The sequence below is a fragment of the Streptomyces sp. NBC_00016 genome, from assembly GCF_045040885.1.
GTDB lineage: Bacteria > Actinomycetota > Actinomycetes > Streptomycetales > Streptomycetaceae > Streptomyces > Streptomyces coriariae.
Map to the genome: position 1 here is coordinate 4,233,463 of NZ_CP108304.1, position 113,367 is coordinate 4,346,829.

Genomic DNA, 113,367 nt, shown 5'->3' on the forward strand with positions numbered 1-113,367 from the left:
AGCTAACAGGCAGCGCAAAGGGTCAGTGTAGCCACTTGGCACACTGATGTCCAGTGCGGGTTTCTGGAGACCCTCGTAGTTCTCAACGCCCTCGGTCTGCTAGCCCTCAACGCACGGTGATACTGCCCTCTTCGCCGTCGATCCATGCCTCGGATTCGGATCCTTGTGACGACGCGTCCTGAGAATTGCGCGCTGCGTGCGGTTCGTCAAGGCCCCCCTGCGCGAACTCGGCCGCTGGAGACACGATGAAGATCACCATACCCCCCGGTCAAGCAGGTGCAAGGCAACCGTGGTCACGCTCCCAGGAACGCCGAAGAGCGACCACCCAGATGGATGATCGCTCTTCGGTGCGTGAGCGTTACAGCCCCGGAGGGACTGATTCAGCCTTCGCGTCCGGTCGTCGCCGACCGGGAGGTGTTACTTGACCTCGACGGAGGCGCCGGCGCCCTTGAGGGACTCGGCGGCCTTCTCAGCGGCCTCCTTGGCGACCTTCTCGAGGACGGGCTTCGGAGCGCCGTCGACGAGGTCCTTGGCCTCCTTCAGACCCAGGGAGGTCAGCTCACGCACGACCTTGATGACCTGGATCTTCTTCTCGCCGGCACCGGTGAGGATGACGTCGAACTCGTCCTGCTCCTCAGCGGCCTCGACGGCGGCCGTCGGGCCGGCCGGGGCAGCGGCGACCGCGGCGGCGGCGGTGACGTCGAACTTCTCCTCGAACGCCTTCACGAACTCGGAGAGCTCGATGAGGGTGAGGTTCTCGAACTGCGCGAGCAGCTCTTCCTGGGACAGCTTCGTCGCCATGGTGGGCGATCCTTCCATTCAATTCGGCAGGTGCCGGATGTACATGTCGGCGGGCGTACGTTCGGCCCGCGTCGACCGCTGCGTCATGCAGCGATCAAAGTGCGAGCCGAGTTACTCGGCACCGCCCTGCTCGGCCAGCTTGACGCGAAGCGCCTCCGCGGTGCGGACGAACTTCGACGGAAGCGCCTGGAAGAGCGAGGCAGCCTGGGACTGCTTGCCCTTCATGGCGCCCGCCAGCTTGGCGAGCAGAACCTCGCGGGACTCGAGGTCCGCAAGCTTCTTGATCTCGTCGGCGGACAGCGCCTTACCGTCAAGGACACCGCCCTTGATGACGAGGTTCGGGTTGTCCTTGGCGAAGTCACGAAGACCCTTCGCCGACGTCACCGGGTCACCAGTGATGAAGGCAACCGCCGTCGGACCGTTGAACAGGTCGTCGAGCGTCGAGATCCCGGCCTCGTTGGCCGCGATCTTGGTCAGCGTGTTCTTCACCACGGCGTACTGGGCGTCTTCACCGAGCGAACGACGCAGCGTCTTGAGCTGCGCCACGGTGAGACCCCGGTACTCGGTCAGCACAGCGGCGTTCGAGCTGCGGAACTGGTCCGCGAGCTCGGCTACCGCGGCAGCCTTGTCGGGCCTTGCCATAGAGCGTCGGCCTCCTTCCGGGTGATGAGGACCGCTCAGAAGGGGCTGGGACAAACGAAACGCCCCGGCGCAGGCGCACGGGGCGTAGCTCGACCGAACGAATTCCGTGGAAGGATTTCGGTCCGGGAGCGTATCCACTGACACCTGCGCGGGTCGTCCGCATTGCAGCGGATCCTTCGGCCACCGCCCCCTCTTGCGAGAGCACGGCAACGACCAGCGGTCTTTGGCTTCTCGAGGAGCGTACGTGAACGGGGCGCCGTCAAGCAAATCCGCCCGTACGGGGCCGGTACGGGCCTCAGTCGCGGGCCTTCTTCAGCTCCTCGGCCATGTCCAGGGTGTCCGAGGCGGCCGGCACCTTCACGGTCACGGGCTTGCCGAAGTCGCGGAACGTGAGGGTGAGGTCGAGCTCCCCGTGCCGTCCGAAGCCCTGCACCCGCAGCTGCCGCGTACGGTCCTCGGCGTCGACCCACAGGTCCATGGTGAGTTCGTCCACCCCCTGCTTCTCGTACTGGGCGAGACTCTTCTCGGTCCGCTGCCGGACGCTCTTGTCCTCGTCCTTGTAGGAGGCGCGGATGTCGTCGACGGTGGCCGTCCCCGTGTAGTGGGTGGTGCGGACGCCGTCGACGGTCTCGGAGCCGGCCTTCTTCAGGTCCTCGGCCGCGGCGAGGAAGCCGCCCTCGTGGGAGGGGTTGTCCCGGACCCGGTCCACCATCGTGCCGGTGTCGACCTTGATCCCGCTGGGGGTGTCGGAGCTGCCCGGCGCCCCGAACTTGATCCAGTGCTTGCCGTTCTCGTCGGCTTCGTCGGTGCCGACGTACAGCACCCCGCCGACCAGCCGGAACTCACCCGTGCCCTGGTCGGGCCCGCTGAGCACGGTGGACTTCAGGCTCATGGCCGGCGGCTCGACGCCGATCGCCGCCTCGGCCGTGATGCGGCCCTCCTCCGGCGTCCGGCCGGTCATGCGGTAACGCAGGGACACGGCCTCCTCCGCCTTCTCCGCGGCCCGGGTGACGGCGGCCGCGGCGGCGGAGTCACCCCCGCTCTCCGTGCCGCCCGCCGCTCCACACCCCGCGACGAGCAGCGCGGACAGCCCGAGGACACCCACGGAAGACCTCATCCAACTTCCCCCAGAAGCCGATACAGCGAACACATGGCCGGTTCACAGCAAGACCGTGAAGGTATCCCAGGGGATCGGGAGAGGTCCCGTGATTTACGAGCCGGCACCCGCCCCCTGCTGCTTCACCAGCTCCGAGAAGTCAGCGGTGTCGCTCGCCGGAGGCACCTCGGCGGAGACCTCGGTCCCGTAGTCGGTGTAGTACGCGGTCTGGGCGTAGGCGCCCGCCGTGGTCTCGCCCTTCTCGACCTTCTTGACCAGCAGATCCCGGTCGTCGACCCAGATGTCGACCGTCTCGGTGGTGACGCCGGCCTGCTCCAGCGTCTTCCTCAGGTCGTCGAGCTGGCTCTGGCTGAGGTTGGAGTTCTTCTCGGCGAGGTCCGCCACCTCGACCGTCCCCGAGTAGTGCGTGGTCCGCTGCCCCCGCACCTTCTCCTCGCCGACCTCCCGCACGTCCCCGGAGGCCAGCAGCAGCTTCACCGACTGGTTCGGGGTGGTGTTCTGCATCTGGTCCTTCAGATACGCGCCGGAGCTGCCGCCGAGGCTCTCCAGGTCGTCGTACGCGTATCTGATCCAGTGCCTGCCTCCGGCCTGCTCCGCGAAGGTGTCGCCCATCCTCGCGTAGTAGGCGTCGGGCAGATAGCGGGCCTCCATCGACGTGGTGCCCATCTGGCGCATGGTGTCGGCCATGGTGCCGCCGGTGTACGTGATGGTGAGCGTGCCGGTGAGGCCGTCCCCCCAGCCGAGCGCGCCGTCCGCGGTCATCGACATCACGGAGCCCATGGTCGTGGTCGATTCGACCTTCGCGGAGTCGGCGCCGTCGGTGGACTTCTCGGCGGTGAGCAGGGCCGCGACGGGGCTGAGCGGGGGGCTGCCGTCCCCGCCCTTCCCGGAGCCGCCGGAGCCGCCCGAACCGTCGGAGTCACCGGAGCCGCCGGAGCCGCCGCAGGCCGTCACCCCGGTCAGCAGAGCCGCCGCGACGATCGAGAGGCCCGCGCGGCGCAGGTTCGTGCGCTTCATTCGTCCCACCCCCATGGATTCCTGTCACTGAACGCTAACGCACAGCACTGACAGTCGTACGAAAAAGATACGTACGGCAAAAGGGACGAGCCCCGCACCTCGAAAGGTTGCGGGGCTCGTCACCGACTGAGGGTGAGCTGTCAGGCTCAGACCGCGGCCGGGTCCTCCTCGACGAGAAGGTTCCGGGTGCGGTTCGGGTCGACCAGGATGCCGGGGCCGATCGTGGTGCTGATCGCGGCCTTCTTGATGTAACGACCCTTGGCGGCGGACGGCTTCAGACGGAGGATCTCCTCCAGGGCCGCGCCGTAGTTCTCCACCAGCTGGGTGTCGTCGAAGGACGACTTGCCGATGATGAAGTGCAGGTTCGAGTGCTTGTCGACGCGGAACTCGATCTTGCCGCCCTTGATCTCCGTGACGGCCTTGGCCACGTCGGGGGTGACCGTGCCGGTCTTCGGGTTCGGCATCAGACCACGCGGACCGAGCACGCGGCCGAGGCGGCCGACCTTGCCCATGAGGTCCGGGGTGGCGACGACGGCGTCGAAGTCCAGACGGCCCTTCGCGACCTCGTCGATCAGTTCGTCGGAGCCGACGATGTCGGCGCCCGCGGCCTCCGCGGCCGCAGCACGGTCACCGGTCGCGAAGACCAGGACCCGGGCGGTCTTGCCGGTGCCGTGCGGCAGGTTCACGGTGCCACGGACCATCTGGTCGGCCTTGCGCGGGTCGACACCCAGGCGGAAGGCGACCTCGACGGTGCCGTCGAACTTGCTCGTGGAGGTCTCCTTGGCGAGACGGACGGCCTCGAGCGGGGCGTAGAGCTTCTCCCGGTCGATCTTGGCGTCCGCAGCGCGGAGGGACTTGCTGCGCTTGCTCACTACTGCTCCTGTGTGTCTTGAGGAGTCGTGGTATGGGCCGAGCAGGCCCTGCCACGGTGCTACGAAGGTGCTACGGGGCTGCTGATCAGCCTTCGACCGTGATGCCCATGGAGCGGGCGGTGCCGGCGATGATCTTCGACGCGGCGTCCAGGTCGTTGGCGTTCAGGTCGGGAAGCTTGGTCGTGGCGATCTCACGGACCTGCGCCTCGGTGATCTTGGCGACCTTGGTCTTGTGCGGCTCGCCAGAGCCCTTCTCGACACCAGCGGCCTTGAGGATCATCTTCGCGGCCGGCGGCGTCTTGGTGATGAAGGTGAAGGAGCGGTCCTCGTAGACCGTGATCTCCACCGGGATCACCCAGCCACGCTGCGACTCGGTCGCGGCGTTGTAGGCCTTGCAGAACTCCATGATGTTGACGCCGTGCTGGCCGAGCGCGGGGCCGACCGGCGGGGCCGGGTTGGCCGCACCAGCGTTGATCTGGAGCTTGATGAGCCCCGTGACCTTCTTCTTCTTGGGAGGCATTGCTCTCTCCGGGTCCTAGTGAGAGTTTTCAGCCGTCCGGTCCGGATGATCCGGATGGAGGCATACCGCACAACGATAACGGGTATCCATGCGCGGCCAAAAACCGAGCAGGTCAGACCGTCCCCCGCAAGCGGGAGGTGCCCCCAGCGAGAGCGTGGTCTGACCTGATCGGAGGCTTGTGCTCCAGAGGAGGATCAGTTCTTCTGGATCTGGTCGAAGCTCAGCTCGACCGGGGTCTCGCGACCGAAGATCTCGACGAGGCCCTTGACCTTCTTCGAGTCGGCGTTGATCTCGTTGATCGTGGCCTGGAGCGTGGCGAAGGGGCCGTCGGTGACGGTGACCGAGTCGCCCACCTCGAAGTCCAGCACCTGGACCTCGACCTTGCGGGACGGAGCCGGCTTGCCCTCGGCCTCGGCGGCCTCACGCGCGGCCTTCTCCTCGGCCTCCGGGGCGAGCATCTTGACGATCTCGTCCAGGGTCAGCGGGTACGGGTCGTACGCGTTGCCCACGAAGCCCGTGACGCCGGGAGTGTTGCGGACGACGCCCCAGGACTCGTTCGTCAGGTCCATGCGCACCAGCACGTAGCCGGGGAGCTTGTTCTGACGGATGGTCTTGCGGTCGCCGTTCTTGATCTGGACGACCTCTTCCTGCGGCACCTCGGCCGCGAAGATGTAGTCCTCGACGTTGAGCGAGACGGCGCGCTGCTCCAGGTTGGTCTTCACGCGGTTCTCGTAGCCGGCGTACGTGTGGATGACGTACCACTCGCCGGGGAGGGTGCGCAGCTCCTCGCGCAGGGCGACAACGGGGTCGACGGGCTCGGCCGGCTCTTCTTCCTCGGCCTCGTCGACGACGTCCTCGGTCTCGACGTCCTCGTCGGCTTCCTCGTCCTCGACGTGGAGTGCGGCTTCCTCCGCGGGTTCGCCCGCTTCGGCCTCGGCAGCCTCGAACTCGTCCACCTCGTCCGCGCCCTCGACGATGTCGAGCTCGTCGTCCACGGACTCTTCCGGCTCGATGGCGTCGTTCAGGTTCTGGTCAGACACGGTGGCTGCTTCTTCCTGGATACATAGGGGTGGAACATGCGAAAGGGGCGCCGGATACCTCGGCGCCCTTCGCTCTAGGCTCAGCCAAAAACGTACTTGGCGGCGTGGCTGAGTCCATAGTCAATCACGGTCACCAGGCCGATCATGATGACGACAAAGACGATCACCACGGTCGTGTAGGTCGTCAGCTGATTCCGCGTGGGCCATACGACCTTGCGGAGCTCTGCGACGATCTGGCGATAGAAGAGCGCGAGACGCTTCAGCGGGCCCTTCTTGGCGCGCTTGCCGCCCTTGCGGGTCTTCTTCTGCGCCTCAGGCACCTCGTCCTGGGCATCAGGCGTGTCGATGGAGCCCACGGCATCCGCCATTCGTCCTCACCTGTTCCCGGGTCGTGGCCGTGCCGCGCCCGGTCTGAGCCGCACGGCGATGCATTGCTGGACGTACATGCGCTGCGCACACATCCTGGTGACGGAGTGTGTAGCAGGGCCGGAGGGACTTGAACCCCCAACCGCTGGTTTTGGAGACCAGTGCTCTACCAATTGAGCTACGACCCTTTGTGTGTTCCCCAACGTACCGCATCCGACCGGGTGCTCGGTGTGCACCTGTTGGGGCGCGGCTGTCGAAGGCCAACGACGTGTGAGTGTACGTGGTCTTGAGCGCCTCGTCGAACGGAAAGCGGCCTTGATCGGAATCACTCTGATGTTCAGTCGGCTGACCAGTCCGTGAAACCCGTGTGCCGGGGCGGTTTCCGGTCTGAAACCATGGGTGCCATGAGCGCTGCAACCCCTCCCACCGAGCGCCGGGTCTCCGCCCGCGTCGGCGCGATCTCCGAGTCCGCCACCCTTGCCGTGGACGCCAAGGCCAAGGCCCTGAAGGCCGCCGGACGTCCGGTGATCGGCTTCGGCGCGGGCGAGCCCGACTTCCCGACCCCGGACTATGTCGTCGAGGCGGCCGTCGAGGCCTGCAAGAACCCCAAGTACCACCGCTACACGCCGGCCGGTGGTCTCCCCGAGCTGAAGGCCGCGATCGCCGCGAAGACGCTGCGTGATTCGGGCTACGAGGTGGACGCCTCGCAGATCCTGGTCACCAACGGCGGCAAGCAGGCGATCTACAACGCCTTCGCCGCGATCCTCGACCCGGGCGACGAGGTCATCGTCCCGGCGCCGTACTGGACCACGTACCCCGAGTCGATCCGGCTGGCCGGCGGTGTCCCGGTGGAGGTCGTGGCCGACGAGACGACGGGCTACCGGGTCTCGGTCGAGCAGCTGGAGGCGGCCCGCACGGAGAACACGAAGGTCGTGCTCTTCGTCTCCCCGTCCAACCCGACCGGCGCCGTCTACAACGCCGAGGACGCCGAGGCGATCGGCCGCTGGGCCGTCGAGCACGGCCTGTGGGTGATGACGGACGAGATCTACGAGCACCTCGTCTACGGCGACGCGAAGTTCACCTCGCTGCCGGGGATCCTCCCCGAGCTGCGCGACAAGTGCATCGTGGTCAACGGCGTCGCGAAGACGTACGCGATGACCGGTTGGCGGGTGGGCTGGATCATCGGTCCGAAGGACGTCGTCAAGGCCGCCACGAACCTCCAGTCGCACGCCACCTCGAACGTCTCCAACGTGGCGCAGATCGCCGCGCTGGCCGCCGTCTCCGGTGACCTGTCGGCCGTCGAGAAGATGCGCGAGGCCTTCGACCGGCGCCGCAAGACGATCGTGCGGATGCTGAACGAGATCGACGGCGTCCTCTGCCCGGAGCCCGAGGGCGCGTTCTACGCGTACCCCTCGGTGAAGGCGCTGCTCGGCAAGGAGATCCGCGGCAAGCGTCCGCAGGACTCGGTCGAGCTGGCCGCGCTCATCCTGGAGGAGGCCGAGGTCGCGGTGGTCCCGGGTGAGGCCTTCGGCACGCCGGGCTACCTGCGGCTGTCGTACGCGCTGGGCGACGAGGACCTCGTCGAGGGCGTGAGCCGTCTCCAGAAGCTGCTGGCGGAGGCCAGGGACTGAGTTCGGACCACTCACATGAGCAGTCTGCGGGCCGTCTCCCCCCGGGAGGCGGCCCGTTGCTTTGTGCGAGCAAGACCACGATCGGGGAAAGCGCTACCGGGACGACCGGAAGGTACGGCAGGATCCTGGAATGGAGCGTGTACGTGATGTCTCTGAGCTGCCGAAAGCCCATCTGCACCTGCACTTCACCGGGTCGATGCGGGCCACCACCGTGCTGGAACTGGCCGACAAGTACGGCGTGCACCTGCCGGACGCGCTGAACGAGGCGCTGACCAGCGGGGAACCACCCAAGCTGCGGGCCACGGACGAACGGGGCTGGTTCCGCTTCCAGCGCCTGTACGACGCGGCGCGCAGTTGCGTCCGCGAGCCGGAGGACATCCAGCGGCTGGTGCGGGAGGCCGCGGAGGAGGACCTGAAGGACGGCTCGGGCTGGCTGGAGATCCAGGTGGACCCGACGTCGTACGCGCCCCGGCTGGGCGGGCTGATCCCGGCGCTGGAGATCATCCTGGACGCGGTGGAGTCGGCCTCGCGCGACACCGGGCTCGGCATGCGGGTGCTGGTCGCGGCGAACCGCATGAAGCACCCGCTGGACGCCCGCACCCTGGCCCGGCTGGCCGTGCGGTACGCGGACCGGGGGGTGGTCGGTTTCGGGCTGTCGAACGACGAACGCCGGGGCATGGCGAGGGACTTCGACCGGGCCTTCGCGATCGCCCGGGAGGGCGGGCTGCTGTCCGCCCCGCACGGCGGCGAGTTGACCGGCCCCTCGTCCGTCCGCGACTGCCTGGACGACCTGGACGCGAACCGGCTGGGGCACGGGGTGCGGGCGGCCGAGGATCCACGGCTGCTGAAGAGGCTCGCCGACCGGGGCGTGACCTGCGAGGTGTGCCCGGCGTCGAACGTGGCACTGGGCGTGTACGAGAAGCCGGAGGACGTTCCGCTGCGGACGCTCTTCGAGGCCGGGGTGCCGATGGCCCTGGGCGCCGACGACCCGCTGCTGTTCGGCTCACGCCTGGCGGCCCAGTACGACATCGCCCGCCGCCACCACGCCTTCACGGACGAGGAGTTGGCGGAACTGGCCCGCCAGTCGCTACGGGCCTCGGCGGCGCCGGAGGACGTCAGGGCGAAGCTGCTGGCGGGCGTGGACGACTGGCTGGCGTAGCCCGGCGAGCGCGGGGCACGCGCCGGCTCGGACGCGTCCTAGAGCCCGGCACCCACCATCACCGGCTCGTTGACCAGCGTGACCCCGAATGCCTCGCGTACCCCGGCCACGACCTCGCGGGCCAGCGCCAGCAGGTCCTCCGTGGTGGCCGCGCCGCGGTTGGTGAGGGCGAGGGTGTGCTTGGTGGAGATCCGGGCGGGCCCGCTGCCGTACCCCTTGGTGAAGCCCGCCTTGTCGATCAGCCAGGCCGCGGAGGTCTTGGTGTGCCCCGCCCCCGCCGGGTAGGCGGGCGGCTCCGCGCCGTCGCCCAGCCGCTCCTTCACGCGCGCGTGGAACGCGGCGAAGTCGGCGTCGGTGAGGATCGGGTTGGTGAAGAAGGAGCCGGCCGACCAGGTGTCGTGGTCCTCCGGGTCGAGGACCATGCCCTTCCCGGCGCGCAGCTTCAGCACGGTCTCGCGGGCCTCGGCGAGCGGCACCCGGTCCCCGGGCTCGACGCCCAGCGCGCGTGCCGTCTCGGCGTACTTCAGGGGCGCCGACAGCCCGTCCGCGTCCTCGAGGGCGAACCGGACGCGCAGGACGACATAGCGCTCGGGGTCGGCCTTGAAGCGGCTGTGCCGGTAGGAGAAGGCGCACTCCTCGTTGGTGAGCGTGACCGTCTCGCCCGCCCGGCGGTCGTACGCGATCACCTCGGTGATCGTCGTGGAGACCTCCTGGCCGTACGCCCCGACGTTCTGGATCGGGGTGGCGCCCGCCGAGCCGGGGATGCCGGCCAGGCACTCGACGCCGGCCAGCCCGGCCTCCACGGTACGGGCGACCGCGTCGGTCCAGATCTCGCCCGCGGCCAGCTCCAGTCGTGTCCCGGCGAGTTCGCAGCCGCGCGTGGCGATGCGCAGGGCGGTGCCCTCGAAGCCCTTGTCGCCGATGACGAGGTTCGAGCCGCCGCCGACGATCAGCAGCGGCGTGCCGTCGGCGTCGGCCTCGCGTACGGCTGTGATCACCTCGGCGTCGGTCGTGGCGGTCACCAGCCTGGTGGCGGGACCGCCCAGCCGGAAGGTGGTCAGCGGGGCGAGCGGGGCATCGTGGAGTTCCTGCACGCGCCCCAGCCTACGAGACACCACCGACAGCCCCGCCCGCCCGGCCCTCGACAGCCCGCTCCAGCCGCCCCTCGCCGGTCACGGCACGCGCGCGTACAGCCCCGCCGAGGTGGACGGGGCCGTACGCGCGCGTGCCGGACGCGTCCGGGCACTTCGTGTGCCGTGTGAGTGTGCCGTGTGAGTGTGCCGTGTGTCTCAGCGGGCGGCGGGCTCCGGAACGGGCGCCGCCTCGGAGCCCGCGTCAGGACCCTTCTCAGGGCCCGCCTCGGAGTCCGTCGCCACGAGGTCCGTTCGCCGCCGGGCCGGTATCAGCAGGGTGGCGAACCCGGCGAGGGCCACCACCGCCGCGCCCGTGACCAGCGCGGGCCGCAGCCCGTCGACGAAGGTCTGGCCGGACTCGTAGCCGCCCTGCGCCGCGAAGATCGACGACATGATCGCGATACCGAGGGCCCCGCCGACCTCCCGCAGCGCGTTGTTGGCGCCGGAGGCGATCCCCTGCTCCTGCGGACGGACGCTGGACATCACCAGGTTGGAGGCCGGGGCGAAGAACAGCGCCATGCCGATGCCGCTGACTATCAGACCGGGCAGCTGGACGGCGTAGGAGGCGTCGACGGTCGCCACGGCGGCCATCCAGCCGAGACCGGCGGCCTGGAGGAAGAGCCCGGTGGCGACGACCGGCCGGCCTCCGACGCGGTCGGAGAGGATGCCGGCGATCGGCGCGACGAGCATCGGCATACCGGTCCACGGCAGCATCCTGAGGCCCGCCTCAGTGGGCGAGTAGCCGAGGACGCCCTGCATGTACTGGCTGAGCAGGAAGATCGAGCCGAACATCCCGAGGAACATCAGCAGGCTCGCGGCGTTGATCCCGGCGAAGGCGCGGGACCGGAAGAGGCGCATCGGCAGCATGGGGTTCTTGGCCCGCAGCCCGTGCAGGACGAACCCGACGAGCAGGACGGCGCCCGCGAACAGGCCGGTCAGCACGAGCGGGCTGGTCCAGCCGTCGGCCGGCCCGCGCACCAGGCCGTAGACGAGCCCGAAGAGGCCGCCGCTGGCGAGCAGGGTGCCGGGGAAGTCGAGCGGGGCACCGGTGCCGTAGGACTCGGCGAGGCGCAGCCGGGCGAGCGGCAGCAGGGCGAGGCCCAGCGGAACGTTCAGCCAGAAGATCCAGTGCCAGGACACGTGTTCGGTGAGGCTGCCGCCGATGAGCGGCCCGGAGGCGACCGCGAGTCCGTTGACCGCGCCCCAGATGCCGTAGGCCATTCCGCGCTTGGCGGCGGGCACGGCGGCCGTGAGGAGGGTGAGCGTCAGCGGCATCATGACGGCCGCGCCGACACCCTGGACCGCGCGGGCGGCGATGAGGGAGCCGATGCCGGGGGCCATGGCCGCGGCTGCGGAGGCGGCGGTGAAGACGGTGAGCCCGGCGAGGAACATCCGCCGGCGGCCGAACCGGTCGCCGAGCGCCGCGCCGAACATCAGCAGCACGGCGAAGGTGAGCGTATAGGCGCTCACGGTCCATTCGAGGTCGCCCAGCCCGCCGCCGAGATCCTCACGGATGGACGGCAGGGCGGTGGTGACGACGAGGTTGTCGAGGGCCGCCATGAACCCGGCGACGCTGGTGATGACGAGGGCCCAGACTGCTCCCCCGCGACGTGCGGTCTGCTCTGACATCGCTCCCCCAGCGGGTGGTCGAAATTCGGTTAGTAATTGATGACTAACTTTTGCGCCCATGAAAATGCGCCCTTCGATGGCGACGGCCAGTCCGCAGCCCGCGCTATTTCTCCAGCCGGCCCTTGATCCGAGCCGAGGGATACATCCCTTCCCAGACCCGGTCCCCGGGCGCGAACCCCATGGCCACCAGGCAGTTGACGAGCATGCCGTACGCCATGAAGGTCGTCGTCTCGTTCAGGTCGGCGCCCAGGGGCACGTGGACGGTGTCCCAGAGCCGCATCCACCCGGCGCGCACGGCCTCCCCGAAGCCGTGGTCGCCCTCCGCCTCCGCGGCGGCCACCGCGACATACGTCTGCATCTGCATCATCAGCCGTTCGGGCTGCTCCGCGATGACCCTGGTGTACGCGTTCGCCATGGCATGCAGGGCCTCTTCGCCCTCCAGCCCCCTGGCGGCCTCCTCGAACGTGCGGACGGTGTCGTCCATGCAGCGCTCGGAGGCCGCGAGGAAGATCGCTTTCTTGCCCGCGAAGAGCCGGAAGAGATACGGCTGCGAGACACCCACCCGCCTGGCGATCGCCTCGGTGGAGGTGCCGTGATAGCCACCCCGGGCGAACTCGCTCGTCGCCGCGCGGATGACGCTCTCGCGCCTCTCGTCTGCGCTCATCCTGACCATGCGAACAAGTTAGTGCTCAATCACTAACTACGTCAAGGCCCGGCAACGCGTAAGGGGCGCCTCTCCTTGGAGGGCGCCCCTTACATCGCGTGTGCCGCCTCGGATCAGGCCAGCCGTACGACCGCCCGGGACATCCCGAGGACCTTCAGCCCGCCGCTGGTCACGGTCAGGTCGACCCGCACGGTGTTGTCGTCGAGCTTGGCGCCCACCTTGCCGGTGACCTCGATGACGGCACCCTGGTCGTCGTTGGGGACGACGACGGGCTTCGTGAAGCGAACGCCGTAGTCGACGACCGCGCCCGGGTCGCCGATCCAGTCGGTGACGACGCGGACCGCCTCGGCCATGGTGAACATGCCGTGCGCGATGACGTCCGGCAGGCCCACCTCCTTGGCGAACTTCTCGTTCCAGTGGATGGGATTGAAGTCCCCGGAGGCACCCGCGTACTGCACCAGCGTGGCGCGGTTCACAGGGAAGGACCGGGCCGGCAGTTCGGTGCCGACCTCGACCTCGTCGTAAGCGATCTTCGCCGTCATCGGTTCCTCACGCCTTCCCGTCCGTGGCGTCCACGGCTTCCGCCGGCTCCGCCGCGCGGGCGACGAGCTTGGTCCAGGCGGTCACGACGTGCTCGCCGCTCTCGTCGCGGACCTCGCCCCGGATGTCCAGGATGTCGTTGCCGGCCATGGACTTCACCGCCTCGATGGTCGAGGTGACCGTGAGCCGGTCACCGGCGCGCACCGGGCGCCGGTAGGCGAACTTCTGGTCGCCGTGCACCACCCGGCTGTAGTCGAGGCCCAGCCGAGGGTCCTGGACGACCTGTCCGGCCGCCTTGAAGGTGATCGAGAACACGAAGGTCGGCGGCGCGATCACATCGGCGTATCCGAGCGCCTTGGCGGCCTCCGGGTCGGTGTACGCCGGGTTGGCGTCACCCACGGCCTCGGCGAACTCGCGGATCTTCTCCCGACCGACCTCGTAGGGATCGGTGGGCGGGTAGGTCCGCCCGACGAAGGACTGGTCGAGCGCCATGGCCTCGGCACCTCCTGGTTGCTCTGCTGCTCCGCTGCTCTGTTGCTTGGTGCTGTACCGCTCAGCGTTGCTCTACTGACCGGTACGGGTCGCTCAACGACACGAGGCCGCCCCCGATCACTCGGGGACGGCCTCGCATACGAGCCTGAATTTATCGCGTTTCGCGGTGCGCGGTGTGCGCATTGCAACGCGGGCAGTGCTTCTTCATCTCCAGTCGGTCCGGGTTGTTACGCCGGTTCTTCTTGGTGATGTAGTTCCGCTCCTTGCACTCCACGCAGGCCAGCGTGATCTTCGGGCGGACGTCGGTGGCAGCCACAGGAGTGCTCCTTGACGAACGGATGGGACATATAACGCATGAAAGAGTAGCCGATCGAAGGACCGACCCCGCAATCGGCTACTGTCAGTAGCGGTGACCGGACTTGAACCGGTGACACAGCGATTATGAGCCGCTTGCTCTACCGACTGAGCTACACCGCTTTGATGGGATCAGGTCCCGCCTTGCGACGGGAACCTCACCCACCAGAGCCCCAATACGGAATCGAACCGTAGACCTTCTCCTTACCATGGAGACGCTCTACCGACTGAGCTATTGGGGCGAGCGATGAAGACATTACACGGTCCGCAGCCGTTCACCCAAATCCGTTTCGCGAGGCTCTCCGGGGCCGACTGGAGGGCCGATTCCTCAAGGTCCCAGCGGCCTCCCGGGCCCCTCCCGCACGCCGGACCACACCGGTACGACTATTGCGCTCCTCCCCGCCGGCGCCGAAACGCCGTCCTAGGCTCGACTCACTCTGCGTGATCTTGCGTCCCCGCGAGCGACCGCGCGTCACCCGCGTCCCCGCGCAGTCCCGAGCCGAGCCCCTGGAGCGCGATGCCCGACAGCCAGCCGCAGCCGCCCCCTTGGCCGTCGTCCTCGTCCGGCGCCGCGGGAGGTCCGCCGGACCCGGCCGCCCTCCTGCTGAGCGGGGCGCGCCTGACGGACGGCCGGACCGTGGACGTACGGCTGGGCCGCGGGCGTATCGAGGCGGTCGGCACGGCGGGCAGCCTGACGACCGGCCCCGCCCGTGGCGGCACGCGCGTGGACCTCGGCGGCTACCTCCTGCTCCCCGCCCCCGCCGAGCCGCACGCGCACGCCGACACCGCGCTCACGGCCGATGCGGACGGCCCGGTCTCGTACGCCCCCGAGGACGTCCAGCGCCGTGCCACGGAGGCCGCGTTGCTGCAACTGGGCCACGGCGCGACGGCGCTGCGCGCCCATGTGCACGTGGGCGACGTCCAGGGCCTCGGCGCGCTGGCCGCCGTACTGCGGGCCCGGCGTTCGCTGCGCGGGCTCGCCGAACTGACGGCGGTGGCGATGCCGCGGGTACTGACCGGGGCGGCCGGGGCGGACGGGCTCGCGATGCTGCGGGACGCGGTGAAGATGGGCGCCTCCGTGGTGGGCGGCTGCCCGGACCTGGACCCCGATCCGACGGGCTACGTGGAGACCGTCCTGGAGGTCGCCTCCGAACACGGCTGCCCCGTCGACCTGCACACCGACGCCGCCGACCCGGCCCGCCTCGCCCGCCTCGCCGCGATGGCCGGCGGTCTGCGCCCCGGCGTCACCCTGAGCCCCTGCGGCGGCCTCGACGACCTCCCCGCCGATACGGCCACCCGCACCGCCGACCAACTCGCGGCCGCCGGCGTGACGGTGGTCTGCCTCCCCCAGGGCGGCTGCGGCACCGTCGACCACCGGGACGCGGCGCCCGTACGGCTGTTGCGCGCGGCCGGCGTCCGGATCGCGGCGGGCAGCGGGGCGTTGCGGGACGTCTCCAACCCGGTCGGCCGCGGCGACCCCCTGGAGGCGGCCTACCTGCTCGCCTCCCGTCACGGCCTGCGCGCCGAGGACGCGTACGACGCCGTGAGCACGTCCGCGCGAGCCGCGCTGGGCCTCCCCGAGGTCCGCGTGGAGGCGGGCTTCCCGGCCGACCTCCTGGCCGTCCGCGGCGACCGACTGGCGGGCGCCCTGTCCCTGGCGTACAGCAGGATCGTGATCCACCAGGGCCGCGTGGTGGCCCGCACGAGCGCCGTCCGCGAGTACCGCAGCTCGACGGCCGCCCCCGAGTGGGGCCTGCCGAGACAGGGACGGGGACAGCTGTCGTAGGACGGCGGGGGCGGGCCGGGGAGTTGAGCGGGGACCCGGGTGAGGTCATGCGGCGGATGCGGGTGTCCGGGCGTACGGTCGGAAGCATGCGCATTGTCATCGCTGGTGGTCATGGTCAGATCGCGCTGCGGCTGGAGCGTCTACTCGCCGCGCGCGGGGACGAGGTCGCGGGGATCATCCGCAAGGCGGAACAGGGCGACGCCCTCCGGGCGGCCGGCGCCGAACCGGTCGTCCTGGACCTGGAGTCGGCGTCCGTCGAAGCGGTCGCGGAGCGGCTGCGGGGCGCGGACGCGGCGGTGTTCGCGGCGGGTGCCGGCCCGGGCAGCGGAGTGGGCCGCAAGAACACCGTGGACAAGGGCGCGGCCATCCTGTTCGCGGACGCGGCGGTCCGGGCGGGCGTACGGCGCTTCGTGGTCGTGTCGTCCATGGGCGCGGACCCCGATCACCAGGGTGACGAGGTCTTCGACGTCTACCTGCGCGCCAAGGGCGAAGCGGACGCGCACGTGCAGGGCCTGGACTCCCTCGACTGGACCATCCTGCGCCCCGGCGCGCTCACGGACGACCCCGGCACCGGCCTGGTCCGCCTGGAGGCCCGCACGGGCCGCGGCTCCGTCCCCCGCGACGACGTGGCCACCGTGCTGGCCGAACTGCTGGACACTCCGGCGACGTCCGGCCTCACCCTGGAACTCATCAGCGGCTCGACGCCGGTACCGGTGGCGGTCAGGGCGGTGGCGGGCAACTGAGGAACGCCGTGCGCCGGTAGACGCCCTGGAACGCCAGAGCGCCAGGTCGCCAGAACGCTAGAAGAGGGGTAGCTGTCCCGGAAACTCCGGGACCACATACCCGTCCAACGACGGCTGGGCCGCGCCCAGTTGTGCCGTACTGCGCGAGCCGGGGCAGGAGACCAGGTCCCCGGTTCCGCGCGCCCCCGGCGGGTCGTGCCGGGCGAACCGTCCGGCGACCACGGCGATCTCGCGACGGCAAACGGGGCAGGTTCTACGACGACTGGACGCGCTGGACATGTCGTCAGTCTGCCCCAGTGGGCCACGCGGGTACCCCACGGCGGGACGCGCCCCGCTCGCCGCGCGGAAGTGCGATCACCTCCCTAGCATCCGTACACGTGGCACATACCTTCGAGGAACTCGTGGAGAAGCAACGCGCGGCCGACGAGGCACACGCGAGGGTCGAAGCGCTGCGGGACACGTACGGCGCACCCACGGCCACCCCCTGGCCGGAGATCCAGACCGACACCTACGAAACCGCCTGGCGCGCCTGGCGCGACCTCGCCCGCGACGTACAGGCCGCGGTGACCGAACACGCCAAGGACGAGAACAGACCACGCAACGACATCGAGGCAGAGGTGAAGAGAGCGGCGAAGACACCCTCGCCGGAGGTCTCCGAACCCCCGGAAGACCCCGCCGAAGGAAAGTGAGGCGGGTCGCCGCCACCCAGCGTCTCCCTGTCCCCCTGTCCCCCGCACACGAAGAAACCCCTCCGCGCTGCGTCTGCGCAGGTCGGAGGGGTTCCCTCTGTCAGCACGGCGGCACCAGGAGTCGAACGGCCCCGGTCGGCGGCGTCGTCGGCTGTCGGACGGTGACGCGGCTCAGCAGGTGTCGGCGCGCACGGACTGCCATGGCATGCCGGACGGGTTCAGTGACGGGCCCGCCGGCTGGACGAACCGTTCACGTGTGACCCGTTGAGCTCCGGAACAACAGCGATCGCACACTCCGCCACTTCGCATCGACGTCGACCGGGCGTCCATATGATCTTCGCCACGCTGCGCTGTCCACCTGGCACACAGTTCCGGAGTGGGACCGCAGTTCATTGCGGAAATCCCGTCCGCACCCCGTCCGCACACGTCGGGACCGGACGTTCGAATGCGAGACAGCGGGGGACAGTACGCGACTCGGTCAGGGAACATGACAAAGGGCCCGCGACCTGCTGTGTAAGCAGGTCACGGACCCTTCGTTCTCAGCGTGGCGGCGCCAGGATTCGAACCTGGGAAGGCTGAGCCGGCAGATTTACAGTCTGCTCCCTTTGGCCGCTCGGGCACACCGCCGGGTTTGCCGCCTGTTCGAACCGCTTTTCGGCGGTGCTCCCTGGCAACGACGTAAACGATACCCGATGCCCAGGGGTGCTTCGCCACCTGATTCCTCACCGCCCGGAGCGGGCGGGATGACTAGGCTTGTGCGGATGCGGCCCGGGATCACGCCGGGCTCGGCGGTCGCCCCCACGTACGCCGATACGCACCCGACACGCACCCCGATACAAGGAGCCACAGGACATGGCCGACTCCAGTTTCGACATCGTCTCGAAGGTCGAGCGGCAGGAGGTCGACAACGCCCTCAACCAGGCCGGCAAGGAAATCTCGCAGCGCTACGACTTCAAAGGCGTCGGCGCCTCGATCTCGTGGTCCGGTGACAAGATCCTGATGGAGGCGAACTCCGAGGACCGGGTCAACGCCGTCCTCGACGTCTTCCAGTCCAAGCTGATCAAGCGCGGGATCTCTCTCAAGGCGCTGGAGGCGGGCGAGCCCCAGCTCTCCGGCAAGGAGTACAAGCTCTTCGCGGAGATCAAGGAGGGCATCTCCCAGGACAACGCGAAGAAGGTCGCGAAGCTCATCCGCGACGAGGGCCCCAAGGGCGTGAAGGCCCAGGTGCAGGGCGAGGAACTGCGGGTCAGCTCCAAGAGCCGCGACGACCTCCAGACCGTCATCACCCTGCTCAAGGGCCAGGACTTCGACTTCGCTCTGCAGTTCGTGAACTACCGGTAGTCGGCCGGACGGACACGAGCCGGACGGACGCGAGCCGGACAGCTACGAGCAAGGGTGGGCGCCCATGGGGTGCCCACCCTTCTCGTTCGGTCCGCCGCGGAGGCGCTCAGTCGCGTGAGTTGCCGAACAGCAGGCGATAGACGATCAGCAGCACCAGCGAACCGCCGATCGCCGCGGCCCAGGTCGCGCCGTCGTAGAAGTCCTTGGTGATGGGGTGGTCCAGCCAGCGGGCCGATATCCAGCCGCCGATGAACGCGCCCGCGACGCCGATGAGGGTCGTGCCGATGAAGCCGCCCGGGTCGCGGCCCGGCAGCAGGACCTTGGCGATTACTCCGGCCAACAACCCCAGGATGATCCAGCTGATGATGCTCATGTCCTGAACCTGCCCTTCCGTGCTGTGCCCGCGCTGTCCGGACACTGTGATGTCGCTCGCTCCGGACGGGCTGTGCTCGTTTCCGTCGCGCCCCGCGTCCTGCGTCGCACGCGGGTTCGGGTCGTGTCGATGAGGACGACGTCACCACGGCACACGGTGGTTCCGCCGATCAGTAGGGTGCGGCCCATGACACAGTCCGGATCGCGCGCCGAACTGCGGCGGACGCTCGGCCTCGGCGACGCCGTGGTCATCGGGCTCGGCTCGATGATCGGTGCCGGCGTCTTCGCGGCGCTCGCTCCCGCCGCGCAGGCCGCGGGCTCCGGACTGCTGCTCGGACTCGCGCTCGCCGCACTGGTCGCCTACTGCAACGCCATGTCGTCGGCGCGACTCGCCGCCCTGTATCCGGCCTCGGGCGGCACGTACGTGTACGGGCGCGAGCGGCTCGGCCCGTTCTGGGGGTATCTGGCGGGCTGGTCGTTCGTGGTCGGGAAGACGGCCTCCTGTGCGGCGATGGCTCTGACGGTCGGTGCGTACGTCTGGCCGACGCAGGCGCACGCCGTGGCGGTCGCGGCCGTGGTGGCGCTGACCGCGGTGAACTACGGCGGCGTCCAGAAGTCGGCCTGGCTGACGCGGGCGATCGTGGCGGTGGTCCTGGCGGTCCTCGCTTGCGTGGTGTTCGTGTGCCTGGGGTCCGGCGCGTCCGACGACGGGCGGCTGGACATCGGGGTCTCCGGGGGTGTCGGCGGGGTGCTGACGGCCGCCGGTCTGCTGTTCTTCGCCTTCGCCGGGTACGCCCGCATCGCGACCCTGGGCGAGGAGGTGCGTGACCCGGCCCGCACCATCCCGCGCGCGATCCCCCTGGCCCTGGGGATCGCTCTGGTCGTGTACGCGTGCGTGACGGTCGCTGTCCTCTCCGTGCTGGGGCCGGGCGATCTCGGACGGGCGGGGGCGCCGTTGGCCGACGCGGTGCGGGCGGCGGGGGTGCCCGGGCTGGTGCCGGTGGTACGGATCGGGGCAGCGGTGGCGGCGCTGGGCTCGCTCCTCGCCCTCATCCTGGGCGTCTCGCGCACGACGCTGGCCATGGCCCGGGACCGGCATCTGCCCGGCGCCCTGGCCGCCGTCCACCCGCGCTTCCAGGTACCGCACCGGGCCGAGCTCATGGTGGGCGCGGTGGTCGCGGTCCTGGCCGCCACGGTGGATGTCCGGGGCGCGATCGGGTTCTCCTCCTTCGGTGTGCTGACGTACTACGCGGTGGCCAACGCGTCGGCCTGGACGCTCGATCCGGCCCCGGCGAAGCGGATGCTGCCCGCGGTGGGGCTCCTGGGCTGTGTGGTGCTCGCGTTCGCGCTGCCGAGGACCTCGGTGGTCGTAGGAGCGGGGGTGCTGGCGGTGGGCGTGCTCGCTTACGGGGTACGGCGGCGCTGGGCGGGCGCGCGGTAGCCGGACGACAGCGACGGCGGGCCGCGGCGGCGGGCTCCGGACGACGAACGGCGGACGGTGGGCTGCGGACGGCGGACGGCGGCGGGCTGGTGCCCGGGCAACGGGTGCGCGGGCAACGGGTGCGCGACAGCAGGCTGCGGCAGCAGCCGTTACGGCGTCGTCGCCCCGGTCGCCGCCGTGCGTATGCGGAACTCGGTCCAGGGGGTCGGTTCCAGGTCGTCGTTCAGGCTGTCGTACCAGCCCGTGCCGTCGAGCCAGGCCTGCAGCCAGGCGGTGAGGCTGGGGGCGTCGACGAACCAGGCGTGGTCGGGGTCGCCCGGGTTCGGTTCGAAGAGCAGGACCGTCGCCTGCGGGGAACGGCAGTCCACGCACGCGTACATCGCGCAGCCCCAGTGGGATATCGGCAGGACACCCTCGGGCCAGGGCCAGTCGGGGTCCTCGCGACCGCCTGCGCGGTTGGCGAGGTACTGGGCGACGGCGGCGGGTTCACCGGACGGAGAACTGTCGAGCAGGGGCAGCAGGCCGTACTCCGGGCCGAATCCGCCGTCCCCTATACGCAGGTAGAGGTCGGCGAGCAGCGGCGGCAGGCGGAAGCCGAGTGCGGCCTCGGCACGGGCCACGGTGGCCGCGTCCACGGGGTCGGGGAGCGACGGCCAACCCCAGGGGCGGGTGGTGGCCGCCTTGGCCGCCACCCCTGCCCACAACTGCTCGTTCTCGGTCATGCGTTCATGATGCAGGCCGCCACTGACAACCGGGCCGGCCTGTGGACAACTCACCGCCTGTGGACAACCGGCGAGCGGCGGGCCGCCGTCGAGCAGCCGACCGCCCGGCTACTGACGGGCCGTGGACGACAAGCCGCTCGGTGCTCGGCCCGTCAGCGCGAGGCGAACGGCTGGTCCGAGGGCACGATCTCGCGGCCCAGCGGGAACAGCGAGACCGGGATCAGCTTGAAGTTCGCGATGCCGAACGGGATGCCGATGATGGTCAGGCAGAGCAGCAGTCCGGTGACGATGTGCCCGATGGCCAGCCACCAGCCGGCGAGCACCAGCCAGAGCACGTTGCCGACGCAGGAGGGCGCGCCCGCGTCACGGCGCTCGATCGTCGTGTAGCCGAAGGGCCAGAGGGCGTAGACACCGATCCGGAAAGCGGCGATCCCGAAGGGAATGCCGATGATCGTGATGCAGAGCAGCACTCCCGCGGCCAGGTAGGCGAGGAACAGCCAGAATCCGCTCAGGATCAGCCAGATGACGTTCAGGATGGTCTTCACTGGTGGCGACCTGCCATTTTCTCGAGCCGGGCGATACGGTCCGCCATCGGCGGGTGCGTCGAGAACATCTTGGAGAGTCCCTGGCCCGGGCGGAAGGGATTCGCGATCATCATGTGGCTCGCGGTCTCGATGCGGGGCTCCGGGGGCAGTGGAAGCTGCTTGGTGCCCGTCTCCAGTTTGCGCAGCGCGCTCGCGAGGGCCAGCGGGTCGCCGGTGAGCTGCGCGCCCGAGGCGTCCGCCTCGTACTCACGGGAGCGGCTGATGGCGAGTTGGATGACGCTGGCGGCGAGCGGGCCGAGAATCATGATCAGGAGCATGCCGAGGATGCCGGGACCGTCGTCGTCGTCCGAGCGGCCGATCGGGATCAGCCAGGCGAAGTTGACCAGGAACATGATCACGGAGGCGAGCGCTCCGGCGACCGAGGAGATGAGGATGTCCCGGTTGTAGACGTGGCTGAGCTCGTGGCCGATGACGCCGCGCAGTTCGCGCTCGTCGAGGAGGCGCAGGATGCCGTCCGTGCAGCACACGGCGGCGTTGCGCGGATTGCGGCCGGTGGCGAAGGCGTTGGGTGCCTCGGTCGGGGAGATGTACAGGCGGGGCATGGGCTGACGGGCCTGGGTGGAGAGCTCGCGGACCATCCGGTACAGGGCGGGAGCCTCGAACTCGCTCACCGGGCGGGCACGCATCGCGCGTAGCGCCAGTTTGTCGCTGTTCCAGTACGCGTACGCGTTGGTGCCGAGTGCGATCAGGACCGCGATGACCAGCCCCATGCGGCCGAAGAAGCTGCCGATGACGATGATGAGTGCGGACAGTCCCCCGAGGAGTACTGCGGTCCTGAGCCCGTTGTGCCGGCGGTGCACGGTACGCCCTCCAAGTCGTGCAGCAGGGGAACCCTTTGCTTGCGAATCTTGCTCTTGTGCGGTGGCACTGTGCCGTGGTGTCACATCCAGTGCACCTTCCCGTACTGGTCAACGCCAGGCGGGAGGCACTAGTTCCCTTGTGCTTGCGGGCATGGGTGTGGGCCGTCCGGGTGAGGACGGGGGCATGCGCGCGCGTGCGGGCTCAGAAGAGGCCGGTGTCGGTGAAGCGCAGGACCAGCTGGGGTGCTCCGGAGAGGGCGATGCCGAGGGCCGCGGTGAGGGTGATCGCGGCGGTGAGCGGGGCGGGGACGCGGTGCTTCTCGGGCTCGCCTTCGGGGGCGCGGAAGAGCAGCGCCGTCCACTGCAGGTAGTAGTACAGGGCGATCACCACGTTGACGGCCATGACGACCGCGAGCCAGCCGAGGCCCGCGTCGACGGCTGCCGAGAACACGGTGACCTTCGCGAAGAGGCCGATGATGCCCGGCGGCAGTCCGGCGAGGCAGAGCAGGAAGAAGGCCAGGAGCAGGGCCGCCGCCGGGTGCTTCGCGTAGAGGCCCCGGTAGTCCGAGATCCGGTTCGTCGCGCTGGTACGGCCCACCAGGGCGGCCACCGCGAAGGCGCCCAGGTTCACCGCGGCGTACATGAGGGCGTAGGCGACGGTGGAGCCGATGGCGTGCTCGGCGTCGTCGGAGTACGCGGCGGCGGCGATCGGTACGAGGAGGTAGCCGGCCTGGCCCACGGAGGACCAGGCGAGCAGGCGTACGGCGCTGTACGCGCGCGTGGCTTGCTGGCGGAGGGCGCCGACGTTGCCGACGGTCATGGTGAGCGCGGCCAGCACGGCCAGTGCGGGGCCCCAGACGTCGGCGTACGAGGGGAAGCCGATGACGGTGACGAGGATGAGGCCGGAGAAGCCGACCGCCTTGCCGACGACCGACAGGTAGGCGGCGACGGGCAGCGGGGCGCCGACGTAGGTGTCGGGGACCCAGAAGTGGAAGGGGACGGCGGCCGTCTTGAAGGCGAAGCCGATGAGGGTGAGGACCACGCCGCTCTGGGCCAGGGTGTCCAGCCGGCCGTCGACGTGCTGGATGCGGTCGGCGACCTGGGTGAGGTAGAGGGTTCCGGTCGTCGCGTACACGAAGCTGATGCCCAGGAGGCTGACGGTGGTCGCGGTGACGGACGACAGGAAGAACTTCAGGGCCGCCTCTGAGGACCGGCGGTCGCCGTGCCGGATGCCGACCAGGGCGAAGGCGGGCAGGGAGGCGACCTCCAGGGCGACGACGAGGGTGGCGAGGTCGCGGGAGGCGGGCAGCAGGGCGGCTCCGGCGGCGGAGGACAGCAGCAGGAACCAGAACTCGCCTTCGGGAAGTCGCCCGCGCGCGTCCTTCAGGGCGGTGACCGACAGCAGGGCCGCCAGCAGCGCTCCCCCGAGCACCAGGAACTGGATGACGAGGGTGAAGCGGTCTGCCGTGTAGCTGCACACGCGTGTGTCGCCGGTCAGGCAGAAGGTGGAGCGGTCGCCGTCCAGGAGGGGCAGGAGGAGGGCCGTGGCGGCGGCGAGTCCCGCGACCGACAGCCAGCCGAGGAGCGGCTTGCGGGCGTCGCCGACGAAGAGGTCGGCGACGAGGACGACGAGGGCGACGACCGCCGCGAGGGTGGGCGGCGCGATGGCCAGCCAGTCGACGGACTGGACCACCGACTCGGCCAGCGGCTGGAACACGGGCTGGGCCAGGGCGCTCATCGGGTGCCTCCTGCGAGGAGCTGTTGCACGGCCGGGTCGGTCAGCCCGAGGAGGGCCTTCGGCCACAGGCCGGCGACGACGGTGAGGGCGACGAGCGGGGCCCAGGCCGCGAACTCGTAGGTCTGCACGTCGGCGAGGCGCGGAGCGTCCTGCGGGACGACGCCCATGCAGACGCGGCGGACCACGACGAGCAGGTAGGCGGCCGTCAGCAGGGTGCCGAACGCGGCGATCGCCGTGAAGGTGAGGAAGGCGGGCCGGCTGAGGTCGGCTGCGGGGTTGAAGGCGCCGAACAGGGCCAGCATCTCGCCCCAGAAGCCGGCGAGGCCCGGCAGGCCGAGGGAGGCGACGGCGGCGAAGGCGAGGAGGCCGCCGAGGCGGGGCGTCCTGCCGTACAGCGCGGCGCCGGTCTGCTCGGCGAGGGTGTCCAGATCGGTGGTGCCGGTGCGGTCCTTCAGCGCTCCGACCAGGAAGAAGAGGAGGCCGGTGATGAGGCCGTGGGCGATGTTGGCGAACAGGGCGCCGTTCACGCCGGTCGGGGTCATGGTCGCGATGCCGAGCAGGACGAAACCCATGTGACCGACGGAGGAGTAGGCGATGAGGCGTTTGAGGTCGCCCTTCGCGCCCCGCTTGGCGAGGGCCAGGCAGGCCAGGGATCCGTAGATGATCCCGACGACGGCGAAGGCCGCGAGGTAGGGCGCGAAGGTGCGGAAGCCGTCCGGCGCGACGGGCAGCAGGATCCGGACGAACCCGTACGTGCCCATTTTCAGCAGCACTCCGGCCAGCAGGACCGAACCGACGGTCGGGGCGGCGGTGTGGGCGTCGGGCAGCCAGCTGTGCAGTGGCCACATCGGGGTCTTGACGGCGAGCCCGATCCCGATCGCGAGAACGGCGATGACCTGCACGGATGTAGTGAGCGACCGGCCGTTGTCAGTGGCGAGTGCCACCATGTCGAAGGTGCCCGCCTTGATTCCGATCAGGAGCAGGCCGAGCAGCATGACCACGGATCCGAGCAGGGTGAACAGGATGAACTTCCAGGCGGCCTGGGTCCGGCCCGCGCCGCCCCAGCGGGCGATGAGGAAGTACATCGGGACGAGGACCATCTCGAAGGCGAGGAAGAACAGCAGCAGGTCGAGGACGGCGAAGGCCGCGAGGGTGCCGGACTCCAGGACGAGCACGAGCGCGACGAAGGCTTTCGGGGACGGGTCCGCGGTCTGCTGCGTCGGCGGCTGCTGTTGCCGCCTGAAGTAGGAGTACACCGCGCACAGGAAGGTCAGCAGCGCGGTCAGGACCAGCAGGGGGAGGGAGATACCGTCGATGCCGAGGTGGATGCGCACGTCGAGTGCGGGGATCCAGCTGATGTCCGTGGTGGCCTGCATCTTCGACGGATGGTCGTGGTCGAAGCCGAGCGCGAGGACGATCGCGGCGATGAGGATCGCGCCGGTCACGGTCATGCCGTGCCGCAGCACGGCCTGCTCGGGTGACTTCCCCTTCAGCCCGGGCGGAGCCGGCAGAAGAGCGGCGGCGGCGCCGAGAAGCGGGCCGACCACGATGAATGCCAGAAGGAACTGCATCACGGACTCGTTGATATCGATCACGCCCGCTCACGCTCCCGAAGCGACGAGAAGGGCGGCGACCGCCAGGACGACGGTGCCGGCGAGCAGCGCGCTCACATAGGTCTGGACGTTGCCGGTCTGGGCGCGCCGTACGGCGGCCCCCAGCCAGCGGGGCAGGGCGCCCGCGCCGCGTACGTAGGTGTCGACGACCTCGCGGTCGAGGAACCGGACGAGACTCGCGCCGGCCTGGACCGGGCGGACGAACAACGCCCGGTACACGGCGTCGAGGTGGAATCCGACGGCCGCGTGGCGGTGCAGCGGGCCGAGCAGGAGCCGTCCGGGGTCCGCCGGGTCGGGGGCGGAGGCCACGTCCCCGTAGGCCGGCGCGTGCGTCGCGATCGCCTCGGCCTCGACGAGTCCGGCGTCGCCCTCGGGGTGGGCGGCGACCGCGCCCAGGGGGACGCGGGCTGCGAGCCCGGCGAGATGGCGCCAGGCGGCGTACGTGACGAGACCGCCGGCCAGGGCCACACCCGTGCCCAGGACGGACGTGGTGAGGGTCGGGGCGAGGTCGTTGCCGTCGAACCAGTCGGGGAGGGTGCGGTAGGCGAGCCCGCCGAGGGCCAGGGACGGGACGGCCAGGACCCACAGCACCACGGTCATGGTCAGTGGCTGGCGGCCGTGGTCGGGGGCCTCGGCGCCCCGGCCGTGGAAGGTCAGCAGCCACAGGCGGGTCGCGTAGGCCGCCGTGAGGAGGGCGGTGAGCAGGCCGGCGACGAGGACGGTCCAGCCCGCGGCGCCGGGCGCGTGCTCGGTGTGGCCCGCGGTGATGTGCTCGGCGGCGCCGAGCACCGACTCCTTGGAGAAGAAGCCGCTGAACGGCGGGATCGCGGCGAGCGCGAGAAGCGCCACGGTCATCGTCCAGTAGGCGTCGGGGACGCGGTCGCGCAGGTGGCTCATGCGGGACATGGCGGCCAGCGAGTTGGTGCCGGCGGCGTGGATGATCACGCCGGCCGCGAGGAAGAGCAGCGCCTTGAACGCGCCGTGCGAGAGGAGGTGGAAGACGGCGGCACCACGGTCGCCGACGGCGAGGGCGCCGGTCATGTAGCCGAGCTGGCCGATCGTCGAATAGGCGAGGACGCGCTTGATGTCGTCCTGGGCGAGGGCGGCCAGGCCCGAGCCGACCATGGTGATGGCGGCCATCACGGCGAGGGTCACCATCGCGGCCGAGGACGCCTCGAAGACCGGGAGGAGACGGGCGACGAAGTAGACGCCGGCGGCGACCATCGTCGCGGCGTGGATCAGCGCGGAGACGGGGGTGGGGCCCGCCATCGCGTCCGGGAGCCAGGTGTGCAGGGGGAACTGCGCGGACTTGCCGGCCACGCCCGCGAGGAGCAGCAGGGCGACGAGCGTCGGGTGGTCGAGTCCGCCGTGGGCGACGGTGGCGAGGACCTTCGTGATCCGGAAGGACCCGGCGTCGGTGGCGAGGGCGAACAGGCCGATGAGGAAGGGGACGTCGCCGAGTTTGGTGACGAGGAAGGCCTTGATGGAGGCGGCGCGGGCTTCCGGGGTCTCCCAGTAGTGGCCGACCAGGAAGTAGGAGCAAATGCCCATGACTTCCCAGCCGACCAGCAGCACGATCAGGTCGCCGGAGTAGACGACCAGGAACATCGCGGAGGTGAAGAGGGAGACGAGCGCGGCGTACGAGGGGTAGCGCGGGTCCTCGCGCAGGTAGCCGGTCGAGTAGATCTGCACGCAGGTGGCGACGAGGCCGACCACGACGGCGACGAGGGCGGCGAAGCCGTCGATGTACAGCGCCAGTTCGATCGGGATCGAGCCGGTGGGGGTCAGTTCCGTCGCCGCGGTGACGGAGGCGTCTCCGCCCTGGCGTACGGCGACGATCGCGGCCAGTACGAGCGCGGCGAGGGTCGGCAGGACGGCGAGCGGGCGCACGAAGCCGGGAGCGGTGCGGCCGAGGAGCAGTCCGGCGGCCGCGCCCAGGAACGGGAGGAGGGGGACGAGGACGGCGAGGGTGGTCGTGGTCACGCGGTGGCCTCAGCCTTCTCGGCGGCCGTTCCGGTCGCGGGGGTGTCGCTGTCGGGGCCGTCGGTCGCGGGGCTCTCGTGGCCTTCGGCGGTGTCGCGGAGACGGTCGATGTCCGCGGTGCCCCGGTTGCGATGGACGGCGAGGACGATCGCCAGGCCGATGCCGATCTCGGCGGCGGCGATGGCGATGGTGAACAGGGTCAGGGCCTGACCGGAGTGCAGGGTCTCCTCGGCGGTCCTGCTGAGCCAGACGTCGAAGGCGACCAGGTTGAGGTTGACGGCGTTGAGCATCAGCTCGACGGACATCAGGACGAGGATCGCGTTGCGGCGGGCGAGGACGCCGTACAGGCCGGTGCAGAAGAGAAGGGCGGACAGGACGGCGGGATAGGCGAGGTGCATCAGCGGGTGCCTTCCTGCTCGGCCGGGTTTTCGGCGTCCGGAACGGAAAGAGAACTCTCCGTGACGGATCGGGAACTCTTGGTGACTCTCCGGGAGTTCACTGGGGGAGAGCTCGACTCCGCCTTCGCCCTGCGGGACAGGACGATCGCGCCGACCAGTGCCGCGAGGAGAAGGACGGAGAGGGCCTCGAAGGGCAGGACCCAGTTCTGGAACAGGCTCGCGCCGGTGACCTCGGTGGAGCCGGCGGCCGGACCGTCCAGATCGATCCAGGTGGCGCGGAAGGCGTCGACGACCACCCAGACGAGCGCGGCGGCCGCGGCGACGGCCACCGTGAGAGCGGCCCAGCGGTTTCCGGAGTCCGCGTCCGGGGAGTGGCCGATGGGGGCCTTGGTGAGCATCAGACCGAAAAGGAGGAGTACGACGACGGAACCGACATAGATGAGGACCTGCACCCAGGCGATGAACTCGGCGGTGAGCAGGAGGTACTCGACGGCGAGGCCGCCGAGGGCGACCACGAGCCACAGGGCGGCGTGCACCAGTTGCTTGGTGGTCACGGTGACAAGAGCGGCGCCGAAGGTGACCAGTCCGACGAGCAGGAAGGCGATCTCGACGCCGGTCGGGGAGAGAAAGCCGTGGTGTGCCTGAGCGAGGGTCACGATTCTCCTCCCTGGGGTGCGTTCGGCTCGGGTGGCTGGGGGGCGTTCGACGCGGCCTGGGCCGCCGCAAGCTTCTCGGCCGCCTTGCGGGCGGCCGCGAGCTCCTTCGGCTCCTCGGCGGCGGGGTCGAGGGCGGGTGGGGCCGGGACGGTCCACATCCACTCGCGGAGCTTGTCGCGTTCGTGGGTGAGTTCGTGGATGTCGGTCTCGGCGTACTCGAACTCCGGGGACCAGAACAGGGCGTCGAAAGGACAGACCTCGATGCAGATACCGCAGTACATGCACAGGGCGAAGTCGATGGCGAAGCGGTCGAGGACGTTGCGGCTGCGCTCGCGGCCGCCCGGAGCGGCGGGCGGGACCGTCTCCTTGTGGGAGTCGATGTAGATGCACCAGTCGGGGCACTCACGGGCGCAGAGCATGCAGACCGTGCAGTTCTCCTCGAACAGGCCGATGACGCCACGGGTGCGGGGCGGGAGTTCGGGCTGGGCGTCCGGGTACTGCTCGGTGACGGTCTTCCGCGTCATCGTGCGGAGGGTGACGGCCAGGCCCTTGGCGAGGCCACTACCGGGGATGGGGGCCATTACCGGATCACCACCTTGACGATGCCGGTGAGGGCGATCTGGGCGAGGGAGAGAGGGACGAGGAGGGTCCAGGAGAGCTTCTGAAGCTGGTCCTCGCGCAGGCGGGGGTAGGTGACGCGGAGCCAGATCACGACGAAGGCGAGGACTGCGGCCTTGAGGAGGGTCCAGACCCAGCCGAGGCCGTCGGCGCCCCAGGGGCCGTGCCAGCCGCCCAGGAAGAGGACGGTGGTCAGACCGCACAGGACGACGATTCCGGCGTACTCGGCGAGGAGGAAGAGGGCGAAACGCAGGCCGGTGTACTCGGTGTACGCACCGAAGATGATCTCCGAGTCGGCGACGGGCATGTCGAAGGGAGGCCGCTGCAGTTCGGCGAGACCGGCGACGAAGAAGACGATCGCGCCGGTGATCTGCCAGGGCAGCCACCACCACTCGAAGGCGTCGACGATGCCGGGCAGGGACACCGTGCCGGCCGCCATCGCCACCGAGGCGGCGGTGAGCAGCATCGGGAGTTCGTAGGCGAGGAGCTGGGCGGCGGTACGCAGGCCGCCGAGAAGGGAGAACTTGTTGGCGCTGGCCCAGCCGGCCATGAGGGAGCCGAGCACGCCGACGCCCATCACCGCGAGCACGAAGAAGATGCCCGCGTCCACGACCTGGCCGACGGCGCCTTCGCCCGGGCCGATGGGGATGGCGAGGAGGACCAGGAGATACGGAAGGAGGGCTACGGCCGGCGCGAGCTGGAAGATACGGCGGTCCGCGCCCGCGGGGACGATGTCCTCCTTCTGTACGAACTTGACGCCGTCCGCGACGAGCTGGGCCCAGCCGTGGAAGCCGCCCGCGTACATCGGCCCCAGGCGGCCCTGCATATGGGCCATCACCTTGTGCTCGGTCTGACCGACGATCAGGGGGAAGGTGAGGAAGACGACGAAGACGACCAGGAGTCGCAGGGCGACGTCGAGAGCGTCGTTCACTGCGGGCCTCCTGTGGGGTCCTCGGGAGCGGGGGGTTCCGCGCCCTCGGTACGGGCGGGCGTGCCGCGGGCGGGCGAGGGCTTCTCGACGGGGTCGTGCTGCTTGGGCGCGGCCGTCCCCGGGGCTGCCGGCTCAGGGCGGGCCGACCCCGGCTCCGGGCCGGGCTCCGGCTCCTGAGCCGATTCCGGGGCCTGAGCCGGCTCCCTCTTTTGATGCGGGTCCTGAGCCGATTCCGGGCCCGACTCCGGGTCCTGAGCCGGCTCCGGCTTCTGATCGGGCTCCGGGGCCGGCGTCCGGTCTGGTTCCGGCTCCTGGCCCGACTCCGACTCGCGGCCCGACTCCGGCTCCTGGTCCGGTGCCGGTGCCCGGTCCGGTGCCGGTGCCCGGTGCGGTTCGGGGGTCTGCTCCCTCTTCGGTTCCTGTTGCTCGCTTGGCTCTGGGGGCTGCTGTGGCTCGTCGAACGCTGGGCGGGCGTGGTGCCACGGGGCGTCGGAGCTGCGGGGGGCCGTGGAGGGGCGGGCGGGGGTGTCGGGGGGTGTCGTCGGGGGCTGGGTGTGCTGGGAGGCCGAGCCCTGGGAGGCGCTGCGCGTGCGGCGCGGTCCTGCCGGGGGTTGCGGGGTCGGCTCGGGGGCCGTCGGTTCCGTCGGCGCGGCGGGCTCGGTCCCCGCGGCACCCGGGGACTCCGTGGCAGCTGCCCGTTGTGACGCCGAGCCCGCGCTCGCGCTTCGGGCGCGGCGGGGTCCGGCAGGCGTCGTCGGCGCCACCGGACCCGAGGGAGCCACCGGACCCGAGGGAGCCGCCGGAGCCGAAGGACTCGCCGGAGCCGAAGGAGTCGAAGAAGCCGCGGGAGCCGAGGGGGCCGGTGAGGTTGGTGGGGTCTCTGGGGTCGGGGGGGTCGGCTGGGTTGCTGAGCCGTCCGATGCCGTGCGGGCGCGGCGGACCGGGCGGTCGCCTGCCGCTCGTCCCGCTGCCGCGCGTCCCGCCGCCGCTCGGGCCGGGCGGGCCGGGGCGGGCGGGAGTTGACCCTTCAGGGGGCCCCATTCGTTGGGGTCGGGGACGCCTGGGGGGAGCATCTGGCGGCGCTTGGGGCCGCCGTGCTCGGACTCTCCGGGCTCCTTCGCGCCGGGCCAGGCCTTGGCGACGCGGGCGGCGAGGACGAAGTCCTTGCGCAGGGGGTGGCCTTCGAAGGTCTCCGGGAGGAGGAGGTGGTTCAGGGCGGGGTGGCCCGCGAAGGTGACGCCGAACATCTCGTGCGTCTCGCGTTCGTGCCAGGCCGCGCCGGCGTAGACGTCGACGGCGGAGGCGAGGGTCGGTGCCTCGTGCGGGATCGTCGTACGCAGCAGCAGGCGACGCACCGGGGACAGGGCCACCACGTGCGCCGAGACGCGGAAGCCCGTGCCCGGTTCGTCGACCGCGCTCAGCCAGTCGAAGTAGGTGCAGGTCAGGCGGTCGCGGGCCACGCGCAGGGCGTCGGTCCAGGATGAGGGAGGGACGTCGACCGTCAGGACGTCGTACGACTCCTCGGCCGTGGCCTGCGGGCCGAAGAGCTCGTCGGCGGGGGCCGGGAGCCAGCCGATGGTGGTCATCGGCCCTCCCCCGACGGCGCGGCAGGGGACTCGGCGGCCGGGGGCAGCACCAGGCCGCTCTGAAGGGCGGCCGGCGAGGGGCGGGAGACGGCCGGGCGGGACGGGGTCGGGCCGTAGCGCTCGCGCAGGGACTCCCGGGCGATCTTCTCCTGGAGCTTGAGGATGCCCTGGAGAAGCGCCTCCGGGCGCGGCGGGCAGCCCGGCACGTACACGTCCACCGGGATGATCTGGTCGACGCCCTTCGTCACCGAGTACGAGTCCCAGTAGGGGCCGCCGCAGTTGCTGCACGCGCCGAAGGAGATGACGTACTTCGGCTCGGGCATCTGCTCGTAGAGACGCTTCACAGCCGGGGCCATCTTGTCCGTGACCGTGCCGGAGACGACCATCAGGTCGGCCTGACGCGGGCCCGGCGCGAAGGGGATGACGCCGAGGCGGATGAAGTCGTGGCGGGCCATCGACGCGGCGATGAACTCGATCGCGCAGCAGGCCAGGCCGAAGTTGAAGACCCAGAGCGAGTAGCGGCGGCCCCAGTTCAGGATCACCTTCATCGGCTCCGGGGCCAGGCGGGCCAGGGTGCCCAGGCGCTTCGGCTCCGGCAGCGGTACGGGTTCCGAGAGCACCTGTTCCGACTGCTCCGGGTGCTCCAGGTGCTCCAGGTGCTCCGACCCTTGCGGTTGTTCCGGGTGCTCCGGATGCTCCGAGTGCTCCGGCGCATTTGCTTTCGGCGTCACGTCCATGTCAGGACGCCCTTCTTGTAGGCGTACAGCAGGCCCACGGCCAGGAAGCCGAGGAAGATGAACATCTCCACGAGCGTGGCCGCGCCGTAGCCGGGGGCTGCGAAGACCGTCGCCCAGGGGAAGAGGAAGATCGAGTCGACCGCGAAGATCACGTAGAGGAAGGCGTAGACGTAGTAGCGGACCTGGGTGTGGGCCCAGCCCTCGCCCACCGGGTCGACGCCGCACTCGTACGTCAGGAGCTTCTCCGGGGTGGGGACCACCGGGCGCAACAGCCGCCCGGCGCCGAACGCCACGGCGACGAACAGCACGCCGACGACGGCGAGCAGCCCGACGACGGAGTAGGACTGGAAGTAGTCCGCCGCGAATTCCGCCGCGACATCGACGGTCCGTTCCCGCACGCCCGTCCCTCGCTCCCTGACCTCAGTCTCTTCGACGACAGGCCCGTTCGACGATCTGTACGCACGGGAGTCTAGGCCCTGATAAAGGGACGGTAAGCAGCCCGTCACGCCTCGTCTTGCGGTGCGGGGGTTTTCCCCCGGCCGAGGAAGGCAGCAGACCTCATGGCGCGGCGCCGTGCGGCGCGGCAGGCTAGCCCATATGACCGCTTCCGCCAGCCGATCCGTCTCCGACCCGAACCGCTCCGGCAAGGAGGGTTCCCACCCGGACGGCTTTCAGCCGGGCGGCTCCCACCCGAGAGCCGCTCCCCTCACGACCGCTGTGCCGGGCCCGGCCGGGCAGGGCGCCGAGCGTCTGCCTCCGGCCCGGCTCGCCTACGACCCGCAGACGTGGAAGGAGATCGCGCACCTTCTGACGAATCTGCCGATGTCGTTGATCGGGTTCACCTATGTGATGACGGTGATCCTCACCGGCGCCGCGATGACGGTCACCGTGATCGGGTTCCCGCTGCTCGCGCTCGGGCTGGCCGGGGCGCGGCTGCTGGGCCGGTTCGAGCGGGGGCGGGCGCGGCTGCTGCTCGGGGTGCGCATCGACGAGCCGAGTCCGCTGCCGCTGCGCAGGGCGGGCGGGCTCTTCCAGCGGTTGTGGCTGATGCTGAAGGACCCGGTGGCCTGGCGCACGGTGCTGTACGACCTCATCCGGCTGCCCTGGGGAGTCCTGACGTTCAGCGTGGTCGTTCCCTCGCTGTTCGTGCTGTGGCCGGTGCTGCCGTTCGTGGTGCGCGGGCTGACCAACGCGGACCGGGCGATGGTGCGGGCCCTGCTGTCCCCCTCCGACGAGCTGGAGCGGCGGATCGCGGAGCTGGAGTCGGACCGGGGTGTCGTGGTCGACACGGCGGCCGCCGATCTGCGGCGCATCGAGCGTGACCTGCACGACGGGGCGCAGGCCCGGCTGGTCAACCTGGCGATGGGGCTGGGCCTGGCGAAGGAGAAGCTGCTGGAGGGGCAGGCCGACGACGTCGTGGCGGCGATGGTGGAGGAGGCGCACGGCGAGGTGAAGCTGGCGCTCCAGGAGCTCCGGGACCTGGCACGCGGGATCCATCCGGCCGTCCTGACCGACCGGGGGCTGGACGCGGCGCTGTCCTCCGTGGCCTCGCGCTGCACGGTGCCGGTGAAGGTGACCGCCGACCTGACGTCCCGACCTGCGCAGGCCATCGAGGGCATCGCCTACTTCACCGTCTCCGAGCTGCTCCAGAACGTCAGCAAGCACAGCGCGGCGCGGTCGGCCTCGGTCGACGTGTGGCGGACCGACGACCGGCTGCTCATCCAGGTGTGGGACGACGGCCGGGGCGGGGCGCGGCTCGACGGCGGGTCGGGGATGCGGGGACTGGCGGAGCGACTGGACGCCGTCGACGGGCTGTTCATCGTGGAGTCGCCGGTGGGTGGTCCCACGACGGTGACCGCGGAGTTGCCCTGGCGCAATCGCGGACAGAACGGATAGCCGGCCGGCGGACAGCAGACGGCGGACAGGGCGGACAGCGGACCGGGGGTTCGCGGGGTGTGGGAGGTGGCGGCCGTGGGAGGTAGGGAAAACCCCCCTTCCAAGACGCCGACGGACTCCATGGTCCACGCGCTCGCCGCCGAGCAGGGTGGGAGGTACGGATCGACAGCTGCGCGACGAGCAGGACGAGTAGAACGGACGACGCCGATGGCCACGCAGTACGGGCAGTACGGGCAGTACGGGGAGCCTGACCAGTACGGGCAGTACGGGCGCCATGACCAGTACGACCCGGAGTACGGGCACCGCGACGGCGGGCGTCGTCACCTGTTGCCGACGGGGCTGCGTGAGCCGCTCACGGCGCGCCACTGGCGGGAACTCGTCTATGTCCTGCTCGGCCTGCCGATCGGCGTCGTGCTGTTCACCTTCACGATCACGATGCTGTCGCTGGGGGCCGGCCTGCTGGTGACGTTCCTCGGCATTCCGGTGCTGGCGGCGGGACTGGCCGCGGGCCGGGGCTTCGGAGCGCTGGAACGGGCCCGGGCGCGCGGGCTGCTCGGCCTGGAGGTCGCCGATCCCGAGCCGTTGCGGCCTCGGGGCAAGGGCGCGATGGCCTGGATGGCCGCCGTCCTCAAGAGCGGAACGTCGTGGCGGCAGGCGCTGTACGCGGTGGTGCAGTTCCCGTGGGCGGTGTTCTCCTTCTGCGTCGCGCTGACCGTGTGGTCGTTCGGCTGGACCATGCTGACGTATCCGCTGTGGTTCTGGGTCTTCCCGATGTACGGCGGTCAGGGCGGGCTTCAGCTGTACGGCGACGAGCAGCACAGCGTCTACCTCGACAACCCGTTCGAGATCACCGTGACGGCGCTGGTGGGACTGTTGATCACGCTGGCCACGCCGTGGATCGTGCGGGCGCTGACGACGGTGGACCGGCTGCTGGTGCACGGGCTGCTCGGACCGTCGTCGCTGGGGGCGCGGGTGGTGGAGCTGGAGTCCGACCGGGGGGTCGTGGTGGACACGGCGTCCGCCGATCTGCGGCGCATCGAGCGCGATCTGCACGACGGGGCGCAGGCCCGGCTGGTGGCGCTGGCGATGGATCTGGGGCTGGCGAAGGAGAAGCTGCGGGAGGATCCGCGGGAGGCGGCGCGGATGGTGGACGAGGCGCACGGCGAGGTGAAGACGGCGTTGCAGGAACTGCGGGACCTGGCGCGCGGGATCCATCCGGCGGTGCTGACGGACCGGGGGCTGGACGCGGCGTTGTCGGCGGTGGCGTCGCGGTGCACGGTGCCGGTACGGGTGGATGTGGATCTGGTGGAGCGGCCGGCGCCGGCGATCGAGGGGATCGCGTACTTCACCGTCTCGGAGCTGCTTCAGAACATCAGCAAGCACAGTGGGGCGCGGTCGGCCTCGGTCGATGTGTGGCGGGTGGAGGATCGGTTGATGCTGCAGGTGGTGGACGACGGGGTGGGCGGAGCGGATGCCTCCGGCGGGGGGTCGGGGTTGGCCGGGCTCGCGGGGCGGCTGGACGCGGTGGACGGGATTCTGGTGGTCGATTCGCCGACGGGCGGGCCTACCCGGGTGACCGCGGAGTTGCCCTGGCGCGGGAACGGGGTCTGAGGGGCGGGTTTCTTCGCCCCCGCCGCCCCTGCCCTTCCCACCCTGGGGGCTACTGCCCCTGGGGGCTACTGCCCCCAGACCCCAGGCGCCCAGCCTCCCCCGGCTGGACCCACGGGCCAGAGACTCGGACCCCGGGCCCCCGGGCCCAGCCCGGACGGGGTTGTGCCCGGGCGGGCTGGTGTCGTCCCGCGCGCTGTTTCGCGCGGTGGCTCGTTGCGAGGCCGAAACCGGGTGGGTCAAGGCCTGATTCGCGCCGTCCTCGTCGCCGTCGGGCTCCTCGGCGGGTACAGACGGGCCCGTTGCTGGAATGCTTGACTGGTTCTACCAACGGGGTGGACGGCTGGGGGGCCGAGGATCGTGGAGGACAGGGTGCGGGTGGTCATCGCCGAGGATTCGGTGCTGTTGAGGGAGGGGCTGACCCGGTTGCTGACCGACCGGGGGCATGAGGTGGTGGCCGGGGTCGGGGACGCGGACGCTCTGGTCAAGACGATCACGGAGCTCGGCGACGAGGGCGCGTTGCCCGACGTCGTCGTCGCGGACGTGCGGATGCCGCCGACCCACACCGACGAAGGGGTGCGGGCCGCCGTACAGCTGCGCAAGGCGCATCCGGGGCTCGGGGTGCTGGTGTTGTCGCAGTACGTGGAGGAGAGGTACGCCACCGAACTGTTGGCCGGTTCGAGTCGCGGGGTCGGGTATCTGCTCAAGGATCGTGTGGCCGAGGTGCGGGAGTTCGTGGACGCCGTGGTGCGGGTCGCGCAGGGCGGTACCGCCCTCGATCCGGAGGTCGTCGCGCAGCTGCTCGGGCGGAGCCGGAAGCAGGATGTGCTGGCCGGGCTCACCCCGCGGGAGCGGGAGGTCCTGGGGCTGATGGCCGAGGGGCGGACGAACTCCGCGATCGCCCGGCAGCTGGTCGTCAGCGACGGGGCCGTGGAGAAGCATGTCAGCAACATCTTCCTGAAGCTCGGCCTGTCGCCGAGTGACGGGGATCACCGCCGCGTACTGGCGGTCCTCACCTATCTCAATTCATAGCGAGGTGGCACTGTGCCTTTCGTCGAGCGGGGGAACTCGGTGGAGGCGGCGAACAGGCGGTGGAGAACCGTGGTGTGATCCGGAGCGTCTACCGGATTCGCGCCGGGCGGCGGGAAATCATGAAAAGCGGGGGTGCCGGGCCGTCTCGGGACAACGACCGTCATACGAATGGCCGAGGTAAGGCGACCCTTACAGACGTAGGGTTGATCCGTGGAGGGCCTTTGGGAAGGCCATCCGGGACAGCCACCTCGAGGGAGGTCCAGTTCAGTGACCAGTCAGGTCAGCAGCCCAGCGGAACAGGACGACGGAACCGACGGAGCCGACGGGACCGTCGTGGGAGAGCAGCGCAAACCGGGTGGGACGAAGGACGTCCGTCGTCTCGACCGGGTGATCATCAGGTTCGCGGGCGACTCGGGTGACGGTATGCAGCTCACCGGCGACCGCTTCACCTCGGAGACCGCGTCGTTCGGCAACGACCTCTCCACCCTGCCGAACTTCCCCGCCGAGATCCGCGCGCCCGCCGGCACCCTCCCCGGCGTCTCCTCGTTCCAGCTGCACTTCGCCGACCACGACATCCTCACTCCGGGTGATGCGCCCAATGTGCTGGTCGCCATGAATCCGGCGGCGCTGAAGGCCAACATCGGCGATGTGCCGCGCGGCGCGGAGATCATCGTCAACACGGACGAGTTCACCAAACGGGCGATGCAGAAGGTGGGGTACGCGGCCTCGCCGCTGGAGGATGGATCCCTCGACGGTTACCAGCTCCACCCGGTCCCGCTGACCACTCTGACCGTCGAGGCACTCAAGGAATTCGACCTCACCCGTAAAGAGGCCGAGCGCAGCAAGAACATGTTCGCGCTCGGCCTCTTGTCATGGATGTACCACCGGCCCACCGAGGGCACCGAGAAGTTCCTGAAGTCGAAGTTCGCGAAGAAGCCCGACATCGCGGCCGCCAACCTCACCGCTTTCCGTGCCGGGTGGAACTTCGGCGAGACGACCGAGGACTTCGCGGTCAGTTATGAGGTCGCCCCGGCCGCGAAAGCGTTCCCCGTCGGCACCTACCGGAACATCTCCGGGAATCTCGCCCTGTCATACGGGCTGATCAGCGCGTCCCGGCAGGCCGATCTGCCGCTGTTCCTCGGGTCGTACCCGATCACGCCGGCCTCCGACATCCTGCACGAGCTCAGCAAGCACAAGAACTTCGGCGTGCGCACGTTCCAGGCCGAGGACGAGATCGCGGGGATCGGCGCGGCGCTGGGGGCGGCCTTCGGCGGGTCCCTCGCCGTCACCACCACCTCGGGGCCCGGGGTGGCGCTGAAGAGCGAGACCATCGGGCTCGCGGTCTCGATGGAGCTGCCGCTGCTGATCGTGGACATCCAGCGGGGCGGGCCGTCGACCGGCCTGCCGACCAAGACCGAGCAGGCCGACCTGTTGCAGGCCATGTTCGGGCGCAACGGCGAGGCGCCGGTGCCGATCGTCGCGCCCCGCACCCCCGCCGACTGTTTCGACGCGGCCCTGGAGGCGGCCCGGATCGCGCTCACCTACCGCACGCCGGTGATGCTCCTGTCCGACGGCTACCTGGCCAACGGCTCCGAGCCCTGGCGGATCCCGGAGCTGGACGAGCTCCCGGATCTGGCCGTGCAGTTCGCCCAGGGGCCCAACCACACCCTGGACGACGGCAGTGAGGTCTTCTGGCCGTACAAGCGCGACCCGCAGACGCTGGCCCGGCCGTGGGCGGTCCCGGGCACGCCGGGGCTCGAGCACCGCATCGGCGGGATCGAGAAGGAGGACGGGACCGGGAACATCTCCTACGCCCCGGCCAACCACGAGCTCATGGTCCGCGTCCGGCAGGCCAAGATCGACGGCATCGACGTCCCCGACCTCGAGGTCGACGACCCGCACGAGGCGAACACCCTGGTGCTGGGCTGGGGGTCCACCTACGGGCCGATCACCGCCGCGGTCCGGCGGCTGCGCGCCGCCGGTGAGGCCGTCGCGCAGGCCCATCTGCGGCATCTGAACCCGTTCCCGCGCAACCTGGGCGCGGCGCTGGAGCGCTACGACAAGGTCGTCATCCCCGAGATGAACCTCGGCCAGCTCGCCACTCTCGTACGGGCGAAGTACCTGGTCGACGCCCGTTCGTACAACCAGGTCAACGGCATGCCGTTCAAGGCGGAGCAGCTTGCCGCGACGCTCAAGGAGGCCATCGATGGCTGAGACCTCGACGGAAGGCACGGGCACGATCGAGGCGCTCTCGCTCGTCCCCAAGGCCGTGGCCCGGCAGTCCATGAAGGACTTCAAGTCCGATCAGGAAGTGCGCTGGTGCCCCGGCTGCGGCGACTACGCGATCCTGGCGGCCGTCCAGGGCTTCATGCCGGAGCTGGGGCTGGCCAAGGAGAACATCGTCTTCGTGTCGGGCATCGGCTGCTCGTCGCGCTTCCCGTACTACATGAACACGTACGGCATGCACTCCATCCACGGGCGGGCGCCGGCCATCGCGACCGGCCTCGCCGCCTCCCGGCGGGATCTGAGCGTGTGGGTGGTCACGGGCGACGGCGACGCGCTGTCCATCGGCGGCAACCATCTGATCCACGCCCTGCGGCGGAACGTGAACCTGAAGATCCTGCTGTTCAACAACCGGATCTACGGGCTCACCAAGGGCCAGTACTCGCCCACCTCGGAGATCGGCAAGATCACCAAGTCGACGCCGATGGGCTCGCTGGACGCGCCCTTCAACCCGGTGTCGCTGGCGCTCGGCGCGGAGGCGTCGTTCGTGGCACGGACCATCGACTCCGACCGCAAGCATCTGACGGAGGTGCTGCGCCAGGCCGCCGCCCACCCCGGCACGGCGCTGGTCGAGATCTACCAGAACTGCAACATCTTCAACGACGGCGCGTTCGAGGCGCTGAAGGACCGGCAGTCCGCCGAGGAGGCGGTGATCCGGCTCGAGCACGGACAGCCGATCCGGTTCGGGGCGGACCGCGCGCGGGGCGTCGTGCGCGATCCGGCGAGCGGCGATCTGCGGGTCGTCACGGTGACCCCGGAGAACGAGGCGGACGTGCTGGTCCACGACGCGCACGCCGCGTCCCCGACCACCGCCTTCGCGCTGTCCCGGCTGGCCGACCCGGACACCCTGCACCACACGCCGATCGGCGTGCTGCGCTCGTTCGAACGGCAGGTCTACGACACCCAGCTGGCGGACCAGCTGGACGCGGCGATCGAGCAGCACGGCAAGGGCGACCTGGGGGCGCTGCTGGCGGGCGGCGACACCTGGACGGTCGTCGGCTGAGGCGCGGAGCGGTTCACGAGGCCCGGGAGCGGAGTTCCCGGGCCTCGTCGTATGTCCGGCGGGCCTGTTCCACGTCCGGCATCCGGGTGTGCGTCCACAGGGCGAGCGCGCGCACCTGCTCGGCCGCCTCCCGGCCGAGGTCGGTCAGGGAGTAGTCGACGCGCGGCGGGATGACCGGCTTGGCGTCGCGGTGCACCAGGCCGTCGCGTTCGAGGGTCTGGAGGGTCTGGGTGAGCATCTTCTCGCTGACCGGCCGGCCCACCGCGCCGATCGCCCGGCGCAGCTCGCTGAACCGGTGCGAGCGGTCGAGCAGCTCGATCAGTGCCAGGACACCCCAGCGGCTGGTGACATGTTCGAGGACGAGTCGGTGCGGACACATGCCCTCCGCTTCGACCGTACCCACCTGCATACTTACTGCCATGCCAGTACCTTACTTCAAAGTGGGTACTTTCGCTTGGTTAGTGCTTCTCCTAGGGTCGGTGACAGACCCGCAGCCCCCACTAGGAGTTCTGAGCCATGAGCATCGTCGTCACCGGAGCCACCGGACACCTCGGCCGTCACGTCGTGGAGCAGTTGCTGGAGAAGGTTCCGGCGGAGCAGATCACGGCCGTCGTGCGCGACGAGGCCAAGGCCGCCGACTTCGCGGCCCGCGGCGTACGACTCGCCGTCGCCGACTACAACGCCCCCGAGACCTTCGGCAGCCTGTTCGCCTCCGGCGACAAGGTGCTGCTGATCTCGGGCAACGAGTTCGACAAGGGCCGCCCGGCGCAGCACCAGGTCGTGATCGACGCCGCGAAGGCGGCCGGGGTCGCGCTCCTCGCGTACACCAGCGCGCCGGGCGGCCTGAGCGCGGCACTGGCGGACGACCACCGCGCCACCGAGAAGGCACTGCTCGCCTCCGGCCTGCCGTACACGCTGCTGCGCAACGGCTGGTACCACGAGAACTACACCGAGCAGCTCGCCCCGGTGCTGGAGCACAACGCCGTCGTCGCCGCCGCCGGTGAGGGCCGGGTCTCCTCCGCCTCCCGCGCCGACTACGCGGCCGCCGCCGTCGCCGTGCTGACCGGCGAGGGCCACGAGAACCGGACGTACGAGCTGGGCGGCGACGAGGCGTGGAGCTTCGCCGAGTACGCGGCCGAGCTGAGCAGGCAGACCGGCAAGGAGATCGTCTACAACTCCGTGCCCGGCGAGGTGCTCACCGGCATCCTGACCGGCGCCGGCCTGCCCGAGATGTTCGCCACGATCCTGGTCGGCGTGGACGCGTCGATCGAGAAGGGTGAGCTGGTCGTCGCCGGCGGCGACCTGTCCCGCCTTGCGGGCCGCCCGACCACTCCGCTCGCCGAGGCGATCACGGCCGCGCTCAAGGGCTGACCTGAAGGGCCGACCTCAAGGGCTGCCCCTCCCCCGAGGGCCCTCGCGCCGCCCCGCACCACGCCACCCCTGCCTGTCATGACCGTATGGCGATACGGGCATGACAGACAGGGGTGGTCGGCGTTACCTTCGTCCACGCATGCCTGAACGTGAGAAGGAGGGGCCCGTGGCCGGGACGTCGAGGAGTGAAGGCCGGACAGGCCTGCTGAACGGCCTCGCGGCGTACGGGATGTGGGGGCTGGTCCCTCTCTTCTGGCCCCTGCTCAAGCCGGCCGGGGCGACCGAGATCCTCGCCCATCGCATGGTGTGGTCCCTGGCCTTCGTCGCCGTCGCGCTGCTCGTCGTACGGCGTTGGGCGTGGGCCGGTGAGCTGCTGCGGCAGCCGCGCCGGCTCGGGCTCGTCGTGATCGCCGCGGCCGTCATCACCGTGAACTGGGGCGTCTACATCTGGGCCGTGAACAGCGGCCACGTCGTCGAGGCGTCCCTCGGCTACTTCATCAACCCGCTGGTCACCATCGCCATGGGTGTACTGATCCTCAAGGAACGGCTGCGGCCCGCGCAGTGGGCGGCGGTCGGCATCGGCTTCTCGGCGGTACTGGTCCTGACCATCGGCTTCGGCCGCCCGCCGTGGATCTCCCTCACCCTCGCCTTCTCCTTCGCGATCTACGGGCTGGTGAAGAAGAAGGTCAACCTCGGCGGGGTCGAGTCGCTGGCCGCCGAGACCGCCATTCAGTTCCTGCCCGCGCTGGGCTACCTGTTGTGGCTGTCCGCGCACGGCGGCCTCACCTTCGCGACCGAGGGCGTCGGACACGCGGCCCTGCTCGCCTCCACCGGTCTCGTCACCGCCCTCCCCCTCGTCTGTTTCGGCGCGGCGGCGATCCGCGTGCCGCTGTCCACGCTGGGTCTGCTCCAGTACCTGGCGCCGGTCTTCCAGTTCCTGCTCGGCGTCCTCTACTTCGGCGAGGCCATGCCCCCCGAGCGCTGGGCCGGGTTCGCGCTGGTGTGGCTGGCGCTGGTGCTGCTCACCGGCGACGCGCTGCGCACCTCACGCCGGGCGGCCCGCACGCTCGGCCCCGCGATCACCGAGAGCAGGGCCGCGACGCCTGGCGCGACCGACCCGACCGACCCGGCCGGTGCGACAGGCACGACCGGTGCGACCGGTGCGACCGGCGGCGTTCGGGAGGCGGGGAGCGTGGCCTCCGGCGTCTCCGGCACACCCGGCGGTGCGGCCGTCGCCGCCGCATCCGGCGTGCCCGGCGCCCCCGCTCCGGAGGCGGGAGTCTCTCCCCTCGCCAAGCCCTAGACCGACGTCACCGACCGCACCGACGTCACTGCGTCACCGCCGTTGGACGGCATGGACGGCATGGACGGCAGCGACGGGATCGACAGGAGTCGGCAGGAGTCGACGAGACCGGACCGGAGCGCGACGGTCCGGTCCGACCGCTGCGGCGGAGTTCGGCGCGTGGGAGGCCGACCCGGTGCGGGCCTGCTAGAAGTGGCTGCATGACCGAGACATCTGGAGTACCCGAGGCCGGGCCCACGCCCGTGCACTGGAAGCTCGTCGTCGACTCAGCCGACCCGCACGCGCAGGCCGATTTCTGGGCCGGAGCGCTGCACTACGAGGTCGAGGACAACAGCGCGCTCATCGAGCGGCTGCTGGAGCTCGGCGCGCTGCCGGGGGCGGCGACGCTGGAGTTCCACGGCCGCCCGGCCTTCCGGGACCTGATCGCCGTACGCCATCCCGACGACCCGTTCGACCCCGACAGCGGGACCGGGCTCGGGCGGCGGCTGCTGTTCCAGCGGGTCCCGGAGGCGAAGACCGTGAAGAACCGGCTCCACCTCGATCTGCATCCCGGTGCGGAGCTGCGCGCCGGAGAGGTCGAGCGGCTGACGGCGCTGGGGGCGAGCGTGCTGCGCGAGGTGAAGGAGCCGTCCGGGCAGTGGGTGGTCATGGCGGATCCGGAGGGCAACGAGTTCTGCGTGCACTGAGGGACGCAAGGGGCTTCGCTATGTGAACCCGCTGTCCGGATAGCGCTCTTGACGGAGTGTTGGCCTCGGCTTCACCATCCAGTCACCCCATTCACTGTGGATTACCTGTGGGCGTCCAGGTGCTCGACGGTCGCCCACGGGTGTCCCGCTGGAATTCGGAGCCCCCCACCATGAAGCTCCCCGTTTCCGGGCGGGCGACGGTCACCGCCGTCGTCGCGGCCGTCACCCTGCTCGCCACCGGATCCATAGCCGGGGCGGCACCCGCCCCCGAACCCGGGGCGATCGCCGCCGCGCCCGACATCCCGGTGGCCAACGTCAAGGCCCACCTGACCCAGCTCCAGTCCATCGCCACCGCCAACGGCGGCAACCGTGCGCACGGCCGCACCGGCTACAAGGCGTCGCTCGACTACGTGAAGGCCAAGCTGGACGCCGCCGGATACACCACCACCATCCAGCAGTTCACCTCCTCCGGCCGCACCGGCTACAACCTCGTCGCCGACTGGCCCGGCGGCGACACCGGCCAGGTGCTGATGGCCGGATCCCATCTGGACTCGGTGACAGCGGGGGCCGGCATCAACGACAACGGCTCCGGCTCGGCGGCCGTCCTGGAGACGGCGCTCGCCGTGTCCAGAGCCGGCTACCACCCCACCAAGCACCTGCGATTCGCCTGGTGGGGCGCGGAGGAACTGGGCATGGTCGGGTCCCGGTACTACGTCAACAACCTCTCCTCGGCGAACCGGGCCCGCATCAGCGGCTACCTGAACTTCGACATGATCGGCTCGCCGAACCCCGGCTACTTCGTCTACGACGACGACCCGGCCATCGAGAAGACCTTCAAGGACTACTTCACCGGCCTCGGCGTCCCCACGGAGATCGAGACCGAGGGCGACGGCCGCTCCGACCACGCCCCCTTCAAGAACGCGGGCGTGCCGGTGGGCGGCCTGTTCAGCGGCGCCGACTACCTCAAGACGGCGGCGCAGGCGGCCAAGTGGGGCGGCACGGCCGGCCGCGCCTTCGACCGCTGCTACCACTCCTCCTGCGACACCACGGCCAACATCAACGACACGGCCCTGGACCGCAACGCGGACGCGCTGGCGTACGCGGTCTGGACCCTGTCCTCCTGATCGGCCGGGTGGCCGCTACGCGCCCGACCTCCGGGCGCGTTCGGCCAGCCGGAGCATGCGCGCGCGGGCCGACTCCAGTTCCTCGACGTCGTCCGCGGCCGGGCCCTCCTCGGTGGTGAGCTCCGTCCACAGGCCGAGGAGTTCGGTCCCCAGGTTCAGCCCCTGCAAGGGGTCGCGTACGGCACGCCAGGCCGTCGCCGCGCTCTGCACGTTGCCGTACGCGGCCTCCGCGTCCGGGGTGCGGCGGTGGATGCGGGCCAGGTCGAGGGAGGTGTGGAAGGAGCGCAGCGGGTCGCCTGCCAAGTAGGCGATGTAAGCGGTGAGTTCGCGCAGCCGGAGCACCTCGGGGTGCTCCGGTCCCAGCGTTCCGGACGCCTCCAGCACGGTCCGCTCGGCGAGTGCGGCCGCCGTGTCCGTACGGCCCGCCCGCACGGCCTCGTTGATCCGCGCGAGCGGTTCCGCGAGGAGGGCCGGGGTGCCGCCGTTGCCGTGGAGGGTACGGGGGTCGTCCCCGAGCACCGCCTCCGCGACGGCGTCGAAGCCCCGGGCGGGGGTGGGCTTGAAGCCGGGGTCCGGTTCGAGCGCCGCGTCGGAGATGAGGTCGTCGGGGAGGAACGGGGTCGGCGTGGAGCCGGACTTGGTGGTCGCCGTGGGGGCGGAGGCGGGCGTCGGGAGCGGCAGCGGGATCGGGGCGGAGGTGGGGACCGGGGTCAGGGTCGAGGTAGGGGTCGAGATGGAGGTCGAGGTGGGCACCGCGTCCTGGGGCGGCTGCTCGTCCATCGTCGGGGGCGGGCCGAACACACCCGTCGGGGCGCTGACCGTACCGGGAGCCGGGGTGTCCCCCGCCGCGTACCCGGATGCCGGCGCCGGTACGGACCGGGCTTCCCGCTCCGCTTCCTGCTCGGGCACCGCGCGCAACGGGAACGTCGGGGTCGCGTCCCGCACCGGTTCGGACACCGGGCGCAGGAAATGCGTGGCCTTGTCGTGTCGCGGCCGAGCGGACTGTGCGTCTTCGACGGGCACCGGCGTGTCGGCGGGCTCGGGGCCCGCGGCCGACGCAGGCGTGTCGGCGGGCGCAGGCAGGTCGGCGGGCGCAGGCAGGTCGGCGGGCACGGGCAGGTCGGCGGGCGCGGAGACTGCGGCGGGCGCAGGCGCGGCAGCCGAGGCAGCGACCGGAGCAGGCGTGCCAGCCGGGGCAGGCGTGCCGGCAGGCGCAGGCGCAGGCATGGCGGCAGGCGCAGGCGTGTCGGCCGTGGCAGTGGGCTCGGGCGTGCCGGTGGGCGCGGTGCTCCGCGTGTCCGGTGTTGTCTCCCCCCGTGCCGCCGCCGACGGGGGCGTGGCCGTGGGCGTCCGCAGGGGATCTGCCGTGAAGTGGCTGGAACCGTCCGGGTCCACGCGCAGGGCGACGACGTAACCGATGCGTTCGTCGTGGACCGTGGCGAGGACCGGGTGTCCGGTGGCGAGGGCGATGCGGTGGAGGTGGCTCAGGACGGCGCGCTGGATCTCCTCGCCGTCGGCCGCCACGACCGGGACACCGCCTATCGTCGCCGTCCCGCCCCCGCGGACATGGACATCGAGCGGGGCCACCACGACGGCCGTGGGGCCGGCGTACTTCTGTTCCCGCTTCTTCTCGCGGCTGAGTCGAGACATCGGTTCCTCACTCGGATGCGTCGTCACGATCCGGTCGTCCAGGCACGTGTACGTGGACACGTACTGTTGAGTCTCTCCGAGCGCTCCCGGTCCACGCGTCACCGCGACGTCACAGCCTCGTTCCAGGAACCCACGCCCCGCTCCCGGGGCAGCTCCGGGACCACCATGATCAGGGGCGTCCCGGGGGACGGCGACGACTGGGAGGAACACGGGTCATGGGGACGACGGACGGGCAGCGGGGGCCGGAGATCTGGATCCGCGGGCCGGTGGCCGCACCGGATCCGGTACCGATGCCGTACGCCTCCACCGCCGCGCCCCGGCGCTTCTCCTGGGTCTGCACGCACGGCGGGGCCGGCGGCTCCACGCTCGCCGCGGTCTACGGCGGCCACGACTGCGGACGCGCGTGGCCGGGCGCCGGGGATCCCCCGTCCGTGTTGCTGGTCGCCCGCACCCACGCGGCCGGGCTGGACTCCGTGCTGCGGACCCTGGAGGTCTTCCGGCGCGGCGAGGCTCCGCGAGGGCTCGACCTGGACGCGGTGGTGCTCGTCGCGGACGCGCCGGGCCGGCTTCCCCGGCCGCTCGTCCAGCGGGTGAAGGTCATCGAATCGGTCGTCGACGTGTACCGCGTCCCGTGGGTGACGAACTGGCGCCTCGGCGAACTGGGCGGGACCCCGCCACGCGAGACGGAACCACTGTCCCGGCTCACCGGGGCACACTGACCGGGCGCGGGAGGACAGGGGTGGGGTCCGGTCCCCTGGCGTGGCCGCCGGCCGTGGAGATCGCCGCGGCCGTGCGGGCGGGGCGGCCGTCTGCCGTGGAGGTGACCGGCGAGGCGCTCGCGCGGATCGCGCGGATCGACCGTTCGCTGCGCGCCTTCGCCGAGGTGTGGGAGGAGCGGGCGCGGGCGTGGGCGCGTGAGGTCGACGCCCGGGTCGCCGCGGGCGAGCGGCTGCCGCTGGCCGGGGTGCCGATCGGCGTGAAGGGGCGTCACGGGCTCCGCGCGGCGGGCCCGCTGATCGCCGCCGGATGCGTGCCGGTGGGGGCCACGGCCGTACCGGGACCCGGCACCCCCTGGCAGACCTGGGGCCTCGGCGCCCACGGCCGGACCGTCAACCCCTGGCGCGCCGACCGCACACCGGGCGGCTCCTCGGCCGGGTCCGCGGCGGCGGTGGCCGCCGGCCTGGTCCCGCTGGCGACCGGCAGCGACGGCGCGGGCTCGGTGCGGATCCCGGCCGCTTGGTGTGGCGTGATCGGCCTGAAGACCACGAACCGCCGGCCGCCGCCCGGGGAGGGATCGGCACCGGCCGCCCGGGACCGTACGGGGCTGGCGGCGCCCGGCGTACTCGTACACCACGTGGCGGACGCCGAGGCGTACTGGCAGGTCATGGCACCGAGGGCGGGGGCGCGCGCCCTCCTCCCCTCACCGGGTCGTGTCCCGCCGGTCGCCGTCTTCTCCGCCGACCTCGGCTTCGCCGATCCCGACCCGGAGCCGCTCGCCCTGGCCCGTGCCGCCGCCGGACGCCTCGCCGAGGCGGGGGTCGTACGGCTGCTGCCGCCCTCCGACGCGCCCCTGCGGCTGGCGGACCCCGCACCCGCCTGGCTCGCGCTGCGCACCCCGGGCTCGGACCTCCGCGCAGCCGAACACGTCCGGAACCTCAACGACGGTCTGCTGGCCGGCCTCTTCGCCCGCGCCGACCTGCTGCTGACCCCGACGACGCCGAACGCCGCGCACGGTCACGAGGGCCCGGGCGACCGGTACTCGACCGCGCTCACCTGGGCGTTCAACCTGAGCGGGCATCCTGCGATCAGCATCCCGGCGGGGCTCGGCTCGGACGGCTGTCCCGTGGGGCTGCAACTGGTCGCGGCACACGGCGGGGAGACGGCACTCCTGGCAGCCGCCCGAGCCGCTCAATCCGCCTAGGCCGGGGACTGATACTTGCGCACACATATAATGCAGGTGCAGACTACCCTCGTACGCCGACTACCTGGGGGATGGATCATGACCCGTCGCAGTTTCCTGTTCGTGCTGGGCAGCAGCCGTCCGGACGGCAACACCGAGTCGCTGGCCCGCGCGGCCGCCGAGCAGTTGCCCTCCGACGTCGAGCAGACGTGGATCAGCCTGGCCCGGCACCCGCTGCCCGACTTCGAGGACCAGCGGCACGACAGCGACCACGTCCGCCCCACCGAGGGCAACACGGCGCTGCTGCTCGACGCCACGCTCGCCGCAACGGACATCGTGATCGCGTCCCCGCTGTACTGGTACTCGGTCTCCGGCCAGACCAAGCGCTACCTGGACCACTGGTCGGGCTGGCTGCGCACCCCCGGCCTCGACTTCAAGGCGACGCTCGCCGGGCGCACCCTCTGGGGCGTCACCGCGCTCGCCGACGACCAGCCCGTGGTCGCCGATCCGCTCGTCGGGACGCTCAACAACTCGGCCGCGTACATGGGGATGTCCTTCGGCGGGGTGCTGCTCGGCAACGGCAGCAAGCCCGGTGACGTCCTCAGGGACACGGAGGCGCTGACCCGCGCGAAGACGTTCTTCGCGGGAGAGACGCCGGCGGCGCGCTTCCTGTGGGAGACCCGCTGAGACCTGCGCCCGATGCCTACGCCGTGATGCCTACGGCGTGATGCCTGGGGCGGGACGCCTGGGGCTGTGATGTCTACGCCGTGATGTCCCTCGTCGTGAAGCGTGCCCAGGCCGCCGAGCCGAAGACGGCCGCGTACAGGGCCTGGAGGCCGAGGTTCTTCTCCAGGTCGTCCCAGTAGACCGGCTCGCGCATCAGGTCGGCGAAGGACAGCCAGTGGTGTGAGAAGAAGTACGGCTGCAAGGCGTGCAGTTGGGGGATCTGGTCGAGGATCTGGACCGTGATCAGCAGGCCCACCGTCGTCGCCATCGCCGCGATGCCGCTGCTGGTGAGGGTGGAGACGAACAGTCCGAGCGCCGCCACGCCGGTCAGGGAGGCGGCGACGACCAGGGCGATCAGCAGCGCCCTCAGCAGCCCGTCGCCGAAGCCGATCCGGGTGCCGGAGATCGTCGTCAGGTCGCCCAGCGGGAAGAGCAGCGCCCCGACCGTCAGCGCCGAGACCGCGACCACCAGCGTGGCCACCAGGCAGAAGATCATGACGGTCGCGTACTTGGCGAGCAGCAGGCGGGTGCGGCCGGCCGGGGCGACCAGCAGGTAGCGGAGCGTGCCCGCGTTCGCCTCGCCGGCGATCGAGTCGCCCGCGATGACACCGATCGCCATCGGCAGGAAGAACGGCAGGGTCACGGCGAGCGCGGTGAAGACCAGGAACAGGCCGTTGTTGGTCACCTGCGAGATGAAGGCCGGGCCCTCGCCACCGCCCCCTCCCCCGCCGGGTCCGCCGGACGAGCCGTCGCTCGTCTCGATCTTCACGGCGATCCCGACCAGCACCGGCACGGCCGCCAGCACACCCAGCAGCGCAAGGGTGCGCCAGCGCCGGAAGGTGGTCAGCAGTTCGCTGCGGAGCAGCCCGAAGGTCCAGGTCCAGTTCGCCGTCCGCACCGATGTCGATGCCGGTTCCGGTGCCGTCGTCGATGCCGGTTCCGATTCCGGTGTCCGGTTCCGGTCGTCCACCGTGTCAGCCCGCGACATCGAATCCCTCCCCCGTGAGAGCCACGAACGCGTCCTCCAGGGAGGCCCGCTCGACGGCGAAGCCGCGGACGCGGACGCCCGCCGACACCAGCGCGGCGTTCAGGTCGGCGAGATCCCGGTCCGGGGGTGGGGCCTCGGCGCTCACCCGGTCCTCGCCGAGGACGACATCGTCCGCCCCCTGCTCCTTCAGCACCCGGGCCGCGTCCGCCGGGTCCGGCGTCGTCACGACCAGTCGGCCGCGTGTCCCCGCGGCGAGGTCGGCCACCGGGCCCTGGACGAGCAGCCGGCCCTGTGCCATCACCGCCGCGTGCGTGCACACCTGCTCGATCTCGTCGAGCAGGTGCGAGGAGAGGAAGACGGTCGTGCCCTCCGCGGCCAGCTCCCGGATCAGCGAGCGGATCTCCCGCATGCCCTGCGGGTCCAGGCCGTTGGTCGGCTCGTCGAGGACGAGCAGCCGACGGGGCTGGAGCAGGGCGGCGGCGAGGCCCAGCCGCTGCTTCATACCGAGGGAGTACGCCTTCGCCTTCTTGCCGGCGGCGGCCGTCAGGCCCACCCGCTCCAGCGTCGCCGAGACCCGCGCCCGCCGGGTGTGCGGATCGGCGGTCGGGTCGGCGGCGTCGTAGCGGAGCAGGTTGTCGCGGCCGGAGAGGAAACCGTAGAGAGCGGGGCCCTCGATGAGGGTCCCGACGTGGGGCAGCACGGCCCGCGCGGCCCGCGGCATGGGTTGCCCCAGGACGCGGGCCGAGCCGGCCGTGGGCTCGATGAGTCCCATCAGCATGCGGATGGTGGTGGTCTTGCCGGAGCCGTTGGGGCCGAGGAAGCCGAAGACGCTGCCGGCCGGGACGGTCAGGTCGAGGCCGTCCACGGCGAGCTGTCCGCCGCGATAGCGCTTGGTGAGGCCGCGGGTGTGGATGACGGCACCGTCGTCCCGAGGCACCCGTACGGATTCCGGCACGGGCACCCGTACGGACTCCCCCATCGGCTTCCCCTCCGGCTCGTCCGGCCTCCGGTGTCCGGAGGCCGGCCTCTGCCCTACGTCACCCGCGCCGCCACTTCATCACTTCACCACTCGACCACTGCGCATGCTTCGGCCGCTTGGCCTACTTCGCCGCGTTCGCCGCCTTCACCAGGGCGTCCTTGGTGACCGCGCCGACGTAGACCTTGCCGTCGTCCGTCATCAGGGCGTTGATCAGGCGGGTGGAGAAGACGGTGCCGGAGCCGAACTTGCCGGTCACCTTGTCGCCGAACGAGCCGAGGAAGCCGCCGAGGTCGCCGCCGGCCTCCGCGCCCGAGGGCATTCCTTCGCCACCGGTGTCGAAGACGGCGACGGACGTCCAGCCCTCGCCGAGGACATTGAGTCCGTCGAGGCCTTCAAGGCCTTCCGCACCCTCGACGCCCTCTACGCCTTCGAGGTCCTTCGCGAGGTCGTCGGACTTGCCCGAGTGCCCGGGGGCGCTCTCCCCGGCCTCGTCACCCTCGGTGACCTTCGCGCCCTTGGGGGCGGTGAAGTCGAAGGTGGACGCGGCGGGCTTGGCGAAGCTGACCTGGGTGAAGCCCGCGTCCACGACGGCGGCGCCACCGCTCGCCGGGGTCAGCGTGAACTTCAGCGGCAGGCCCGTCTTCGCGTCCACGGCCACACTGATCGCGCCGACCGTGGAACCGGACTGCTTCGGCTTGACCAGCAGCTTGTAGGCGTCACGGCCGGCGACCTGGACGGTGCCGTCGACGGTCACGGAGGTCGTGTCGTCGACCGCCTTCAGGGCCTCCTCGGTGAGCTCCTTGGGCGTCGCGGGGACCGGGGTCTCCGCCGTGCCGGAGCCCTTGCCGGAGCCCTTGCCGGCACCCTTGTCGGAGCTCTCGTCGGCGGTCGAGTGGTAGACCTCGTTGGAGGCGCTGTCGTACCCCCACACGTCCTTGCCGTTGTGGATGACGCTGTACTCGGCGGCGTTCTCCAGCAGCGAGAGCTTCTGGCGGTCCGGGCCGTCGGTGGCGACGCGCAGGGTGTGCGTGCCGGCGGCGAGCTCGGCGAGCTTGGTGGACGGGTCGGCGGACGAACCGTCGCCGCCCTGGGTGGCCCCCGAGAGGAGCCCGCTCTCCAGCCCGCCGAGGTCGGGCAGCCCGAGATCGGTGCTGATCTTCACCGTCCCGGACAGCTGCTGCACGTCCGAAGCGGCGATCTTGTCGAGGAGCTGCTGGGCGGTGATCTTCGGCAGGTCGGGGTCGCCGGAGTCGGCGAGCGCCGGGACCAGCCCGATCGTCGCCGCCGCCACACCGATCACGGTGACCGGGACGATGTACCGTGCGGCCTTGCGCCGTCCGAGGCGCAGGTCGTCGGCTTCCGCGCCGGTCGACTCCCCGCCGGTCGTGGTGTCGTCGGATGCCTTCGGTGCCATGTGTGCCTTACCTCCGTCGTCGGCGGCGGCTGGTCATCTCACGCCTGAACGTCCCCACCCCAAGCCGCCATTCTCACCCGAATCGGTGAGGAGTGGTGTTTTCCGTGGTTCCCATCTGACCAAATCAGCCATGAGGAAGCGTCAGCCCGAGGGCTCAACTCCACATACGCCTGCGGTATGACACGAAGGTGACGAGGCGGCATCCGACCCGTAGGGGTCCCCGGGGTCAGCCCGCCCGGTGGACCACCGCGTCGCAGAGTTCCATCAGCGCCGCCTTCGAGTCGCACTCCCGCAACGGCGCCAACGCGGACCGCGCTTCCTTCGCGTACCGCACGGTGTCCCGGCGGGCCTGCTCCAGCGCCGGGTGGGCCCGGAGCGCCTGAAGCGCCTCGGTGTGCCGGGCGTCGTCGGTCAGGTCGGAGTCCAGCAGCTCGCACAGGGCGATGTCCTCGGGCAGCGACAGCCGCGCCGCCCGCTCCCGCAGCCGCAGCACGGGCAGCGTGGGAACGCCCTCGCGCAGGTCCGTCCCCGGCGTCTTGCCCGACTCGTGCGAGTCGGAGGCGATGTCCAGGACGTCGTCCGCCAGCTGGAAGGCGACGCCGAGCCGCTCGCCGTACTGCGTGAGCACGTCGACGACCGTCTCGTCGGCGCCGGACATCATCGCCCCGAAGCGGCAGGCCACGGCCACCAGCGAGCCGGTCTTGCCGCCGAGCACGTCGAGGTAGTGGTCGACCGGGTCCCGCCCGTCCGTCGGCCCCGCCGTCTCCAGGATCTGCCCGGTGACCAGCCGCTCGAACGCCTCCGCCTGCACCCGCACCGCCTCGGGTCCGAGGTCGGCCAGGATGTGGGAGGCCCGCGCGAAGAGGAAGTCACCCGTGAGGACGGCGACGGAGTTCCCCCAGCGGGTGTTCGCGCTGGACACCCCGCGCCGCACGGCCGCCTCGTCCATCACGTCGTCGTGGTACAGCGTGGCCAGGTGGGTCAGCTCCACCACGACGGCCGAGGGCACCACACCCGGCGCGTACGGGTCCCCGAACTGCGACGCGAGCACCACGAGCAGCGGCCGGAACCGCTTCCCGCCCGCGCGTACGAGGTGCTGGGCGGCCTCCGTGATGAACGGGACCGCACTCTTGGTGGCCTCGAGCAAGCCTTCCTCGACAGCCGCCAATCCGGCCTGGACATCGGCTTCCAGAGCCTGGTCCCGCACGCTCAGCCCGAACGGCCCGACGACGGTCACGAGGGGTCTCCTGTCTGCTGGTGTCTACTGGCGATTACGCGGTTTGTCGATAGGTCTCTGCCATCACTCAAGTCAGCGTATCCGGTCACGTTTCGATCACCGATAGCCCCCACGTCCCGCAGGCTCGAATGGACTCGCCCGGGAGGCCCCCGCAGGCCAGGCACTGTCGGATCACGCCCGATATGTTTTTGATCAGCTCATATGAGCGGACATGGAGAGAGTTTCCGGGAACTGGAGATTCATGTCCCGGACCGGGGCCCCCGTCGACCCGACGCGCCCATTCGGCCCTCTCTCCACGTGACGACGATCACGCATTCTCTTCAGCCTTCCCCTCGCGACGCGTCGGGCACGAAGGAAGGCGATTCCCCTGCGCCCCCTCCGTCACCCACTGCCGGTGCTTTAACAATGAGTTGGGGCTAATGCCCGTTTCGCCGCTCTTGTGAACGCTGGTGAGTTGGCTCACTCCCCGCGGAGATCCGGTCCGGGTTCACGATTCACCGATTCTCCGCACCCCTTAAGCAAGTTGAAGCTTTGCACCCACAAAGGATCAAGCACCCCATAGGCCACAGACCAAGGTCAATAGGGGTGATCTGTGAATCCGGTACTTGTTTCGGACATGTGCTCTCGCATACGTTCCCGGCCTGTCGGGCGGAACGCCGAATCCTGCCGCCGCCCGAACACCCATCGATAACGCTCGGCAGGAGCGGGGGAACCAGGTAAGTCGCCGAAACGGAATTTCCGGACGTCTTGGACACACAAGACGCTTCGGACAGGCCGTACGGCTTGGGGTAAAGCCGCGACCGTCAGGACGCGACCGGGCAGCTCCCGCCCGAACCCGACAGCTCACCTCGCAGGCGCCGGAGAGGAAATTCGACATGCCCGCTGCCGCTCAGCCGCGCCGCAACCGTTTCATCCGCACGCTCGCCGTCGCCGCCACCGGCGCGGCCGTGCTCGCTCTCCCCGTACTCGGGGCGACCACCGCCTCCGCGGCGACCCCGGCCGTCTCCACGGCCACCAGCCTCGGCTACGCCAACAACCTCGACGGCTGGATCCGCGCCTCCCTCCAGGTCATGGGGCAGCACGGCATCCCGGGGACGTACAACGGCATCTACCGCAACGTCATCCGCGAGTCCTCCGGCAACCCCAACGCCATCAACCTCTGGGACTCCAACGCGGCCGCGGGCATCCCGTCCAAGGGACTGCTCCAGGTCATCGACCCGACCTTCCGCGCCTACCACGTCAACGGCACGTCGTGGGACTCGTACGACCCGGTCGCGAACATCACCGCCGCCTGCAACTACGCGGCCGCGCGCTACGGCTCGATCGACAACGTGTTCGGCGCGTACTGACCGTACCGCCGGCCGGTCACCGGTCACCGGTCACCGGTCGCCGGCTGTCGACCGCCGGGGCCCGGGGCCCGACAGCCGACTGCCGACAGCCGGGAGTCGGTAGCCGGTAGCCGGTAGCCGGTTACGGAAACAGACGTTCGAGGACGACGGCCACGCCGTCGTCCTCGTTCGACGTCGTCACCTCGTCGGCCACCGCCTTGAGCTCCGGATGCGCGTTGGCCATGGCGACGCCCCGGGCCGCCCAGTCGAACATCGGGATGTCGTTGGGCATGTCCCCGAAGGCGACGGTGTCCTCGGGCCGCAGCCCCAGGTGTTCGGCGGCCAGGGCCAGACCCGTCGCCTTGGTGATCCCGCAGGGCTGGAGTTCGACCGTGCCCGGCCCCGACATGGTGACCGTGGCCAGCGAGCCGACCACCGAGCGGGCCGTCGACGCCAACTCGTCGTCGGACAGCGTGGGATGGCGCAGCAGCACCTTGCTGATCGGCTCGCACCACAGGTCGTCGCGCCGGCCGACGCGCAGGGCGGGCAGCGTCGGGTGCGGCATCCGGTAACCCGGCTCGATGAGTGTCAGCCCGTCGACACCGTCCTGGTCGACGGCCGCGTACAGCTGCCCGACCTCCGCCTCGATCTTGCCGAGCGCGGTCTCGGCCAGCTCCCGGTCCAGGGTGACCGACCACAGCAGACGGTCCGCGCCGGCGTCGTACAACTGTGCGCCCTGCCCGCACACCGCGAGCCCCCTGCTGTGCAGCCGGTCGAGCAGCGGGCGCACCCGGGGCGCGGGCCGTCCCGTCACCACCAGGTGGCGTGCGCCGGCGGCCGCCACCCGCGCGAGCGCGTCGAGCGACCGGTCGGAGAAGGTGTCGTCGCCGCGGAGCAGCGTCCCGTCCAGGTCGGTGGCGATGAGGGAGTACGCGGTGCGCGCGGCATATGCGGTGGGTGCGGCCATGATCAGAGAATACGGATCCCGGGCCTCCCCGGTTCGACGCGAACCGGCCGACGTCCAAGTCCTGTCCGGTTCTGCCAACTCCCCTTGTACGCCTGGCTCACGCCTGGCTGCCGACCGACGCAATGAAACGGCTTTCTGGCACATCGCCGGGTAGCGGGCGGTTAAAGGCCTCTGCACCGATTGGCAACAACATGCGACGCTACCTACCGCGATGCCCGGGTGGACCGGTACCGTCCAGGTGTCCAGGGGGGACTTGATCGGGGGGTCAGGTTGAGCAGTGGGCGCATTCGTGTGCTGAGGCCGCAGGACCTCGGCGAGGGGGAGAGGGAGCGGTGGCGCGCGCTGCGTGCCGCGTCGACGCTGCCGCGAAACCCCTTCATGGAACCGGAGTTCACCGACGCCGTGGGCCTGGTACGGCCGCGCTCGCGGGTGGCGGTGGTGTACGAGGGGCGTGAGCCGGTCGGCTTCCTGCCCCACGAGCGGGGCAGGCTCGGACAGGGCCAGGCCCTCGCGTACGGCGTCTCGGACGCGCAGGGCGCGGTGCTGGCCCAGGGTCTCGGGCTGAACGCCGACGAACTGATGCGGGCGTGCGGCCTGTCGAGCTTCGCCTTCGACAACCTGGAGGCGGAGCAGGGGCTGTTCGTCCCGCAGGCGGCCGAGGAGTACGCCTCCTATGTCATCGACGTCGAAAAGGGTTACGAGACCTACGAGTCCGTGCTGCGCGCCCAGTCGCCGAAGTTCCTGAAGACGACGCTGGCCAAGGAGCGCAGGCTCGGCCGCCAGGTCGGGGAGGTGCGGTTCGTGTTCGACGAGCGCGATCCGGCCGCGCTGCGCACGCTCATGGCGTGGAAGTCCGCGCAGTACCGCAGGACCGGCCGCCGGGACCGGTTCGCACAGGAGTGGATCAGCCGGCTCGTGGACGCGCTCTGCGGGACCCGCGCGCCGGAGTGCTCCGGCACACTGTCCGTCCTCTACGCCGGTGACCAGCCGATCGCCGCGCACTTCGGACTGCGTTCGTCGACCGTCCTCGCCTGCTGGTTCCCCGCGTACGAACCGGAGTTGGCGAAGTTCTCGCCGGGCCTGGTGCTGCATCTGCGGATGGCCGAGTCGGCCGCCGCCGAGGGCATCGGCCTGCTCGACCTGGGGCGGGGCGCGGCCGAGTACAAGGACTCGCTGAAGACCGGGGAGCTGCCCGTGTACGAGGGGGCGTGGTCGCGTCCGGGGGTGGGCGCCGCGCTCCACTGGCTCAGCCGTGAGCCGTCCCGCCGGGCGCATCACTTCGTGCGCAGCCGGCCGAGGCTCGCCGCGGCGGCCGCACGGACCTTGAAGGGCGCGGGCCGACTGCGCCGACCGTGACGGGCGGCACCGGCCGACCGGCATGACGGGCGTGACGGGTGTGACGGGCGTGAGACAAGGGGGGTTCATGTACCGCGCTGCACGTGCACAGCAGGAGATACAGAGGTTCCTGGACATCGAGCCGGTGCAGGTCGCCGAGCTGGAACTGGACGACGGGGGTGTCCTCAGACCGGGGCCGGGAAGTCCGCCCGTCACGCACGGCGAGGTGTTCGTGCTGGTCAGAAGGGGCGGGCGGCCGATCGGGACGCTGCTCGGGTCGGTACCGGAGGGAGCGGACCCGAAGACCGCCCTCATGGACCTGGCCACCCGCGAGCAGGCCCCCGGGGCTGCCCCTTCCACGGGGCCCACGGCAGGGGCAGCCCCGACCACCACGGCCCAGGCCGTCATGGCCCAGTCCGTCATGGCCACGACCGCCATGGCTCAGGCCGAGACCGCCTGTGCCCCCGCCATCCCAACCGCCACGGGCCAGGGCGCCGGCGCGCCCGCCCCGGCCGCCGCCGTGCCGTTCACCACCGTCGTCGTCGCCACCCGTGAGCGCGCCGAGAAGCTCGCGCACGCTCTCGACTCGCTGCTCGCCCAGGATCATCCGGACTTCGAGATCGTCGTCGTCGACAACGCGCCCGTGACGGACGCGACCCGGGACCTGGTCGAACGCAAGTACGCCGAGCGCGTGCGGTACGTCACCGAACCGGCGCCCGGTCTCGCCGTCGCGCACAACAAGGGCATCGAGACCGCCCACGGCGAGGTGATCGCGTTCACCGACGACGATGTCGTGGCGGACCCGCGCTGGCTCACCGAACTCACCGCGCCCTTCACCGCCGACCCGGGCCTCGGCTGCGCCACCGGCCTGATCCTGCCGGCCCGGCTGCGGACCCCCGCCCAGGTCCTCCTGGAGAGCCACGGCGGCTTCGCCAAGGGCTTCACGGCCCGCACGTACGACCCGCAGGATCCGCCCGCCGACGAGCCGCTGTTCCCGTTCACCGCGGGCCGCTTCGGCTCCGGCGCCAACATGGCCTTCCGTACGGAGGTGCTGCGGGCGGCCGGCGGCTTCGACCCGGCGACCGGGGCGGGGACGCTCGCGCGGGGCGGCGACGACCTCTACGGGTTCGTCCGGGTCCTCGCCGGGGGCCATCGGCTCCACTACACGCCGCTGGCCCTGGTCTGGCACCACCACCGGGAGACCTGGCGGGACCTGGAGACCCAGGCGTACGGCTACGGCGCCGGCCTCACCGCCTACCTGACGGCGATCCTCGTCAACCGGCCCGGCCTGCTGCCCGCGTTCCTGGCCCGGCTGCCCCGGGGGCTCGCCCACGCACGGACGCTGACGGCGAGCCGGGAGGCGGAGCCCGCGGCGGACGGCGCGCCCGGCGGTCACGACGCCCGGACCCACGCCTGGCCCGCCCGGCTCTCCCGGCTCCAGCGGCGCGGCATGCTCTACGGGCCGGTGGGCTATCTGCGGGCCCGGCGCGCGCTGCGAGGTGCTGCGCGATGACGGCGTCCGCACACAGAACCGGCGGAAGCAGCGCCGGCAACGACCTCGGCAACGGCGGCAGCAACGGCGGCAACGGGAGTAACGGGAGTAACGGGAGTATCCCGGTGTTTCTATATCACGCCGTGATGGAGGAACCGCCCGGCTGGATCGCCGAGTTCACCGTCAGCCCCAAGCAGTTCGGCGAGCACCTGGACGCCGTCGTGGACAGCGGCCGTACGCCCGTCACGATCAGCGCGCTCGCCGACCACCTCGCGGGGCGGGCGCCGCTGCCGCCCCGGCCGGTACTGCTCACCTTCGACGACGGCTTCGCCGATCTGCCCGGTCCGACCGCCGAGGCGCTGGCCGAGCGCGGACTGTCCGCGACGGCCTACCTCACCACCGGAGCGATCACCCATGGCGGGCGCAGCCTGCTGCCGCCCGCCCCGATGATGACGCTGGAGCAGGCGGCGCAACTCGAGCGGTACGGCATGGAGATCGGCAGCCACACCGTCACCCACGCCCAACTGGACACCCTCGCGCCGCGTGCGCTCGCGCGCGAACTGCGCGTTTCCCGCTTGGTGTTGGAGGACGCCCTCGGCCACCAGGTCCGTCATCTCGCCTACCCGCACGGCTACAACAGCGGCCGGGTACGGCGAACGGCGGCGGCCACGGGCTACGAGACGGCCACCGCCGTTCGGCACGCGCTGAGTTCGGACCGCGACGAGCACTACCGCATCGCCCGGCTCATCGTGCGCCGCGGTCACACCGTCGCCGACGTCCGGGGCTGGCTGGCGGGATCCGGTGCCCGTGTCGCCCCGTACCGCGACGGACCGAAGACGGTCGGCTGGCGCTGGTACCGCCGCGCCCGCGCCGCCGTACAGGGACCGGTGTTCGCAGGTTGAGCCGAGTTCGGCGATTCGACGATTTTGGTGTGAAAAGAAGAGAAAATTCCTATAGTCGACTTGAGGGAGGGGAGCCTCGACGTGCATCAACACGTGCCCGTACCGAGCACCGAGAGCAGCGAGCTGCCCACCCCTGACCTCTCCACCGGACCGGGAAGCCCCGGCACTCCGGGCAGTCCGGCTGATCCGGGTGGTCCGGCTTATCCGGATAGTCCGGGTGGTCCGGGTGGTCCGGGCCCGGCCATCGGCGGTGACCGCAGACCCTGGCGTATCCCGCGCCGTCCACCGGACGCCGGCCTGCTGACGCTGCTGCTCGCCGCCGGGCTGTGGGTGTACGCGCTGCCCCGCATCGGCTTCCGTGAGATGGGCGACTACGGCCTGCTGGACCGGCTGCCGGTCGCCTACTACCTCTCGTTGCTGGTCCTCACCGCGGGCTTCGTCCTCAGTCTGCGGCGCGCGGGCACCGCGCCCTGGTGGCCGGCCGCGCACTGCGCCGCGCTGCTCCTGGCGCTGAAGGCGCCGCCGGCGGTGCTGTACGACGCGGTGCGCTACCCGTGGGCCTCCAAGCACGACGCCATCGTCGACACGCTGCTCGCCAACGGTGAGCTGCGACCGGGCGCGGCACTGTCGGGCAACATGTCCGCTTACGACCAGTGGCCGGGCTTCTTCACCCTCAACGCGGGCCTGGTGCGCGCCTTCGGCGTGGAGAACGCCGCCGTGTACGCCAACTGGGCGCCGATCGTCGTCGGCCTGCTCATGATGCCGGTGCTGGTCCTGATCTACCGCACCTTCTGCGAGGACTGGCGGCTGATCTGGACCGCCGTGTGGATCTTCCAGCTCGCCAACTGGGTGGGCCAGGACTACTTCGCCCCGCAGGCGCTCGCGTACCTGCTGCATCTGACGGTCCTCGCGGTGGTGCTGCGCCACTTCGTACGGCCCGGGTCCGCCGGACGGCTGCGCGACCGCACCTTCCTCGACCCGGTGGCCGCGCCCGTCCCGCCGCCGACGGGGAGGAAACAGCGCGCGGTGTGCGTGGTGATCCTGGCCCCGCTGATCGCCGCCATCAACGCCACGCACCAGCTCACCCCGGTGATGCTCACCATCTGTCTGGTCGCGCTCAGCCTCACCCGCCGCTACCGCAACTACGGGCTGCTGGTCGTCGCCGCGCTGCTGATGCTCACCTGGGACCTGACCATGGGGCGGCCGCTGTTCGTCGAGACGCTCTCCACCATCAGGAAGTCGATCGGCGAGCTGACGGAGAACTCGCGCGCGGGCTACGCGGGGCAGCTCACCGGGCCCGGGCCGGAACTCGCGGGCACCGCCAACGTGGCGATGGTGCTCGCGGTCGCCGTCCTCGCCGGGACCGCCGTCGTACTGCGGCGTCGGCTGACCCGCAGCGCGCTGCCCCTGCTGCTGGTGTCCGTCGCCCCGGTACCGCTGTTCGCCGTGAACGACTACGGCGGCGAAATGCTCTTCCGTGTCTATCTGTTCGCCCTGCCCGGCGCGGCCTTCTTCGCCGCCGCCGCGCTCGTGCCGGCCGTCGCGGGCACCCACCGCAGCAGGGCGAAGGCACTGCGGCGCAGGACGGCGGCCTTCGCGCTGCCGGCCGTCCTGCTGGTGCTGCTGGCCGGCTTCCTGCCGTCGTACTACGGCAAGGAGAAGATGTTCTACACGCCGCCGGACGAGACCGCCCTGGTCACCAGGGCCCTCGACAACGCTCCCGACGGCTCGCTGATCCTCGCCACCAGCGGCTCCTTCCCGCAGGCACTGCACCGCTACGACCGTCTCGAGCACTGGTTCTTCGCCGAACAGGCGCTGCCCGAGAACGAGAAGATGCTGAAGGACCCGGCCGGCTATCTCGCGGACGGGATCCCACCGGGTACGAAGGCGTACGTCGTCCTCACCCGCACCCAGGACATCTACACCGCCGGCGAGGGTCTGCTGCCGCCCGGCGGCTTCGACACCCTGCGTTCGAAGCTGTCCGCCTCGCCCTTCTTCCGGACCGTCGAGAGCCATCCGTACGGCGTCGTCCTGGAGTACCGCCCGGCCACCCGATGAATGACCACAAGGTGATCGAAGTGACGACCACAGACTCCGAGGACATCGACAACGAGAACACCGCCGACAAGGGCCGCCGGGACCTCGGTCACGGGGACCTGGGTCACGGGGACCTGGGTCACGGGGACCTGGGTCACGGGCTCCTTGGCCACGGGGAACCGGGTCGCAGGGACCTCGGCCACGGGGATGTGCGCCACAGGGAACTGGGCCCAGGGGACGTGGGCGCCGGGGAACTGGGCGCCGGGCACGGGGACGTGGGCGTGGGGCCCGGGCCCGGGCCCGTGGGCGTGGGCGTGGGCGTGGGCGTCGCGATCATGGGCGAGGCCGAAGGGGTCGAGGGCAGCAGGTTCACCTCGACGCATCTGAGAGTCCTCGTCGCGGCTTCGGGCTGGTCGGCGCTGGCCGCCACCGCCGTACCCGGCCCCTCTCCGCTGCGCTGGATCCCGGTGCTGCTGTTCGTCCTGTTCGGTCCTGGCTGCGCGGCGCTGTATCCGCAGTCAGGACGCCTGGCCTCCGGCGCCAGACTGGAGGCGGTGGCGCTCGCCGCGCCCATCAGCCTCTCGCTCGGCGTGCTCACCGCGACCTCGCTGTTCCTGGTGAAGGCCTTCTCGATGACCGCCTTCCTGGTCTCGCTCGCCTGCTTCACCACGGTCACCGCGGCTCTGCCGGGGCTGCCGCTGCCCGCCGCTCGGCGCGGCGCGGTCGAGCGCGCCAAGGTCAGGCGCAGGCCTTCCGGTGGCAGTGACCAATGACGGGACGGCATCGGCTGCGCGGGCCACGCAAGCCGGCCGAACCGGACGGGGCGGGAGACGTGGAGAACCACACGGGGGACGGTTTGAGGAACGACTTGGGGAACGGCTTGGGGGACGGCTTGGGGAATGGGTTGAGGGACGGGTTAGGGGACGGCTCGGGCCGCAGCGCGGCGGACGAGGGGCCGGGGAACAGCTTGGGCCACAGCCCGGCGGACGACAAGCCGAGGGACGGCTCGGGCCGCAGCGCGGGGGACGACAGGCCGAGGGACGGCTCGGGGAGCAGCCCGGGGGACGACAGGCCGAGGGACGGCTCGGGGAGCTCCCCGGCCGGCGCCCCGAGGAATTCGCCGACGGGCGGCCCGGGGAGCGCCCCGGCGGACCCCCCGGCAGGCGGCCCGGCGGACGCCCCGGGGAAGGACCCGAGAAGCGCGAGGCGCACCTACATGGCTGTCGCGATGGTGGCGGTGGCCGCGCTGCTCGCCGGGCTCGGTATCTGGGCCGGCCGCTCCGAGGACCCGGATTCCGGGGCGGACGCTCTGCCCGACAACGCGGCCTCGGGTGAGCTGCCCACCGGGCCCTGCGCCCCCACCGACACGCTGATCCCGCCCTGCGGCGCCTGGTGGGGCGCCGCCGTGCCGTACGCCGAGGACGGCTCGCTCAAGGACGCCGTGCACAGCTTCGAGAAGAGGATCGGCCGCAAGCTGGACCTCGTCTACAACTACCACGACATGTCGGGCACCCGGCTCGACGGGGAACTGCTCACCCCCGACGAACAGGAACTCGGCAAGGACCGGCTCCTCATGCTGGCCTGGGAGTCCACCGTCTGGACCGAGCCGCACCACGAGAACTGGACGGAGACCCAGCTCGGCTGGAAGAACATCGCCTCCGGCAAGCTCGACGAGAAGATCCTCGATCCGCAGATCCGGCGTATCAAGGCCTACGGCAAACGCGTCTTCCTCTCCTTCGACCAGGAGACCGACGCCCGCATCAAGGAAGGCGCGGGCACCCCGGAGGAGTTCGTCGCCGCGTACCGCCATGTCCGCGACCGGTTCCGGGAACTGGGCGCCGACAACGTGGTGTGGGTGTGGACCGTCTCCGGCTACCTCGGCAGCGCGGCCGACATGAAGGCGCTCTACCCGGGGGACGAGTACGTCGACTGGATCGCCATGGACCAGTACAACTACTACCAGTGCCACGGCACCACGGACTGGAAGGACTTCCTGCGCAGCCAGCGGCCCAGCTACGAGTGGCTGCGCGAGAACATCAGCGACGAAAAGCCGGTGATGCTCGCGGAGTTCGCCACCGCACCGGACGCCGACGCCCCGCAACGCCAGCGCGACTGGTACACCCGGATCCCCGCCGCCGTGAAGAAGCTCCCGGAGGTGAAGGCGCTGGTGCACTGGAACCGGCCGACCTCCGAGAAGCCCGTGTGCGACCTGACCGTCAACGAGGGCCCGGGCCTCGAGGGCTACCGGGAGGCGGGTAGGAACGGCTACTTCCACCAGCCCGTGCCGCCCCGCTGACCGCGCCGCGCGGCTGTCCGGCGCGCACCCGGCCACGGGTGACGAGCGGCAGGAACACGGCGGCGAGGACGAGCACGACGAACAGGGGCACGGCCGCCGCCGCGAGTTCTTGTCGCCACACCCAGCCGCCCACCGCGACGAGATACAGGACGCCCCAGCGCCCCGGCCACGTCAGCCACCGCTCCGCGCCGGCGAGCAGCAGCCACAGAGGTACGAGACCCAGCAGCTGCACGGCTGGCGGTGCCCAGCGCAGCAGCGGCTCGGGCCCGTCGAGTCCCATCCCCTCCGCGAGGAGACCGGCCGCCTTCGCGTACCACGCCCCACCGACCGGTGACGGCTCCCGGCCGAAGGCGAAAGGCACGGCGTACAGGGCGAGCAGCACCGAACCCAGCGCCGCCCCCGGCAGCGACGCGCCGCGCGTCGCGCGCAGCGTCACCGCGCCGACGAACACCACGAGCAGCAGGCCCCCCGCGACGAGCGCCGTGAGCGGTAGCGCCGCCAGCAGCTGACGTCCGGTCAGCATCTCCTCGGACGGGCCGTCGAGCCAGGGCAGCCGGCGCAGCGCCGTCGTCCAGAAGGCCGCGGTGGCCACGCCGAGCAGGCCCCACAGTCCGCCCGCGACCCACCGCCCCCGGCTGCTGGCCTGAGCGGACCGGCCCCGCGCGACCTCCCGAGCCGGCTCGTCCCGCCCCCCGGTCCCCTCGGTCCCCTTGCTTGTCCTGCCTGCGTCGGACTCGTGCGGGTGCCGCTTTATCAGCGCCAGCGTGTCCGCCTGCAGCGCCTCGCGTTCGTACCCGGGACGTCCTATGAACAGGGTGACGGTGTCCTCGTCGACGCCGTCGCGTTCGTACGCCGCCCGGCGCGCCCAGTTCGTGCCGTATCCGGCGGTGGCGTTCAGCCGTGCCCAATGGGTGCCGTAGGCCGGGGCGGCGGAGGAACGGCCGACGGGCGGACGGTCGTTGCGACGCAGCGCGGACCGCAGGCCGACGGCGGAGACGGCGGCGATCAGCGTCATGCTGATCAGTACCGCCCAGCCCGCGCCGGCGATCCCGGCCGGGGCGAACAGCAGGGCGGCGCTGCCCAGCACCAGCGTGCACATGGCGCCCTGGAGCGCGGCGAGCACCCCGGTACGGCCCTGCACGCGCAGCACCCCGATGTACAGCTCGACCACGACCCGGGGCAGCGCCCCGGCGGCCAGCAGCCGCAGCACGGTGGTGCCGTGCTCGGCGTAGTCCTCGTGGAACGGCAGCAGGATCTGCGGGGCGAACACCACCAGGACCAGCACCACCGGCACCAGCAGCAGCGTCATCCGGCGCAGCGCCCCGCGCACGCCCTCGGCGAGCCGGCGCGGATCGTGCGAGGCATGCGCGGTGAGGGAGGAGGCCATGTTGATGGCCATGAACTCCATCGTGCCGCCGACGGTGTACGCCACGTAGAAGTAGCCGTTCTCCGCCGCGCTGAAGCGGACCGCGACCATCACCGGCAGCAGGTTGATCATCGCCAGACTGAACAGTGCCCCCAGTGAGTCCCCGGCCAGGAAGCGGCCCATCTCCCGCAGTTGCGGAGGCTCCAGGTCGCGGTCGGCGGCGGCCTGGCGCGGGATCAGCCGACGGAAGATCAACCAGCCCAGGGGCAGCGTCGAGAACGCGATCGCGACGGCCCAGGAAACGAAGATCCCGAGCGCCGGCAGCGCGGTCGCGCACACGGCCAGCAGGATCAGCTTGCCGATGGAGAACACCGCGTTGCCGACCGGCACCCAGCCCGATCTGCGCAGGCCGGTGAGCACCCCGTCCTGGAGCGTGAGCAGCGCCCACGCCACGCACGCGACGACGAACGCCGTGCCCGCGGCGGCCGTGCCGAGCGGTGCGTACGTCGCCCCCCACAGGTCCAGGGTGAGCAGGAAGACGAAGGCGGCGACGGCCACGACCACCGAGCTGGCCGCGTACGCCCGCCACACCAGCGAGCCCGTGGCCCGCCCCGCGCGCGGCACGAAGCGGACTACGGCCCCGATCATCGTCGTCGCCGTGATGCTGGCGAGCAGCCGCATCGCCGCGATCGCGGCCGAGCCCTGGCCGACGGCCTCCTCCGAGTAGTAGCGCGCGGCCACCAGCCAGAAGCCCAGGCCCAGCACGGCGGACACGCCCGTGCTGAGCATCAGGAAGTAGGCGTTCTTGAACAGGGATTCGGAGCCGCGCGTGTCGTCGGCCGGTGCCGTGCCCGCCGCCTCCCTGCCGACGGGCGGCGCCGAGGGTTCGGGTACCTGGATCTCGGCCTGCGTCTCAGCCACCGGTCGGCTCCAGCCCTCCCGGCGCCTCGGCCGGCCGTACGCCGGACTCCTGGAGCACCTCGACGACCTGCCGGGCCCGCAGCGGATCCACGGGCAACGCGTGCCGGGCGAACCAGCGGGCCCCGGCGGGATCGGGCGACGGGTCGGTGAAGGCGGCACCCGCGTAGTCGTCCAGTGGCGGGTCATAGAGGTACCCGACGACGATGCCCCGCCGCGCGAGCGCCGCCCTCGCGGCGTCCCGGTCGGTGACGAACAGGGGGACACGGAAGAGGGGTTGGACCCGTTCGGCGCGGGCCGCGCCGGGCCGCGCCCACGGTGTGGACAGGAGCAGCTCCGTGCCTGCCCGGCAGGCCGCCAGCACCTCGTCCAGGTGGTCGAGCCTGCGGCCGATGCGGCCGGCTCTCAGCGGCCCCGAACGCAGCCGGTAGTCGTGCATGTCGACGCGGACCCAGGAGTCGTGCGCGGTGAGGTCCGGCGCCGCGTCGACGGCGCGGGCCAACTCGGCCGGCCGCAGCGGCATCCGGATCTCCTCCCGCTCCATCAGCCCGAGCAGCCGCATCGTGGCCCAGGCTGCCCGCCGCAGCCGCAGCCCCCGCACGGTCGCCTCCGCGTACGGCCGGACGGTGTAGGCGAGTTCCGCCGTGAACCGGCCCGGCAGCAGCAGGTCCTCGCAGGTCTTCGCCAGGGCCTCGCGCAGCCCCGGGTCGGCGCAGGCCAGGAATCCGCCGGCCTTGGCACCGACATGCTTGGAGAGGCTGAAGACCGAGGCGTCCCCCCAGGCCCCGACCGGTCTGCCCCCCACTTCGCTGCCAATGGCGTGCGCCCCGTCCTCGAACAACGGGATGCCCAGCGCGTCGCACCTCTCCCGCAGGCGGGGTGTGTCGTCCGGGTTGCCGTACAGATTCGTCGTGAGGACGCCGGAGAGCGAGCCCCACACCTCGTCCGGCACGGCATCGACGTCGATCGACGCGTCCAGCGGGTTCAACGGCGCCTGCACGGGCCGCAGTCCCGCCGCGAGCAGCACGAAGAAGATCACGTCGTCGTTGACCGGCGACATCAGTACCCGTCCGCCGGGCGGGCACCAGTGGCGCAAGGCCACGTACAGCCCGAATCTGCACGACGGTACGTACACGCATTCCCGGCCGAGTCTGTCGCGCATGGTCGCTTCCAGCCGTTTCGGCCGTGAGCCACGCCGCGCCGACCCGAGGCCGGCCTCCCCTATGGCCATCCGCCCCCCAGTTGTGCCAGGGGAAGGCCCCCTCCCCGAGGCCTTCCAGCACCCGCCCAGAGTCTCCCGTTTCGCACCGCTCCGTCAAGATTGCGTACCGGCCGGTGGACGACTTCGGGTGAGCAACCGGAAGCGGAGAGCTGCCGGCCGCGGTGCTTCGCCGGCCCGGCCCCCGTGTCGCTTCCACGACGTCGGCCGTAACGTGTGGCGCGGCTCGGCGCACCCGCGCGACACCCGTTCGAGGTCCGGCGAGCCCGACATGGCGAGCACCAAAGAGCGCACGAAAGAGAGGCAGTACCCGATGCCCCCCTTCGACCTTCCCGAGGGCGATCCCTTCGGTCCGCACAACCTCCCGTACGGCGTCTTCTCCCTCCCGGGCTCCACGGAGCGGACCGTCGGCGTCCGGCTCGGCGACCATGTCCTCGACGCGGGCGCGGCGGCCCGCGCGCTCGGCTCGCCACACGCCGGCCTCCTCGCCTCGCCGACGCTCGACCCGCTGCTGGCGGCGGGTCGCACGACCTGGTCGCAGGTGCGCCGCGCCCTGACGGAGTGGGTGACCGACCCCGCCCACCGGCCCACGGTCGAGCCGCTCTTCCATCCCCTTTCCGGCGTGACGCTGCACCTTCCCTTCCAGGTCGCCGACTACGTCGACTTCTACTCGTCCGAGCACCACGCCCGGAACGCGGGAGCGATCTTCCGTCCGGACGCCGGTGACGTCCTCCTGCCCAACTGGAAGCACCTGCCGATCGGCTACCACGGCCGGGCCGGCACGGTCGTGGTCTCCGGCACGGACGTCGTCCGCCCGTCCGGCCAGCGCAAGGCTCCCGACGAGCCGGCGCCCGTCTTCGGCCCCTCCGTGCGGCTCGACATCGAGGCCGAGGTCGGCTTCGTGGTCGGCGTGCCCTCGCGGCAGGGCAGCCCGGTCGCGCTGGCGGACTTCCGCGAGCACGTCTTCGGTCTGTGCCTGCTCAACGACTGGTCCGCCCGCGACCTCCAGGCCTGGGAGTACGTCCCTCTCGGCCCGTTCCTCGCCAAGTCGTTCGCCACGTCGGTGTCGGCGTGGATCACCCCGCTGGAGGCCCTGGAGAGCGCGCGGGTGGTGCCCCCGGAGCGGACCCACCCCCTCCTCCCCTACCTGGACGACGCGGCCGCCGAGCCCGGCGGCTACGACCTGCGCATCTCCGTCGCGCTCAACGGTCAGGTGATCTCCGATCCGCCCTTCTCCACCATGTACTGGACCGCCGCCCAGCAACTCGCCCACCTCACGGTCAACGGCGCCTCCCTGCGCACCGGCGACCTGTACGGCTCGGGCACGGTGAGCGGCCCCCACCCGCACGAGCGCGGCTCCCTGCTGGAACTGACCTGGAACGGCCGTGACCCGCTGGAACTCCCCGACGGCAAGCGCACGTTCCTGGAGGACGGCGACGTGGTGACCCTGTCCGCCTGGGCTCCCGGCCCCGACGGCACGCGAGTGGGCCTGGGAGAGGTGAGCGGACAGGTGACCGCCGGGTGAAGCGGCCGGGGGCGGGATCGGTGCCGGGGGCGGTGCTGGGATCGGTGCCGGGGTCGGTGTCGGTGTCGGTGCCGGTGCCGGTGCCAGGGGCGGTGCCGGTGCCGGTGGTGGGGGCGGTGACCAACCCGGTGGTGGGGTGGCTGACCGTGGCGAGGCCGCCGAGTCGGGGCGGACGAGGCTGAATCGGGGCGTCGTCGTGGGCTGACTCCCGGAGGAACCGCCGTCATACTGACGGCGGGCACGGTCCTCGTGCCGAGCCCGCCGCCCATGGCAGGCCGCACGCACGCGGGTACTCCGTACGCACGCCGCGCGCACGTGGCCCACGCCCCCTTCCCGACCAGGATCCGGAGCCCATGGCATGACTCTCTGCCTGCTCCTGCTGAGCGTCGTCGCCCTGTCCGCCGCCGTGCCGGCTCCGCGCGCGCTCACCCGGTCCGCCTGGCCCGAGCGGGAGCCGGTGATCGGGCTGTGGGTGTGGCAGTGCCTGGTCGCCACGGTCCTGCTGTGCTGCCTGACCGCCCTGACCCTGGGCGCCGCCGCCGTGTTCCACACGGTGCGCGCCCGGGTCTTCGCCCCCGCACCGCCCGGGGTCTCCGAGGCGTACGACCTCTCCGCCGCCCCCTTGTGGGCCGCTGTCCTGACCTTGCTGCTGGCCTGCGGGGCCGCCTGGACCACCGCGATGCTGGCCCGCGAGCTCGTCGAGGCACGCCGGCGCCGCGGCCGGGCCAGGGCCCACCTGCGTGAACGCGCCCCCGACCTGCCCGCGGGCCTGCCGTCCGCGCGGGGCCCGCTGCTGGTGCTGGAGGACGAGTACCCGGACGCCTGGTGGATGCCGGGCAACCCACCCCAGTTGATCGTGACGACCGGCGCCCTGCACCGCCTCACCTCCCACCAGCTGGACGCCGTCCTCACCCATGAGCGTGGCCATGCCCGCGCCCACCATGACTGGCTGCTCCACCTGTCGACCGCCCTTGCCACCGGCTTCCCCCGTGTTCCGCTCTTCTCCCACTTCTGCGACCAGACCCACCGCCTGGTCGAACTCGCCGCCGACGACACGGCGTCGCGCCGCTGCGGTCACCTGACCACGGCGCTGGCCCTGATCGAGCTGAACCAGCACCGGGGCGTCCTGTCCTGCGCCTCCAGCAACCGTCTCCTGGGCGAGCGGGTCGACCGCCTGCTCCAGCCGCCCCCGCGCCTGCTCCGCAGACAGCGGGCGCTGACGGCGACGGTGGCCACGCTGGTCCCGCTGCTGCCCCTGCTGATCACCTTCGCCCCGGGCCTGACGGCGTTGGCCTGACGGCGTTGGCCTGACGGCGTCGTCCCGACGGCGTTGCTCTGACAGCCCTAGCCGGACGGCCTTGGCCAGACCGTGTCGTCCCGACCTGGCAGATCTTGTGTAAGCCGGTCCTGTTCTCCCAGGTCAGCTCCTTCTCTGACGCCCCCGCAGGTGGCGCAACACTCCGGCAACACCGCTTTCCCTACTGGCTCGCTATGGTTCGAAACATGCCACCGACCGACCGCATCCGAGACCACGCCGGCCAGGGCGCGACCACCGTCGCCGCCCACCGTGCGCGTCGTCGGCTGCGCGCGGACCAGGCCCGACAGCTCGCGGACCTCCTGCGCCGCCAGCTGCTCACCGACGGCTTTCCGGACGGCACGCTCCCCCACGAGTCGACCCTCGCGACCGACTACCGCGCCTCCCGCAACACCGTCCGCCAAGCTCTCGACCTGCTCCGGGCCGAGGGACTGGTGGAGCGCCTGCCGGGCGTCGGCACGGTCGTCGTGGCGCAGAAGTACCCGCACGGCCTGGACCGTCTAATGGGCCTCGCGGAGACCCTGCACGAGCACGGCCACGTCACCAACGAGGTCCGCACGATGGGCCCCGTCGCCGCGCCCGCCCCGGTGGCCGACCGCCTCCACGTCCCACCCGGCACCGACGTGCTCTACATCGAACGCCTGCGCCGGCTGGGTGGCCTCCCCCTCTCTCTGGACCTCACCTACATCCCGCTCGACATCGGCACCGCCCTGCTCGGCGCCGACCTGGAGAACACCGATGTGTTCCGGCTCCTGGAGGCCGTCACCGGGCAGCGACTCGGCCACGCCGAGATCACGCTCGAGGCGGTGACCGCGGACGCCCACTCCGCCGCCGTACTGGAGGCGCCGCGTGGCGCTGCCGTCCTGATGCTCGAACGCCTCACCCACCTCGCCGACGGCCGCCCGGTGGACCTGGAGTTCATCCGCTTCCGCGGAGACCGCATCTCGATGAGCGGCCTGCTGCACCGCTCCCTCTGATCTCTCCCACCGGCATCGCTTTCGCCCCCTTCTCCGCCCGCATGCTCGCGCCCTCTCGCTTGTCCTCTTCTCCGCCCTCAACCCTTCATCGCTCGGCACGGCCTCATCGGTTCATCGCCGAGCAGGATTTCTCAGAATTTCTCGGGACTTTTCTGGAGACAGCCATGACCCTGGCACCCCAGCGGGCCGACGTGCCCGTGACCATCGACGAGTCGAAGTGCATCGACGGCTGCACGCTCTGTGTGGACATGTGCCCGCTGGACTCCCTCGCCATCGACGAGAGCAACGGCAAGGCCTACATGCACGTCGACGAGTGCTGGTACTGCGGCCCGTGCGCGGCTCGCTGTCCCACCGGTGCCGTCACGGTCAACATGCCCTACCTGCTCCGGTGAAAGGCCCGAACCTCCATGAAACCCAAAGCGACAGCCGCGTCCGCCGCCCTTCTCCTGCTCCCCCTCACCGGATGCGGCAGCGCCGAGGCCGGTAGCGGCTCCACGGTCACCGTCACCGTCGGCTACCAGTCCAAGACCATCAACACCGTCACGGCCGGCACCCTCCTGCGCTCACTCGGCTACTTCGAGAAGGAGCTGAACGCCCTCGGCGACGGCACGACCTACAAAGTGGACTGGCAGGACTACGCCACCGGCGCCCCCATCACCGCGCAGATGACCGCCGGGAAGATCGACATCGGCTCGATGGGCGACTTCCCGCTCCTCATCAACGCGGCCCGGGGCAAACAGCTCGGCAAGCCCACCCACCTGGTCTCGGTCACCGGCTACAACCTGCGCGGCGGCCTCAACACCATCGTCACGGCGCCCGACTCCAAGCTCGCCTCCATCGAGGACCTCAAGGGCAAGAAGGTCTCCACCAGCATCGGTTCCGCCGCCGACGGCACCCTCGTACGGGCCTTGCAGCGCGCCGGTATCGACCCGGCCAAGGGCATCGAGAAGCTCAACCAGCAGCCTGCCGTCGGGGCCTCGGCCCTCTCCGCGGGCAGTGCCGACGCGCTCTCGCAGTTCGTCGCCTGGCCCGGCCTGCTCGCCTACCAGGGCAAAGCGAAGGCCCTGTACGACGGCGCCCAGCTGGACCTGCCGACCTTCCACGGCGTCACCGCCCGCGAGGACTTCGCGAAGAAGCGCCCGGCCGTGCTGGAGGCGTTCCTGAAGGCGCAGTCGGAAGCCACCGGATACCTCGACACGCATCCGGTGGCCGCCGCCGAGAAGGTCGCCAAGGCCACCGGCCTGCCCGCCGAGGTCGTCTACCTCTACAACGGCGCCCACGGCATCTCCACCTTCGACCCGGCCGTCAAGCCGCAGCTCGTCGCCGCACTCAAGGAGGACGTCTCGATCCTCAAGGCGGCCAAGCTGACCGGAGACGTCGATGTGGACTCCTTCGTCGACGACCGGTACGTGAAGAAGGCGCTCGGCCCGTCCTACGCGAAGCAGCTCGCCGCCGCCCCCGCACCGGCCGCCAGCGAGGTCTGGCCCAAGGGCGCCACGCAGACCCGTACCTTCAAGACACCCGCCGAGCTGCTGGCCTACGTCGCGCAGCACAAGGACGGCATCCGCGCCGCCTACGTCCCCGACGCCACCACGGGCACCCTGTGGTTCGCCGACCAGGCCGTCTGGGTGGCCGACGGCACGACGCTCGTACCGTTCGTCGCCCCGGCGACCGCGCAGGCCTACGTCGACGCCCACGGCGGCGCCCGCGTCATCACGTACGCCGACGCGCTGGGGCGGGCGTCGTGACCCGGTATGCGCTGCGGGTGGCCTCGGTGGCGGCCGCCCTCGGCCTGTGGCAGCTGCTGACCAGCCTGGACATCGACCTGTGGTTGCGTTTCTCGCAGTTCCCCACGGTCGCCGACGTCGCCCGCGCCTTCGCCGACCGCCTGGCCGGCGACGACTACTGGACCGACCTCACCGACAGCCTCACCCGCATCGTCACCGGGTTCCTCCTGGCCGCCGTCCTGGGTGTGGCCACGGGCGTGCTCGTGGCGCGCTCGCGTCTCGCCGAGGACCTGCTCGGGCCGATCCTCGAAGTCGTCCGCCCGATTCCGGCGATCGCCCTGGTGCCCGTCGCGATCCTGCTCTTCCCCTCCAACGAGCAGGGCATCGTCTTCATCACCTTCACCGCCGCCTTCTTCCCGGTCCTGGTCTCCACCCGGCACGCCGTCCGCGCGCTGCCCCCCGGATGGGAGGAGGCGGTCCGCACGATGGGCGGTGGCCGGTGGCGGATCCTCGGCTCGGTCGTCCTGCCCGGGGCGCTGCCGGGCATCTTCGGCGGCCTGTCGGTCGGCATCGGGGTGTCCTGGATCTGTGTGATCTCCGCCGAGATGATCTCCGGTCAGTACGGCGTCGGCTACCGCACCTGGCAGGACTACACGGTCGTCGACTACCCGGGGGTGTTCGTCGGCATGGTCACGATCGGCGTACTCGGCTGGGCCACGTCCACGGCCGTGGAACTCCTCGGCCGCCGCCTCACCCACTGGCTGCCCCGCACCTCGTACGTCCCCACCGGCCGGGCCCGGCCCAAGAGTCCCCGACCGGCCGCTGCGGCACCGGCGGCCTCGTCCGCCGTCCCCACCGGACCCGAACCCGAGGAGGCGCGCGATGAGCACCTCGTCTGAGACCCGCGAGACCACCCCTACGGACACCGACGGCGCGACCACCGACACGACCACCACCACCGCGACCGGTACGGCCGTACGCGGTACCCGGCTCACCCTCCGCGCGGCCACCCTCGGCCGCCCCGACGCCGCCGCTCTGGCCGATGTCGACCTGGACGTCCCGCCGGGCGAGATCCTCACCGTCGTCGGCCCCTCGGGCTGCGGCAAGTCGACGCTGCTGCGCACGCTGGCCGGGCTGCTGCCCGCGCTGACCGGATCCGTCGAGCAGGACGGCCGGCCGATCGGCGGGCCGGCGGCGGACCGCGCGCTGGTCTTCCAGGAGGACGCCCTGCTCCCGTGGCGCAGCCTGCTGGCCAACGTCGAACTCCCCCTCGCCATCCAGGGCGCTCCGCGCGGGGAGCGCAGGAAGCAGGCCGCGGCCTGGCTCGAGCGGGTCGGACTCGCCGACCGCGCCCGGCAGTTGCCGCACCGGGTCTCCGGAGGACAGCGCCAGCGGGCGCAACTGGCCCGGGCGCTCGCCGCGGGCCCGCGCGCCGTCCTCATGGACGAACCCTTCGGCGCCCTCGACGCCCAGACCCGCGCCGGCATGCAGGACCTGCTGGTGGAGGTGCTGCACGGCACGGGCGCGACCGTCGTCTTCGTCACCCACGACGTGGACGAGGCCCTGTTCCTCGGCGACCGCGTGGCCCTCCTCGGCGCTGGCCGCCTCGTCGCCGTACGGGACGTGCCGCGTCCACGGGAGCGCGCCGCCCATGACGACCCCGCGCGTGTGGCCCTGCGACGCGATGTCCTGACCTCACTGAGCATCTGAAAGGCACCCCGGTGGACACCCTCCTCCAGATCCCCGCGCTCGGCGACGCCGAGGAGCTGACCTGCGACGTCCTCGTCATCGGTGGCGGCACCGCCGGCACCATGGCCGCCCTGACCGCCGCCGAGCACGGCGCGGACGTCCTGCTCCTGGAGAAGGCCCATGTCCGCCACTCCGGGGCCCTCGCGATGGGCATGGACGGCGTCAACAACGCGGTCATCCCCGGCCGCGCCGAGCCCGACGACTACGTCGCCGAGATCACCCGCGCCAACGACGGCATCGTCGACCAGTCCACCGTCCGCCAGACCGCCACCCGCGGCTTCGCCATGGTGCAGCGCCTGGAGTCGTACGGCGTGAAGTTCGAGAAGGACGAACACGGCGACTACGCGGTCCGCCAGGTCCACCGGTCCGGCTCCTATGTGCTGCCCATGCCGGAGGGCAAGGACGTCAAGAAGGTGCTGTACCGGCAGCTGCGGCGGCGCGAGATGCGGGAGCGGATCCGCATCGAGAACCGGGTGATGCCGGTGCGTGTGCTGACCTCTCCCGAGGACGGGCGCGCCATCGGAGCGGTCGGCTTCAACACCCGCACGGGGCAGTTCGTCACCGTCCGCGCGGGCGGGGTCGTCCTCGCGACCGGGGCCTGCGGCCGCCTCGGCCTGCCCGCCTCCGGCTACCTGTACGGCACCTACGAGAACCCCACCAACGCGGGCGACGGCTACGCCATGGCCTACCACGCGGGCGCCGAGCTGACCGGCATCGAGTGCTTCCAGATCAACCCGCTGATCAAGGACTACAACGGCCCTGCCTGCGCCTACGTCGCCAACCCCTTCGGCGGCTACCAGGTCAACCGGCACGGCGAACGCTTCGTCGACTCCGACTACTGGTCGGGCCAGATGATGGCCGAGTTCGCGGCGGAGGTCGCCGGCGACCGGGGCCCGGTGTACCTGAAGCTGAGCCATCTCCCCGAGGAGTCGATCTCGGCCCTGGAGTCGATCCTGCACTCCACGGAGCGTCCGACCCGGGGCACCTTCCACTCCGGACGCGGTCACGACTACCGCACGCACGACATCGAGATGCACATCTCGGAGATCGGCCTGTGCGGCGGCCATTCGGCCTCGGGCGTACGGGTCGACGAGCACGCCCGTACGACCGTCCCCCGCCTGTACGCCGCCGGTGACCTGGCCTGCGTCCCGCACAACTACATGATCGGCGCGTTCGTCTTCGGCGACCTGGCCGGCTCGGACGCGGCCCGGTACAAGGCGTACGACGGTGAGCTTCCCGCCGACCAGCTGCGCGAGGCCCACGAGCTGATCTACCGCCCGTTGCGCAACCCGGAGGGCCCGCCGCAGCCCCAGGTCGAGTACAAGCTGCGCCGTTTCGTGAACGACTACGTGGCCCCGCCGAAGTCGGGCGCGCGGCTGTCGCTGGCCCTGGAGTCCTTCGAGCGGATGCGCGACGACATCGCCGGGATGGGTGCCCGCACCCCGCACGAGCTGATGCGGTGCGCCGAGGTCTCCTTCATCCGTGACTGCGCGGAGATGGCCGCGCGTGCCTCCCTGGCCCGTACCGAGTCCCGCTGGGGCCTCTACCACGACCGCCTCGACCACCCTCGCCGCGACGACGACTCCTGGTTCCATCACCTCGATCTGCACAAGTCCCCCTCTGGTGCGATGGAGTTCACGGCCCGTCCCGTGGCTCCCTATCTGGTTCCGGTCGACGAGTTCGCCCCCGTCGGCGGCCCCTCCCGGCCGCTCGGCGAAGTCCACCCCGAGGACGTGGCCACGGCCGGTTCACGGGACGTGGCACCCCTCGCCACCGGGGCCGAGGCAGCCGCCCCGCAGGTCACGGACAGCTCTGCGCTTCCGACGCCCGAACCCGCCCTCGATCGGTCCTCCCCCCAGTCGGCCGTTCGTCTCCTCGAACTCGTCGCCCTCGCCGAGGCCGAGCCCGAACTCGACTCCCTGCTGCCCTACTTGACCGACGCGGTGGCCGCTGTCCGGCGCGAGGCCGTCGCCGTCCTCACCGAGACCGTGCCGCCGGGCACCGGTCCGGCTCTCGCCGAGGCGTTGCGCGACCCCTCCGCGCAGGTGCGCGCCGCCGCGGCGGCCTCGCTGCGCGAACTCGTCGAGACCCTGCCGGCGGAACCGGCCCTGCGCGACGGCCTCGCCGCCGCCCTGGCCGAGCCCGACCCCGTCGTCCGCGCCGCGGCCCTGGACGTGCTGCGCGCCCTGCGCCTCGGCGACGCCGCCCTGTTCGCCGGCTCCCTCACCGACGCCGACATCGCCGTCCGTATCGAGGCCGTCCGCGCCTTGGTCTCCGTCGACGCCGCCGAGGAACTGGCCCGCGCGGCGACGGCCGACCCGTCCCGCGAGGTCCGCGTCACGATCGCCAAGTCCCTGGCCACGGTGGCGGCCGGACGCCTGAACGAAACCTCACCGTCCGACGCCGACCCCGGCTCCGGCTCCGGCTCCGGCTCCGACGCAGGTATCTCCGTCGAGCACGACGCCGTCCACGCGGCCCTCGTCGGGCTCGTCGACGACCCCGATGCCCTGGTGCGCGCCGCCGCCTACGGGGCGTTGGGCACCACCGGCTGCCCGGTGCCACTCGCCGCGCGGGCCGTGACCGCCCTGGCCGACCCCGCCTGGCAGGTCCGCGCCGGTGCCGCCACCGCGCTGTCGGTGGCCCACCCCGACACGGCCCTCCCCGCCCTCGCCAAGACCCTGGCCGACCCGAACGCCGACGTCCGCAAGGCCGCCGTCCTGGCCCTGACCCGGCACCGAGCATCGGAAGCCGCCCGCGCGGCCCTCGCCACGGCGACGACGGACTCCGACGCGGACGTCAGGGCGTACGCGACCCGCGCTCTGTGAGACACCGGTCCGGCAGCGGACCGGGACTGCCGGCCTACATCCAGTCCTCGGGCTCCGGCTCCGCGTCCATCTCGGGCCAGTAGTCCGGGTCACCCTGATCCCCTCCGGTGCCGGTTCTGGCGCCGGCCCCGGCACCCGGAGTCGGTACCGGAGCGGAGGTGTCCGCAGTCCCCGGAGCGGCGGTGCCCGGTGTCCCGCCCAGCGAGGCCAGCACCGCGATCACGCCCTCCCCGTACGTCACCAGCTTCTTCTCGCCGACCCCGCTGATCCCGCCGAGCTGCCGCACCGAGGTCGGCCAGGCCGTGGCGATCTCCCGGAGCGTGGCGTCGTGGAAGATGACGTACGCCGGGACGCCCTGCTCACGGGCCTGCTCGGCACGCCAGGCACGCAGGGCCTCGAAGGCCGGCACCAGTTCCGCGGGCAGCTCGGCCACGGCGGCCTTGGACTTGCTCCTGCCGGAGGAGGAGGAACCCGACGCCTTCGAGGTCGCCGGCTTCTTCGGCTCCTTGCGCAGCGGCACGTCCCGCTCGCGGCGGAGCACCGACCCGCTGGCCTCCGTCAGCACCAGCGTGCCGTACTCGCCCTCGACCGCGAGCAGCCCCTGCGCCAGCAACTGCCGCACGACGCCGCGCCATTCGCCCTCGGAGAGGTCCTCGCCGATGCCGAACACCGACAGCTGGTCATGGTCGAACTGGATCACCTTGGCCGAGCGCTTGCCCGTCAGGATGTCGATGATCTGCACCGCGCCGAACTTCTGCCCGCGCTCCCGCTGGAGCCGTACCACCGTCGACAGCACCTTCTGGGCCGCGACGGTGCCGTCCCAGGTCTCCGGGGGTGTGAGGCAGGTGTCGCAGTTTCCGCAGCCCGCCGGCTCCGGTTCCTGGCCGAAGTAGGCGAGGAGCTGTCCGCGGCGGCACTGGGCGGTCTCGCACAGCCCCAGCATCGAGTCCAGGTGCGCGGCGGCCCGCCGCCGGAAGGCCTCGTCACCTTCGCCGGACTGGATCAGCTTGCGCTGCTGTATGACGTCGTTGAGGCCGTACGCCATCCATGCGGTGGAGGGCAGTCCGTCGCGGCCGCCACGCCCCGTCTCCTGGTAGTAGCCCTCGATCGACTTGGGCAGGTCGAGGTGGGCGACGAACCGTACGTCAGGCTTGTCGATGCCCATGCCGAAGGCGATGGTCGCGCACACGACCAGGCCCTCCTCCCGCAGGAACCGGGACTGGTGCGCCGCGCGCGTGCCCGCGTCCAGACCCGCGTGGTAGGGCACCGCCTCGACGCCGTTGCGGGAGAGGAACTCGGCCGTCTTCTCGACGGAGTTGCGCGAGAGGCAGTACACGATGCCCGCGTCGCCCGCGTGCTCCTCGCGCAGGAAGCTCAGCAGCTGCTTCTTGGGGTCGGCCTTCGGCACGATCCGGTACTGGATGTTGGGCCGGTCGAAGCTCGCCACGAAGTGCCGGGCGGACGGCATGTTCAGCCGCTGGGTGATCTCCTCGTGCGTCGCGCGGGTGGCCGTCGCCGTGAGGGCGAGCCGAGGGACGTCCGGCCAGCGCTCGCCGAGCAGCGAGAGGGACAGGTAGTCGGGGCGGAAGTCGTGGCCCCACTGGGAGACGCAGTGCGCCTCGTCGATCGCGAAGACCGCGATCTTGCCGCGGGAGAGGAGGTTCAGCGTGGAGTCCAGGCGCAGTCGCTCCGGCGCCAGGTAGAGCAGGTCCAGCTCGCCGGCGAGGAACTCGGCCTCGACCACCCGCCGCTCGTCGAAGTCCTGCGTGGAGTTCATGAACCCGGCGTTCACGCCGAGTGCCCGCAGCGCGTCCACCTGGTCCTGCATCAGCGCGATCAGCGGCGAGACGACAATGCCTGTACCTGGCCTGACCAGGGCAGGGATCTGGTAGCACAGCGATTTGCCGCCGCCGGTGGGCATGAGGACGACCGCGTCCCCGCCGGCCACCACGTGCTCGATGACCGCTTCCTGCTCGCCACGGAAGGCGTCGTATCCGAAGACCCGGTGCAGCGTGGCCAGCGCCTCGCTCTCGGTCCGCTCCGGTGTCCCGGTGATCGCTGTCATCGTGCTGATCCCACCTGTCCCGCCCATCGTCTGGTCCCCCGTACGTCGTCCCTCGACCACTGCCTCCACGATAGGGGTCCGGACTGACAGCACCGGAGTTATCCACAGGCTCGTTCCGGTGACTCCGGGTGACGGGCGCGGGAAAATCCCCGAACTCGATCGTCCGTACGACGCCGACGGGCCCGGCCCCCACCTGGGGAACCGGGCCCGTCGTACAGGCACACGCAGGTCGGCGCACCTGCTCGCAGCGGCTCAGCGAACGAACACTCCCGCCTGGTTCGCCAGGTCCAGGAAGTACTGCGGCGCCACACCGAGCACCAGCGTGACCGCCACACCGACCGCGATCGCCGTCATCGTCAGCGGGGACGGAACGGCGACGGTCGGGCCCTCGGGCCGCGGCTCGCTGAAGAACATCAGCACGATCACACGGATGTAGAAGAACGCCGCGATCGCCGACGAGATCACACCGACCACGACCAGCGGGGCCGCGCCGCCCTCCGCCGCCGCCTTGAACACGGCGAACTTCCCGGCGAACCCGGAGGTCAGCGGGATACCGGCGAAGGCCAGCAGGAACACCGCGAACACGGCCGCCACCAGGGGTGACCTGCGCCCGAGCCCGGCCCACTTGGACAGGTGGGTCGCCTCGCCGCCGGCGTCGCGCACGAGGGTGACCACCGCGAACGCGCCGATCGTCACGAACGAGTACGCGGCCAGGTAGAAGAGAACCGACGAGACGCCGTCCGGAGTGGTCGCGATGACACCCGCGAGGATGAATCCGGCGTGCGCGATGGACGAGTACGCCAGCAGCCGCTTGATGTCGGTCTGCGTGATCGCGACGATCGCGCCGCCCAGCATGGTGATGATCGCGACGCCCCACATGACCGGCCGCCAGTCCCAGCGCAGGCCGGGCAGGACGACATAGAGGAGACGCAGCAGCGCGCCGAAGGCGGCCACCTTGGTCGCCGCGGCCATGAAGCCGGTGACCGGGGTCGGAGCGCCCTGGTAGACGTCGGGTGTCCACATGTGGAACGGCACCGCGCCCACCTTGAACAGCAGCCCCATGACGATCATCGCGGCGCCGACGAGGAGCAGCGCGTCGTTGCCCATGGTGTCGGCGAGCGCCGGGTTCACGTTCTGGATGGTGCCGTCGACGACCTGCGCGATCGTGCCGTAGGACACCGAGCCCGCGTACCCGTAGAGCAGTGCGATACCGAAGAGGGTGAACGCGGAGGCGAACGCGCCGAGGAGGAAGTACTTGACCGCGGCTTCCTGCGACATGAGCCGCTTGCGGCGGGCCAGTGCGCACAGGAGGTACAGCGGCAGCGAGAAGACTTCCAGGGCGATGAACAGGGTCAGCAGGTCGTTGGCCGACGGGAAGACCAGCATGCCGGCGACCGCGAACAGCAGCAGCGGGAAGACCTCGGTCGTCGTGAACCCGGCTTTGACCGCGGCCTGTTCACTGTCGCTGCCGGGCACGGAGGCCGCCTGAGCGGCGAAGGAGTCGACCCGGTTGCCGTGCACCTCGGGGTCGAGGCGCCGTTCGGCGAAGGTGAACAGGCCGACGAGGGAGGCCAGCAGGATCGTGCCCTGAAGGAAGAGGGCCGGTCCGTCGACCGCGATCGCGCCCATGGCCGCGATGCGTGCCTTCGTGGTGCCGTACCCGCCCTCCGCCAGCGCGACCACCGCGGCGAAGGCGGCGGCCAGCGCCACGACGGATACGAACAACTGTGCGTAGTAGCGGTGCTTACGCGGCACGAACGCCTCGACCAGCACTCCGATGATCGCCGCACCCAAGACGATCAAGGTGGGCGACAATTGCCCGTACTCGATCTTCGGCGTGTCGATCTTCGAGATCGGTTCGGCCGCGGTTGCCGCCGTTGTCCACAGGCTGTGGACGGCTGATGCGCTCACTTGGCCGCCTCCACCTCGGGCTGGGGGTCCTTCTTGTGTACGTCGGACAAGGTCTGCTTGACCGCCGGATTCACGATGTCCGTGACGGGCTTCGGGTAGACGCCCAGGAAGATCAACAGCACGATCAGCGGGGCGACGACCACGAGCTCACGCGCGCGCAGGTCGGGCATCGTCGAGACCTCGGGCTTCACCGGACCCGTCATCGTCCGCTGGTACAGGACGAGCGTGTAGAGCGCGGCGAGGACGATGCCGAAGGTGGCGATGATGCCGATCGCCGGGTAGCGCGCGAACGTGCCGACCAGGACCAGGAACTCGCTCACGAAGGGCGCGAGTCCCGGCAGCGAGAGCGTCGCCAGACCGCCGATCAGGAAGGTGCCGGCGAGCACCGGGGCGACCTTCTGCACCCCGCCGTAGTCGGCGATGAGCCGCGAGCCGCGCCGGGAGATCAGGAAGCCCGCGACCAGCATCAGGGCGGCTGTCGAGATGCCGTGGTTGACCATGTACAGCGTCGCGCCGGACTGACCCTGGCTGGTCATCGCGAAGATGCCCAGGATGATGAACCCGAAGTGCGAGATCGACGCGTACGCCACCAGCCGCTTGATGTCCCGCTGGCCCACGGCGAGCAGCGCCCCGTAGATGATGCTGATCACCGCGAGGACGAGGATGGCGGGCGTCGCCCACTTGCTCGCCTCCGGGAACAGCTGGAGGCAGAACCGGAGCATCGCGAAGGTGCCGACCTTGTCGACGACCGCCGTGATGAGCACGGCGACCGGGGTGGTCGCCTCACCCATGGCGTTGGGCAGCCAGGTGTGCAGCGGCCACAGGGGCGCCTTCACGGCGAAGGCGAAGAAGAAGCCCAGGAACAGCCAGCGTTCGGTGTTCGTCGCCATGTCGAGCGTTCCGTTGGCGCGGGCCTCGGCGATCTCCGTGAGCGAGAAGTTCCCGGCCACCACATAGAGGCCGATCACCGCGGCCAGCATGATCAGACCGCCGACCAGGTTGTACAGGAGGAACTTCACGGCCGCGTACGACCGTTGCGTGGACGCCACCTCCTCGCCGTGCTCGTGGGCACGGTCCCCGAAGCCACCGATGAGGAAGTACATCGGGATCAGCATGGCTTCGAAGAAGATGTAGAAGAGGAAGACGTCTGTCGCCTCGAAGGAGATGATCACCATCGCCTCGACGGCCAGGATCAGGGCGAAGAAGCCCTGGGTCGGCCGCCAGCGCTTGCTGCCCGTCTCCAGCGGGTCGGCGTCGTGCCACCCCGCGAGAATGATGAACGGGATCAGCAGCGCGGTCAGCGCGACGAGCGCGACCCCGATGCCGTCCACGCCGAGCTCGTACCTGACCCCGAAGTCCGCGATCCAGGAGTGGGATTCGGTGAGCTGGTAGCGGCCGCCGTCCGGGTCGAAGCGGACCAGGACGACGATCGCCAGGGCGAGTGTCGCCAGAGAGAACACCAGGGCCAGCGATTTGGCGGCGTTGCGCCGGGCGGCCGGTACGGCGGCCGTGGCGACCGCCCCGATCGCCGGGAGCGCCGCCGTCGCTGTCAGCAGAGGAAAGGACATCGGTATCAGACCGCCCTCATCAGCAGGGTCGCGGCGATGAGGAGCGCCGCACCGCCGAACATCGAGACCGCGTACGACCGCGCGAAGCCGTTCTGGAGCCGGCGCAGGCGCCCGGAGAGGCCGCCGACCGAGGCCGCCGTGCCGTTGACGACTCCGTCGACCAGGGTGTGGTCGACGTAGACCAGGGAGCGCGTGAGGTGCTCGCCGCCGCGGACCAGGACGACGTGGTTGAAGTCGTCCTGGAAGAGGTCACGCCGGGCGGCCCGGGTGAGCAGCGACCCGCGCGGGGCGACGACCGGGACGGGACGGCGGCCGTACTGGGCGTAGGCGACCGCCACGCCGATCACGAGCACCACCATGGTGGCGAGGGTGACCGTCAGGGCGCTGACCGGGGAGTCGCCGTGGCTGTGGCCCGTGACAGGCTCCAGCCAGTGCAGGAAGCGGTCACCGATGCTGAAGAACCCACCGGCGAAGACCGATCCGAACGCCAGCACGATCATCGGGATCGTCATGGACTTCGGGGACTCGTGCGGGTGCGGCTCGTGGCCGTCCGCGTCGGGCTGCCAGCGCTTCTCACCGAAGAACGTCATCAGCATCACGCGCGTCATGTAGTACGCGGTGATGGCCGCGCCGAGCAGGGCGCAGCCGCCGAGGATCCAGCCCTCGGTGCCGCCCTTGGCGAACGCCGCCTCGATGATCTTGTCCTTGGAGAAGAAGCCGGACAGGCCCGGGAAGCCGATGATCGCGAGGTAGCCGAGTCCGAAGGTGACGAAGGTGATCGGCATGTAGGTGCGCAGGCCGCCGTACTTGCGCATGTCGACCTCGTCGTTCATGCCGTGCATGACCGAACCCGCGCCGAGGAACAGCCCGGCCTTGAAGAAGCCGTGCGTCACCAGGTGCATGATCGCGAAGACATAGCCGATGGGGCCGAGGCCCGCGGCCAGCACCATGTAGCCGATCTGCGACATGGTCGAGCCGGCCAACGCCTTCTTGATGTCGTCCTTCGCGCAACCGACGATCGCACCGAACAGCAGCGTGACGGCACCGACGACGGTGACGACGAGCTGCGCGTCGGGTGCGCCGTTGAAGACGGCCGCCGAGCGGACGATCAGGTACACACCCGCCGTCACCATCGTCGCCGCGTGGATGAGGGCCGAGACCGGGGTCGGGCCCTCCATCGCGTCCCCGAGCCAGGACTGGAGCGGCACCTGGGCGGACTTGCCGCAGGCGGCGAGGAGCAGCATCAGGGCGATGGCGGTCAGCTTGCCCTCGCTCGCGTCACCCGCGATGCCGGGCTCGCCCTCCGCCCCCAGCAGCGGGCCGAAGGCGAAGGTCCCGAAGGTGGTGAACATCAGCATGATGGCGATCGACAGGCCGATGTCGCCGACGCGGTTGACCAGGAAGGCCTTCTTCGCGGCGGTGGCGGCACTGGGCTTGTGCTGCCAGAAGCCGATGAGCAGGTAGGACGCGAGCCCGACGCCCTCCCAGCCGACGTACAGCAGCAGGTAGTTGTCGGCGAGGACGAGCAGCAGCATCGCCGCCAGGAACAGGTTCAGATAGCCGAAGAAGCGGCGGCGCCGCTCGTCGTGCTCCATGTACCCGATCGAGTACAGGTGGATCAGCGAGCCGACGCCCGTGATCAGCAGCACGAACGTCATCGACAGCTGGTCGAGGCGGAAGGCGACGTCCGCCTGGAAGCCCTCGACCGGGATCCAGCTGAACAGGTGCTGCGTCAGCGTCCGGTCCTCGGCGTCCTTGCTCAGCAGGTCGCTGAAGAGGATGACACCGAACACGAAGGAGACGGACGACAGGAGCGTGCCGATCCAGTGGCCGACGGCGTCGAGCCGACGGCCGCCGACCAGAAGGACGGCCGCTCCGAGCAGGGGCGCCGCGATCAGCAGCGCAATCAGGTTCTCCACGATTCTTCCGACCCCTTACAGCTTCATCAGGCTGGCGTCGTCGACCGAGGCCGAGTGGCGGGAACGGAACAGCGACACGATGATCGCGAGTCCGACCACGACCTCCGCGGCGGCGACGACCATCGTGAAGAAGGCGATGATCTGGCCGTCGAGATTGCCGTGCATCCGGGAGAAGGTGACGAACGCGAGGTTGCAGGCGTTGAGCATCAGCTCGATACACATGAAGACGACGATCGCGTTGCGCCTGATCAGCACGCCCGTCGCACCGATCGTGAACAACAGTGCCGCGAGATAGAGGTAGTTGACGGGGTTCACTTCGACGCCTCCTCGGTCCGCTTCAGGTGTGGCGGCTCGATCGCGGCCCGCTCCAGGCGTTCCTCGGCGCGCTGCTCCAGGACCTTGAGGTCGTTCAGCGCCTCGGCGGACACGTCCCGGATCTGACCGCGGTCGCGCAGCGTCTTGCTGACCGTGAGCTCCGAGGGGGTGCCGTCGGGCAGCAGACCCTGGATGTCCACGCCGTTGTGCCGCGCGTACACACCGGGCGCGGGCAGCGGCGGAACGTGCTTGCCCTCACGGACACGCTCTTCGGCCAGCTCCCGCTGGGTCTTGGCCCGCTCGGTGCGCTCGCGGTGGGTGAGCACCATGGCGCCGACCGTGGCCGTGATGAGCAGGGCGCCGGTGATTTCGAAGGCGAAGACGTACTTGGTGAAGATGAGGGCGGCGAGGCCCTCCACGTTGCCGTTCGCGTTCGCCTCGGCGAGGCCGTTGAACTCCGTCAGGGAGGCGTTGCCGATGCCCGCGATCAGCAGGATGCCGAAGCCGAGGCCGCTGACGAGGGCCAGCCAGCGCTGGCCTTTGATGGTCTCCTTCAGCGAGTCCGCCGCGGTGACGCCGACGAGCATCACCACGAACAGGAACAGCATCATGATCGCGCCGGTGTAGACGACGATCTGCACGATGCCGAGGAAGTAGGCGCCGTTGGCGAGGTAGAACACCGCCAGGACGATCATGGTGCCGGCCAGGCAGAGCGCGCTGTGCACGGCCTTCTTCATGAAGACGGTGCACAGGGCGCCGATCACCGCGACGGTGCCGAGCACCCAGAACTGGAAGGCCTCGCCGGTCGAGGTGGAGTAGGCGGCGAGTTGCGCGCTCATCGGCCGACCACCCCCTGCGACGTCGGCTCGTCCGCGCCGGACGTGGCGGCGGCCTCCTGCGGGTCCTCGCCCTTGGAGACGGCCGGCTGCTGTTCCGTGCCGGGCGCCGCCTCCGTCACCAGACCCCGGTAGTAGTCCTGCTCGTCCGTACCCGGGTAGATCGCGTGGGGCGAGTCGACCATGCCCTCTTCGAGGCCGGCGAGCAGTTGCTCCTTGGTGTAGATCAGGTTGGCGCGGCTGGAGTCGGCGAGCTCGAACTCGTTGGTCATCGTCAACGCGCGCGTGGGGCATGCCTCGATGCACAGGCCGCACAGGATGCAGCGGGCGTAGTTGATCTGATAGACCCGCCCGTACCGCTCGCCCGGGGAGTAGCGCTCCTCGTCGGTGTTGTCCGCGCCCTCGACGTAGATGGCGTCGGCGGGGCAGGCCCAGGCGCACAGCTCGCAGCCGACGCACTTCTCCAGGCCGTCCGGATGGCGGTTGAGCTGGTGCCGTCCGTGGAAGCGGGGAGCTGTGGTCTTCTGCTCCTCCGGGTACTGCTCGGTCAGCCGCTTCTTGAACATGGCCTTGAAGGTCACGGCGAAGCCGGCCACGGGGTTCTGGAAGCCAGGCTTCGGCTGCCCGGCCTCCTTGGGCTCCTCAGCCATCGGACGTCTCCTTTCCATCCAGCGATCCGTCACTCACAGTGTCCACTCCACCACTGACAATGAGCTCTCGCTCCTGGTGGGGACGGCGTCGGGGCACCGGCGGCAACTCCTGTCCCGGCAGTGGCGGTACGGGGAATCCGCCCGCCATCGGGTCGAAGCCGGCAGGCTCGGCGGGGGCCTGCGCCTCCTTGCCCGCGTTGCGGAACATGTCCGCGATGAAGGAGAGCAGCAACAGGGTCAGGACGCCGCCGCAGACGTAGAGAGCGATCTCGGCGAAGTCGTAGTTCTCGTTGCGCAGGGTCCGTACGGTCGCGACGAGCATCAGCCACGTCACCGAGACGGGGATCAGGACCTTCCAGCCGAGCTTCATCAGCTGGTCGTAGCGGACGCGGGGAAGCGTGCCGCGCAGCCAGATGAAGAAGAACAACAGCAGCTGCACCTTGACGACGAACCAGAGCATCGGCCACCAGCCGTGGTTCGCGCCCTCCCAGAACGTGCTGATCGGCCAGGGAGCCCGCCAGCCACCGAGGAAGAGGGTGGTCGCCACCGCGGAGACCGTCACCATGTTCACGTACTCGGCGAGCATGAACAGCGCGAACTTGATCGACGAGTACTCGGTGTTGAAGCCGCCGACCAGGTCGCCCTCGGACTCCGGCATGTCGAAGGGGGCGCGGTTGGTCTCGCCGACCATCGTGACGATGTAGAGGATGAAGGAGACCGGCAACAGCAGGATGTACCAGCGGTCCTGCTGCTGCTCGACGATCGTCGACGTCGACATGGACCCCGAGTAGAGGAACACCGAGGCGAACGCGGCGCCCATCGCGATCTCGTAGGAGATCATCTGCGCGCAGGACCGCAGTCCGCCCAGCAGCGGGTAGGTGGAGCCGGAACTCCAGCCCGCCAGCACGATGCCGTAGATGCCGATCGAGGCGACCGCGAGGATGTAGAGCATCGCGATCGGCAGGTCGGTCAGCTGCATCGTGGTGCGCTGGCCGAAGATCGAGACCTCGTTGCCGGCCGGGCCGAAGGGGATCACCGCGATCGCCATGAAGGCCGGGATGGCCGCGATGATCGGCGCGAGGATGTACACCGCCTTGTCCGCGCGCTTGACGATGAGGTCTTCCTTCAGCATCAGCTTGATGCCGTCGGCGAGGGACTGGAGCATGCCCCAGGGACCGTGCCGGTTGGGTCCGACCCGCAGCTGCATCCAGGCGACGACCTTGCGCTCCCAGACGATGGAGAACAGCACGGTCACCATCAGGAAGGCGAAGCAGAAGACGGCCTTGACGACGACCAGCCACCAGGGGTCGTGGCCGAACATCGAGAGGTCTTCAGCGGCGAGGTACGGGCTCATGCCTCCACCTCCTTGGGCGCGTCGGCGATGAGCGTCGCCGGGCCGATGCGGACGAGGGCGCCGGGCGTCGCCCCGGAGTCGGAGGCGACGCCGTTGCCCGTGGAGTTCAGCGGGAGCCAGACGACCCGATCGGGCATCTGCGTGATCAGCAGCGGGAGTTCGACCGCCCCCGCGGGCCCGGTCACGGCGAGGATGTCGCCGTCCTTGACGCCGACTTCGGCGGCCGTGGCGGGCGACACGCGCGCGTGTGCGGCGTGCCGCGTCCCGGCGAGCGCCTCGTCCCCCTGCTGGAGGACACCCTGGTCGAGCAGCAGGCGGTGTCCGGCGAGGACGGCCTCCCCCGCGGCGGGACGCGGCAGATGGGCGGCGGTCTCCAGGGACTCGGAGGCCCGAGGCCCGTCCCACGCGCCGAGCCGGTCGAGCTCCGCGCGCGCGGTGCGCAGGTCCGGCAGGCCGAGGTGGACGTCCATGGCGTCGGCGAGCATCTGGAGCACGCGCGCGTCGGCGGGCGCCGGTCGGCGTGTCATCTGGTCGGGCTTCAGTGCCGCCTCGAAGAAACGGACCCTGCCTTCCCAGTTGAGGAAGGCGCCGGCCTTCTCGGCGACCGCGGCCACCGGAAGGACGACATCGGCGTGCTCGGTGACCTCGCCGGGCCGCAGTTCCAGCGACACGACGAAGCCCGCCTCGGCCAGCGCCGCACGCGCGCGTGCCGGGTCGGGCAGGTCCGCGACCTCGACGCCCGCGACGAGCAGCGCCTGAAGTTCGCCGGACGCGGCGGCCTCGACGATCTGCCCGGTGTCCCGGCCGTAGCGGTGCGGAAGCTCGGCCAGTCCCCAGGCCGCGGCGACCTCCTCACGCGCGCGTGGGTCGGTGGCCGGGCGGCCGCCCGGCAGCAGCGACGGCAGAGCGCCCGCCTCGATCGCGCCCCGCTCGCCCGCCCGGCGTGGGATCCACACCAGTCGGGCGCCGGTCGCCGCGGCGGCCCGCACGGCGGCGGTGAGACCGCCGGCCACACCGGCCAGCCGCTCGCCGACGACGATCACCGCGCCTTCGGCCCGCAGCGCCTCGGCGGCCTTGCCGCCCGCGTCCTCCAGGCCGACGCCGCCCGCGAGCGCGTCCAGCCATTCGGTCTCGGTGCCCGGGGCGGCCGACAGCAGCGTGCCGCCCGCCTTCTCCAGGCCCCGCGTGACGTGTGTGGCCAGCGAGAACACCCGCTGTCCGTGCTTGCGCCAGGCCTTGCGCAGCCTCAGGAAGACGCCGGGCGCCTCCTCCTCCGACTCGAACCCGACGAGCAGGACGGCGGGCGCCTTCTCCAGGAGGGTGTACGTGACGCCCGTACCGTCGAGGTCACGGCCGCGGCCGGCGATGTGGGCGGCCAGGAAGTCGGCCTCCTCACTGCTGTGCACGCGCGCGCGGAAGTCGATGTCGTTGGTGTCGAGCGCCACGCGCGTGAACTTGCTGTACGCGTAGGCGTCCTCGATGGTGAGGCGGCCGCCGGCCAGGACACCGGTCCTGCCGCGCGACGCCAGCAGGCCCTGGGCCGCGATCTGCAACGCCTCCGGCCAGGAAGCCGGTACGAGGTCCCCCTCGGCGTCGCGCACCAGAGGCGTTTCGAGCCGGTCCCGCTGCTGGGGGTACCGGAACGCGAACCGCCCCTTGTCGCAGATCCACTCCTCGTTGACCTCGGGGTCGTTGGCGGCCAGGCGCCGCATGACCTTGCCGCGCCGGTGGTCGGTGCGCGTGGCGCAGCCGCCGGAGCAGTGCTCGCAGACCGACGGCGAGGAGACCAGGTCGAAGGGCCGGGAGCGGAATCGGTACGCCGCCGAGGTCAGCGCGCCGACCGGGCAGATCTGGATGGTGTTGCCGGAGAAGTACGACTCGAAGGGGTCGCCCTCGCCGGTGCCCACCTGCTGGAGCGCGCCCCGCTCGATCAGCTCGATCATCGGGTCGCCCGCCACCTGGTTGGAGAACCGGGTGCAGCGCGCGCACAGCACGCACCGCTCACGGTCGAGCAGCACCTGCGTGGAGATCGGCAGGGGCTTCTCGTACGTCCGTTTCCTGCCCTCGAAGCGGGACTCGGCCTGGCCGTGCGACACGGCCTGGTTCTGCAGGGGGCACTCACCGCCCTTGTCGCAGACCGGGCAGTCCAACGGGTGGTTGATGAGGAGCAGCTCCATCACACCGTGCTGTGCCTTCTCGGCCACCGGTGAGCTGAGCTGGGTCTTCACCACCATGCCGTCCGTGCACGTGATCGTGCAGGACGCCATCGGCTTGCGCTGGCCCTCGACCTCGACGATGCACTGCCGGCACGCGCCGACCGGATCGAGGAGGGGATGGTCGCAGAAGCGCGGGATCTCGATGCCGAGTTGCTCGGCGGCCCGGATGACCAGGGTGCCCTTGGGCACGCTGATCTCGGCGCCGTCGATCGTCAGCGTCACGAGATCCTCCGGCGGGACCGCCGCCTCGCCGCCTCCGGAGGGAGCGCTGGTGGTCACCGTCATGCGTTCACCTCCGTGTGCTTGTCGGCCCAGACCGTCGACTTGGCCGGGTCGAAGGGGCAGCCGCGGCCCGTGATGTGCTGCTCGTACTCCTCACGGAAGTACTTGAGCGAGGAGAAGATCGGCGAGGCGGCGCCGTCGCCGAGGGCGCAGAACGACTTGCCGTTGATGTTGTCGGCGATGTCGTTGAGCTTGTCGAGGTCGGAGAGGACTCCCTTGCCGGCCTCGATGTCCCGCAGCAACTGCACGAGCCAGTACGTTCCTTCACGGCACGGGGTGCACTTGCCGCAGGACTCGTGGGCGTAGAACTCGGTCCACCGGGTGACGGCCCGAACGACGCAGGTCGTCTCGTCGAAGCACTGGAGAGCTTTGGTGCCGAGCATGGAACCCGCGGCACCCACTCCTTCGTAGTCGAGAGGGACGTCGAGGTGCTCCTCGGTGAACATCGGCGTCGAGGAGCCGCCCGGTGTCCAGAACTTGAGCCGGTGCCCGGGTCGCATGCCGCCGCTCATCTCGAGGAGCTGGCGGAGGGTGATACCGAGCGGGGCCTCGTACTGGCCGGGGCCGGCGACATGGCCGCTGAGCGAGTAGAGCGTGAAGCCCGGGGACTTCTCGCTTCCCATCGACCTGAACCATTCCTTGCCGTTTTGCAGAATCGCGGGAACTGACGCGATCGATTCGACGTTATTCACCACAGTCGGGCACGCATAGAGGCCCGCGACAGCAGGGAAAGGAGGGCGCAGCCGCGGTTGACCACGGCGGCCTTCGAGCGAGTCGAGCAGCGCGGTCTCCTCACCGCAGATGTACGCGCCGGCGCCGGCGTGCACGGTGAGTTCGAGGTCGAGTCCGCTGCCCAAAATGTTCTCGCCGAGGTAGCCCGCCGCGTAGGCCTCGCGCACGGCCTCGTGCAACCGCCGCAGAACGGGAACGACTTCACCACGCAGATAGATGAAGGCATGAGACGACCTGATGGCATAACACGCGATCACAATGCCCTCGATGAGGCTGTGCGGGTTCGCGAAGAGGAGCGGGATGTCCTTGCAGGTCCCGGGCTCCGATTCGTCGGCGTTGACAACTAGATAGTGCGGCTTTCCATCACCCTGCGGAATGAACTGCCATTTCATTCCCGTCGGGAATCCCGCGCCGCCGCGCCCTCGCAGACCGGACTCCTTGACGTACGCGATCAGGTCGTCCGGCGACATGGCGAGCGCCTTGCGGAGGCCCTCGTACCCTTCGTGCCTTCGGTAGACGTCCAGACTCCAGGACCGGTCCTCGTCCCAGAAGGCCGACAGCACGGGTGCGAGCAGCTTCTCCGGGCTGCTGCCTTTCAACTCGGGTGCCAAGGTCATCACTCCCCCTCCTCGGCGGTAGGCCCTGCCGGGTGAGCCGGGTCGGAGGCCGACGTGTCCTGAGGCGCGTCGTGCGAACTCCGGTGCTCCGCGGGCGACGGCTCGTGCACCGCCCGGTCCTGCGGCTCGTCGTGCGGCTCGTCGTGCGGCCCGCCGTCCCGCGGGTGGACCACGCGTGCGGGTGCGGTCTCTCCCCTTGCCAGGCGAAGACCCACCAGCGACGCCGGTCCCGCACTGCCGCTCGCCTCGACGGCCCCGTCCCGCTCGTCGGGGAAGCCCGCCAGGATCCGGGCGGTCTCCTTGAAGGTGCACAGCGGCGCACCGCGCGTCGGCGAGACGGTGTGACCGATCCGCAGGTCGTCCACCAGGCGCTTCGCGCTCTGCACGGTCTGGTTGTCGAAGAACTCCCAGTTGACCATCACGACCGGCGCGAAGTCACAGGCCGCGTTGCACTCGATGTGCTCCAGGGTGATCTTGCCGTCGTCGGTGGTCTCGCCGTTGCCGATGCCCAGGTGCTCCTGGAGCTGTTCGAAGATCGCGTCGCCGCCCATCACCGCGCACAGCGTGTTGGTGCAGACACCCACCTGGTAGTCACCGCTGGGGCGGCGCCGGTACATGGTGTAGAAGGTGGCGACCGCGGTGACCTCGGCCGTGGTCAGTTTCAGCACGTCCGCGCAGAACTGCATCCCGGTGCGCGTGACGTGCCCCTCCTCCGACTGCACGAGATGCAGCAACGGCAGGAGCGCGGACCGGGAGTCGGGATAGCGGGCGATGATCTCGCGCGCATCCGCCTCCAGCCGGTCCCGGACGTCGTCCGGGTAGGCGGGCGCGGGCAGTTCGGGCATACCCAGGCTGACGCCCCGCTCGGAAGAAGAGGTGGTCACCGGTCGACGCCTCCCATAACGGGGTCGATGGAGGCGACGGCGACGATGACGTCGGCGACCTGGCCGCCCTCGCACATCGCTGCCATGGCCTGAAGGTTGGTGAAGGACGGGTCCCGGAAGTGGACCCGGTACGGGCGGGTGCCTCCGTCGGAGACGGCATGCACCCCGAGTTCGCCCTTGGGTGACTCGACGGCCGCGTACGCCTGTCCCGGCGGGACGCGGAAGCCCTCGGTCACCAGCTTGAAGTGGTGGATCAGGGCCTCCATGGAGGTGCCCATGATCTTCTTGATGTGGTCCAGGGAGTTGCCCAGACCGTCGGGGCCCAGAGCGAGCTGGGCGGGCCAGGCGATCTTCCGGTCGGCGACCATGACGGGGCCGGGCTGCAGCCGGTCCAGGCACTGCTCGACGATCCGGAGCGACTGGCGCATCTCCTCCAGACGGACCAGGAAGCGGCCGTAGGAGTCGCAGGAGTCGGCCGTCGGGACATCGAAGTCGTATGTCTCGTAGTCGCAGTACGGCTGCGCCTTGCGCAGGTCGTGCGGGAGGCCGGTGGACCGCAGGATCGGGCCGGTGGCACCGAGGGCCATGCAGCCTGCCAGGTCGAGATAGCCGACGTCCTGCATACGGGCCTTGAAGATGGGGTTCCCGGTGGCGAGCTTGTCGTACTCGGGGAGGTTCTTCTTCATCTTCTTCACGAACTCGCGGATCTGGTCCACCGCGCCGGGCGGCAGGTCCTGGGCGAGTCCGCCGGGGCGGATGTACGCGTGGTTCATCCGCAGGCCCGTGATGAGCTCGTAGATGTCGAGAATCATTTCACGATCACGGAATCCGTAGATCATGATCGTGGTGGCACCGAGTTCCATGCCGCCGGTGGCGATGCACACCAGGTGGGAGGACAACCGGTTCAGCTCCATCAGGAGCACCCGGATGATCTTGGCTCGCTCGGTGATCTGGTCCTCGATGCCGAGGAGCTTCTCGACGGCGAGACAGTAGGCGGTCTCGTTGAAGAAGGACGTCAGGTAGTCCATGCGCGTCACGAACGTGGTGCCCTGGGTCCACGTGCGGTACTCGAGGTTCTTCTCGATGCCGGTGTGGAGGTAGCCGATGCCGCAGCGGGCCTCGGTGACCGTCTCGCCCTCGATCTCCAGGATCAGGCGGAGTACCCCGTGAGTGGAGGGGTGCTGGGGACCCATGTTGACGATGATGCGTTCGTCGTCGGCGCGGGTCGCGGACTGGACGACCTCGTCCCAGTCGCCACCGGTGACCGTATATACAGTGCCCTCGGTGGTCTCACGGGCGGATGCTGACTGCGTGCTCATGAGTACGACCTCCGCTGGTCCGGAGCCGGGATCTGGGCGCCCTTGTACTCGACGGGGATGCCGCCGAGGGGGTAGTCCTTGCGCTGCGGGTGGCCCTGCCAGTCGTCCGGCATCATGATCCGCGTCAGGGCCGGGTGACCGTCGAAGACGATCCCGAAGAAGTCGTAGGTCTCGCGTTCGTGCCAGTCGTTCGTGGGATACACGGAGACCAGGGACGGGATGTGCGGGTCCTCGTCCGGGGCGCTGACCTCCAGGCGGATCAACCGGTTGTGGGTGATCGAGCGCAGGTGGTAGACGGCGTGCAGCTCACGCCCCTTGTCGTTCGGGTAGTGCACGGCGCTGACGCCGGTGCAGAGCTCGAAGCGCAGGGCCGGGTCGTCGCGCAGGGTGCGGGCCACCCGGAGCAAGTGCTCGCGCTCGATGTGGAAGGTGAGCTCGTCGCGGTCGACGACCGTCTTCTCGATCGCGTTGGCGGGGAGCAGACCCTGCTCCTCCAGTGCGCCCTCGAGTTCGTCGGCGACCTCGTCGAACCAGCCGCCGTAGGGCCGGCTCGCCGCTCCCGGGAGCCGGACGGAGCGGACCAGGCCGCCGTATCCGGAGGTGTCGCCGCCGTTGCTGGCGCCGAACATGCCGCGCTGGACACGGACCTCCTCACCGCCCTGGCCGCGCTGACCTGGGAGGTTGGAAGCGGAAAGATCCTTCTCGGGGTTCACCCCGTTCGACCCGTTCGACCCGTTCGCGGGGCCGTTCGCGCCGTGGGTGCCGTTTGCGTCGCTCACCGCAGCAGCCCCTTCATCTCGATCATGGGCAGGGCCTTGAGCGCCGCTTCCTCCGCCTCGCGGGCCGCCTCCTCGGCGTTCACGCCGAGCTTGCCGTTCTGGATCTTGTGGTGGAGCTTGAGGATCGCGTCCATCAGCATCTCGGGGCGCGGCGGGCAGCCCGGGAGGTAGATGTCGACGGGCACGATGTGGTCGACGCCCTGGACGATCGCGTAGTTGTTGAACATGCCGCCGGAGGAGGCGCACACGCCCATGGAGATGACCCACTTGGGGTTCGGCATCTGGTCGTAGACCTGCCGGAGCACCGGCGCCATCTTCTGGCTCACCCGGCCGGCGACGATCATCAGGTCCGCCTGGCGGGGCGAACCCCGGAAGACCTCCATACCGAAGCGCGCCAGGTCGTAGCGGCCGGCGCCGGTGGTCATCATCTCGATGGCACAGCAGGCGAGGCCGAACGTGGCGGGGAAGACGGACGCCTTGCGCACCCAGCCCGCGGCCTGCTCGACGGTGGTCAGCAGGAATCCGCTCGGCAGCTTTTCTTCGAGTCCCATGGTTAAAGGCCCCTCAGTCCCATTCCAGGCCGCCGCGCCGCCATACGTACGCGTACGCGACGAAGACGGTGAGCACGAAGAGCAACATCTCCACGAGCCCGAAAACACCCAGGGCGTCGAAGGTGACGGCCCAGGGGTAGAGGAAGACGATCTCGATGTCGAAGACGATGAAGAGCATCGCCGTCAGGTAGTACTTGATGGGGAAGCGCCCGCCGCCGGCCGGCGTGGGGGTCGGCTCGATACCGCACTCGTAGGCCTCGAGCTTGGCGCGGTTGTACCGCTTCGGCCCGATCAACGTGGCCATGACCACGGAGAAGATCGCAAAGCCTGCCCCGAGGGCTCCCAGTACGAGGATGGGCGCATACGCGTTCACCGCTCCTCGCTCCTCTCAGTCGGCACTGACTGCTGGCGATGACGTCGGACTCTGCGGCCCCAGGCACCCGAACCCCGCCCGTCCCGGCGAAGATCGCGAACATGTGAAGCAGGTCACAAGCCCAACTGCCTCGCATCTTATGCCCGCCGCTCTGTGATCTGCGACACGGGGTATTACACAAGCTTTGTGATCTCCACCACCTGACGAAGGATCATGAAGTCATATCGACAGTGATCTTCATACGTGAAGCGTCAGAGTGATCACAAGAAGTGACATTTGCGCTCGTCACCGCAGGAATCGAGGGTCGTCTCCATATCAAGAGGCTTCCCTTGCATGCAAATTGGTGATGGACGCAGGGCCCTGATAGAGGCACGCATTCACACATCAGGGGGAGGCGGAGTCGGGGTGTGGACGTGTGTACGCGTTCACAAGCGGAGGTGACCGCGCCGGACGCGCGAGACGCGGCCGCTCCGGTAACCGTTCCGTGACCTCTGCCACATCCGTGAGGGGCGCCTAAGAACCGGGCTTGGCCAACGGTCTCAACCGGTGGTAGGTGGCGGGCAATCCGGGCGTAACGACGAAAGTCCATGATCACAGGCTTGATCACCTGCGTCCGCAATGTCCGTTACGGCGTCAATAAAGAACCCAGGCCAGGGAATTTGGGGCACCCGTTGAACAACTGTGGCGCAGCACACGTTTCTTGAAGGTATGGAGGAGCCCCTGATACCGGTTGTACCCATGTCCCACACCGCTCACATACGCAGCCACCGGAAACCCCGCCGCAGCGCGTCGACGATCGCGATGCGGGCCGGAGTCGCCAGTGGTGTCCTCGGCACGCTGGCCGTCGCCACAGCAGCCGGCACGGCCAACGCCGCCGAGCCGGTGACGCAGACGCTCGAACTGCCCGTCCTCACGGGCGACCTGGCCGCTCAGGTCGCGCAGTCCGCTCAGGCCACGCAGCAGGCCGCGGCGAACTACCAGCTTCAGGCAGAGCGCGACGCGGCCGCCACCGCAGCCGCCAAGGAGGCCAAGAAGGACCTCGCCGACGCCAAGGCCGAGGCGAAGAAGAAGGCCGAGGCCGCCCGCAAGGCCGCCGCCGAGCGGGCCACGCGCGCCGCCGAGCGGACCACGCTCACCTCGACGTCGAGCAGCAGCAGCTCCGACAGCACGAGCAGCTCCACGGCGACGGGTTCGGCCGCGGCCGTCATCGCCTTCGTGAAGGCCCAGATCGGCGACGCCTACGTCTCCGGCGGCACCGGCCCGAACTCCTGGGACTGCTCGGGTCTCATGCAGACCGCCTTCAAGCAGGTCGGCGTCGACCTGCCGCGCGTCTCGCAGGACCAGTCGACCTTCGGCACCCAGGTGTCGCTGGACAACCTGCTGCCGGGCGACATCCTCTACTGGGGCAGCGCGGGCAGCGCGTACCACGTGGCGGTGTACGTCGGCGACGGCATGTTCGTCGGCGCGCAGAACCCGTCCACCGGTGTGGCCGAGAAGCCGATGTCGTACGACCCGCCGACCGGCGCGGTACGGGTGCTCTGACACCCCCGGGTGCCCCTGAGGGCACCTCACGCACGCAAGGGCCGCAGCCGCTCGGGGGCAGCGGCCCTTCGAGCACTGCCGACGCGCGCGGCCGGCGCGCGCGGCTCGGCCGCTCTCCTGACGCGCGGGCTCAGCAGCCGCCTCCAGGACTCAGCAGCCGCTTCCAGGACACGCGTAGAGGCCCTCAGCCGCCCCTTGGCCCTCCAGGACGCCGGAGGCACCACTCCCCGTTCCGGAACCGCGCACGGGCGCGCCGGCCGGGTCTCGTGGCCGCGCCTGCCGCCCTCCGCGCCACCGCCGGGGCCGAGGTGGCGTCACATCACACGTGATGTACCGACATGTCGGACACACCGTCAATCCCGGCGCCGGATCGGCCCGGTCCGGTCCGGTCGGGCTGCAGTCGCGAAGGCGGGCCGGTGGGCGGCAGGCGGGCATGGCGGGCCGGCGGGAAGGGGGCTTCGCGCCGGGCCGCCGGTGCTCCGCTTGCGGAGGGGCCCCGCCGTGGTCAGGCCTTCGGGGCCACCTTGCTCAGGCCGTTGATGATGCGGTCCATTGCGTCGCCGCCCGTGGGGTCCGTCAGGTTGGCGAGCATCTTCAGGGTGAACTTCATCAGCAGGGGGTGGGTCAGACCGCGCTGGGTCGCGATCTTCATGACCTTCGGGTTGCCGATGAGCTTCACGAAGGCGCGGCCCAGCGAGTAGTAGCCGCCGTAGGTGTCCGCGAGGACCTGCGGGTAGCGCTGAAGGGCCAGTTCGCGCTGGGCGGGGGTGGCGCGGGCGTGAGCCTGCACGATGACGTCGGCGACGATCTGACCGGACTCCATGGCGTAGGCGATGCCCTCGCCGTTGAAGGGGTTCACCAGGCCGCCGGCGTCGCCGACCAGGAGCAGGCCCTTGGTGTAGTGCGGCTTGCGGTTGAAGGCCATGGGGAGGGCGGCGCCGCGGATCGGGCCGGTCATGTTTTCGGGGGTGTATCCCCAGTCCTCCGGCATGGACGCGCACCAGGCCTTGAGCACCTCGCGCCAGTCGAGCTCCTTGAAGGAGTTGGAGGTGTTCAGCACCCCCAGGCCGACGTTAGACGTCCCGTCGCCCATGCCGAAGATCCAGCCGTAGCCGGGCAGCAGACGGTCCTCGCCCGGGCCCCGGCGGTCCCACAGCTCCAGCCAGGACTCCAGGTAGTCGTCCTCGTGGCGCGGGGAGGTGAAGTAGGTGCGGACCGCGACGCCCATCGGGCGGTCCTCGCGGCGGTGCAGGCCCATCGCCAGCGAGAGACGGCTTGAGTTGCCGTCGGCGGCCACCACGAGCGGGGCCCGGAAGGTGACTTCGCGCTTCTCGTCGCCCAGTTTGGCGTGCACACCGATGATGTGGCCGGTGCGTTCGTCGACGATCGGGGCGCCGACGTTGCAGCGCTCGTAGAGGCGGGCGCCCGCCTTCTGGGCCTGGCGGGCGAGCTGCTCGTCGAAGTCGTCGCGCTTGCGGACGAGTCCGTAGTCGGGGAAGGAGGCGAGATCCGGCCAGTCCAGCTGGAGGCGGACCCCGCCGCCGATGATGCGCAGGCCCTTGTTGCGCAGCCAGCCGGCCTCCTCGGAGATGTCGATGCCCATGGCCACGAGCTGCTTGGTGGCTCGCGGGGTGAGGCCGTCGCCGCACACCTTCTCGCGCGGGAACTCGGTCTTCTCCAGGAGGAGTACGTCGAGTCCGGCCTTGGCGAGGTAGTACGCGGTCGTGGAGCCGCTCGGCCCCGCGCCGACGACGATCACATCGGCGGTACTTTCGGAGAGGAGCTCGTTCACGGCGGTCACGGCGGGATCTCCCCAAGTTCGGAATCTTCGTGCCGACCGGCACTGGACATGGGCAGTCTATTCAGCAGAATTGATCACCCGGCTGAAGGGCTGCCCCGTGAACCGAGCTCTCCCCGTAGTACGGCTGCGTGTCCCCACGGACGAGGACGCGGTCACCTGGCACCGGGTCTTCGACGACCCGGACGTGATGGAGTTCCACGGCGGCAGGTCCGCGGAACTGTCCGCCTACGAGGAGCTCACCGCCCGCCAGCGCCGGCACGACGCCGAGCACGGCTTCTGTCTGTGGACGATGCTGGACCGGGACGACCGGGTCATCGGGTTCACGGGCGCCCAGCCGTGGCCGCAGCAGTGGGGTCCCAAGGGCGAGATCGAGATCGGGTGGCGGCTCGGGCGGGAGCACTGGGGGCAGGGGTATGTGACGGCGGCCGCGCAGATGACGCTGGAGCGGGTGCGAGCGGCCGGGGTGCCGGGGGTGGTGGCCATGGTCGACGCGCGCAACGCGCGGTCCATCGCCGTCACGGAGCGGCTGGGCATGCGGCTCGCGGAGGTCTTCACGACACCGGAGCCGAAGCGGGAGGGGCGCTGCTACCGGCTCGCCTGGTGACCTCTGCCGCCGGAGCGGAAGGTAACTCTCCGTAGTCGTTGGCTACAGAAAGACACTCGGCTCTTCCGGACGACACCCCCGTGCGGTTACCCTTCCAGTACCGCTGGGGGTGACATTTGTGCTCATACCACCCAAGACACCCGACGTACACGTGCCGAGACTCGTCGGTCTGATGGCCGTGGACGCGCGCGAGGCGGCCGCGGCGCAAGGTGTGCTGCTGGCCGCACCGGACCGGCCCGAGTTCCACCGCGCGGTCGTGGACTACGTCGTACGGCAGTACCCGCCACCCGGGGTCGAGGTGCCGCGCGGCGCCGTCGTCACCGTGTGGTTCGAGTTCGGCGAAGGAGAGGGCGGCGGAGGCGCGGGCGTGCGCGAGCCTCGGGTGCCCGGACCGGGCGGGGGCGGGCTGCAGCGCGAGCTGGACCGGCCCGGCCATCCCTTCGAGGCGATCACCGGGTAGCGGCGACGCAGCCGGCCCGAGCCGCGCGGCCGGCCCGAGCCGCACGGCCGCCCCATGCGGACCGAGCCGTGGCTGCGATCCGTGCCTCAGGCTTCCTTGAAGCCCCGGTGCAGGGTCACCACGCCGCCCGTCAGGTTGCGCCAGGCGACCTTCGACCAGCCGGCCTTGCGCAGGTGCTCGGCGAGGGCGGGCTGATCGGGCCAGGCGCGGATGGACTCGGCGAGGTAGACGTAGGCGTCCGGGTTGGAGGAGACCGCGCGGGCGACCGGGGGCAGCGCGCGCATGAGGTACTCGGTGTAGACGGTCCGGAACGGCGCCCAGGTCGGGTGCGAGAACTCGCAGATCACGACACGTCCGCCGGGCCGGGTCACCCGGTACATCTCGCGCAGGGCCGCGTCGAAGTCCTGCACGTTGCGCAGGCCGAAGGAGATGGTGACGGCGTCGAAGGCGTCGTCCTTGAAGGGCAGTCGCGTGGCGTCCCCGGCGGTGAACGGCAGCCAGGTGTGGTTCTTCTTTCCGACCTGGAGCATGCCGAGGGAGAAGTCGCACGGGACGACATAGGCGCCGGTCTGCGCGAAGGGAAGGGAGGAGGTCGCCGTACCCGCGGCGAGGTCCAGGACCTTCTGGGCGGGGCGGGCGTCGACCGCCTTCGCGACCTCCTTGCGCCACCTGCGGTCCTGGCCGAGCGACAGGACGTCGTTGGTCAGGTCGTACCGTTCCGCCACGCGGTCGAACATCGAGGCGACTTCGTGGGGCTGCTTGTTCAGGGAAGCACGGGTCACCCGCCCATTGTGGCAGCCCCCTCCTCACCGGCTCACGGCAGGAGCCTCGGCTTCTTCCGTGCCGCGACGTCCTCGACCCACCCGCAGAGCAGCACGAACAGGACGATCAGCAGCCAGCCCACGCCGAACATGAACCACTGGCTCTCCAGCGGCAGGTACTTCTCGAAGGCGGGGACGTCCCAGAACCGGTCGATCAGCGGCACGGCGAGGATCAGGGCGATCTCGTGCCAGAGGTAGATCGTCACCGCGCGCGCGTTGAAGACGGTGACGATCCGGTTCGTGCGCCGGAAGCGGGTGAGCCAGGCGAAGTCGATCCCGAAGTGCGCCTTCGCCCACATCAGCAGCATGACGAAGCCCGCCGACCAGAACGCCTGCGCGAGGGGGTCCTCGTCGAGGTCGTAGGTGCCGAACTCGGCCTGGTGGGTGAAGGCGTACCAGCCGCCGAACCCGATCGCCGCGAGCGACATCACGACCACCAGGGCCGGCTTCATGCGCTGGAGGACGCCGTCGCGGTGCGCGAAGCCGAGCATCCAGCAGAAGAGGTACGTCGACAGGTCCCACATCGCGGTGCCGACGCGGTTGTCCGGGCCCGCCCAGACGAAGGTGAGCACCAGGATCGGCGCGAGCGAGAGCGCCAGCACGGGGACCGGCGCGAGCCGGAACAGCCGTAGCAGCAGCGGGGAGAGGAGGACGAACCAGAGGTACGTCCTCAGGTACCAGAGGATCTCCCAGGCCTGCTCGCCCCAGGCGTTGCCCGGCGGGTCGCCGAGCGGCACGACCCAGTAGACGATCTCCCAGCCCGGCATCCAGTCGTGGATCAGCATCGCCAGGACGACGAAGACGCCCCAGAACCAGAAGGGGGGAAGGAGCCGGCGGAAGCGGCTCTTCACCACCTTCAGCGCCGGACGCTCCAGGGACTTCGCCATCAGGGTGCCGGCCAGGCCGAACATGATCCCCATGGAGGGGAAGACCATGCCCGCCCAGGCCCAGCCGAAGGTGTGGTAGGCGACGACACGGATCAGGGCGAGGGCGCGGAGCATGTCGAAGTAGCGGTCGCGTTGGGGAGCAGCGGGCTTGGACCGGGGCGGGGGCTCCTCCGTCACCTTCTCGGTGCCGGTGCCGGTGCCGGCCGTCGCCGGAGCCTCGGGATCCCGAACGGGACCCGGGTCCGGGTCCGTGTTCGGGTCCGCGTCCACCGCCGGCAGGGGCGCCGTCTCGTCGACGGCGACACCCTGCCCGTACTCCGCGTTCTGCGCGTACTCCTGCGGATAGGGCTGCTGCGGATACGGCTGTTGCGGATACGCCTGCTGGCCGTACTGCTGTGGGTGGGGCTGCTGCGGATACGGCTGCTGCCCGTACCCGCCGTACCCGCCGTATCCGCCGGATCCGTCGTACCCGTACGGATACGACGACGGCTGCCCGTACTCGTGGCCATGCTGCCCCGGCCCGTAGCCGTTTCCCTGATCCGGACCCGGCCCGTACCCCTGGCCGAAGCCCTGCTGCTCCCAGCTCATCAGCTCGCCCCGGCGGGGGTGCCGACCTCACCGGTGCGCTTCAGCTTCTGCCAGCGCAGGCGGCCGCCGGTGAGGGCGGTGATGCAGGAGTGGATGAGGACGAGGTACATCATCTGGCGGTAGGCCAGTTGCTGCAGCGGCATCATCAGCAGGTACCGGTACTTCTCGCGGTCCAGGCGGAACGCGTAGGCCGCGCAGCCCAGTTGGACGCCGAGGACCGCCAGCCAGGCCAGCAGGGCCGCCTGGAAGTCGACGAAGATCATCGAGTAGATCGTGAACACGTCGATGAGCGGGGCGAAGACCGGCGTGATGATCTGGAAGAGGACCACGAGCGGCATGCCCACCCGGCCGAAGCGACCCGAAGGCCCCTTGTCCGTCAGGGACTTGCGGTGCTTCCACAGCGCCTGCATGGTGCCGTAGGACCAGCGGTAGCGCTGGGACCACAGCTGCTTCAGCGAGCCGGGCGCCTCCGTCCAGGCCTTGGCGTGCTCCTGGTAGACGACCTGCCAGCCCCCGCGGTGCATCGCGATGGTGATGTCGGTGTCCTCGGCGAGGGTGTCCTCGCTCATGCCGCCGACCTCGAGCACGGCCTCGCGGCGGAACGCGCCGATCGCGCCGGGGATGGTCGGCATGCACCGCAGCAGGTCGTACATGCGGCGGTCGAGGTTGAAGCCCATCACGTACTCGATGTGCTGCCAGGCGCCGATGATCGTGTCGCGGTTGCCGACCTTGGCGTTGCCGGCGACCGCGCCGACCTTCGGGTCGGCGAAGGGCTGCACGAGCTGGTGCACGGCGTCCGGCTCGAAGACGGTGTCGCCGTCCATCATCACGACGATGTCGTAACTGGCACTGCGGACACCGTTGTTGAGGGCGGCCGGCTTGCCCGCGTTCTCCTGCCGGATGACGCGGACGTTCGTCATGCCGAGGGCCCTCGCCGCCTCGCGCGAGATCTCGGACGTGTTGTCGTCCGAACCGTCGTCCACGATGATGATCTCGATCGGATGGGTGCTCTTCGCCAGCGACTTCAGGGTGTTGGCGATGCACTCCTTCTCGTTGTACGCCGGGACGATCACGCTGACCGGCCGGGTGACGGTCGGCCCCCAGCTGAAGCGGCGCTTGTTGCGCTTTCTGTAGTGCCGGCGGGCCAGGATCAGCATCATCCCGAACCGGCCCATGACGGCCACGCCGACGACCATCAGCCCCACCGACAGTGTCGGGACCGTCCACTCGGCGAGGGTGACCGCGGCGATGAGCGCCTTGCCCTCGTAGAGCGTCACGCCGGTGGCCTCGCGGTGGGCCGCCTGGAGCCGGTTGATGGTCTGGCCGGTCCCACCGGTGCCACCGTTCGCGCCGGTGCCGTCGGTGCCGCCTTCGCCGTTGGGCACGTTGCCGGGCTGCTCGCCGGTAGCCCCCTCGGTTGCGGTCGCTCCGTCGGTTCCCGTCGTCCCCTCGGTCGCCGTCGCCGTGCCGGCCCCGGCCGCACCCGCGGCCTGCTGCTGACCCGTGCCGGAGGCCTGGCGGGCCGCGGCGTTCTGCTCCTGCATCACACCGCTGATGGTGGTGAAGGTGTAGCCCGCGGCCTTCATCTTCTTGATGTACGTCGGCAGTGCCTTGATCGTCTGCGAGCGCTCGCCACCCGCGTCGTGGAAGAGCACCGACGCGCCCTTGCCGTCCTCCGGCGTGGCCCACTTGATGATCTTCGAGACGCCCGGCTTCTTCCAGTCGTCGCTGTCCGTGTCGACGAAGACACTGGTGTAGCCGTCCTCGCCCAGCTTCTCGTAGATGGGCCAGCTGTAGTTGTCGATGGCGTCCGTCTCGGAGGAGTACGGGGCGCGGAAGAGCGTCGTCGTGATGCCGGCCGCGCCCGCCAGCGCGAGCTGGGTCTGCTCCATCTCACGGTCGACGCGGGCGTCGGACTGGTAGGAGAGGTCGACGTGGGTGAAGGTGTGGATCCCCACCTCGTTGCCCTCCTCGACCATGTCCTTCACGATGCTCGGGTAGCGCGAGACCATCGAGCCGACCAGGAAGAACGTGCCGGGCACGTCGTACTCCTGGAGGATCTTCAGCACCTGGGGCGTCCAGGTCGGGTTCGGCCCGTCGTCGAAGGTCAGCGCGATCGTCTTGTCCGGCACCGAGACGGTGGTGGCCTGGCCGCCCTGGAAGGTCAGGATCGGGCCGCCGTCGAGGACCTTGTCGGGCACCTTGCCGGCGCTGGCCCCGGTGCGCACGCGCTGGTCCCCGCCGACCTCGGCGCGCAGATAGCCGTCGAGGAGCATCACGCTGGTCAGCGCGAGCAGAAGCAGCAGGGCGAGGATGACACGCGGTTTCTGCAGCGCCGCGGCCTTGCCCGCCGCCCGCGACATGCGGGTCGGAGCACGGCGGCGGCCGCGAGAGGAAGTGGTCGTCATGGGAGTGGCTGAACTCCGGTCAGTTGGCGGCCGCGGAGGCGGTCGCGGTCGGGGCGGAGCTCGGCGGCTCGCCGGTGGCGACGCCCGTGGGCGGAGTGCCGGTGGGCCTCGAGGGCGGAGTGCCGATACCGCCCTGCGGCTGGGCGCCGCCGGGGCCGGAGTTCTGGGAGCCGCGCGGGCCTCCGTTGCCGAACGGCAGCAGGGAGGACGGGGCCAGGGAGGTGCCCCAGCCCATGAAGGCGGCGCCGAGGACGACGGCGTACACAAGACAGCCGACCCCCATGAGGAGGCCGATCCGGCGCAGCAGCTTGGACCTGCGCCCGGAGTTGTCAACGAACACGGGCCCCTCGGCGGAGGCGACGTCACGTTTGCGGCTGCGACGGCTGCCGCGAGCAGCGGCACGGCTTTCGATGGCAGGCTCGGATTGCATTCCACGGATATTAGAGAGCCTTTATGTGGCACAAACTCTGTGCCGCTTGTGAGAGACCCATGAGAAACAGGTGAACCTGTCTCTTCCCTGAGAGATCCCCGAATCCCCTGCGCGGTACCTGCCCGTCATGGGAGGGTTGATTATCCCTTTTGGGCGGGTGGATATCACCTTTTGCGCGGTTACCTCCATGAACTGTCTGTGTGTCCACTGTTCCCGCGTGATCCGCCCACTTGTGAGACATTTCCATTTGGGAAACGCGCTTTGTTTCCATGCTGAGACAGAAATCACGAGAGCGGGTGCATACGCAATGAGGAGTTTCCTGATGCCGATGGCCGGGGTCACCTGCCTGTTTGCCCTGGCCGTTACAGGATGCTCCGCGGGGTCCGACACCACGTCGGACGCGGCACCACCCGCGGAGAGCGAACAGGCGAACAGTCCCTCACCATCGCCCAGCGCCACATCATCGAGTACCGGCACCTCCTACGCGCCCTATGTGAGCGCGGTGGAGGCCAATGACAACGACTCGGCCGGCTCGCCGACGTCGTACAACCTGGCGTTCGTCATCTCGAGCGGCAGCGGCTGTACACCGAAATGGAACGGTACGAACGCCATCGACGACTCCGCCGTGAAGTCCCGTATCTCGGCGCTGACCGAGTCGGGCGCCACGGCACGCGTGTCCTTCGGCGGGGCCTCCGGCAAGGAGTTGGCGGCCACCTGTGACAGCGTGTCCGAACTCGTGGAGGCGTACGGCGAGGCGCTCGACGCGGCCGGCTCCACCCAGGCCGACTTCGACATCGAGGGCGACGAACTGACCGACTCCGACTCGGTCGCCCTGCGCTCCCAGGCGATCGCCGCCCTTCAGGAGGAGCGCCCGGACCTCGAAGTGTCCTTCACCCTCCCGGTGATGCCCTCCGGGCTGGACGCCGACAGCCTGGCGCTGCTGGCGTCCGCGAACAAGTACGACGTCCAGGTCTCCACCGTCAACCTCATGACGATGAACTACGGCGAGTCGTACGCCGGCGACATGGGCGGGTACGCGGTCACCTCGGCGACGGCCGCGCAGGCGCAGCTCAAGAAGGTGTTCGGGACGACGGACGCCGCCGCGTGGAAGGGGATGGCGCTCACCTCGATGATCGGCACCAACGACGTCGACAACGAGACGTTCTCGCTCTCGGACGCGGCACAGGTGCGGACGTTCGCCGTGGAGAAGGGCATCTCCTGGGTGTCCATGTGGTCGACGTTCCGCGACCAGCAGTGCGAGGACGGCTCCGCCACGGATGACGCGTTGACCAATTGCAGTGGCGTCGAACAGAGTTCGGGGGCGTTCGCCGAGGCGTTCTCGAAGTAGGACGCGGCAGTTCGGTCGTCTGTCGGCTGCCGGTCCGTCGTGGCCGGTCGCGCTCACGCGGCGGAGCCGCACGATGTCACAGCCCCGCGCCCCTGGGGGGCGACTCACCGCTCCGTCCCGGGGGGGGGGCGGTTCACCGCCTCCGGTACACCAGGCGGCCCTCGATCACCGTGGCCACGCAGGTTCCCGCGCCCCGGGTCGACAGGGCCGCCTCGTCGGGCACGTCGAAGACGGCGAAACGGGCGGCGGAGCCGCGTTCCCGGGGCGGGGCGAACTCCACCGGCAGGCCGCAGGCGTACGGATCCAGCGAGGGCACCCCGCCGGGGCGCGGCGCCGGCCGGTCCACGACCGCCAGGCCGGAGCGGGCCACGGCGTCCCGCACCGTGCGCCGGCGCAGTTCCTCGCAGGCCACCGCGACCGTGCCGTGGGCCAGCATGCGCTGCACCCCGCGCCGGGCGCTCGCGCCCCAGCGGGCGTCGTCCGGCGCCAGTGCCGTGAGCGCGTCCCCGGTGAGCGGCTCGGTGCCCAGCTCGTCGGCCTCGCGCGGGTCGGGGTGGTAGGCCCCCTCCAGCAACTCCGTGCCGTGCGGGTTGACGAGACCGGGCGTCAGGATGCCGGGCCACCGGCGCACCCGCGCCGACGGATACGCGGCGACGAGCTGCTCCAGCGGACCGGCCCCGGCGATCCCGGCTCCCTCGACGGCCAGGGCGCGGCCCCGGGAGTCGGCGTGAATCGTCAGCAAGAGGGCCCTAGTTGGAAGCGAGAAGCTTCAGTTCGGGGTGCGCGGTGCCGCCGGCGATCGCGGTCGACGAGATGTGGGACATGACCCGCTCGTCCACCGGGTCGTTCGCCGGGTCGTCGTGCACCAGGAGGTGCTCGTAGGTCGTCGCGCGCTGGGCCGGGACGCGGCCCGCCTTCCGGATCAGGTCGATGATCTCGAGGCGGTTGGAGCGGTGCTTGGCGCCGGCCGAGGAGACGACGTTCTCCTCCAGCATGATCGAGCCGAGGTCGTCCGCGCCGTAGTGCAGGGAGAGTTGGCCGACCTCCTTGCCCGTCGTCAGCCACGAGCCCTGGATGTGCCGGACGTTGTCGAAGAACAGCCGGGCGATCGCGATCATCCGAAGGTACTCAAAGAGGGTCGTCTGGGTGCGGCCCTTCAGGTGGTTGTTCTCGGGCTGGTACGTGTACGGGATGAAGGCCCGGAAGCCGCCCGTGCGGTCCTGCACGTCACGGATCATCCGCAGGTGCTCGATGCGCTCGGTGTTGGTCTCGCCGGTGCCCATCAGCATGGTGGACGTCGACTCGACGCCCAGCCCGTGCGCGGTCTCCATGATCTCCAGCCAGCGCTCCCCGGACTCCTTGAGCGGGGCGATGGCCTTGCGGGGACGGGCGGGGAGCAGCTCGGCGCCGGCGCCGGCGAAGGAGTCGAGGCCGGCGGCGTGGATCCGGGTGATGGCCTCCTCGACGGACACCTTCGAGATCCGCGCCATGTGCTCGACCTCGGACGCTCCCAGCGAGTGGATCACCAGCTGCGGGAACGCCTCCTTGATGGCGGCGAAGTGCTTCTCGTAGTACTCCACCCCGAAGTCCGGGTGGTGCCCGCCCTGGAACATGATCTGCGTGCCGCCGAGCTCGACGGTCTCGGCGCACCGCCGCAGGATGTCGTCGAGGTCGCGCGTCCAGCCCTTGGCGGTGTCCTTGGGGGCCGCGTAGAAGGCGCAGAACTTGCACGCCGTGACGCAGACGTTCGTGTAGTTGATGTTCCGCTCGATGATGTACGTGGCGATGTGCTCGGTACCCGCGTACATCCGGCGGCGTACGGCGTCGGCGGCGGCGCCGAGCGCGTGCAGGGGGGCGTCGCGGTAGAGGTCGAGGGCCTCTTCCGGGGTGATCCGCCCGCCGTCCGCGGCACGGTCGAGCACAGACTGGAGGTCGGCCTTCTCGGGCACCGGATGGTCCCTTTCGTCAAGGGTTGTGGGCGGACCGAACCAGCCTACGCCAGCGGTCCCGGCACCCGGACGTCAGGCCGCGTACGCACCGATCAGCAGCCCGGCGAAGGTCCCGGCGAGCATGAAAGGCCCGAAGGCGATCATCGTCTTGCGCCCGGCCCGTCCCACGACGGCCAGGGCACCGCCGTACAACGCCCCGAGCAGGAACGCGGCGAACGTGCCCAGCATGACCGTCGCCCAGCCGTACCAGCCGAGCACGGCGCCCATCGACAGCGCCAGCTTGACGTCTCCGTAGGCCATGCCGCCCGGGTTGACGAGATGCAGCGCGAGATATCCGGCGCCGAGGGCGAGCGCGCCCAGCAGGGCCGTCGTCCAGTCGCCGGCGTGCTCGGGCAGCAGGGCGGCCGGGCCCAGCAGGACGAGGGCGGCGGCCGCGAGCGGAAGAGTGAGCGGATCGGGCAGCCGGCGCACCCGCAGGTCGACGGCGGCCAGCAGCACCCCGACGGGCGCGAGCAGCAGCCAGACGACGAGTTCGGGCCGCAGGCCGGTCGCGGCGGCGAGCGCGGCACAGACGAAAGCGGTGAGCAGGGGAAGACCGACGGCACCGGGCGCGTAGGCAGCGGCGCACTGTTCGCACCTGGCCCGTCCGAGCCACCCCCGGATCGGGTGTCCGCCCGGGCAGGTCGCCCGCCAGCCGCCGTCCCGCTCCTCCCACGGTACGGAGAACCGGTGGACGGCCCGTGGCAGCAGCGCACCCGCGACGGCGCCCCAGAGGGCGGCGACGGTGATCAGCGCCAGGTCGCCGGGCGGTGTGGTCATCGGCAGAGATCCCATGGATTCCGAGGCGGCCTCATGACGAACGCGCCGCCCTGCTCCTGCCCTTGCCCTTCTTGCGCAGTCTCCTCATCCGGGCCCGCTCCTCCGCGCGGCGCGCCCCGGTCACCGTGCCGCGCCAGCGGTACCAGAGCCCGCCGAGCAGGGCGGCCGTGGCCGCGTAGGAGAGGAACGCGCCGCCCGTGCCCGGGATGTACGCGCACATCGCGCTGCCCGAGCGGCAGTTGCGGCCGGGCAGGGCGCCGAGGACGTACATCGGCGCGCCGAAGGCCACCGTCCAGCAGACCGCTCCCCCGATCGCCAGCCCGGCCCGCGCCGGGCGCGTACGGTCGCGGTCCCGGTTACGTTCCGGGGAGGAGAACCACGTGCCACCGGCCCAGCCGGCCACCGACAGCAGCCCGAGCACCGCGCCGGCCGTCCAGCCGCCGCCGGGCAGGTCCACCAGCGCCGGTGCCGTGAGGCGCACGAACCATTTCCACAGGCCCATGGCGAACAGCAGGACGGCGAGGAGGGCCGCGAGAAAGAGGACACCGCCGGCGATGCCCCAGCCGGCCCGGGATCGGAACACGCCCCGGACCCGGTCCGCTGTGCGACCGAACCGGTTCACTGTGCGACCTTCGACATGCGGGCCACCGGATTGCCCTCCGCCGCGCTGTCCGAGGCGTACGTCAGGTCGTCGCCGGTCGGGGTGAGCCGGATCGTGTGGGCCTCGGGATTGCAGCCGCTGTGGTTGCTCTTGGACCCGACCGAGGTGGCGACGACCTCCTTCGCCGTCACCTGCTTCAGCGTCAGGACGTCGAGACAGATGCCGCCGAGCACATCGGTCTGCCGCAGCTCCCCCAACTTGTCGCCCACGTCGGCCTGTTGGACCGTCACCCGGAAGGTGCCCATCGGGAGCGTGCCGCCGAGGCCGCTGCCCTCGCCCTCCCAGGTGCCGACATAGCGGGCCGGGAGCGCGGTGGGCGCCTGCGAGGCGGCCGGGCCGGAACTCGTGCCGTCCGGCGGTGTCGAGGAACCGAGCGTGGGTGCCGAGGAACCGGCCGGCGGGGCCGAGGAGTAGGCGTCGCTGCCGGAGGCGTCGTTGTGTTCGTCGTCGCCCGGGAGCACGCGGAACAGGAACACCGAGCCGACCGTGACCGCCGCCATCGCCCCCGCGACCGCCAGCGCGACGGTGCAGCTCAGCCGCCGTCCGCGCCCGCCCTCTCCCGGAGTCGCGGTGGCGGCGACGGTGACGGAGACCTTGCCCGGCCGGTCCGCGCCGGTGGCCGCCGGGGCGGCGTCCCTCGGCTCGGGAACGAGACGCGGCCGGTCGGCCGGGGTGACGGCACCCCCGCCCATCACCGGCGGCGGCCCGAACTCGCCCAACGACACCGCCGGTTTCCCCGAGGTCACCGCCGGACTGCTGAACCCCACCGGCCCGGACAGGGCCGGTTCCACCCCGGCCCCCGTCCCCTCCAGGTTCAGCAGCTGTACGGCGCTGCGCCCCAGTTGCTCCACGAGCGCACCCGGCAGCCATCCGCCCGCCACCAGCCGGGCCGCGCCCTCGGGGGCGAGCCGCCGGGCCACCTCGGCGGGGGCCGGCCGGGCGGTCGGGTCCTTGGACAGACAGGCCTCGACCACGGCCCGGAGTTCGCCCCGCAGCCCGCTGTCCGGCTCGCCCAGCTCGGGCTGTTCGTGGACGACCTTGTAGAGGAGGGCGGCCGACGAGTCCCCGGGGAACGGGGGCTGCCCGGTCGCCGCGTACGCCAGCACCGCGCCGAGGGAGAAGACGTCGGCCGCGCCGGAGGCGACCTTGCCGAGGATCTGCTCGGGGGCCATGTAGCCGGGCGAGCCGACCGAGACGCCGGTCGAGGTGAGTGACGCCGTGCCGTCGGTGGCCCGGGCGATACCGAAGTCGATGAGCAGCGGGCCGTCCACCGTCAGCAGGACGTTGGACGGCTTCACGTCCCGGTGCACCAGGCCCAGTTCGTGCACGGCTCCCAGCGCCTCCGCCAGGCCCGCGCCCAGCACCCGCACGGAGTGCTCGGGCAGCGGTCCGCCGCCGGAGGTGACCGCCGCGGCCAGGGACGGGCCCGCCGCGTAGCCCGTGGCGACCCACGGCACCGTCGCCTCCGGGTCGGCGTCCAGGACCGGTGCGGTCCACGCGCCGCCGACCCGCCGCGCGGAATCGACCTCGCGCCGGAAGCGGGCGCGGAACTCCTCGTCGAGCGCGAGATGCGGGTGCACGATCTTCACGGCGACCGTGCGGCCGCCGGCGCTGCGGCCCAGATAGACGCGGCCCATCCCGCCGGCGCCGAGGCGGCCGAGCAGCCGGTAGGGGCCCACGGTCGTGGGTTCGTCTGCTCCGAGCGGCTGCATGGGATGTCCACCTCTCCCCCGAAAGGCGCCCCCCCGCGGGGCCCCGTAGGACTCGGCAGCAGCGTAGTGCCGTGGCTAGGGCCGGAGCAGCTCGACCTTCACGTCCGCCGGGAAGCCCGTCGTCGGGCCGACCCGGCGGGCGAACTCGGTCACGGCCTCCAGCTGGGGCGCGCCGAAGCGGAAGTCGAGGGTGGTGAAGTACTGCTCGAGCACCCGCTCGTCGAACTCCTCCCAGCGGGCCGCCTGCTCGGCGACCTTGCCGACCTCGTCGAGGGAGAGGTTGCGGGACTCGATGAAGGCCTCGTGGACCTGACGGGTGATGACCGGCTCGCGCTCCAGGTACTCCCGGCGGGCCGCCCACACCGCGAAGACGAACGGCAGGCCGGTCCACTCCTTCCAGAGTGCCCCGAGGTCGTGCACCTCCAGGCCGAACTTCGGTCCGTCCAGCAGGTTGGCCCGCAGCGCCGCGTCTCCGATGAGTACGGCCGCCTCGGCGTCCTGCATCATCAGGCTGAGGTCGGGCGGGCAGGTGTAGTAGTCCGGCCGGACGCCGAAACGGTCCGCCAGCAGCAGCTGGGCGAGACGCACGGAGGTGCGGGAGGTCGAGCCGAGGGCGACCCTGGCGCCGTCCAGCTCCTCCAGCGGGACCTGGGAGACGATCACGCAGGACATCACCGGCCCGTCGCAGCCGACGGCGATGTCGGGGAAGGCGACCAGGTCGTCGGCGTTCTTGAGGAACTCGACGAGGGTGATGGGCCCGATGTCGAGGTCGCCCGACACCAGTCGCTCGCTGAGCTTCTCCGGGGTGTCCTTCGTCAGCTCGAAGTCGAGGAGGGTGCCGGTTCTCGCGAGCCCCCAGTAGAGGGGCAGGCAGTTGAGGAACTGGATGTGGCCGACGCGCGGCCGGGTGCGAGAATTGTCCACATCGCGAGGCTAGACCCCACCGGATACCGTGGGCACTCCACCCCCTCGGTCAAGCCCTTCCCGGCATGTTCAAACATCCGGGTGACGTGATCTTGACCTCTATTGCTTTCGGCTGCCTGCATGCTAGG

Annotated in this window: 102 protein-coding genes, 4 tRNA genes and 1 riboswitch; of the genes, 38 read left to right on the top strand and 68 right to left on the bottom strand. The window is 70.7% G+C overall.

The annotated features are described in order from the left end of the window. Positions 1-417: 417 nt before the first annotated feature. The 9 genes from rplL to OG933_RS18695 all read right to left on the bottom strand — a co-directional run bounded on the left by rplL (position 418) and on the right by OG933_RS18695 (position 6,563). Positions 418-801 carry a 50S ribosomal protein L7/L12 gene (gene rplL, locus OG933_RS18655; protein ID WP_020132670.1) on the bottom strand — a complete coding sequence of 128 codons (384 nt, stop codon included), beginning with the start codon at positions 799-801 and terminating at the stop codon, positions 418-420. Between the two features lie 111 nt (positions 802-912). Continuing rightward, the gene (gene rplJ / locus OG933_RS18660) at positions 913-1,443 is read right to left on the bottom strand and encodes a 50S ribosomal protein L10 (RefSeq protein WP_020132671.1); all 531 of its coding nucleotides are present in this window, start codon (positions 1,441-1,443) and stop codon (positions 913-915) included. A 295-nt stretch (positions 1,444-1,738) separates the two neighbouring features. Then, positions 1,739-2,560, bottom strand: a complete 822-nt coding sequence (locus OG933_RS18665) for an LppX_LprAFG lipoprotein (RefSeq protein WP_362270276.1) — start codon at positions 2,558-2,560, stop codon at positions 1,739-1,741. A 93-nt stretch (positions 2,561-2,653) separates the two neighbouring features. After that, a complete protein-coding gene (locus OG933_RS18670; RefSeq protein ID WP_362517934.1) occupies positions 2,654-3,577 on the bottom strand; it encodes a hypothetical protein in 924 nt (307 codons plus the stop codon). 146 nt (positions 3,578-3,723) lie between these two features. Further along, entirely contained in the window at positions 3,724-4,449 is a 726-nt protein-coding gene (rplA, locus tag OG933_RS18675; RefSeq protein WP_020132674.1) for a 50S ribosomal protein L1, read from the bottom strand. A gap of 85 nt (positions 4,450-4,534) precedes the next feature. Next, positions 4,535-4,969, bottom strand: a complete 435-nt coding sequence (gene rplK, locus OG933_RS18680; RefSeq protein ID WP_020132675.1) for a 50S ribosomal protein L11 — start codon at positions 4,967-4,969, stop codon at positions 4,535-4,537. Between the two features lie 194 nt (positions 4,970-5,163). After that, positions 5,164-6,009, bottom strand: coding sequence for a transcription termination/antitermination protein NusG (gene nusG / locus OG933_RS18685; protein ID WP_020132676.1), 846 nt, complete (start codon positions 6,007-6,009; stop codon positions 5,164-5,166). 80 nt (positions 6,010-6,089) lie between these two features. Beyond that, entirely contained in the window at positions 6,090-6,377 is a 288-nt protein-coding gene (gene secE, locus OG933_RS18690) for a preprotein translocase subunit SecE (protein ID WP_020132677.1), read from the bottom strand. Positions 6,378-6,490: 113 nt separating this feature from the next. Continuing rightward, positions 6,491-6,563, bottom strand: a tRNA-Trp gene (locus OG933_RS18695). A gap of 216 nt (positions 6,564-6,779) precedes the next feature. Between OG933_RS18695 and OG933_RS18700 the strand changes: the two genes are divergently transcribed. Both OG933_RS18700 and OG933_RS18705 read left to right on the top strand, forming a co-directional pair. Further along, entirely contained in the window at positions 6,780-8,006 is a 1,227-nt protein-coding gene (locus OG933_RS18700) for a pyridoxal phosphate-dependent aminotransferase (RefSeq protein ID WP_362517939.1), read from the top strand. A 130-nt stretch (positions 8,007-8,136) separates the two neighbouring features. Further along, positions 8,137-9,165: an adenosine deaminase gene (locus tag OG933_RS18705; RefSeq protein ID WP_405627901.1), complete on the top strand. Its 1,029-nt coding sequence runs from the start codon at positions 8,137-8,139 to the stop codon at positions 9,163-9,165. A gap of 38 nt (positions 9,166-9,203) precedes the next feature. Here the strand turns inward: OG933_RS18705 and OG933_RS18710 are convergent, their stop codons facing one another. From OG933_RS18710 to OG933_RS18745, 8 genes are all read right to left on the bottom strand, one after another. Then, positions 9,204-10,259 (bottom strand): UDP-N-acetylmuramate dehydrogenase, encoded by a 1,056-nt coding sequence (locus OG933_RS18710; protein ID WP_267018882.1) that lies wholly within the window; start codon positions 10,257-10,259, stop codon positions 9,204-9,206. A gap of 195 nt (positions 10,260-10,454) precedes the next feature. Then, the gene (locus OG933_RS18715; protein ID WP_405627903.1) at positions 10,455-11,927 is read right to left on the bottom strand and encodes a DHA2 family efflux MFS transporter permease subunit; all 1,473 of its coding nucleotides are present in this window, start codon (positions 11,925-11,927) and stop codon (positions 10,455-10,457) included. A 103-nt stretch (positions 11,928-12,030) separates the two neighbouring features. Then, positions 12,031-12,600, bottom strand: a complete 570-nt coding sequence (locus tag OG933_RS18720; RefSeq protein ID WP_362517949.1) for a helix-turn-helix domain-containing protein — start codon at positions 12,598-12,600, stop codon at positions 12,031-12,033. 104 nt (positions 12,601-12,704) lie between these two features. Then, on the bottom strand, positions 12,705-13,133 hold the full coding sequence (locus tag OG933_RS18725) for a MaoC family dehydratase (RefSeq protein WP_362517952.1): 429 nt from the start codon (positions 13,131-13,133) through the stop codon (positions 12,705-12,707). Positions 13,134-13,140: 7 nt separating this feature from the next. Next, positions 13,141-13,623, bottom strand: coding sequence for a MaoC family dehydratase N-terminal domain-containing protein (locus tag OG933_RS18730; RefSeq protein ID WP_405627904.1), 483 nt, complete (start codon positions 13,621-13,623; stop codon positions 13,141-13,143). A 151-nt stretch (positions 13,624-13,774) separates the two neighbouring features. After that, positions 13,775-13,939 (bottom strand): 50S ribosomal protein L33, encoded by a 165-nt coding sequence (gene rpmG, locus OG933_RS18735; RefSeq protein WP_003948671.1) that lies wholly within the window; start codon positions 13,937-13,939, stop codon positions 13,775-13,777. A gap of 88 nt (positions 13,940-14,027) precedes the next feature. Then, positions 14,028-14,100: transfer RNA gene (locus OG933_RS18740), tRNA-Met, on the bottom strand. 46 nt (positions 14,101-14,146) lie between these two features. Then, positions 14,147-14,219, bottom strand: a tRNA-Thr gene (locus OG933_RS18745). Positions 14,220-14,494: 275 nt separating this feature from the next. On the opposite strand from OG933_RS18745, the gene OG933_RS18750 reads away from it, so the two are divergent. Together OG933_RS18750 and OG933_RS18755 are read left to right on the top strand one after the other, a co-directional pair. Beyond that, positions 14,495-15,763: a hydrolase gene (locus OG933_RS18750; protein WP_405627906.1), complete on the top strand. Its 1,269-nt coding sequence runs from the start codon at positions 14,495-14,497 to the stop codon at positions 15,761-15,763. Between the two features lie 86 nt (positions 15,764-15,849). Then, entirely contained in the window at positions 15,850-16,506 is a 657-nt protein-coding gene (locus tag OG933_RS18755; RefSeq protein ID WP_362517958.1) for an SDR family oxidoreductase, read from the top strand. Positions 16,507-16,563: 57 nt separating this feature from the next. On the opposite strand, the gene OG933_RS18760 is transcribed toward OG933_RS18755, so the two are convergent. Continuing rightward, positions 16,564-16,785: a hypothetical protein gene (locus OG933_RS18760; protein WP_078616067.1), complete on the bottom strand. Its 222-nt coding sequence runs from the start codon at positions 16,783-16,785 to the stop codon at positions 16,564-16,566. Positions 16,786-16,883: 98 nt separating this feature from the next. Here OG933_RS18760 and OG933_RS18765 point away from each other — a divergent pair, with 98 nt between their 5' ends. After that, positions 16,884-17,195, top strand: coding sequence for a hypothetical protein (locus OG933_RS18765; RefSeq protein WP_230194913.1), 312 nt, complete (start codon positions 16,884-16,886; stop codon positions 17,193-17,195). Positions 17,196-17,740: 545 nt separating this feature from the next. Here OG933_RS18765 and OG933_RS18770 read toward each other — a convergent pair. After that, a tRNA-Tyr gene (locus tag OG933_RS18770) sits at positions 17,741-17,822 on the bottom strand. Between the two features lie 225 nt (positions 17,823-18,047). On the opposite strand from OG933_RS18770, the gene OG933_RS18775 reads away from it, so the two are divergent. Continuing rightward, positions 18,048-18,536: a YajQ family cyclic di-GMP-binding protein gene (locus tag OG933_RS18775; RefSeq protein WP_020132689.1), complete on the top strand. Its 489-nt coding sequence runs from the start codon at positions 18,048-18,050 to the stop codon at positions 18,534-18,536. Between the two features lie 106 nt (positions 18,537-18,642). On the opposite strand, the gene OG933_RS18780 is transcribed toward OG933_RS18775, so the two are convergent. Next, complete coding sequence (locus OG933_RS18780; protein ID WP_020132690.1) at positions 18,643-18,909, bottom strand: GlsB/YeaQ/YmgE family stress response membrane protein; 267 nt, start codon at positions 18,907-18,909, stop codon at positions 18,643-18,645. A 186-nt stretch (positions 18,910-19,095) separates the two neighbouring features. Between OG933_RS18780 and OG933_RS18785 the strand changes: the two genes are divergently transcribed. Beyond that, positions 19,096-20,349 (top strand): APC family permease, encoded by a 1,254-nt coding sequence (locus OG933_RS18785; protein WP_405627909.1) that lies wholly within the window; start codon positions 19,096-19,098, stop codon positions 20,347-20,349. A gap of 149 nt (positions 20,350-20,498) precedes the next feature. On the opposite strand, the gene OG933_RS18790 is transcribed toward OG933_RS18785, so the two are convergent. The 13 genes from OG933_RS18790 to OG933_RS18850 form a co-directional block, all read right to left on the bottom strand. Then, the gene (locus tag OG933_RS18790; protein WP_362517969.1) at positions 20,499-21,071 is read right to left on the bottom strand and encodes an SMI1/KNR4 family protein; all 573 of its coding nucleotides are present in this window, start codon (positions 21,069-21,071) and stop codon (positions 20,499-20,501) included. Between the two features lie 152 nt (positions 21,072-21,223). Next, entirely contained in the window at positions 21,224-21,616 is a 393-nt protein-coding gene (locus OG933_RS18795) for a YccF domain-containing protein (RefSeq protein WP_054238745.1), read from the bottom strand. After that, entirely contained in the window at positions 21,613-22,476 is an 864-nt protein-coding gene (htpX, locus tag OG933_RS18800; RefSeq protein ID WP_020130197.1) for a zinc metalloprotease HtpX, read from the bottom strand. Before htpX ends, OG933_RS18795 begins: the two co-directional genes overlap by 4 nt. A 202-nt stretch (positions 22,477-22,678) precedes the next feature. Then, positions 22,679-24,214: an NADH-quinone oxidoreductase subunit N gene (locus tag OG933_RS18805; protein ID WP_405627911.1), complete on the bottom strand. Its 1,536-nt coding sequence runs from the start codon at positions 24,212-24,214 to the stop codon at positions 22,679-22,681. Continuing rightward, the gene (locus tag OG933_RS18810) at positions 24,211-25,809 is read right to left on the bottom strand and encodes a NuoM family protein (RefSeq protein WP_405627912.1); all 1,599 of its coding nucleotides are present in this window, start codon (positions 25,807-25,809) and stop codon (positions 24,211-24,213) included. Before OG933_RS18810 ends, OG933_RS18805 begins: the two co-directional genes overlap by 4 nt. 6 nt (positions 25,810-25,815) lie before the next feature. Then, complete coding sequence (locus OG933_RS18815; RefSeq protein WP_383477351.1) at positions 25,816-27,810, bottom strand: NADH-quinone oxidoreductase subunit L; 1,995 nt, start codon at positions 27,808-27,810, stop codon at positions 25,816-25,818. Then, entirely contained in the window at positions 27,807-28,208 is a 402-nt protein-coding gene (gene nuoK / locus OG933_RS18820; protein ID WP_267018895.1) for an NADH-quinone oxidoreductase subunit NuoK, read from the bottom strand. Before nuoK (OG933_RS18820) ends, OG933_RS18815 begins: the two co-directional genes overlap by 4 nt. After that, the gene (locus OG933_RS18825; protein ID WP_405627915.1) at positions 28,208-28,864 is read right to left on the bottom strand and encodes an NADH-quinone oxidoreductase subunit J; all 657 of its coding nucleotides are present in this window, start codon (positions 28,862-28,864) and stop codon (positions 28,208-28,210) included. Before OG933_RS18825 ends, nuoK (OG933_RS18820) begins: the two co-directional genes overlap by 1 nt. Further along, the gene (locus OG933_RS18830) at positions 28,861-29,445 is read right to left on the bottom strand and encodes a NuoI/complex I 23 kDa subunit family protein (RefSeq protein ID WP_405627916.1); all 585 of its coding nucleotides are present in this window, start codon (positions 29,443-29,445) and stop codon (positions 28,861-28,863) included. The genes OG933_RS18825 and OG933_RS18830 overlap by 4 nt, the downstream gene beginning before the upstream one ends. Next, on the bottom strand, positions 29,445-30,413 hold the full coding sequence (locus OG933_RS18835) for a complex I subunit 1 family protein (protein WP_057602837.1): 969 nt from the start codon (positions 30,411-30,413) through the stop codon (positions 29,445-29,447). Before OG933_RS18835 ends, OG933_RS18830 begins: the two co-directional genes overlap by 1 nt. Next, complete coding sequence (locus OG933_RS18840) at positions 30,410-31,999, bottom strand: NADH-quinone oxidoreductase subunit C (protein WP_405627918.1); 1,590 nt, start codon at positions 31,997-31,999, stop codon at positions 30,410-30,412. The genes OG933_RS18835 and OG933_RS18840 overlap by 4 nt, the downstream gene beginning before the upstream one ends. Beyond that, positions 31,996-32,736 (bottom strand): NADH-quinone oxidoreductase subunit B, encoded by a 741-nt coding sequence (locus OG933_RS18845; protein WP_405627919.1) that lies wholly within the window; start codon positions 32,734-32,736, stop codon positions 31,996-31,998. Before OG933_RS18845 ends, OG933_RS18840 begins: the two co-directional genes overlap by 4 nt. Beyond that, the gene (locus OG933_RS18850) at positions 32,727-33,134 is read right to left on the bottom strand and encodes an NADH-quinone oxidoreductase subunit A (protein ID WP_020130187.1); all 408 of its coding nucleotides are present in this window, start codon (positions 33,132-33,134) and stop codon (positions 32,727-32,729) included. Before OG933_RS18850 ends, OG933_RS18845 begins: the two co-directional genes overlap by 10 nt. A gap of 199 nt (positions 33,135-33,333) precedes the next feature. Here OG933_RS18850 and OG933_RS18855 point away from each other — a divergent pair, with 199 nt between their 5' ends. From OG933_RS18855 to OG933_RS18875, 5 genes are all read left to right on the top strand, one after another. Continuing rightward, the gene (locus tag OG933_RS18855; RefSeq protein WP_405627920.1) at positions 33,334-34,632 is read left to right on the top strand and encodes a sensor histidine kinase; all 1,299 of its coding nucleotides are present in this window, start codon (positions 33,334-33,336) and stop codon (positions 34,630-34,632) included. 207 nt (positions 34,633-34,839) lie between these two features. Then, positions 34,840-36,243 carry a sensor histidine kinase gene (locus OG933_RS18860; RefSeq protein ID WP_405627922.1) on the top strand — a complete coding sequence of 468 codons (1,404 nt, stop codon included), beginning with the start codon at positions 34,840-34,842 and terminating at the stop codon, positions 36,241-36,243. A gap of 357 nt (positions 36,244-36,600) precedes the next feature. Then, a complete protein-coding gene (locus OG933_RS18865; RefSeq protein ID WP_028806907.1) occupies positions 36,601-37,272 on the top strand; it encodes a response regulator transcription factor in 672 nt (223 codons plus the stop codon). 267 nt (positions 37,273-37,539) lie between these two features. Further along, positions 37,540-39,486, top strand: a complete 1,947-nt coding sequence (locus OG933_RS18870) for a 2-oxoacid:acceptor oxidoreductase subunit alpha (protein ID WP_405627924.1) — start codon at positions 37,540-37,542, stop codon at positions 39,484-39,486. Next, positions 39,479-40,558: a 2-oxoacid:ferredoxin oxidoreductase subunit beta gene (locus OG933_RS18875; RefSeq protein ID WP_054238732.1), complete on the top strand. Its 1,080-nt coding sequence runs from the start codon at positions 39,479-39,481 to the stop codon at positions 40,556-40,558. Before OG933_RS18870 ends, OG933_RS18875 begins: the two co-directional genes overlap by 8 nt. Before the next feature lie 13 nt (positions 40,559-40,571). Here OG933_RS18875 and OG933_RS18880 read toward each other — a convergent pair whose 3' ends face one another. Beyond that, positions 40,572-40,979, bottom strand: coding sequence for a helix-turn-helix domain-containing protein (locus OG933_RS18880; protein WP_362270197.1), 408 nt, complete (start codon positions 40,977-40,979; stop codon positions 40,572-40,574). Between the two features lie 95 nt (positions 40,980-41,074). Between OG933_RS18880 and OG933_RS18885 the strand changes: the two genes are divergently transcribed. The 4 genes from OG933_RS18885 to OG933_RS18900 all read left to right on the top strand — a co-directional run bounded on the left by OG933_RS18885 (position 41,075) and on the right by OG933_RS18900 (position 45,042). Then, entirely contained in the window at positions 41,075-41,929 is an 855-nt protein-coding gene (locus tag OG933_RS18885; protein WP_362518001.1) for an SDR family oxidoreductase, read from the top strand. Positions 41,930-42,095: 166 nt separating this feature from the next. Continuing rightward, positions 42,096-43,232 (top strand): EamA family transporter RarD, encoded by a 1,137-nt coding sequence (gene rarD, locus OG933_RS18890; protein WP_405633432.1) that lies wholly within the window; start codon positions 42,096-42,098, stop codon positions 43,230-43,232. A gap of 200 nt (positions 43,233-43,432) precedes the next feature. Then, positions 43,433-43,918, top strand: coding sequence for a VOC family protein (locus tag OG933_RS18895; RefSeq protein WP_054238728.1), 486 nt, complete (start codon positions 43,433-43,435; stop codon positions 43,916-43,918). A 170-nt stretch (positions 43,919-44,088) separates the two neighbouring features. Further along, complete coding sequence (locus OG933_RS18900; RefSeq protein WP_020130177.1) at positions 44,089-45,042, top strand: M28 family metallopeptidase; 954 nt, start codon at positions 44,089-44,091, stop codon at positions 45,040-45,042. 15 nt (positions 45,043-45,057) lie between these two features. On the opposite strand, the gene OG933_RS18905 is transcribed toward OG933_RS18900, so the two are convergent. Continuing rightward, positions 45,058-46,692 carry a tetratricopeptide repeat protein gene (locus OG933_RS18905; protein ID WP_405627926.1) on the bottom strand — a complete coding sequence of 545 codons (1,635 nt, stop codon included), beginning with the start codon at positions 46,690-46,692 and terminating at the stop codon, positions 45,058-45,060. A 215-nt stretch (positions 46,693-46,907) separates the two neighbouring features. Between OG933_RS18905 and OG933_RS18910 the strand changes: the two genes are divergently transcribed. From OG933_RS18910 to OG933_RS18920, 3 genes are all read left to right on the top strand, one after another. Beyond that, the gene (locus tag OG933_RS18910; protein WP_020130175.1) at positions 46,908-47,411 is read left to right on the top strand and encodes a DUF6668 family protein; all 504 of its coding nucleotides are present in this window, start codon (positions 46,908-46,910) and stop codon (positions 47,409-47,411) included. 20 nt (positions 47,412-47,431) lie between these two features. Continuing rightward, positions 47,432-48,613: an amidase family protein gene (locus OG933_RS18915; protein WP_405627927.1), complete on the top strand. Its 1,182-nt coding sequence runs from the start codon at positions 47,432-47,434 to the stop codon at positions 48,611-48,613. Between the two features lie 78 nt (positions 48,614-48,691). Continuing rightward, positions 48,692-49,279, top strand: coding sequence for a flavodoxin family protein (locus OG933_RS18920; protein ID WP_054238724.1), 588 nt, complete (start codon positions 48,692-48,694; stop codon positions 49,277-49,279). Between the two features lie 73 nt (positions 49,280-49,352). Here OG933_RS18920 and OG933_RS18925 read toward each other — a convergent pair whose 3' ends face one another. From OG933_RS18925 to OG933_RS18940, 4 genes are all read right to left on the bottom strand, one after another. Continuing rightward, the gene (locus OG933_RS18925; RefSeq protein WP_405627929.1) at positions 49,353-50,306 is read right to left on the bottom strand and encodes an ABC transporter permease; all 954 of its coding nucleotides are present in this window, start codon (positions 50,304-50,306) and stop codon (positions 49,353-49,355) included. After that, positions 50,293-51,285 (bottom strand): ABC transporter ATP-binding protein, encoded by a 993-nt coding sequence (locus OG933_RS18930; protein WP_405627932.1) that lies wholly within the window; start codon positions 51,283-51,285, stop codon positions 50,293-50,295. The genes OG933_RS18925 and OG933_RS18930 overlap by 14 nt, the downstream gene beginning before the upstream one ends. Positions 51,286-51,406: 121 nt before the next feature. Further along, on the bottom strand, positions 51,407-52,699 hold the full coding sequence (locus OG933_RS18935) for a LolA family protein (protein ID WP_405627933.1): 1,293 nt from the start codon (positions 52,697-52,699) through the stop codon (positions 51,407-51,409). Positions 52,700-52,925: 226 nt separating this feature from the next. Further along, on the bottom strand, positions 52,926-53,936 hold the full coding sequence (locus tag OG933_RS18940; RefSeq protein WP_362518022.1) for a polyprenyl synthetase family protein: 1,011 nt from the start codon (positions 53,934-53,936) through the stop codon (positions 52,926-52,928). A 644-nt stretch (positions 53,937-54,580) separates the two neighbouring features. Then, positions 54,581-54,808: riboswitch (cyclic di-AMP (ydaO/yuaA leader) on the top strand. Positions 54,809-54,811: 3 nt separating this feature from the next. On the opposite strand from OG933_RS18940, the gene OG933_RS18945 reads away from it, so the two are divergent. Beyond that, positions 54,812-55,285: a transglycosylase SLT domain-containing protein gene (locus tag OG933_RS18945; RefSeq protein ID WP_020130168.1), complete on the top strand. Its 474-nt coding sequence runs from the start codon at positions 54,812-54,814 to the stop codon at positions 55,283-55,285. A 121-nt stretch (positions 55,286-55,406) separates the two neighbouring features. Here OG933_RS18945 and OG933_RS18950 read toward each other — a convergent pair whose 3' ends face one another. Continuing rightward, complete coding sequence (locus tag OG933_RS18950) at positions 55,407-56,231, bottom strand: HAD family hydrolase (RefSeq protein WP_020130167.1); 825 nt, start codon at positions 56,229-56,231, stop codon at positions 55,407-55,409. A 291-nt stretch (positions 56,232-56,522) separates the two neighbouring features. Here OG933_RS18950 and OG933_RS18955 point away from each other — a divergent pair, with 291 nt between their 5' ends. The 6 genes from OG933_RS18955 to OG933_RS18980 all read left to right on the top strand — a co-directional run bounded on the left by OG933_RS18955 (position 56,523) and on the right by OG933_RS18980 (position 64,293). Continuing rightward, positions 56,523-57,587, top strand: coding sequence for a GNAT family N-acetyltransferase (locus OG933_RS18955; protein ID WP_362518025.1), 1,065 nt, complete (start codon positions 56,523-56,525; stop codon positions 57,585-57,587). 67 nt (positions 57,588-57,654) lie between these two features. Further along, positions 57,655-59,079 (top strand): glycosyltransferase, encoded by a 1,425-nt coding sequence (locus OG933_RS18960; RefSeq protein WP_405627935.1) that lies wholly within the window; start codon positions 57,655-57,657, stop codon positions 59,077-59,079. Positions 59,080-59,204: 125 nt separating this feature from the next. Next, complete coding sequence (locus OG933_RS18965; protein WP_405633435.1) at positions 59,205-59,960, top strand: polysaccharide deacetylase family protein; 756 nt, start codon at positions 59,205-59,207, stop codon at positions 59,958-59,960. Between the two features lie 81 nt (positions 59,961-60,041). Next, on the top strand, positions 60,042-62,018 hold the full coding sequence (locus OG933_RS18970) for a hypothetical protein (RefSeq protein ID WP_405627937.1): 1,977 nt from the start codon (positions 60,042-60,044) through the stop codon (positions 62,016-62,018). A 20-nt stretch (positions 62,019-62,038) separates the two neighbouring features. Then, positions 62,039-62,770 (top strand): hypothetical protein, encoded by a 732-nt coding sequence (locus tag OG933_RS18975; RefSeq protein WP_405627938.1) that lies wholly within the window; start codon positions 62,039-62,041, stop codon positions 62,768-62,770. A gap of 443 nt (positions 62,771-63,213) precedes the next feature. Continuing rightward, positions 63,214-64,293, top strand: coding sequence for a glycosyl hydrolase (locus OG933_RS18980; RefSeq protein WP_362270175.1), 1,080 nt, complete (start codon positions 63,214-63,216; stop codon positions 64,291-64,293). Here the strand turns inward: OG933_RS18980 and OG933_RS18985 are convergent. Next, complete coding sequence (locus OG933_RS18985) at positions 64,214-66,580, bottom strand: lipopolysaccharide biosynthesis protein (RefSeq protein WP_405627940.1); 2,367 nt, start codon at positions 66,578-66,580, stop codon at positions 64,214-64,216. The genes OG933_RS18980 and OG933_RS18985 overlap by 80 nt on opposite strands. Next, entirely contained in the window at positions 66,573-67,808 is a 1,236-nt protein-coding gene (locus OG933_RS18990; RefSeq protein ID WP_362518040.1) for a DegT/DnrJ/EryC1/StrS family aminotransferase, read from the bottom strand. The genes OG933_RS18985 and OG933_RS18990 overlap by 8 nt, the downstream gene beginning before the upstream one ends. 301 nt (positions 67,809-68,109) lie before the next feature. Between OG933_RS18990 and fahA the strand changes: the two genes are divergently transcribed. From fahA to OG933_RS19030, 8 genes are all read left to right on the top strand, one after another. Then, positions 68,110-69,321: a fumarylacetoacetase gene (gene fahA / locus OG933_RS18995; protein ID WP_405633438.1), complete on the top strand. Its 1,212-nt coding sequence runs from the start codon at positions 68,110-68,112 to the stop codon at positions 69,319-69,321. A gap of 358 nt (positions 69,322-69,679) precedes the next feature. Then, positions 69,680-70,618, top strand: a complete 939-nt coding sequence (locus OG933_RS19000) for a M56 family metallopeptidase (protein ID WP_405627942.1) — start codon at positions 69,680-69,682, stop codon at positions 70,616-70,618. 206 nt (positions 70,619-70,824) lie between these two features. Further along, the gene (locus OG933_RS19005) at positions 70,825-71,613 is read left to right on the top strand and encodes a GntR family transcriptional regulator (protein ID WP_020130157.1); all 789 of its coding nucleotides are present in this window, start codon (positions 70,825-70,827) and stop codon (positions 71,611-71,613) included. Between the two features lie 164 nt (positions 71,614-71,777). Next, positions 71,778-72,005, top strand: a complete 228-nt coding sequence (locus OG933_RS19010; protein ID WP_020130156.1) for a ferredoxin family protein — start codon at positions 71,778-71,780, stop codon at positions 72,003-72,005. 15 nt (positions 72,006-72,020) lie between these two features. Then, on the top strand, positions 72,021-73,361 hold the full coding sequence (locus OG933_RS19015) for an ABC transporter substrate-binding protein (RefSeq protein ID WP_405627945.1): 1,341 nt from the start codon (positions 72,021-72,023) through the stop codon (positions 73,359-73,361). After that, entirely contained in the window at positions 73,358-74,239 is an 882-nt protein-coding gene (locus OG933_RS19020) for an ABC transporter permease (RefSeq protein WP_405627947.1), read from the top strand. The genes OG933_RS19015 and OG933_RS19020 overlap by 4 nt, the downstream gene beginning before the upstream one ends. Beyond that, positions 74,223-75,050 carry an ABC transporter ATP-binding protein gene (locus OG933_RS19025; RefSeq protein WP_405627949.1) on the top strand — a complete coding sequence of 276 codons (828 nt, stop codon included), beginning with the start codon at positions 74,223-74,225 and terminating at the stop codon, positions 75,048-75,050. Before OG933_RS19020 ends, OG933_RS19025 begins: the two co-directional genes overlap by 17 nt. An 11-nt stretch (positions 75,051-75,061) precedes the next feature. After that, the gene (locus tag OG933_RS19030) at positions 75,062-77,914 is read left to right on the top strand and encodes a fumarate reductase/succinate dehydrogenase flavoprotein subunit (RefSeq protein WP_405627951.1); all 2,853 of its coding nucleotides are present in this window, start codon (positions 75,062-75,064) and stop codon (positions 77,912-77,914) included. Between the two features lie 34 nt (positions 77,915-77,948). Here the strand turns inward: OG933_RS19030 and recQ are convergent, their stop codons facing one another. The 15 genes from recQ to OG933_RS19105 all read right to left on the bottom strand — a co-directional run bounded on the left by recQ (position 77,949) and on the right by OG933_RS19105 (position 96,285). Further along, positions 77,949-80,006 (bottom strand): DNA helicase RecQ, encoded by a 2,058-nt coding sequence (recQ, locus tag OG933_RS19035; RefSeq protein ID WP_405633439.1) that lies wholly within the window; start codon positions 80,004-80,006, stop codon positions 77,949-77,951. A gap of 225 nt (positions 80,007-80,231) precedes the next feature. Next, complete coding sequence (nuoN, locus tag OG933_RS19040; protein WP_362270158.1) at positions 80,232-81,890, bottom strand: NADH-quinone oxidoreductase subunit NuoN; 1,659 nt, start codon at positions 81,888-81,890, stop codon at positions 80,232-80,234. Beyond that, on the bottom strand, positions 81,887-83,458 hold the full coding sequence (locus tag OG933_RS19045; protein WP_362518056.1) for an NADH-quinone oxidoreductase subunit M: 1,572 nt from the start codon (positions 83,456-83,458) through the stop codon (positions 81,887-81,889). Before OG933_RS19045 ends, nuoN begins: the two co-directional genes overlap by 4 nt. 5 nt (positions 83,459-83,463) lie before the next feature. After that, positions 83,464-85,377, bottom strand: a complete 1,914-nt coding sequence (nuoL, locus tag OG933_RS19050; RefSeq protein WP_362270156.1) for an NADH-quinone oxidoreductase subunit L — start codon at positions 85,375-85,377, stop codon at positions 83,464-83,466. 15 nt (positions 85,378-85,392) lie between these two features. After that, on the bottom strand, positions 85,393-85,692 hold the full coding sequence (gene nuoK / locus OG933_RS19055) for an NADH-quinone oxidoreductase subunit NuoK (protein WP_020130147.1): 300 nt from the start codon (positions 85,690-85,692) through the stop codon (positions 85,393-85,395). After that, entirely contained in the window at positions 85,689-86,531 is an 843-nt protein-coding gene (locus OG933_RS19060; RefSeq protein WP_362518059.1) for an NADH-quinone oxidoreductase subunit J, read from the bottom strand. Before OG933_RS19060 ends, nuoK (OG933_RS19055) begins: the two co-directional genes overlap by 4 nt. Continuing rightward, entirely contained in the window at positions 86,528-87,178 is a 651-nt protein-coding gene (nuoI, locus tag OG933_RS19065) for an NADH-quinone oxidoreductase subunit NuoI (RefSeq protein ID WP_362518062.1), read from the bottom strand. The genes OG933_RS19060 and nuoI overlap by 4 nt, the downstream gene beginning before the upstream one ends. After that, entirely contained in the window at positions 87,171-88,532 is a 1,362-nt protein-coding gene (nuoH, locus tag OG933_RS19070) for an NADH-quinone oxidoreductase subunit NuoH (RefSeq protein WP_054238703.1), read from the bottom strand. Before nuoH ends, nuoI begins: the two co-directional genes overlap by 8 nt. After that, complete coding sequence (locus OG933_RS19075) at positions 88,529-91,033, bottom strand: NADH-quinone oxidoreductase subunit G (protein ID WP_405627955.1); 2,505 nt, start codon at positions 91,031-91,033, stop codon at positions 88,529-88,531. The genes nuoH and OG933_RS19075 overlap by 4 nt, the downstream gene beginning before the upstream one ends. Beyond that, positions 91,030-92,382 (bottom strand): NADH-quinone oxidoreductase subunit NuoF, encoded by a 1,353-nt coding sequence (nuoF, locus tag OG933_RS19080; protein ID WP_200839768.1) that lies wholly within the window; start codon positions 92,380-92,382, stop codon positions 91,030-91,032. The genes OG933_RS19075 and nuoF overlap by 4 nt, the downstream gene beginning before the upstream one ends. After that, a complete protein-coding gene (gene nuoE, locus OG933_RS19085) occupies positions 92,379-93,263 on the bottom strand; it encodes an NADH-quinone oxidoreductase subunit NuoE (protein ID WP_362518069.1) in 885 nt (294 codons plus the stop codon). The genes nuoF and nuoE overlap by 4 nt, the downstream gene beginning before the upstream one ends. Continuing rightward, positions 93,260-94,582, bottom strand: coding sequence for an NADH-quinone oxidoreductase subunit D (locus OG933_RS19090; protein WP_171398837.1), 1,323 nt, complete (start codon positions 94,580-94,582; stop codon positions 93,260-93,262). Before OG933_RS19090 ends, nuoE begins: the two co-directional genes overlap by 4 nt. Continuing rightward, a complete protein-coding gene (locus tag OG933_RS19095; RefSeq protein WP_362518071.1) occupies positions 94,579-95,361 on the bottom strand; it encodes an NADH-quinone oxidoreductase subunit C in 783 nt (260 codons plus the stop codon). The genes OG933_RS19090 and OG933_RS19095 overlap by 4 nt, the downstream gene beginning before the upstream one ends. Continuing rightward, positions 95,358-95,912: an NADH-quinone oxidoreductase subunit B family protein gene (locus tag OG933_RS19100; protein ID WP_020130138.1), complete on the bottom strand. Its 555-nt coding sequence runs from the start codon at positions 95,910-95,912 to the stop codon at positions 95,358-95,360. The genes OG933_RS19095 and OG933_RS19100 overlap by 4 nt, the downstream gene beginning before the upstream one ends. Positions 95,913-95,925: 13 nt before the next feature. Further along, positions 95,926-96,285: an NADH-quinone oxidoreductase subunit A gene (locus OG933_RS19105; RefSeq protein ID WP_007383963.1), complete on the bottom strand. Its 360-nt coding sequence runs from the start codon at positions 96,283-96,285 to the stop codon at positions 95,926-95,928. A gap of 738 nt (positions 96,286-97,023) precedes the next feature. Here OG933_RS19105 and OG933_RS19110 point away from each other — a divergent pair. Next, entirely contained in the window at positions 97,024-97,827 is an 804-nt protein-coding gene (locus OG933_RS19110; RefSeq protein ID WP_020130137.1) for a C40 family peptidase, read from the top strand. Positions 97,828-98,332: 505 nt separating this feature from the next. On the opposite strand, the gene OG933_RS19115 is transcribed toward OG933_RS19110, so the two are convergent. Continuing rightward, positions 98,333-99,619, bottom strand: a complete 1,287-nt coding sequence (locus OG933_RS19115) for a geranylgeranyl reductase family protein (protein WP_362518364.1) — start codon at positions 99,617-99,619, stop codon at positions 98,333-98,335. Positions 99,620-99,725: 106 nt separating this feature from the next. Here OG933_RS19115 and OG933_RS19120 point away from each other — a divergent pair, with 106 nt between their 5' ends. After that, positions 99,726-100,232 carry a GNAT family N-acetyltransferase gene (locus tag OG933_RS19120; RefSeq protein ID WP_142265661.1) on the top strand — a complete coding sequence of 169 codons (507 nt, stop codon included), beginning with the start codon at positions 99,726-99,728 and terminating at the stop codon, positions 100,230-100,232. A 118-nt stretch (positions 100,233-100,350) separates the two neighbouring features. Beyond that, complete coding sequence (locus OG933_RS19125) at positions 100,351-100,692, top strand: PASTA domain-containing protein (RefSeq protein WP_362518074.1); 342 nt, start codon at positions 100,351-100,353, stop codon at positions 100,690-100,692. A gap of 86 nt (positions 100,693-100,778) precedes the next feature. Here OG933_RS19125 and OG933_RS19130 read toward each other — a convergent pair whose 3' ends face one another. From OG933_RS19130 to OG933_RS19145, 4 genes are read right to left on the bottom strand one after another with little or no spacing between them, the layout of a single operon-like run. Next, on the bottom strand, positions 100,779-101,474 hold the full coding sequence (locus tag OG933_RS19130; RefSeq protein ID WP_020130133.1) for a demethylmenaquinone methyltransferase: 696 nt from the start codon (positions 101,472-101,474) through the stop codon (positions 100,779-100,781). Between the two features lie 32 nt (positions 101,475-101,506). Then, positions 101,507-102,988: an acyltransferase gene (locus OG933_RS19135; RefSeq protein WP_405627959.1), complete on the bottom strand. Its 1,482-nt coding sequence runs from the start codon at positions 102,986-102,988 to the stop codon at positions 101,507-101,509. Further along, positions 102,988-105,396: a glycosyltransferase gene (locus tag OG933_RS19140; RefSeq protein ID WP_362518080.1), complete on the bottom strand. Its 2,409-nt coding sequence runs from the start codon at positions 105,394-105,396 to the stop codon at positions 102,988-102,990. The genes OG933_RS19135 and OG933_RS19140 overlap by 1 nt, the downstream gene beginning before the upstream one ends. Before the next feature lie 19 nt (positions 105,397-105,415). Next, on the bottom strand, positions 105,416-105,826 hold the full coding sequence (locus OG933_RS19145) for a hypothetical protein (RefSeq protein ID WP_078615725.1): 411 nt from the start codon (positions 105,824-105,826) through the stop codon (positions 105,416-105,418). A 307-nt stretch (positions 105,827-106,133) separates the two neighbouring features. Here OG933_RS19145 and OG933_RS19150 point away from each other — a divergent pair, with 307 nt between their 5' ends. Further along, entirely contained in the window at positions 106,134-107,174 is a 1,041-nt protein-coding gene (locus OG933_RS19150; RefSeq protein WP_362518083.1) for a chitinase, read from the top strand. Between the two features lie 133 nt (positions 107,175-107,307). Here OG933_RS19150 and OG933_RS19155 read toward each other — a convergent pair whose 3' ends face one another. The 6 genes from OG933_RS19155 to OG933_RS19180 all read right to left on the bottom strand — a co-directional run bounded on the left by OG933_RS19155 (position 107,308) and on the right by OG933_RS19180 (position 113,239). Continuing rightward, positions 107,308-107,916: a hypothetical protein gene (locus OG933_RS19155; protein ID WP_405627961.1), complete on the bottom strand. Its 609-nt coding sequence runs from the start codon at positions 107,914-107,916 to the stop codon at positions 107,308-107,310. Positions 107,917-107,923: 7 nt separating this feature from the next. Further along, positions 107,924-109,123, bottom strand: coding sequence for a cyclic dehypoxanthinyl futalosine synthase (mqnC, locus tag OG933_RS19160; protein ID WP_054238691.1), 1,200 nt, complete (start codon positions 109,121-109,123; stop codon positions 107,924-107,926). A gap of 72 nt (positions 109,124-109,195) precedes the next feature. After that, the gene (locus OG933_RS19165; protein ID WP_362518090.1) at positions 109,196-109,942 is read right to left on the bottom strand and encodes an A24 family peptidase; all 747 of its coding nucleotides are present in this window, start codon (positions 109,940-109,942) and stop codon (positions 109,196-109,198) included. A gap of 31 nt (positions 109,943-109,973) precedes the next feature. Then, positions 109,974-110,525 (bottom strand): hypothetical protein, encoded by a 552-nt coding sequence (locus tag OG933_RS19170; RefSeq protein WP_405627963.1) that lies wholly within the window; start codon positions 110,523-110,525, stop codon positions 109,974-109,976. 35 nt (positions 110,526-110,560) lie between these two features. Then, entirely contained in the window at positions 110,561-112,315 is a 1,755-nt protein-coding gene (locus OG933_RS19175) for a protein kinase domain-containing protein (protein ID WP_362518096.1), read from the bottom strand. A 75-nt stretch (positions 112,316-112,390) separates the two neighbouring features. Further along, entirely contained in the window at positions 112,391-113,239 is an 849-nt protein-coding gene (locus tag OG933_RS19180; protein WP_020130123.1) for a menaquinone biosynthetic enzyme MqnA/MqnD family protein, read from the bottom strand. Positions 113,240-113,367 lie beyond the last annotated feature (128 nt).

What these genes read in the sequence shown, in the direction of transcription:
- rplL (WP_020132670.1), bottom strand. Translation starts at nt 801, where the DNA reads ATGGCGACGAAGCTGTCCCAGGAAGAGCTGCTCGCGCAGTTCGAGAAC.
- rplJ (WP_020132671.1), bottom strand. Translation starts at nt 1,443, where the DNA reads ATGGCAAGGCCCGACAAGGCTGCCGCGGTAGCCGAGCTCGCGGACCAG.
- OG933_RS18665 (WP_362270276.1), bottom strand. Translation starts at nt 2,560, where the DNA reads ATGAGGTCTTCCGTGGGTGTCCTCGGGCTGTCCGCGCTGCTCGTCGCG.
- OG933_RS18670 (WP_362517934.1), bottom strand. Translation starts at nt 3,577, where the DNA reads ATGAAGCGCACGAACCTGCGCCGCGCGGGCCTCTCGATCGTCGCGGCG.
- rplK (WP_020132675.1), bottom strand. Translation starts at nt 4,969, where the DNA reads ATGCCTCCCAAGAAGAAGAAGGTCACGGGGCTCATCAAGCTCCAGATC.
- secE (WP_020132677.1), bottom strand. Translation starts at nt 6,377, where the DNA reads ATGGCGGATGCCGTGGGCTCCATCGACACGCCTGATGCCCAGGACGAG.
- OG933_RS18700 (WP_362517939.1), top strand. Translation starts at nt 6,780, where the DNA reads ATGAGCGCTGCAACCCCTCCCACCGAGCGCCGGGTCTCCGCCCGCGTC.
- OG933_RS18705 (WP_405627901.1), top strand. Translation starts at nt 8,137, where the DNA reads ATGGAGCGTGTACGTGATGTCTCTGAGCTGCCGAAAGCCCATCTGCAC.
- OG933_RS18715 (WP_405627903.1), bottom strand. Translation starts at nt 11,927, where the DNA reads ATGTCAGAGCAGACCGCACGTCGCGGGGGAGCAGTCTGGGCCCTCGTC.
- OG933_RS18720 (WP_362517949.1), bottom strand. Translation starts at nt 12,600, where the DNA reads ATGGTCAGGATGAGCGCAGACGAGAGGCGCGAGAGCGTCATCCGCGCG.
- OG933_RS18725 (WP_362517952.1), bottom strand. Translation starts at nt 13,133, where the DNA reads ATGACGGCGAAGATCGCTTACGACGAGGTCGAGGTCGGCACCGAACTG.
- OG933_RS18730 (WP_405627904.1), bottom strand. Translation starts at nt 13,623, where the DNA reads ATGGCGCTCGACCAGTCCTTCGTCGGGCGGACCTACCCGCCCACCGAT.
- OG933_RS18750 (WP_405627906.1), top strand. Translation starts at nt 14,495, where the DNA reads ATGCCCGACAGCCAGCCGCAGCCGCCCCCTTGGCCGTCGTCCTCGTCC.
- OG933_RS18755 (WP_362517958.1), top strand. Translation starts at nt 15,850, where the DNA reads ATGCGCATTGTCATCGCTGGTGGTCATGGTCAGATCGCGCTGCGGCTG.
- OG933_RS18760 (WP_078616067.1), bottom strand. Translation starts at nt 16,785, where the DNA reads ATGTCCAGCGCGTCCAGTCGTCGTAGAACCTGCCCCGTTTGCCGTCGC.
- OG933_RS18775 (WP_020132689.1), top strand. Translation starts at nt 18,048, where the DNA reads ATGGCCGACTCCAGTTTCGACATCGTCTCGAAGGTCGAGCGGCAGGAG.
- OG933_RS18780 (WP_020132690.1), bottom strand. Translation starts at nt 18,909, where the DNA reads ATGAGCATCATCAGCTGGATCATCCTGGGGTTGTTGGCCGGAGTAATC.
- OG933_RS18785 (WP_405627909.1), top strand. Translation starts at nt 19,096, where the DNA reads ATGACACAGTCCGGATCGCGCGCCGAACTGCGGCGGACGCTCGGCCTC.
- OG933_RS18790 (WP_362517969.1), bottom strand. Translation starts at nt 21,071, where the DNA reads ATGACCGAGAACGAGCAGTTGTGGGCAGGGGTGGCGGCCAAGGCGGCC.
- OG933_RS18805 (WP_405627911.1), bottom strand. Translation starts at nt 24,214, where the DNA reads ATGAGCGCCCTGGCCCAGCCCGTGTTCCAGCCGCTGGCCGAGTCGGTG.
- nuoK (WP_267018895.1), bottom strand. Translation starts at nt 28,208, where the DNA reads ATGCACCTCGCCTATCCCGCCGTCCTGTCCGCCCTTCTCTTCTGCACC.
- OG933_RS18830 (WP_405627916.1), bottom strand. Translation starts at nt 29,445, where the DNA reads ATGGCCCCCATCCCCGGTAGTGGCCTCGCCAAGGGCCTGGCCGTCACC.
- OG933_RS18840 (WP_405627918.1), bottom strand. Translation starts at nt 31,999, where the DNA reads ATGACCACCATCGGCTGGCTCCCGGCCCCCGCCGACGAGCTCTTCGGC.
- OG933_RS18845 (WP_405627919.1), bottom strand. Translation starts at nt 32,736, where the DNA reads ATGGACGTGACGCCGAAAGCAAATGCGCCGGAGCACTCGGAGCATCCG.
- OG933_RS18855 (WP_405627920.1), top strand. Translation starts at nt 33,334, where the DNA reads ATGACCGCTTCCGCCAGCCGATCCGTCTCCGACCCGAACCGCTCCGGC.
- OG933_RS18860 (WP_405627922.1), top strand. Translation starts at nt 34,840, where the DNA reads ATGGCCACGCAGTACGGGCAGTACGGGCAGTACGGGGAGCCTGACCAG.
- OG933_RS18875 (WP_054238732.1), top strand. Translation starts at nt 39,479, where the DNA reads ATGGCTGAGACCTCGACGGAAGGCACGGGCACGATCGAGGCGCTCTCG.
- OG933_RS18880 (WP_362270197.1), bottom strand. Translation starts at nt 40,979, where the DNA reads ATGGCAGTAAGTATGCAGGTGGGTACGGTCGAAGCGGAGGGCATGTGT.
- OG933_RS18885 (WP_362518001.1), top strand. Translation starts at nt 41,075, where the DNA reads ATGAGCATCGTCGTCACCGGAGCCACCGGACACCTCGGCCGTCACGTC.
- OG933_RS18895 (WP_054238728.1), top strand. Translation starts at nt 43,433, where the DNA reads ATGACCGAGACATCTGGAGTACCCGAGGCCGGGCCCACGCCCGTGCAC.
- OG933_RS18900 (WP_020130177.1), top strand. Translation starts at nt 44,089, where the DNA reads ATGAAGCTCCCCGTTTCCGGGCGGGCGACGGTCACCGCCGTCGTCGCG.
- OG933_RS18905 (WP_405627926.1), bottom strand. Translation starts at nt 46,692, where the DNA reads ATGTCTCGACTCAGCCGCGAGAAGAAGCGGGAACAGAAGTACGCCGGC.
- OG933_RS18910 (WP_020130175.1), top strand. Translation starts at nt 46,908, where the DNA reads ATGGGGACGACGGACGGGCAGCGGGGGCCGGAGATCTGGATCCGCGGG.
- OG933_RS18920 (WP_054238724.1), top strand. Translation starts at nt 48,692, where the DNA reads ATGACCCGTCGCAGTTTCCTGTTCGTGCTGGGCAGCAGCCGTCCGGAC.
- OG933_RS18925 (WP_405627929.1), bottom strand. Translation starts at nt 50,306, where the DNA reads ATGTCGCGGGCTGACACGGTGGACGACCGGAACCGGACACCGGAATCG.
- OG933_RS18930 (WP_405627932.1), bottom strand. Translation starts at nt 51,285, where the DNA reads ATGGGGGAGTCCGTACGGGTGCCCGTGCCGGAATCCGTACGGGTGCCT.
- OG933_RS18935 (WP_405627933.1), bottom strand. Translation starts at nt 52,699, where the DNA reads ATGGCACCGAAGGCATCCGACGACACCACGACCGGCGGGGAGTCGACC.
- OG933_RS18945 (WP_020130168.1), top strand. Translation starts at nt 54,812, where the DNA reads ATGCCCGCTGCCGCTCAGCCGCGCCGCAACCGTTTCATCCGCACGCTC.
- OG933_RS18950 (WP_020130167.1), bottom strand. Translation starts at nt 56,231, where the DNA reads ATGGCCGCACCCACCGCATATGCCGCGCGCACCGCGTACTCCCTCATC.
- OG933_RS18960 (WP_405627935.1), top strand. Translation starts at nt 57,655, where the DNA reads ATGTACCGCGCTGCACGTGCACAGCAGGAGATACAGAGGTTCCTGGAC.
- OG933_RS18965 (WP_405633435.1), top strand. Translation starts at nt 59,205, where the DNA reads ATGGAGGAACCGCCCGGCTGGATCGCCGAGTTCACCGTCAGCCCCAAG.
- OG933_RS18980 (WP_362270175.1), top strand. Translation starts at nt 63,214, where the DNA reads ATGGCTGTCGCGATGGTGGCGGTGGCCGCGCTGCTCGCCGGGCTCGGT.
- OG933_RS18990 (WP_362518040.1), bottom strand. Translation starts at nt 67,808, where the DNA reads ATGGCCATAGGGGAGGCCGGCCTCGGGTCGGCGCGGCGTGGCTCACGG.
- fahA (WP_405633438.1), top strand. Translation starts at nt 68,110, where the DNA reads ATGCCCCCCTTCGACCTTCCCGAGGGCGATCCCTTCGGTCCGCACAAC.
- OG933_RS19000 (WP_405627942.1), top strand. Translation starts at nt 69,680, where the DNA reads ATGACTCTCTGCCTGCTCCTGCTGAGCGTCGTCGCCCTGTCCGCCGCC.
- OG933_RS19005 (WP_020130157.1), top strand. Translation starts at nt 70,825, where the DNA reads ATGCCACCGACCGACCGCATCCGAGACCACGCCGGCCAGGGCGCGACC.
- OG933_RS19010 (WP_020130156.1), top strand. Translation starts at nt 71,778, where the DNA reads ATGACCCTGGCACCCCAGCGGGCCGACGTGCCCGTGACCATCGACGAG.
- OG933_RS19015 (WP_405627945.1), top strand. Translation starts at nt 72,021, where the DNA reads ATGAAACCCAAAGCGACAGCCGCGTCCGCCGCCCTTCTCCTGCTCCCC.
- OG933_RS19025 (WP_405627949.1), top strand. Translation starts at nt 74,223, where the DNA reads ATGAGCACCTCGTCTGAGACCCGCGAGACCACCCCTACGGACACCGAC.
- recQ (WP_405633439.1), bottom strand. Translation starts at nt 80,006, where the DNA reads ATGGGCGGGACAGGTGGGATCAGCACGATGACAGCGATCACCGGGACA.
- OG933_RS19045 (WP_362518056.1), bottom strand. Translation starts at nt 83,458, where the DNA reads ATGTCCTTTCCTCTGCTGACAGCGACGGCGGCGCTCCCGGCGATCGGG.
- OG933_RS19060 (WP_362518059.1), bottom strand. Translation starts at nt 86,531, where the DNA reads ATGAGCGCGCAACTCGCCGCCTACTCCACCTCGACCGGCGAGGCCTTC.
- nuoI (WP_362518062.1), bottom strand. Translation starts at nt 87,178, where the DNA reads ATGGCTGAGGAGCCCAAGGAGGCCGGGCAGCCGAAGCCTGGCTTCCAG.
- nuoH (WP_054238703.1), bottom strand. Translation starts at nt 88,532, where the DNA reads ATGAGCCCGTACCTCGCCGCTGAAGACCTCTCGATGTTCGGCCACGAC.
- OG933_RS19075 (WP_405627955.1), bottom strand. Translation starts at nt 91,033, where the DNA reads ATGACGGTGACCACCAGCGCTCCCTCCGGAGGCGGCGAGGCGGCGGTC.
- OG933_RS19090 (WP_171398837.1), bottom strand. Translation starts at nt 94,582, where the DNA reads ATGAGCACGCAGTCAGCATCCGCCCGTGAGACCACCGAGGGCACTGTA.
- OG933_RS19100 (WP_020130138.1), bottom strand. Translation starts at nt 95,912, where the DNA reads ATGGGACTCGAAGAAAAGCTGCCGAGCGGATTCCTGCTGACCACCGTC.
- OG933_RS19110 (WP_020130137.1), top strand. Translation starts at nt 97,024, where the DNA reads ATGTCCCACACCGCTCACATACGCAGCCACCGGAAACCCCGCCGCAGC.
- OG933_RS19135 (WP_405627959.1), bottom strand. Translation starts at nt 102,988, where the DNA reads ATGAGCTGGGAGCAGCAGGGCTTCGGCCAGGGGTACGGGCCGGGTCCG.
- OG933_RS19140 (WP_362518080.1), bottom strand. Translation starts at nt 105,396, where the DNA reads ATGACGACCACTTCCTCTCGCGGCCGCCGCCGTGCTCCGACCCGCATG.
- OG933_RS19145 (WP_078615725.1), bottom strand. Translation starts at nt 105,826, where the DNA reads ATGCAATCCGAGCCTGCCATCGAAAGCCGTGCCGCTGCTCGCGGCAGC.
- OG933_RS19150 (WP_362518083.1), top strand. Translation starts at nt 106,134, where the DNA reads ATGAGGAGTTTCCTGATGCCGATGGCCGGGGTCACCTGCCTGTTTGCC.
- OG933_RS19165 (WP_362518090.1), bottom strand. Translation starts at nt 109,942, where the DNA reads ATGACCACACCGCCCGGCGACCTGGCGCTGATCACCGTCGCCGCCCTC.
- OG933_RS19175 (WP_362518096.1), bottom strand. Translation starts at nt 112,315, where the DNA reads ATGCAGCCGCTCGGAGCAGACGAACCCACGACCGTGGGCCCCTACCGG.